This window comes from Paenibacillus algicola, assembly GCF_005577435.1.
GTDB classification, from domain to species: domain Bacteria; phylum Bacillota; class Bacilli; order Paenibacillales; family Paenibacillaceae; genus Paenibacillus_AQ; species Paenibacillus_AQ algicola.
In genome coordinates this window covers 886,669-1,002,011 of record NZ_CP040396.1, presented here as the reverse complement: position 1 = coordinate 1,002,011, position 115,343 = coordinate 886,669, and the positions used below count along the sequence as shown (strand labels likewise).

The window sequence follows — 115,343 nt, the reverse complement described above, 5'->3', positions numbered from 1 at the left end:
CCTCTTCCATTGACATGCCAATCTGTATTTCATTAAATAATTTCCCAGTATAATTCTTCAATGCAGTAATCTTAAACAGCTTTCCATTAAACAAATTAAACCATAAGTAAACCTCATCTTTAATCTCGTACCTCACTAAAGTCTTACCAAATAAAACATCAGTATCAGTGAGTTTTATTATAGTGCTATAAAATTCGCTGATGTGACTATACAGATTAATACCTCCCATTTCCTTCCATGGAACAATAGCCGAATTCAACAAGACCATAGTTAATTGCCTCCTGTGAAAATTATAGTTGCTGTTTTTTTCCATCAGTCTTATATACATCTTCAGTTCCATCTACTACTTTTATAACCCCTTGGTCATTTATACTAATTTTTACATATGGACTTCCCTCCGTGTCTCCCACCCCCCAGGTGATACTTGAACTTGAATAATATACCTGTTTTCACCAGTATTGTTTATTTTAATGATTTTTGCTCCTGAACTTGATTTAGTGGAGTCCCGTACAATAGCATCATATCCTCCATCTTTTAGCATTTGGTTGATTTCGTCGGCAGATTTATCTTTGAAAATAGTGGGATTTAATTGCCGTGCTCCTTCGAGGGCTGTTTTTCATACGATGGTGTTTTTCTAATGCATTTTTATCTTAGCACTCCAATGTGCGTACAACCGAAATAAAGAAGTCTCTATTAGGGTATTACATGGGTTAGGTGTGGTACTAGTTAAATGAGAGATTCATTCGACACTGGGTAGCCCCACCAAACTATAAAATGAATTTATACCAGTCTAACCTATAAATACAACTGCATCCTTCCGCTGAAATGCAAGCGGCAATTTATCTTGAAGTCCAGCTATCCTTTCAAATATCTTATCTTTTTGTTCCTCATCTAAAGTTTTAGCTACCCATTCTTTTATAAGTATTAGTTCCGCAATGATATGAGGTACATCTTCCTCCTCTACATCAACACCTGTCGTGAAGAGGTCTGTCCATTGTAGCCCTAATGATTCAATTGCAGGTAACCAACACTCCTTAAAAAATGATTCCGTAGCAACTGGAATGAAAAAATTCTTTTCGAAATCATTTTGTGGGTCAAGAATTAATGCGCTGATAGCCATAATTTATTTACCTCCAAAGATTACATTGAACTTGTGATCAGGAAATTCTTGTCTTAATTTGTTTAGACTATTTTCAACTGCCTGTCTTAGTTCGGGTGTATCTCCATCTAATCTAAAAACAAATTCTCGGATATCCTGAATATCCTCAAGGTTAGGTATTTCTGATGAGCCATTATTAGTTGCCCGGTTTTGGGATTAACCTTAATGAAAAAAATAGCCAAGATGATCCGCCGTCATCATAACAAACATGCTAAATTTACGCATTGTTCTCTCCTCTCATGATAGCCTTAATATAATGCTCCCATACCTTGAGACACAGGAGGGAAAAAAATAAGTTATAATGAAGCCATGGAAAAACGGAACCGATATACCGCAGAGTTTAAGACAAAAGTCGTGCTGGAAGTGCTTCGAGAGGAGCAGACAGTGAATGAAATTGCCGCTAAATATGAGCTTAGCCCCGTGATGATTAGCCGATGGAAATCAGAGTTTTTAGAGCGCGCCAACACGGTGTTCGAGAAGAAGGCCAGTGAAGTCGACAAAATGAAAAAGGAGTATGAAAGTAAGCAAGAACATCTGGAACAGCTGGTTGGCCAACTCACAGTGGAGGTCGACTGGCTCAAAAAAAAATCTGGCCTTAAATGAGCCTCTAGAAGCTCGTAAAGGTATGGTCGAGCGAGGCAACGCTGAAATCAATATCAAACGTCAGGCAGCCCTTCTAAGTATCAACAGAACCAGCGTATACCGTCCTGAAAAGGAGCATTGTGAGAGCGAAGTCAATGTGCAAATCATGCATCGGATCGATGAGATCTACACGAAACACCCTTACTTCGGCTACCGTCGAATAACCTGTTTCCTTCGAGATCTAGGCTATGAAGTGAATCGCAAGCGTGTACGCCGTCTTATGCAGCTTATGGGTCTAGAGGCCATCTATCCAAAGCCGAACCTGAGCAAGCGCCTGCATGCCAAGTATATCCGTCCTTACCTGCTTCAAGGCTTAACGATCGACCGCCCGAATCAGGTCTGGGGAATCGATATTACCTACATCCGGATGGGCAATGGATTTATGTACCTATTCAACATTATCGATTGGTACAGCCGAAAAATCATCGATTACGAACTATCCAACACGCTCGAAAAGGGATTTGTTTTGAGGTGCCTCAAACGTGCATTCAGCCATTGCAAACCTAAGATTATGAACAGCGACCAGGGCTCCCATTTTACCAACGCTGACTATCTTGAGCTGCTTGAAAAAGCAGAAGTAAAGATCTCTATGGATGGCAAGGGCCGGGCAACAGACAACAGCCGGACAGAACGATATTTCCGCTCCCTTAAGTATGAATGCATCTTTCTCAATGAATTCGAAAACCCTCGCGCGCTGCGCAAAGGGATAGCTCGTTATGTCCATTTTTACAACCATGAACGGCCTCATGCATCTCTAGAAGGAGCCAAGCCGGCTCAATTCTATACGCATTCTGTTGAACAAATCGCGTCTTAAATCACAAGATCTCACAAGACAAGGAGGATTAACTTATTTCTCGGAAATTCGTGTCTTGACAATGGGGGGCATTACATAATTGCATTAATGCATGCCTGCAACTTCTAATAATAGAAGCTACAGGCATGCACGGAATTACATAACTCACTTCATTGATATTAGATTACTTGTATGTATAAGCTAAGTCATAGTAAATTGATTTTTGAGCCAGCTAAACCAAATCCATTTTTAGTTTATACCGGCCCATGTTGCCTAAGCCGATCACGGCTATTTTCTTTTTGTCATTGTGTTCGCCAGTTCCATCAGGTAATGATGTATGTGATAAGTAGTTGAATTAAGCTACATGTCCCTCTTCAACCAAAAATCCGGCTCCCTCATATACTCCAGCGGATAGATATCATCCCTTGCCGAAATCAGGCCTTTAAACAAAGCTACAGTTCCTCTGTGGGCCGGGTCTGGATAATGATAACCGAGATTTTCAGGTTCAACATGCTCTACAATAACAAAGGCATCTTCCTTGTCCGTCATTTTGTAGACGACATTCTCCGGTTTAAACACATGCTCCGCATGATCTAAGGTGACGAGATGAAATTCCCTGTCCCGCCATATGGTCCCATAGATTTTAAAAGCCTGCGATTGGATCAATGCAATGAATTTTGAGGGCAGGAGGGTTAATTCAATGCCTGTGATGTAACCATCACGGTCCATATCAATACCAAATTCAATATCGCATCCCTGTTCATTAGCTTCTTTAAACGTCTGTGGGGCGATGACTAACTGATCTAAATATGTACTCACGTTGGCATCGGCTATATAGGGAATTGTGATCTCATCAGGATTTACGTGCTGAAATAGTTCGTTATCACTGCTTCCGCTGAGCTCTGATTCCTTCATTGCCGGCGGCTTTAACGTAATGTAGCCCATATTCCCGCTTGTACCATAGTAACATGTGATTTTCAGTGTTCTCACTCCTACTTATATAGGATGTACTCTTCTCAGATATACTCCTGTCGTCTACCTCTTCAGCTCTTTCAAACGTTGTTAAACATCCTTCGATTCCGCAAATCCTCAATAAGCAGGGTTACTATCCCCTCCTGATAACCAGCTCTGCCGGTTTCCTTCACAGCCTGGGCTACTTTGCCCAGCTCAGAGTCAAGCAGCGAATGCAGCTTGGACTCTCGGTCCCCTAACTCCACCACAGGAGAAGATGCGTGAAAGTCATCTATACTCATTCTCCATAATTGAGCCTGCTCACCGTACCGTTCCTTAAAACGAACTGCCATCGCCAGCCCCTCCGGATCGAAGTCCCCGCTGTAAAAAAGAGTATGTCCGGCCTTCGCAAGCAGGTCCAGCAAGTATAAGCCGGCAAGCTTAAACTGCCCATGAGTGCAGACCAGGCTTGCGTCCGGCACGGCATCAAGCAGCGCGGAGAATACGCCTGAATTCTCTACAACGTACACGCTGGGTGCGTGCCCAGCCCCTGCCGCAGCGGCCGCAGTCACCCGGTTCACCTTGATCAGCTCCCGCATGGGCATATTCATGACACACTGCTCATCTGCAGCGGCTCTCCAAACAGGATGCTCGCGCTTCATCGTAAGCCAGAAGATTGGCCTGCGAGACAAAATTCTGGATGTCATCCAGCTCTCCGACTCCGACTGTGCTTTCTTAAGGGCTTCTTCCGCTTTGAGCTCTCCTAACTGGATACGCTGCACGTTCTCGGACAAAATGTAGCTCGGCTGACCGGAACGGTACGGATAATGCGGTGCCCACAGCTGACTCATCTGCTTCAGGATGATGTCCATCTGCGGTATAGCCTTTACACTGTCCCAATCAGCAGCTGCCTTGATCACCGGCATGCTCTGGGAACGCCGCTCTTCCCACATATATTTCAGGAAAAATTCACTACTGCTAAAAGAAGCCATCCACACATTGGTGAAGGCTTCTTTTATCCTAGCTGTGGTATTTGTCTGGGGTTTCATTTTCAGCGGTAACAATCCACGATACATTCTGCCCATAGAGGAATAGAATTTATACTATATGAAATAGTACCATTATCAACGCTCAATATAATCCTGCCCTCTGACAAGCTATTGTCGATAACAACTAAGTGATCAATCATTTGTAGATGTAGGAGTAAATTTCGAATAGAAGTATCATGGCGTCTAATGATATCCTCGGTTGGAATGTGGTGTCCGCCATTCTTGACACGTATAGCAACTCTCTCAATGTTCAAATAATAATCACCTAAACCAACATAAAACATTGTAATTTCAAATCCATTAGCCTTGGCATCACGTATGAGGCGAATAGCATTACCTCCAGCAAACGTTGTTTCTACTGAGAAATCACGTCTGTTTTGAATACAATCCCTGGCTAATTTTATAGCTTCTTTTCCTGCTGAGATTTTCCTACTCTCAGGGGATCTGGGATTGATACTCCTTGCCAAAGCATCGGGATCAATATTCACACTAATTCCAAGCCGATCCACAATAAGATTTCTTATGGTGCTTTTCCCACTTCCATTGTTCCCGCCAAAGACGTACATCATTGGAGAGAGTTCATGCATGAGAGGAGTCATGTCCGGTAACCGGAATCATATGACCATTATTGTACTCTTTAATCATCTGCCCTTGTGCATTCTTATATACAATGTAAGTGTCGTTCGCCTTAGCGTCCAACTTAGCGCGATCACCTGTAAGCTTGATCAACTTTTGAAGGTCTTGAATTGAATCCATGAGTATCGCCTCCCAATAGTTAAGATCTACAATTTCAATTATTATAACACACCTTCAAATCATCAAATCCTGAGCCAGCAGACCGTCTTATTTTCCAATCCTCAATAGCCCCGCTCTTACAAGAGTCAAAAATACGAGTACTAGCTGTTCTAGCAAGTTCCGCTCAATAAATACTTTTCATAAAACCCTCAAAAGATGAGCTCACCATCTCCATTGTATCTTCCACTTCATGATTCCAAAACACAATAATGGGCTCTTGCTCATTCCCCTTATAATCAAAACAGATATAATTCCCACCGTCATCGCTGGCAAAAGGAATCATACCTGGCTGCAGCCGCGTCTGGATCCAGGCATACACATCGTACACATTCCCTTTCTCTTTCTTACTCACAGGTAAAAATGTCTTGATTCTATGCCCCATCCGCTTGTACGTATCGAACTGGTTCGGGATTGGACGTGCTCCGTGATGTTCCAATACGATCCTTCCGTATACGACAGGCAACTTTATATTAAAATGCGACTCAACCGCCCACAAGTCATAAACGGTAGCAATCGATTTAGCAAACTGCCACTGCATTCAGCCGCCTCCTTATCATCGTCTGTGCTTATTTACTGTCTATACTCCTGCCCCCCGCCCCATAGAAAGCGTCCTCCTGTATGGCCCGATTGAGCATGTACTTGTTCATCTACTAACTCCATTTCACCAGGTGTTTCCGTATGATGCCATACATATCCATCGGGAGTCTCTCCTGCTTTAATCTGCTCTAACTGGACTGCTGAAAAATGTGATCCCATCTGAGGGTCAGCGCTCACTGCGGAAGCCAGTTGATCGTTCATATAGGAGAATTGAGTGTAATCCGAAGAGTAATATAATTCTTCCGGCAGTTCTCCTACGTATATGGTACGCCAAGCCACCGTAATAAGCGTAATGATATTTTGGGGCCGCGGGTGCGGAATGGATATGAACTTTTACTTTCTCAAAACAAAAAGTGACCATCGAGCGGATCTCATAATGAGTCAGGCTGCTGATAGCTTGTTGAATGGTGGGAATCAACTCATCTGCTGCTATGGGAGCAGAGCGGATAAAGTCCGCAATCGAGACCCCGTCCTCCTCATTCGTTTTCCGAATGCGAAGGACTTCAACTTGTAATCGATCACGGTACACTTGGACCACACCCTGAATCTTCACAAGACTCATCGAGAAAAATGTCTCAATATCCGTTTTGCTCGCATCCCAGTACTTGGCCGAAATGCTTCCGCTGGAGTCACCAAGCACCAAATCCAAATAATCCTTGGGCACCGAACTATTAGTCTGCTTCGCTTCTATTTCTCGTATTAGGTAATAACCGACAAACTCGTCGCCTTCTCTCAATTCTTTGATTAATATGCTCACAGGTCCACCTCGATCAAATCTTCCTCTACATCAACGAGCACTTCGTCATCAAAATCAGCAACATAATCATATCTGTCTTCATGGCCGGTTATGTATTTCGATAACGAGTTTAATACACGCATCGTGTATGGAAGAATAGTGTGCTTGTCGTAAGTCAATCCAACCCGTCTTAAATGATCTGCTAAAACCGCCAGTTCATCCAATTCATCATCGTCCTTGGCTCCTAACGGAATGTATTCTACAGCTTTTTGCTGAAGCAGTTGTTTGGACGGAGATGAAAACTTTGTTGCAGCGTTCGAAATGCCTTTCCATGCACTAGGTCTCCCGCCTACACCATAATAAGCACCCATAGGATCTTTAAAGATTCCTGATGCTTTATTTACTTCATCCCATGCATCGTTAACAATAATTCGATACTGTGGAACATCATCCGTTGCATTAATGCGTATAAACTTTAATCGAGGTTCATGTGACAATCTCTCATTAAGGACAGGAATGCGATCCCATTGTATTTTGGTATTTCCGATGGCCCGCAACCATCCGTTCCTCAGTGTGGCATTCACCAGTACAATAAGTTGACCCTCACACCGGTCCAGTTCATTTTGGATCTCTGTTGTAATAAACACCTCAAATATTTTACTGCTACGGTTATTCTTGTTGGGGCTATCCAGAAACTTGGTCTCGTTCATTCTAAGAGCCGCTTCTTGCAAGGACAACCAGGAATCGATACCGAATAACTTTATCCTTAGTTCTGTACCTGTTAATCTCGAGATAGCCGGCAAATGCTTGTTACCTGCTTTCAGCACCATAACGGATAACAACGTTCCAGGGTGATTGATTTTATTGATATTATGACTGAGTAGACCGTAATCATGGAAGAGATCTAATGCAGCATTGAGTATGCGGGATACATCTCCCGTTTCATCATCAGTTAGTGGATAGATGAATTGAGTAAGACGCCCGGCCTTGATCATTCCTTCCCGAATGGCCTTCTTCGGATCGCAATCTTCTCTCCATTTATCCTTTTCATCAATTTCTACCAGGGTTACAACGGAGTGGTCCTGCCGCTTAGAATGGGTGAGCTGTTTAATAATCTGATTGATACGTTTGTTCTTAGCCATTGATTTCTCTTTGTATTGATCGATCTCTAGTTCAGCGACAATACCTTCGGGGTTACAGTGAACCAGCTCCACTATCACGTCTTTATCACAATGAAGTTTATAAAGAGAATCAGAGATTTCATCGAGAACAACGGTATCATCTATCGATTTTTGCGGTGCAGACAATACATTCCTGATCTTCTCAAACATCTCTTTAGAGCTATAGACTTCGATGGTTAGTGTTTCATCCTTCGAAGCAACCATGGGAAACAGGCTGTCATTCATACTGCGGCTGCTAATGTCAGGAATCAGCGGAAGTTCTTTCGCACCAAAGGCTGCTAGATAGCTTTTGACCATGTTGTACAAGGCATTTTTCTCAGGGAGACCAATTCCTGCCTTCACACTATTTCCTATAAATAGATTGTTATTAACGACATAGGCAGTCAGTTCGCCATTTCCTTCGAAAAAGGTCTTGGGACTGACAAGTAACGCATCAGAATCAAATGCCTCCCCATGAAGCACATCCCAGTACAATCCATCCAAAGCAGTTTCCCAAGTCGTAAAAGAGGAACTGGCTCCAGACCGCTTACGCTTCTCGATTTTTAATTGGGAAAACGACCGGTCTGTTCTGGTTTCATAGGGGTGCTGTACGGAGACAAGTACGGAACAGGCATGACCTGATCTCATAAAACACTTGCCATCCTTGATCTGCTCTTTGCTCAAATATCTTCTGGTCCCAAGGGATACGGTTAATAGATGCCTTCCAGCATCTCCACCTCGAGTCTTTAAATCAAGCCGAATTATATAGGAAAAAGGATCATGGCGATTGGACTTTTGAAGTGGATTGGAAATGCACTCATTCTTACCGTTAAATATAATATGATGAAATTTCAGCTCTTCACACAGCTCGTTTCCTAGGTCAAGAAACTTGGGGTCTTCACAAAATTTAATCGCAGCCATCCCCGGAATCCATTGAAAGTGATCTATGATACCGTGTATATCATCGAAATTACACGCTACCCAGTCAGGATCTGCATCCCTTACTTCTGGAGGCAGCTCAGAGATTGAACATCCTTTTACATCCGCTAACCATCCAAGAGTCAGTTGTCGAACATAGGATTCTGGTATAGGTTTTGTTGAAACCAACCACGGCTGATTATGAATCAGCATGTTGTTGTCAGAGAGTATACTTATGATTTCTGGAAATATGCTTTTAAGCTTCACCCCCAGAGGTTTTAATTTAAATGAAAGTTTATATCCCCCATTGATTCGCTCTTTATTAATGAAGTTACGCCAGCTCTCCGGCATGTTCATATAACAAATCGATTCGCTGTAAAACAATGACTCATCAATCTCCAGTGCAAAAAGCTGCATCTTCTTCATTCCATTGTGCCTCCCTAATCATTTGATTTATGCCTTGGATAAATGGTCCATACAAGCTCTCAAACAGCGGATCCCTCTGGTGCTTATTCATGATAAACGCCCAGCTGTCCAGCATAGACATGCCTTCGGAATTCCCAGCCGGCTTAGCACCAAACTTGAAGTCACAGTAGAACACTCTGGCATTCTTACCGCCGCGCAGCAACCGTCCGATCATTTGCCAAACCGGTATAAAGGTAAACCATGCCATGACTTCACGCTCGGAATCATCCAGACTACCCCAAAAGTCAGGTTTTCTGTACATCGTCTCAAACTTGCTATTGCTGACTCTGCGTAATCTGGATACAGCTTTATCGTAATAAATCCCTTGTCTCTCAATTTGTTTCAAATATTGAGGCAGATAAGCATGAAGGATTTGAACCATGTAATTCATGTCGTTAGGAATAGGATAAGGACGCACCAGGAAGAAGACCGATCCAAACAATGCCTCTCCTCGCTGATCCAAAATGTTATAACCTCTGCCTACTGACATCAGCGGAACAATCAACACTTCGGCCTGATCTCTACGAAAGGATTCAATCATGGATCTTGGAAATTGATCACTTTCATCACTTTTTACCTTAGAAAGAATCTTGTATCGGCCTTCCCAACCAGGATCACCTCGAAATGCCCTGCCAACCGTTGCCGCATCGTCATAAGAGTTAACGACCAAGAGCACCCTCCTTGCGTTCCCGACGCTTGTCCAGTACTTCAATTCGTATTGAATGTCAGATTTGAGATGATGGACCATCTCATACAAATTCCTGCTCCTGGTCTCATCATCCCGAATTCCTGATACCTCCAGAAAACCGCCTTGACGAGCATCAAGGACTGGTTTGAAGACCATTTGGATATTAGAAGGTGTTCTTTCTGCCTTGAGCAGCCATTTGGATCCTGTGTTCAAGTGGTAATGTGCTGAGTCGGGAGCATGGCTTGTACCGGACAACAGAATGACGGCCGGCCCTTGTTTCTGATCGGAATCCTCATAAATACGGTGCCAGTCATGCAGCAATAATCTGCCTACCCCCGTGTATTCGACGAGTTTAAATACCCCCATGCTCTCCCCGTCTTTCAAGTCATATTTGTACCCCAGCATGGTACCTGTCATGGCTTCCTTCATGAATGGCTGGTAATCTCGCTGCATCGTAAATAAAGGAGAAAAATTTACAGATAAACCAAGTTTGGCCTGGATCACAGGGAAGGAGGTCAGAATGTACTTAATACATTCCTCTGCTCTGCATAAGTAGATAAAAAACTCCAACTGGTCATAAAATAATTTCTGGTTTACCCGCGGCTTCATTGAACCTTTCAGCAGCTTCTCTGTTATTTTTGTAAGCAGCTTTTGTTTCTCTTCGGTATGGTCGGTTTCAATCAACCTGTCTGCAGGACCAGACAGTGCTGGGTCTTGGAATGGTTCACTTGCGTATTTCATGAGACCTTTTCGTATTTTCTCCTGTGCTTCAGTGTTATCCGAAATCTTACCGCTTATTGAATCGGCTAACGCTGCTGCTCTGATCAAATATCGGCTAATGTCTTTACGCAGTGTGTGGGAAGACTCTAGCTTTTTATAAATTCTCCATACCATCTGGTCCAATTGACGAAGCTTATCCTTCCACTCATTCACTACGGGATCTCCGGCATATTGATACCTACCCATAGTCAGCTGATTGGATTCGTTATACAGACTTTCAAAGATATCCTCTTTACCTCCAAATACATTATATTCCGATAAAAAGGTCTCATCGAATTGCATTTGGACATCATCCACTTCGTCAATGAACACGATCTCCATTAAATCATACATGGCTTCGTATATGGTTCTCTCAAGTGGATCGATCATGGCCGGAATTCTTGTTTTGAGGACACTTGCAGATGTAGCCACCCATACATCGGCTTCAGCAAGTCGAGAGAAATCATGGTACACTCCGCACTGGTTCGCCAATGGACACATTACGGATTGTTGATCCTGCTTCAGCCCAGTGCAGGGAAAAGGTTTATTCCGTTCGACATCCTCAGATAAGGCTTTAATTACACATACGTCAGATAGGTGTGTTAAAGCTTGGTATTCGTTCTTTGCCCAATCACTGATTTCAAGGATTTCGCTAGAATTTGCGAATAAATAGTTCTCTTGATGCTGCTTCCTGGATGACCTGCCAATGATCGGAACTGCATCAATACCTAACTCACGGAGAACTTTGACACGCTCAATCACTTGGGATACGCTGCCTTCAATGAAACCAATCCGGGCCCCTTCCTGCTTCACCAGGCGATAAGTTTCCATCACCATAAACGTTGATTTCCCTGCTCCCAGCGCACCGCCAATATGCTGGTTTCCTCTGTAAACAAATTCTTCATCCCAATCCACAGATTCCAGCACAACGGAACTTGCTCGGTTCTCCCATGCCGAGGATCCACCAGCTATTTCATCCATTTCCTTGGCCAGTGCACGTCCGTTGAACGGCAGCGCCAGAGTATGTCTCTTTTTCTCCCGATAGGAAGGCAAACCATGTTTGTTATTTATAGTTAAGGCTTCAGGAATACTTCCATGAAAGTGTTGAGATATCCCGCCTCTTCCCATTCTGGAATATTCGAAGGTTTTCTCCGGAATTGCAAATGGAATATCATTCAGTTTTCTCGGAATAGGATTACTCAGTATCTGTTCGTACACCGTATGCCGATTGCTAAAAAATCGCGGAATCCGTTTGGCAGCCTTACGCTCCTCGCTGATATCAAACAGACGATATTTCTCATTGATCATTCCATAAGCTTCCATTCGCCGGGTTAGAACCTTTTTGGATCTAAACTCCGGAAATAAGATCCTAAGACGAGTGACGATATCCACACGTTTCAAGTTCTTCAAGACAGGTTCATCATAACCGACCACAAGGGACCAAGCCTGATCCAACTGAAGCAGCGGGTCAATCATAAGGCAGCCCGAAATAAATAACTCGAGACTTATCATTGTGGATATGTCTGATTTGGGCAGCTCCAGAGAGGAGAAGCCTTTGTTCAAATCCTCGGTCATATCCCAATGTGTTTTTCTCATGGAAGCACCTTCTTCAGCATTTTCTCCACTTCATTTTCCATCAGGATCGTAATGAATTTCTTAGCCTCTTCATTAAGAAATAATGACGCCCTCTGGCTGTAATAGGGAAATAGATCATTTCGATACTTAGGAACAACAACATATACGTTTGGACCGTACTTCTCTAAATACGCTGCTGACTGTTGGTTGAAGAAATTTGCGAGCGTTCGTGGATCTTTGAAATCCTTCACATCCAGAAAAATCTTAAGGTTATGCAGGGAGATGGCGAGGTCATATTCATCGATATTAGGATAGAGTTCCACTTCATACTCTTTCCGTCTCAAGTAATCAGCAAGCTTCATTTCAGAAATCCCAGGCAGCAGTACATACCTCTGAATACCCGGAAGCAAGCGATAGACACGTTCATTCCTGAAATCAAACTGCTCCACCACTTCAAAGTCAGCCAGGGTATGACAGATGTTCTCTTTATTGCAGCGCCAGCGATCCTGCTTATATTCCAGAGTCCAGCCGCAATGTGGACATTTACGGTAGTTCATCAAGGGTGAAGTTATTTCTTCATAGCACTGCCGAATTAGGCTGCTTAACTCACGATCACGAAACGAATCCGCGAACTGAACAAACTGGAATGATGAGACTACCGCATGTTGGGGTTGAGACAGAAAGGTACGGATTTGTGTATACTCCGTCTGCAGCTTCCGACTGTCCTCTCTGCAAAACTGCAAGATCGCAAACATATTCTTCTGCTGCGCTTCATCCGGAGAATGATATGTATTTATGAAATCTTCTGCATCCGGAGTGATTCCGATGAATTCCTCAACTAATGGGGCCTCTTCCGGGTAGTACTCGGATAACCCCTGAATTCCCCATTCGTTTGACGGCTTATGTAACAATTGAAGCAGCCGATGCACATCAGCAGGAACCTCCCCTCCTGATTTCGCCGCTTCTTGTATAAACATAAGCATTCCCTTGTGAAGCTCGTCCGGGATTTTTGAATAGTTATTCGGCCACCCTTGCAATCCGGTGATTAGGTAGTAAAGCATATGCTGAATTTTATCCAATCCGACACGCTCCTTATATGTGCTTATGATTTATTGTAGCCTGTAGAAATAGCAGCCATCTGTCACCGAATGTTTGTTCCCAAGTGGAAAACGGACTTCAATTAAGAAGTCCGCTGTGAAAGAAGCGTTGAACTTAGCTTGACAATCCGTCTTGACAAAAAAAAGATCCCTTACTTTAGAAGTCAGGGATCGCAAAAGCCAGTCAGTCTTATTAAGTATTCCCCGTATCGTTACCCTTTTACAATCTCCAACAACTTCTCATAGCTGTTAACCACATCATACCTCAACTGATCCGAGTTGAGCTTGGCAAAGTGCCGCCGTGCACATTCAATCTTCGCCTTCTCAACTTCGCGCAGCTCCATGGAGTCCAAAGAACCTTTCGTCTCAGCAATAAAGTAGATATGCTTGACGTCACCATCTCTGAATACAATTGCCCAGTCCGGATTGTAGTCGCCGACTGGAGTTGGGATGTAGAAGCCCCGCGGCAGCTTAGCATAAATGTTTACTTCCTTGCTCGTATCCAGCTCTTTCGCAAAAGCCCGCTCAATCTTGGAATCCGTCACTACATAGTCGTAGATGTGCTTTTCAACCGCTATCGCGTTTTGCCCAGGCTGTCCCTTTAGCGTGTTCTTCGTGAACACATCTGTATCGAACGTTTCGTTGATCACATCATACGTAATTGATTCAATGATCGTCGTCGCCTTCTGCTCATTGATCAGTCTGGACGCTCGAAGTATGAACTCCTCAGGGTTCTTCTGGAACAGCATAAATTTCGTTTGCTTGATGCCTTTCATAATAGCTACAATCGTTTTTCTGGTGAGCGTTGTTTCATCCATCAGCTTACCGATCAAGTCGTATTTGATCTTCGAAGCTGCAGCTCCGTGAACGTATTCTGTCTGAGTCTCACGCTGTACGAACGCTTCACCTTGCTTCAGTTGATCACGGGATTCAATCTCGTTCATTTCTCCATGCTTGATGGAATAACGTATCGAGGGCACGTCCAAGCTCATATCAATTGCCAAGATACACTTTCGCACCAACTCTTCCGAATCAAACTGAACGGTATACATTGATCTCTTATTGATCCGATTCCACAATTCCTTGAATTCTTTCTTATGAAAGTTGTTGTTCACCGTGATGGATGGAATCGTATTTTTCCGGTCATCGTTCGTCATATCCGACTTGCTTTCAACGTAGATCGTTTTAACCAGCTCAATAAGCTGCTCTTGATGTGCATTCAGCTCGTCAGGCAGTTTGATGGTTTGTTCTTCTACGGCTGCAAAGTAAACATCCGTCAGATTGTATTCATCGTCTGTATAGCCATTACGGATGAACGCATTTTGTAACTTGGTCGCGAGTCGCTCATCGATTTTTAATTGTTCGCTACGGGCGTTCACAAGAACTTTCTCCAAGAAGAAGCTATTATCTGCCTTGCGTGGGCGATCCGACAATGTCGCCGCAATCTCGCTCTGGAGCTGTTTGGCAAACTGCTCATAGGATTCGCTTGCAACAACGGTTAGTGCATTAATCTCATGAACATTAATACCCTGAATACTAGAATCGATTCGTTCACCATGCTTGTTCACGCAGAGTCGTAATCCACGGCCTACTTCCTGCCGCTTCTTGATTGTGGAGTCACTGTGCTTAAGCGTACAAATCTGAAATACGTTCGGGTTGTCCCAACCTTCCTTCAGCGCCGAGTGAGAGAAAATAAACCGTGTCGGTTCCTCAAAGCTGAGAAGTTGCTCCTTCTGTCGCATAATCAGGTCATATGCATCTGCATCATCGGAGTCCGTTTCTCTGGCAGACACTTTGGAATCAACGAACCGATTGCTCTTTTTGTCGATGGAGAAGTACCCTTTATGCGTAGCCTTTACTCGAATGTTATTCAAATATTGAACATATGGGTCGTCTGCGAACAATGACAGTTGTTCGTTAAGGATTTCCATGTACTCTTCTTCGAAGATATCCGCATATTCGCCGTTTTGTTCGGTGCTGTCTTTATCGTATTGTCGGTATTTGGCAACTTCGTCGATAAAGAAGAGCGAGAGCACTTTAATATCTTTATGGAACAGCACCCGCTCCTTCTCGAAGTGAGATTTCAGCGTCTCCCGAATCTGGATTCGCCGGAAATGAAGCTCGCTGACATCACCTTGCACGTCTCCGGCATACAGCGTGACTCCATTAATAAAGCTGATACTGTTATTCTGGCCATTGATTTCAGATACCTTGTAACCTTTATACTGCTCCAAGTTATCAGACAATTGATAGAGGTCATCGCCTGTGATGATCTTCTTGGATACTTTGGTTAATCCGGACTTGGTGCGTTTTTCATACTCAAGTCGAGCTACTGGAACATGCTTGTCGCTGACATCAACGCCTTCGAGATACACATAACTGTTCGTTCCGCTTGATCCTTTAACTGAGATGCCTTTTACGCTAATCTTCTTGACCAGCTTCATGTTGTAGGCATCCAGTGCATCGAGGCGATAGACTTTATTGTAGTCTTCTCGATGAGTCGCCGAATATCGCAGCGTAAACAATGCCTTGAAATCTTTCAATGCCTCTTTTGTTTTCTGCCCCTCAACGGATTGTGGCTCATCAATGATGAGTATAGGATTGGTGCTTGCGATCACATCAATGGGTTTACGGGAAGCAAAATCATCAAGCTCCATCGTAATTCTTCTTGCATCCTTACCTCTAGCATTAAACGCTTGAGCATTTATAATCATCACGTTAATACCCGCGTCACTTGCAAACTTCTCAATATGATGCAGTTGCTTGGAATTATAAACAAAATAACGAGCTTTCGACCCATACTCAGCCATGAAGTAGTCTTCAGTTATCTGAAACGTCTTCAGTACGCCTTCCCGAATTGCAATTGAAGGGACAACAATAATGAATTTGCCCCAGCCGTACTTTTTGTACAACTCAAACATCGTCCGAATATACGTATAGGTTTTACCTGTACCGGTTTCCATTTCAACCGTCAGATTGTATTTGCCTTCAAGCCGCTCGGATAGTTTCAACCCGTTTTGACGTTGTATCGCTTGAATATTGCTTAGAACTTCTCGATCGACAAGCTTAATAGGGTTGTTCTTAAACCCATATTCCGAATCATTACCGCTTGTTTGTTGAAAGAGGTCGCCTATCTCCACACTCTTTTGTCGCAGACCTTTATCAAGCGTAAACCGTGAGGATTCGTTAGGTTGTCCTTGAAATACGTTAACAATGCTCTTTACTGCATCCAATTGGAACTGCTGGTGTTTGAATTTAATTTTCATCGCTTCTCACCTTCCTTATAGCACTTGTATTTCAGTGCTTGGGGAGAGTAGCCTGAATAGTTCTTCAACATTGATGCGAGCAGAATCATCCTGGAATGAGCTGTCACGGAATACAACGCGAAGCGGTTGGTCCTTAGTGATTTTCTTGATAAGAGACTCTGATACCTCTACATCAAAACATGCAATCAAGGAATTCCCTGCAACACAATGGATCGTTTTTCCTTCAATTTCCTTGGACTCTATAGGTAGTGAAAGCTCCAAGCCGCACTCCAGCATAACTTGGATTAGCAAGTCCTCGCCAGAGCGTTCTTCCTTGATGTTCAACGCCACATCATCCAGATTCATCTGACCAAGTCTGTCTGGCGTGTAATAGACGTCTTTCATGTTGCTAGAGTCTAATCGATACACACGGAAGCCGTAATCAATGTCTGCCCCAGTTTCGTCTTTGATTTTCTTAGCAGCACGGCGGATGCGTTCTTTGCCAATCTCACAAATATTCGACAAACTCAGGGTTTGTGCTTCAGCTGAGTCATTGATAGCTTCTGGTATCTGTATCATAATAAAATTGCGAGTCGAATTATCTTTTGAGTTTAATTTCAACACAGCCTCCGCTGTTGTAGCAGAACCCGAGAAAAAGTCTAGTATTATATCATGAGAGTCAGTTACTTGTTCTATTAGCTGTTCGACTAGTGATAAAGGTTTTGAATAATTGAAAATTGGAATATCAAAGTGATCTTTAATAACTTTTGTACCCTCAGAGTTCATTCCAACATCTGAAAGTAACGTTGAAACTGGATCAACATCTCTTTTCAACTCACTCATAAATCTTTTTAACATTGGTCGTTTATTAATATCTTTAGGGAACACTACTCTATTCTCAGCAAGTAATTTATTCATCGATTCAGGAATAAAAGCCCATACTCTATTAGGGTTTGCCTTATACGCCTTACCTGTTTCCGGATCTATTAAATCATAAAATTGATTTGGTCTTTGATCCTTTGTCATACCTACAGTTAAATCACCAAGTGTCCAAGGCCCTCTTGGATCATAATCAGGATTCTTATAAGTCGTATAATTCTTTTCTTTTCCTTTAAATACTATCCCACTGTTTTTCCCATATGATAATACATATTCATGATCTGTTGATACTAGGTTAGAAGCTAAAGCCGATGATGCCCTTCTTTTCCATACAAAACAACCGACAAAAGATTCTTTCCCAAAAATCTCATCACATATTTTCTTCATATTGTATAGCTCATTATCATCAATACTTATAAATATAACGCCATCTTCTTTTAATAAACTCCTAGATATCTTTAATCTTGAGTACATCATTGTCAGCCAATCACTATGGAATCGACCATTCGAAGTTGGGTTAGAAATTAATCTGTATCCAGATTCATCTATCTGACCAGAGTTAGCTAAGTACTCATCAGTTGATTCATTAAAATTATCTTTATATACAAAATCATTGCCAGTGTTATAAGGAGGGTCGATATAGATACACTTTACTTTGTTCAAATAAGATTCCTGTAGTAGCTTTAATACTTCCAGGTTGTCACCTTCAATGTAAATATTCTGAGTGCTCTCCCAATCAATACTATCTTCTTTTACCGGTCGTAGAGTCTTATCTATTGGCAAATTTGCTGTCAAAATGGCCTCCTTTTTACCCGGCCAAGTCAATTGATACCGTTCTTTCTCTCCTTCAACGTGAATATCGGACAGTTCTTGCTTCAACAAATCAAAATCAACCGCACGTTTTATTTTTCCGTGTTCATCTCTTGCTTCTGTAATAACGTTGGGAAACAGTTCCGCAATTTTGTCGATATTGACCTGAGTCAGATCGGCTGATTTCATTGTTAGTTTGTTCATGAAAGATTGACCTCCAGTTACTTAGTTGAGAAGTTGATTCAATTCTTTACGTTTACGTTGCAGTTCCATATTCAATTCGACCTTGCGGTTGAACTGCTTCTCTCCGCGAATTTTCGACTCTAACCGCTGGCATTCTAGCGTCAGCTTGTCTATGCTTGCCTGCCGCTCCAGAACGGCTGAAAGTTCCATTTCTGAATTCGAGCTAATAGGCATCAGTTGACGGATGATGTTCTCGTATACGGCCTTTAAATCAAGCCCTTGAATGATGTCCAATTTTAATTTTTCTACAGGTTGCCATTCCGATTCGTGATAGGAACGTACAACGGAGCGGTTATCATTAATCTGATTCCGCTCCTTGTAGGCGATGGCGAGCTTTGCCTGATCTTCGTATATAATGACGTGCAGTATAGGGTAGGAGATCGCCTTGTCGATGCTCCGCAACAGATCAATTGAGTAGGTTCGCTCTTTCAAGTGAACTTCAAACACTTGAACTTCCTCAATCTCTTCTTTTGGCTCCAGTCGAATCGTTTCCTTGGATAGTTTGTACTTCCAGATGATCGATTCAACTTGTTCAGTAAACAGTTCTTTCAGGTGCTGATTCGCCTGGAGCTTCTCATAAAACTTGTTCTTCGGTATTTTGCGATTTACGAGTGTGCTTAATGGCAATTGAAACATCAGTCACCCACCTGCCTTAAGACGACAAAGGTAATGAGTTCAAAATCTTCAAGCCCTTTAACGGAGTCAATTAAAGCTGTTGTGCCTCCAGAACTGAACAAGCTATCCAGGTCGCCTTCTTCCTTCACCTGGACAATGGAACGAATCGCTTCCTCCAGTAGCATGGAATAGGCATCCATCTTCCTGCCGTCTTTGGTCGCTTGATTAAAGCTGCGGCAAGCATCTAGAACGGGTTCTGCTTGTCCTCTACACAAAGCACGTAGGACATCGAGCGTCTTCTTTACATCCATATGATTGGTTATGACTTCGCCATCGTCACTCATGTAGACAAGGTAGAAAGGATGCAGGCGGTTTTGCTTATCCGGGTTTAATTCTTCATTTACATTCCGAAGGACGAATATGACGCCGGGCTTTACTCCTTTGTCTTCATCAGCAGGAACAACGGTATGCAGTCCGCTTAGAACAGTATCGAGTTCACCATTCTCTTTGACATAGTTCACCAAATCCATACGAAAGTCATTAAGACCTAAATCCGTTATGGCTACCCCAGTGTTCATGTCATCCAAATCGACGACTTCTTTCTGTAAGCGATTAAGCTGCTGCTTCCGATATTCCAGATCGCTGGACTGATTAAACAGGACATTGTCATCACCGGTTGCTGTCATATCCATGATCACCATGCGATTCTCAACCCGTTCTTTCAGTTGAATATATTCATCCAGCGTCATGTTAGGCCAGAAGTTTACTAACTGAATGGATTTGTTTTGTGAGCCTATCCGGTCAATTCTTCCAAATCGTTGGATAATCCGTACCGGATTCCAGTGGATATCATAATTAACTAGGAAATCGCAATCCTGTAAATTTTGACCCTCAGATATGCAATCGGAGGCAATTAGTAAGTCGATTTCGCCTTTTACATCAGGCATTGTCAACTTCTTCTCCTTGGATCGCGGAGAAAAGCAGGTAAGCAATGTGCTGATGTCGTTCCTCAGACCAGCGGTGTTCTTATTCTCATCGCTGCCAACAATTTTAGCTGAATCGATATTGTATTTTGTTTTCATGTATACGGATAAATGGTTGTATAGGTATGCCGCTGTATCCGTGAAGGCACTAAAGATGATCACTTTACGATTGCCCGGATTGATTTGCTGCCCGATTTTGTTATCAATGACTTGTTTCAGGACATTCAGTTTCTGATCATGCTCAGGTGTTACTTTCCGCATCTCCTCATGAAGGGAAGATAGAATATTGTAATCGTTCATTAAATCTTCTTTCCATCTGATTACGTCCATATCGGAAAGGTTTATTTTAATCGTATTCCCGATGGTAAAGTCATCATCCAGCCAGTCATCATCATCGAGACTAGCATCTTCAACCTCAGTGTATCCGACTGCATCTGACTTTCCGCTTTGCTGGTAAGCCTCAATTCTCTCTAGTGTCTGGCCAAGCTTCGATATAATCTTGGACAGCGTCAATCGGAAAGATTCAACTGAACTCTCAAGTCGTTTGAGCAGATTAATCCTCATCAAGAGCTGCAAGCTACCTTCCCGATCCAACTGTTTAAAACTTCCGCTTCCACCCTTCAAGCTGGTATCATATAATTCTTCATACTTCCGCAAGCGACTCGGTTGGATATATTTGAACGGAGCATAGATGCCTAAATTAATTTTGGATAACTCCATAAAGATATCATTATACCCGATGACGTCTGTTCTGTCTGTCAGGTCACAAAACTTGGATATAGGTGGTAGTCGCTTAGGGAATTCACCGATTTCTTCCGAATTGTAATACTTCTGAATGTGTTTCCGAGAACGAGCGATAGTCAGGCTATCCAAGAGCTCAAAAAAGTCAAAGTCCAGCATCCCAAGTAATGTCTCGGTTGTACGACCAGCGGCATCCAGCTTAGACCACTGATTAAATGCAGACTGAGCCCTTTTGAAGATATCGTTGATGCCTCGGTCAGTGCCAAGCTTGTTGTTGATTTCTTCAGGATTTCCTTCATACGCCAGAGCAAGCTGGTTACGAAGATCCATGAACTTGTTGTTCACCGGCGTTGCAGACAGCATCAACACTTTCGTTTTAACACCACTTTTAAGCACTTTCCGCATTAGCTTTTGATAGCGCGTCTCTTTGTCTTTCTTTGCTTCGTTATTTCGGAAGTTATGCGATTCGTCGATAACAAGCAAATCGTAGTTGCCCCAGTTTAGTCTATCGAGTGGAATATCATTAGACTTACCTCTCTCACGGGAAATGTCCGTATGATAAAGCACATCGTATCGCAAACGATCGGTGTACAGTATATTATTAGTCACGTTTTGTTTGTACGTGAGCCAGTTATCTGCAAGCTTCTTCGGACACAGCAACAAGACCGACTTGTTGCGAAGCTCGTAATATTTGATAATTCCGAGAGCAGAGAATGTTTTACCGAGACCGACACTGTCTGCAAGAATACAGCCATTATATTTCTCAAGCTTATTAATGGCACCCAAGACAGCATCCTTCTGAAAATGGTAAAGACGTTTCCAGATTTCTGTATCCTTAAATCCTGTTGCTTCGTTTGGTAGTATATCTTCAGTGATATCAGACAAGAATTCATTAAAGATATTGTATAAGATGACATAATAAATAAACTCCGGTGAGTTTTCTTTATAAATAGATGAGATGTGCTCAGCTACTTGATTCGTGACATCTTCAAGCTTACTTTTGTCATTCCATACTTGATCGAATAAATCGAAATACATTTTAGTAAATGGAGCTTCAGTGAACTTGTTGACCATCTTGGACAGCGCATTGCCTTTTTCATAACCAAGATCAACGGTAGTAAACCCTTCAAGCGGCATGTACGTGACATCGTCATCGTTGGTTTGAAAATTCAACATGCCTTGCATCGTACCAGATGTGCGGTTCGACTTAAAGGTAACTTTCTGACGAATCCAGTCGCTGCATTCCTTTGCAATTGCTTTGAGCGTCATTTCGTTTTTAAGTCGAATTTCAAATTCTGTACCATAAAGGCTTCTTTCACGATTCAATTTCGGAATATAGAATTCCCGTTTCTCTTTCTTAATGCTATCTGCTACGAAAGTAGGCGAAGTGAAGATAAATCGCACTTCTTCTAATTGATTAAGCTCTTTCATTAACGATTCATATGCATAGATCGAAAAGCAAGATGCTGCTATCGACAATCGAGATCCTTTTCGAATTGATTGTTTAAGATCATCGCCTAGTAAACGATCAATATTATTTAGAATTTCCATTATTCACCTCTAGTGCCGAGACTAAGTAAAACTAATATTCGACATTTCTTCCTAAAATCCCTTTTGAATTAGTTCTGAATACCCAACTTATTCGCTGATTTATTTAGTAAATTGATATTTACTGTATCGCCTAGTATAAAAGACTAAATTAAGCCTAAGCAGTATGAACTAATTCTCAGCCTAGCATACTTTAATGCCGCAATGATTCCTTTACAAAATCCAAACCCCCAACTGCACAAAATACAACCCTACCTCCTTCACTCTATAGCCAAAAGTCCTCTCCCATTCCGACGCATATGTCTGCACCTGCGGCCGATAGAAGTCTATGAACGACTGCAGGTTCTCTCCTGTTACACTATCCGTCTTGAAATCAAGAATCACCCAGCCATCTTCTTCCTCGAAAAGGAAATCAATGACGCCACGAACATACGTAAGCCCGCTGATCTCATCCGCCCGCTTCCGAATCATCAGCGGAACTTCAAACAAGCGGCGGGAAGCACGTAAGCTCCGCTGCCACAATTCGCTGGCGACCACGCTTTTTACAACCCGAATCGCTTCGCTTATATGCTCGGCAGCCATGCCCTCCTCATCAGCTAAGTAGCACATGGTATCCTCAATTTCCGATTCTGCTAACCCTTTGCCTACGAGTTCAATAGCCCGGTGAACGACGCTCCCGAAGGCCAGTCCTTTGCCTTCTGCGGACCATTCCGGCTTATTCCCGGCAGCTTTCGTCTGGCTGGTCACGGATACAACGGCGTATGTAGGTTCACTCATTGCATCCAGCCTCTGCTTGCGAACTGCCGCCATGTTTTGCAAGTCCGGCCCCTTGGTTAGCTCGGTCTTATGCTCTGGCTTAATTGCTGGCACATGAAGCTCGCGTAGGGAATACAAACCCTCTATGAGAGGTGACCAGGGACATTTCGCTGGTTGATCTGGATATAAGCTGATGATCAGCATCTGCTTCGGACGCGTTGCCGCGACATAGAGCAGACGGTCTTTCTCAGCGTTTGAGAAAGCACGCTCGCGCTCGCTCATCTCACCCCAACGGGCGGGTTGAGCGATTAATTCCTTTTTGAATGTTCCGATCGTCTTGCTTATCGTGAAATAACCAGCGGCGGGTTCTGCAGCACGATCAATATACTGCGCTGCATCATGATCAGACTCTCCGCAGGGGCAGGCCAGGAACACTATCGGTGCTTCAAGCCCTTTGGCCTTATGCAGGTTCATAATACGTACTGCCTGATGGCCGCCCGCATATAGACTGGATGCTTCCATCCCCCGGCCTGAGATCATGTGCTCCATCAACCGGCACCATTCCGTCCAGCTTGAGCTTGCCGCGAGATCACTGCACATCATCTGCATCATTCGAACCAACGTCCCTGCACGAACAGAGCCTGTCGGCAGCGTTGACACGTAGGGCAGAATACCGAGATCATTCACGATTTGATTAAACGCAGCAGCCGCGCTTAACGTGCGGACCCACGCTTTATATCGCTGAAGCTTGGCAAGCACGGCAACCACAGCCTTGGCTTCATCTCCGCAGACGTCCAGCACTGGCAAGTTAAATAATGAGAACCGATGACCTTCTCTCTTGAATGCCCACAACTGCCGGTCGCTTAAGCCGAACAGCATCCCCCGCATCACCGCAAGCAAAGCGGGTTTATCTTCTGAATCCTCCAGGCAGCGCATCAGCTGCAGCAGGGCCAACTGCTCCCCATAGACGGTTGAACTCCCTGAAGTATGAGCCGGTACACCAAATAAGTCTAACTGTTCTGCGTACAGGTGGATGAAATCCTTTGTTTTTGTCAGAATCAGAAAATCACTCGGAACCGCATCCCGGTTCCTTCCATTCCGATCGATAATCTGTAAATTGCCATTCGTGCACGCCCAGGAGATATACTGCGCAATCTGTTCAGCATCGAATTGAGCGACGACCGCTTTACCACCCGGCATTTTAGGATATTGAAGAGTATAGATACCCTGTGGTGCCTTAGGCCCCCCGTTGTCATCATAGACCCGGGTCTCCATCTTCACGAACGCAGCTTGGTACTCCGTCTCCGAAGATGGCAGCTTATCGACAAACTGGCCATTAACGAAGTCCCCAATAGACGGCACAGAGCGAAAATTGGACGAAAGATTTAACACCGCACCGCATTCCTGTATGCGTGCCTTGACTTCGTTATATATCGAAATATCCGCTCTGCGAAAACGATAAATCGACTGCTTCGGATCTCCCACCACGAACAAGGAACCTGGACGGGGAGTTAGCTTCCGCCACTGCTTCGTGAACCTGATATCCTCCGTTTCCCCTGTTAGCAGAAACATCAATTCAGCTTGGATTGGATCGGTATCCTGAAATTCATCCACAAGCAGCCTCTGGTATCGTTCCGCGAAATAGTTTCTCACTTCTTGATTATCCCGCACAAGCTTGGCAGATTGCATAAGTAAGTCCTGGAAATTCAGTTTTCCTGCGGCGTATCGACGCGCTTCATAATAAGCCATTGCAGGCTGCACGAAAGAAATGAGCTTCGGATACATATATTCACGCCATTCCTGAAGGAACGGAAACAGCACATTAATCTGCCATTCGGCAAACAGCGTCTTCATCTCTCGGGCATGTTCTTTGGACGTCCATCTATTCAGCGTTACGCCAAGGCTGCGATCAAACTCCTTAGCGATCTCAAGAACGCGCATATCATCTGTCAAGTCAATATACCTCATCTTCTGACGTGTCTGTCGAACAAGCTTCTGAACCGCGTCCCAGCCATTCTCGGGCTCTACCGATGGAATATAAGGTGCCGCAGCTTCGAGCAGCGGAATCAGGGTATTCCGGATTCGGTCAAAGTCAGGCTGCTCCCGCTCCTCGCAAGGAAGCTCCACATCTGTAAAGAAAGACACTCGATCAAATACATCCCGAAGGGTGTTTACATCCACATGCAGGGACAGCAGCTCTTCGTATTGTAACTGTGCATCTTCATCCAGCTCAGCCATATAATCATCCCAACAACCCGCTCGGAACAGTTTATCTTCTTCCTCGTCCATTTCTTCAAATGAAGGATCCAGTCCTGCTTCAATGGGACGCTCCCGCAGCAGCGATCCACAGAACGAATGTATGGTACCGATAAAGATATGATCCAGATTTTCCAGCGCCTCAGACAATCGCTCGCGAATGACAGAAGCCTCCGACGAATCGCGGTAGGCTTGCTCCAACGCCAGCCGGAAGCGTTCCTTCATTTCATCGGCAGCTTTGTTGGTGAAAGTAATAGCAGCGATCTGACTGACACGAACACCGGACTCGATCAGCGCCAGAAGTCTGCCCACCAAACTGGTCGTTTTCCCCGATCCAGCGCCTGCCTCCACAAGCAGCGTCGTATCTAAGTCTGTTAATATACGATCACGGTCACTTTGATCTTCAGGTGCAGTTAGGACATGCAGTTCAGCCAATGCTCTCCACCTCCAGCAGTGAGTTTAGAATATCCACATTTACAGCTGAACCCCGTTTCTCCACCATCCATTCTGAATGAGATCCACATACGGCCTGGTAGTCACACCATTGACATACCTTCGGTTCCTTGGTCGGAATGTAGACCCCACGATTCCGGGAATCCAGCAGCTTTGCAATGATGGCGGTTAATTCTTCTCTTCGATTCTGCAATCGTATTACGTTCTCGCCTCGCCCGCGCTCAGTTGGGAAATAATATTCCGCCTCTGTAACCTTGGCTTCGGGATCCTTCCCTGTTTCGCGAAGCCACTGCTCTACAGCGATCGAATAGATGGCATGCTGCAGCTGTGTCCCACCGCAGAAGTATTCGGAATCTTTGTACTTCCCTGTACTGCCTGTTTTGTAATCGGTAATTCGGTACTCATGGGGACCGATCCGATCGACTCTATCGACGAAACCTTTCAGCTTAAAGCGAACTCCGCCCGGCAAATGAATCTCCATGGGCTCTCCATCAAGGTTGGTCAATTCCAGCTCGAAAAAGCTCGGCTGACCGGTTCTGCCTGTTTCATGGATATAGAAGATTTCCACATCACAACGAATCTCCTCACACTCCTTAGCGAATACATGTGCACTAGGAGCAGGAACGGACAGCGCATTCTCCCTGATCACGGATTCCATGATTTCAACCAACCGTTCTCTGCTATGTATGGGCCTTTTCGCACCATGATCCGTAACGACCTCTAAATATCTTCTGAACACATCATGCAGCAAGGTGCCTCTTTCGCTTGCTTGCAGCCAGCGGATTTGATCGAATTCTACATTGTCCTTCGGACGAAGCTTCAAAACATAGTGAAAATAATACTGCAGCCCACAGCTCGCATATTTCTCTAACTGACTTACACTAATCGCATCGCGGTGTGGAGGATCATCCGGGTCACTAAAATCTGAAGAAGGTACGATCTCCAACCAACCATCGTAAGCAGACAGCCGCTCATACTGACGGGACGTTTGAGCCTGGTAACCTGCAGCCAGAGCAGGATAGGTTTGAAGCACCGCGTTCCATCCATCTTTGCAGTTATAGTTTGCTCCCTGCAGCAGTCCGCTCCACGCATCGACTTCATCCAACGGGACAGATGACTCCACTGAATGCATGATATCCATGACACTGTAAGGTTCACCTAATGAATGCTCCAATGTGCCAAAATCTATGGACATATCTCCTAATTGCAGCCGCAGAACCTGAAGCATTTCAAAAGCGGGGCTGGTGCTCTTCTGCTCACCGACATCATAAGAAGAATAGCTGAGCCATATGTTGCCTCGTATGTTCGACAGCCGGGACTCCCGCTCGCTTCTGATTTTGCTTACACGTTCCTTGGCAGATTCCAAATGTGTAGACAGCTTCTCACGTTCTTGGTCCAATAGAAGAGGGTCCTGCAACGCGGATATACTCCAAGTTCTCTCATCCATACCCACAATCCAAGTTACATCTCTCCCGCTCCATCCACCATTTTGCAAGGAACTGATATGAATGACACCCTGTTTCGGTACCGCCGCCGAACGGATAGTAATTCCAGTTAACATTTCTTTCACATACTGGACAGCTATGTCCATCGGCATAGGTTCAGAAGGACTTAAGGAGTAACGTCTAGTCATCTCAGTCAGCATGGTTCCTACGTCTGCATCATCCACTGATCGTGCTGGCACATATCTTTGAACAAAATCCGATACCCATCCTAACAGAAAAACCGGATCCCATTCATTTCCTTCAGGCAGCCGATCAAACCAATTTTTCATATGGCTGTATAAAACAGCACCCTGCTCCCGATCTTGCTCGCTAAGCCTTTCTGGACGAAGAACAGCAAGATACCTTTCTCTGCTCCAGCCAATCGCGGACTTTTCTAATAAACGGACCCAATCGGCCCGAGACCATCGTTCCTCTGGAAACGAGATATATCCGTGCCGCAGCATGTCTGTAAGCCTATGAACAGGAAAGCCTTCTGCAATCCAGTCCACGATACCTGCAGCCGCTTTTCCAGCAGCACAGTATACTAGCGGCAGCCCGTTAGAGAATGTACATGCAATGCCCAGTCCTTCGGCATGGGAGTGAATGATAGGTGCATACTGCTCATAATCAGATAAGATAATTTCCATGCGATCCAGAGGCGCCTGCTCTGATAGTATCCTGCGAAATCCCTCTTTGACTTCCGCTAGACTTCCGGCTGCGCGGAACATCTTAAATCCATTGTTCGAGAAATCTTGATTTATGTAAAAAGGATCCTCCGCATCCAAAATACAGAGCTGACCGGCCGATAGCTTATGTATCATAATCTGCTCCACCTGTGTCCATCCACTTGGTGCAATCGTCAAGTAGAGCTTATCGCCCGTTCCTGGTTTCAGATATGGAGCTAATCCGGCAAAATCAGTCCTGGCATGTTCCAGCAGATACACTTCGTATGCTGCGAGTAGTCTCTTGAGATATTCACCTTTACGCTGACTTGTGAAGTGCTCTACCCATACTTCGTCTGAATCAATACCGGCGAGCCGCATATCGGTAATGGCACAACTCACCTGTTTTACAATACCAGGTTTCAGCAAGGATTCTGTTATATAACCTTCCGGATTCTTCTCAGCTAACTGCTTCATCAGCTGACGGACAACCCAAACCACCTGATCCTCATCAAGGAGAGTCACTTTTCTGCGAAACAGCTCTGACTTGGCATTTGCCGTCACTACTCCCCAAGGAGTCTGTACTTCTATGTTAAAAATAGCCCCGTAGCGCTTACATATCTGTTCGAGAAGTTGATGTCCTTGTGCATAGGATTGGGCCAGCAGCACTTTCGGAGACCATGGGGTCTCATTGATTTTGTGATATAATCGATCGATCAGATCCATGTTCAAGCCTCCTTCTCTCTTTATTCTACAACCTTCCCTGGGCAGCAGTATGTCAGCGAATGTATGTTCCGGAAAGCGTAACACCCCGCTTTGATTCAAGCGAGGCAAAGCGCACAAAAAAACACCCCTCCAGCACACTGGGGGGATGTTCTCCTTGTATCAATAAATGTCACCGCGATTATCGATCGCCAAAATATATATGACTTGTTCTTGATGATTAATTTCGAACAATATTCGATAACTTCCTACACGCAGTCGAAACCGTTTATCATAGCCTTTCATCGGCCTAATATCACCAACTGGCGGCCGAACAGTTAACCCGAGCAGCGATTTTCGAATACGTTCCTGAACAGCTCTTTCTTGTTTGGCTACAAACTTAATAGCATCACGATTTAATGTCAGTTGGTAAGTTAAGCTCATCCATGGCATCCTCCCATGACACAAATCCAGCCTCACTGTTCAGTTGGCGCTCTTCTTCTTGACTCAATGATGCAGCATCCGGCTCCAATCCCGCAAGATCATCCCAGTCAAGCTGATTCTGCTTCTCGGCAAGATATTGCATAAAATCAAAAGCTGACTGTTGTGACGATTCGGTCAATTGCTCAAACATTTGCAATATCTTATCTTTATCAACTGCCATTTATAACACCTCCGATATGGAGTGGTTTTAATGCGTTCATTATACCACATGGTCAGGAAAATACTAAGCACTTGCTGCAGCCTTTGTGACCAAGGTATACATCCCGCTATTTTCGCTTCATCCGGCGATACTTCTCTTGGTGAAGCTCCTTACGCTTCCTGCTGGAATACTCGAAATTGTCCAGCTGACTGTACAGCTTCGCCGATTCCTCGGCCATAGCGGGGCTGTTTAAAGCGACGGACATTTGAAGCATCTGATCGGCCTGGGTTTTCAGTAGCTTATGGCCATGGTGCATATCGCCTTGGTCGAAGGCCTCCATCGCTTCTTCGATGGCCTTTGCGGATTTAGTCAGCTCCACATTCTTAATGACCTCAAGGTTGCCGGGCTCATTCAGCAGGTTGATGTCCGACGTAAAGGCAGCTTCTATATCTATACTGGTACTGCAGGCTGCAGCATTCTCCGTAACGTCTGCATACTCCCAATCTAACTGGAGTACCTTATGCGTACCCTGTGTATGAGGGTGAAAAGCCAATTCTACAAGTACGGACTTCACTTCATCCTGGTAAATGTCACCGGCGTAGATAACAGAATTTCCCTCTTGGTCATACACCGGATACCCGTAAATTCCGGTTATCACGGTTCCATCCGATGGTATCAGCCTAAGCTTCATATTCTGGGCAACTACAGAAAGCAGGCCCTGCAGTTCCTGTTGGAAAATCGAAGGAATATCATCTGCCTTGTCAATATAATAGAAGTTACCGCCACCATGTTCCGCAATGCCTTCCATCAGTTCCTCATCAAAACCATCTCCAACGCCCATACTGCTAATCCCTATACCCGAAGTGCGGAATTCCTTTGCTATAGCGAACAGCTTCTCCCGATCGATAATTCCTTCGTTGGCATGGCCATCAGACAGGAGGACCACACGATTCACCATGCCCTCGGCCTTATTTTTCCGTACATGCTGTGCCCCTTCGATTAAACCCCCGCTAAGATTCGTTGTTCCGCCAGCTTCTATGGTATCGATGTGCTGTTTGATCAGGTCCTTATGAGTCACCTTAGCAGGCATGATAACCGTTCTGACCTGATCATCAAATGCGACAAGACTGAGTAAATCATCGCTATTCATCTGATCGGCCACAAATCTGCATGCCCTTTTGCTGTACATGAGAGGATTTCCAGACATAGACCCGCTGCGGTCTAGTACCAGAGAAAGATTGATCGGGGCGCGGTCTTTGATCCCGTCCTTTTTACCACCACCACGAGCTTCGATAAGGAGATATACTTTTTCTGTTCCCGCTGCCGGGAAATATGGCTTGCTCCATGCGTGATCAAACAATACAGGCCGATTCATCCTGCATCCCCTTTCTTCTAGTGGACTTTTGCTGCAGCTGCTCTGCAATAACGTCTTAGCCCATCTTAAAGCTTCTCTTGGGCACCTATTTGTCAGCGAATAAACGTTCCCATAAAGAAGCCCCGCTTCATCTTTGAAGCGAGGCTGCGTACGACTCCATTGGGAGCAATTTCTACTGATACATCGCGATCCATTGTGACAACTGCTGTTTTAACGATTCTCGTACGGCTTTAGGCTCCAAAATTTCCGCCGCGGGTCCATACTGAAGGATCCATCTGAGGAATTCTTTTTCATTATTCACCGTCACTTCAAAAATAAGGCTTCCGTCCTTCTGATCCTTCATTCGCGGATGTACGAAGAGTTCTTCTTCCTTTATATAACGGGCAACTTCTTCATTGAACCGGACTTTGAAGGTGGCATTCTTCTCGCCCCGATCAATGGACCACGTATTCTTCAAATATTTCTTGATATTGAAATCGCCTTTATCAAACTGCTGCCCTGTAAGTTCAATCTGCTGGAAACGGCTGATCCGAAAGGTTCGGATATCCTGCTTCAGATGGCAATAACCAATTAAATAGAACCGTTTATCTCGCGGAATTAGATAGTATGGATCGATTTTACGTTCCGTCGTTTCATCGCGGTATTGAGTATGGTAGACCACATCCATCGTCTTTTGCTCCAAAATGGCATGTATGATGGGCTGCAAAAAATTCGGGCTTTCCTTACGGTATGCGGGTGTTCCCATTTGAATGACGCCGACGATATCCTCAATAATATTATTTTGGCGCGATTTTTCTTTAAGATGGGTACCCATCACCTTGTCGTATGCTGTATCAAAACCTGGCGGCAGCTTGTCTTTGTCCAGTACGGATGGCAGCAGCGAAAATGCAAGAGCCTCCTGCTCGGAGAAATTAAGAGGGTACAAAAAAAACTTGCCCATGAACCGATACCCAGTGCCTCTGCCCTCTCTCGAAACCGGAGCAATAAGTTCAAGAATATCCATATCCCTGTAAATTGTCCGGATGTTCACATCGCATTTGAAAGCAAGATCTTTTGCCGAAATTCCGGGGTTCGCTTGAATGGCATTAATAATATTAAATATTCAAATCACTTTATCTATCATGACCGGTCCTCGTTTTCCATGGTTAGTTACCATCAGTTTGAGATCTATGGGGGAATATTAATTGTAATTCTGCCTTCCTAACGACACTAATCTGCCAGCAAACACATGTTTGTACTTAAATCCCCTTCAAAATCTCTTCCTCGATATTCAGCTTTCGGCTTGAAACGATTACAGAAGAGGCCATATCCTGCTTGTCTGTCAACAGCTGATGAACAATTTCTTCTACCGTACCATTTCGTGTCAGTCCTTTAGGATCAGTCACGATCGGATAATAAACGTAAACCGGCTTATCCTGTCCGATGCGGTAAGCTCGGTCTGTCGCCTGGTTCTCGACGGCAGGATTCCACCACCGCGTATAATGAATGACGTGATTGGCCGAAGTGATCGTTAGACCCGTTCCCGCAGCTTTTGGCGATAGAATCATGACATCAAATCCATCCCCACTGTTGAATTTGTCCACCTGTTCCTGCCTGCGGTCGGTCATCCCGTTAATGATCATCGGATTAATGTCAAAACAATCACGTATAGTCGAGCGAAGAATCTCCTGCATCTTAATGTACTCCGTAAATATAAGTACCTTCTCACCTTTTTCTTTCACCTTACGAATAATATTTATCGTTTCCTGAAGTTTTGGAACCAGCTCGTAGGATAGGTTTATATATTGATCAGCCACTAATCCGGGATGCGAGCTAAGTGCCTTTAACTTCTGTATAGCCTGCAGTCCATCCATAGCCTTATTGCGGACCAAGGTAAGAACCTCTGCATAAAGTTTAGATTGTTCAGTGCCCAGCGGAACTTCTGAAATGATCGACTGTTTTGGTGGAAGTTGGTCACCGAGCTCTTCGGATTTGGTACGGCGTTTATATACCATAGATATACGAGCCAGCAGCTTCTTTTCCGCTTCCGAGTCCGTCGTACCTTCATCCATCCTGCTGACATACTCTGCCTTGAATTGACTTAAGCTGCCTAGCAGACCAGGCTGGACATAATCCATAATGGACCACAGCTCACTCAATCCATTCTCTACAGGTGTACCTGTCATAGCCAGCCTAAATTTAGATTTCATAGCCTTAAGTACCTTGGAGGCAGCGGTGGACGGATTCTTAATCGCCTGCGCTTCATCGCAGATGACAGCCTGCCAGTCTACCTGTCCAAATATGAGCTGGTCTTTTGCCAGTGTATGATAAGTGGTCACGGTGATTCCGATGCGCTTCAAATCCTCGGCATCCTTCAATCGGTGCGCTCCACGATGAATATATAAAGATTGCAGCAGCGAGGGAGCAAACTTTCTTACTTCCTTCTCCCAGTTATCCATCAGCGTCTTGGGTACAACCACTAACGTAGGTGTTAGATAGCCAATGTCCTGCAGATAAGATAAGAAGGAAATAACCTGAATTGTCTTGCCCAGTCCCATATCATCCGCAAGCAGCCCCCCGAGTTTTCGATAGTGCAGCGACTTCATCCACACAAATCCATCCATTTGAAATGGTTTGAGGGTAGCCACAAATGAAGACGGTGGCTGCTTTGTAAAGATTCCAAGATCCTGGATTTCCTGCTGTGCCCTTAGGATGGGCTGATTGAACTCCAACTGACTGATATTGTCGTAGATTTCTAACACATAGGGTAGCTTCGTAATATCGACGAGATTCCCCCCACCCATGAATTCTTTCTTAGCTGTCTCCGAATGATCTACAAATTGTTCAGCATCCTTGGGCAATCTCAGCCAGCTGCCGTTCCATTCAATAAACTCTTCGCCATTCTCCTGTGCTTGTGTGATTAAGCTTTGCATTTCAGAAGCTTCCCAGGTCTGATAAACCTCCCCATCCTCATCCTGAGCCGCAAATCCAAAATCCAGTTCAAACCAGCCTCTCTCCTGTTCTGTTGCGTGAACATAAGGCTGTGCACGATATACACGGATCCCCAGTGATTTTACCCGTTCGCCAAAATGTGATACATCCAAACCATCGATATCCGGGAGAAATGCTTCCGGGTTTTCGACAAACTTTGGAATATCTGATCCGGTAACAGGGGGAAGCTCTTGAATACGGTTTGCTTCTTCTACAATAGAGGGTTTAACAAACACTTTTCGGTTGTTCTCGTCCACCGCATATCTACTCGACGCAGCACTCATATTGCTTAAAATCTCTGAAGATATATCATCCGTAGACCCATATCGAGGATGTAATGTAATAGCGGACTGATCGTAATTGAGGTCGATCTCCAACTGATCCACAAACAGATATTCCTGATGACGCAGATAATCATCCATCGGATAGCCGAGACGCATTGCTGCATTTCGCACCTGAGCAACATAGGTGAATATTTTTTCCCGGTCCATGGCATTAGGAGCTTCATCTATGAGCTGCTGGAATTGATACTGTTCTTCATTCATTAGCAGTACTTGTTGGTTAGGCATTACGATCCACGGCCCCAAACATTTGGACGACCTCTCAAGATGCTCCCACGTCTTGTAATTCTTCTCAAGCACAAACTTAAAATGCGGGGATCCCACTGCACTTTCGTGACCTAGTCTCAATTTAAGTTCGGTAGGCTCAGGTATTCCCAGCCGTTCCTTAAGCTCTTGTGGAATTTCATGAAATCGATCCATAGTCAGGACAAACCCTGATGATTCCGACTCTAAATAACCTTCAAACCATAAATCCTCAAGCGTTTCCAGCAGCTCAGCATTACCTAATTGTCTTAATTCAGAGATTCGAAGATTAAGCGGAAACTGCAGTAATTGAGCATCTCGTAAAACTTTGTATTCTAGCCCCTGCGGAACAAGAACCTTATCTACCTTTATCTCGGTAGGTGTTGAAGAAGCAAGTTTACGTCGTTTATGAATGAAATCAAATACACCTGCCATATTTTCTGCCCCTCCTTAAAATACTCCATCCAAGTAATATCTCATGTGCTCATCAAATTTGTCTGTCCAGTATCTTCCATGATGACCCAGCTTGTTGATGAAGAGAGGGTGACCCTTTTTTATCGGCTCGGGTACCTTCAACATGTATTCTTTCTTTGTTCGACTACGGCTGTTTCTAAAGGTATGAGACGTACTGATTGGCTGAATGATGTTGTCGAATCCTTCACGATGGTAAAAGTAAGCAGCCCCGATATTTCCATATTCAACAACCACGAATTGGTCAAAATAAATAAATGCAATCATCGGATCCTGAATCAATTCAACATCCCGCATATGGTCAATAAATCTTTTCCAATAATTCAGGCGTTTATTATCCTGATCATCCTTAAAGATAATTTGCAGTTTCCTTTGGATTAGCCACCGTTTGACTTCTCCAACTGCCTGATCATTTAAGAAATGCCAGTCCGTTAACCGTTCTCTGGGATCTCTAAGCCGATCAATTGCTTGCTGGGTTAGAACTGCATGGAAGTGATCATATGACCGTGCTTCAAAATAAATCTTGATGAGCTGTTTATATTCATCCATGGGGTAAGTATCGAGTAATCTTGCAATAAACTCAGTTCCATCACGATTAATGATGAAATCTGTGCTTAAACCTTGCTCTAGCACTCTCTTCATAAGAGACATTTCAAGCTTTGAATTTTCCTCCACTTTTAATTTTTCAAATACATCCTTAATCCCCATATCTAACGACAACAGCATAGAAGTCATCCCTTGTACCATACCATCAATATGAAAGATAGCTTGTTCTAAATTTCGCTGTAAACGTACCTCTAGAAGTAAGAAACCGAACTGATCAACTTGAAAGATCCGTCGAAGCAAATCTTGCAGCATATTATCTGAAATAAGATGTTGATACATATTCCAAGCCGTCTTACCCACCTCGTTCGAGTAGCGGGCTGTAAGAATTTGATTGATTTTAAATACCGTTTCCGGATTTTCATCCGGGAACGGGTAATCCTCATAAATTAAAAGTAAGACTTCCATCTTTTTCAGTTTTTTTGCCAAACCTTCGATCTGATCCATAGGTGTAGAGCGGATCAACTCCAGCAGGTTAGGAAGCAGCATCTTCCCACGCCGTTTTATAATATCAGCTGCCTTGTTCTCAAATTTTCGTTCGACTCTATGTCTTTCTTCCGTCAACAGTTGAGGTTCAAATGAAAACATGTAAAAGTACTTGTTAATTTCCATCTCGTTCCCCCAGCTTCTGCAGTTGATCAAGCAGCTGATCATCTCTAAGCCGAAATTTAAACTCAACTCTCCGCGATTTGTCAGCGTCAATAGTCCCGTCTTTTTTCAGAATCGGAATACTAAATGATCTACCGTTAGCCGTGATGACAGACTTTAACTGATTCCGGTATTTAAATTCCGGGAAGGAGGGCTGAAATATTTGTTGGACAACGGAAAGAGCACGGTCCTGAGACAATTGCAGGTTGTATAGATAGCCTCCTGTCGTATCTGTATGGCCTTCTACAATGATTTGTGAGACCTCATCCTTAAAGCGATCGGAGAGCAGAATATTAATATATTGGGGTATGAATTTCTCAAGATAATCCGTCCCTTTCACTGAAACCATACTGCTGTTCAAGTCAAAGAACACGCCTCCTGAGAAACGAATCGCACCGGTTTGAGGATCAACCTCCATGGCAAGATCAGAGTCTTCAAAAGCTCTAATGAGTTCCTGAATGATCTCGGATTTCACTCCGATCACATCTTCGATCATTTGATTTTTTTCGTTTATAGCCGCTTCTTTTTCTTCGTAGGCCGACTGGGTATTAAATATAGTAATCATCAGCACCAACGCAAATATAACAAGTAACGCGGACATCAGGTCGGTATATGATACCCAGAAGCTCTCTTTCTCCGCCTCATGAGACCGAGGCATATGCCGTTCATTTCTAGCTCCTTTTGCCAACTATATCAACACCTTATTCTGAAGTTACCGGACTTAATATCCGTTTGGACTGACGGTTTATCTCTCCTACTGCTTGCTTCAAAGCTTGAATCGCATCAGGTAAATCAACAATGCCTTCTTGGATTGCATCTACTCCGCTAGCCAAATGCTGAACAGATTTGGTCAATTCCTGATCAAATTGTGTGAATGTATTTTGCAGTCCACGGTGCATATCGTCTGTAAATTGATTCATAGATGTTTCCAAGTGCTTATTCGTCTTAGCCATGGAGTCACTGGCAGACCCCCAAATAACCCTTAACTGTTCAACTCTTTGATCCATATCATGTAACTGGTCGGTCAAAGTACTTTGGACTTTACTAGAGATATCATCCAGCTCTTTTCGTTCCTGCTGAATGATTTTGATGATGCTTGTAAGATCATCTTGAATATGAACAAATTCAGAGTTATTGTAAGTAAATTTATCAAAAATAACTTCCAACTCCTGATTTGATTTCTTGTTAAGATCTGCCTGCTGAGCCATTGTAACGGCCAAAGTTTGCTGGCTCTGTGTGATGGTAGAGATTCGCTGCAGGTTCTCTTCTAATCGTTCCTGGAAGGTCACCTGCAATTCGGTTTGATGGACAATATTATCTACATTATTTTTTAACGTGATCATATGAGTTTCGAAGTACTCGTTAAACAGCTTACGTTCTTCCATCATTTTATCAAGCAGCTCTGCGGTTACACTTTGAAGTTGGCTGTTTTTCTCCGTGGTTTGATTCAGCTCCGTCACTGTTTTCTCAAGTACTTCCTGATAGTCTGTAATTTTTTCGGTATAACTATGGATTTGTTCCGCTAAGCCGGTTGTTTTCTCAACCATAACGGATTGGCTAGAAGCAGATTCTTGCATGGATTGTACTAATGCGCCCATCTCTGTATGCACTTTCTGCTGCCATTCAATGGTTGAATTCAACGCCACTCCTAAGTTTTTCATATGATCCCCAGTTAGTTCGTTGAGTTGTGTAACAAAGGTATCTACCATTTGCTGCATCCCTTGTGCTTGATTTACCGTCGTCGTTTGCAGCAGATCCGACATAATTTGCTGAGTCTGCTCCATTTGAGGAGCAATGGATTTATGAATAGAATCGGCCAATCCGTTGACCATATTAGGGATCAGGACTTCAGAAAAAAATGATTGAAAATCCTGCATTTGCTTTTCCTGACGTTGATCCATACTTAACAAGAGGGTTCCCTGATCTTGAGTCGGAAAGGCCCCATCCAGGTCTTGTCGTATTTTCGAGAATGATTGAGAAAGCCCCGGATAATAACCCACTTTGTCTATTGACACCCAGAGTAATGAAAGTAAGATACCAACTATAGAAGATGAAAATTTAACTTGCATCCCTGAAAGCAAAACTCCAATCCCGGCTTGCATCACCTCCGGATCTCCTCCTACTTCAAGTCCAGACACGCCAAATGCGATTCCAAGAAAGGTTCCTACTATCCCTAGCGATAAAAACACTCCTGCAATAATGTCGGCAGCTTTCCGTTTCCCGAAGCTCTGTACCAGAGATTCCTCAAAAAAGAAATCATATACATCAGGAGTATAAGAGATGCCTTTTTTTTGATAAAACAAGTACTTTTCGTAATAGCTTTGCCAAGCTGGAAAAACACTTTTCTGTATGTACTCGTTATTGTTCTGCTCAAACCATTCATTCATTTGATGAAATTTCACTGACATATCATGGGTCTGAGACAACTCAAGTAACTTGCTGTTAATCGCTGTTGCAGCTTTCTTACTCATAGAATAAGGACGAAGGATACGATACCAACTGAGTGCAAATATTACAACCATTATACCGATATAAAATATGTAAAACGATGGGGAAGTGAAAATAGCTTCCATAGTTAACCTCCAAGTTCATACAAAATTTCTTCAAACAAAAAAACTTCACATAGAGTGAAGTCGTCATATTGAAAAATCAACATTACACATTCATTCTTATGTAATCTTAAACCTCATGCTTAGAATGCTATATTGACAGTTAATCAAATCGTTAGCAGCCCCCTTTTTCCTATACAGGTAAATTTTATAATATACCCTAGTATATTATACCTATGAACTTATATCCATGAAAAATTAAATAAACCAACACAAAGAGCCGGTCCATAACCGGCTCTGACATTAAACACTCCCTACGAAGCAGGACTCACATGCTTGCTCTTCCAGGCCCGGTACGCATAGATCGTTACGGCGAGAAACAGTCCATAAATAATGATCGTAATAAATACGTTTCTTGGCTCGGTGAGCAGGCTGTCGCCAATGAGCACGAACAGCAGCATTGCAGGAATTTTGCCCAGGGAGGAAGAAAGTGCGTAGACCCCGAACGAGACCCGGCTCAGGGCCGAATATACATTCACGATGATGGACGGGATGGTGGGGACCATCCGGGCGAAGAGGATGAACAGGAACGCATTTTGTTCAAAAAGCACGGTCATCTTCTCCAGCCTTCGCGCCTTCATCAAGGCCTTCTTGCCCCAGTCCTGATACCCGTAGCGCACAAACAGGAACATGATCAAGGAAGCCGCTGTCGAGCCGGTCCAGATCATCAATCCGCCGGTGACCGGGCCGAATGCGGCTCCGATCAAGCCTCCCACCACAGGATAAGGAATCATCGGAAACAATGCCATTAGCGTGGCCATCCCAATGACCTGGAAGGCACTGTCGGTCTCCCGAAACCAGGCTAGAATGGACTCCCCATACTTATAAATCAGACCGGCGATGACAAGATAAAAGAGGGCTAAGCCAATTTTTTTAACCATAGACTGTGGTTTCGCCTCCGTTCATCATCACAGCTTCAGCCTGACCATGGCCTTGTTCTCCAGTCCCCGAATGGCCGGTGTCCATTCCTGATGGTCTGCTGTCGTCTGGAGCATGTCCTCCACCATCTGGAGCTTCGCATCCATCGCATCAATATAATGAAGAGCCACGGCTTCCGGCATTTGCGGCTGGACGGGACTGCCCCACTCCCCAAGGTTATGATGAGACAGAATCAGATGCTGCAGAGCCAGTACTGCGTTCGATCCCGTGTCCAGCTCCAGCTTGATGGCTGCTTCGGTGACCCACTGGGCAGCCATGCTGATATGCCCGATCAATTTGCCTGCATTGCTGTAATCCTGCACGATCCCGTATTCCGAGATCATTTCGGCGGGCTTCGCAATATCGTGCAAAATAATGCCTGCCTGAACCAGATCACGTTGAAGAAACGGCCGCTGCTTGCACAGAAATTCACCGAGCTCCAGCATGCGCACCATATGATAGGCCAGCCCGCCAAAATAAGCATGATGAAACGATTTTGCCGCTGGCGCGGACTGAAGCTGCTCCTTCACCTTGTCGAAGCAAAAGGTGACGATCCTGCGGATGTCCCCATGCTCCAGGCTTTCAATGGTCCGCTGGATGACCGCGATGAGCTCTTCTGCCGCGACAGGCGCGCTGCGGATGAAATCCGTGACAGAGACTCCATCATTCTCATCCGCTTTGCGAATCCGAAGCACCTTCACCTGCAGCTGGTCCCGATAAACGTGCGCCGCACCCTGGATCTTCACCACGCACATCGGAAAAAAGGTTTCCAAATCCGTCTTGCTGGCATCCCAATACTTCGCGGAAATGCTTCCACTGGAGTCCGAAAGGACCAGGTCCAGGTAATCCTTGGGCACCGAGCTGTTCGTCTGTCTTGCTTCCATCGCTTTAATCAGGTAGAAGCCGACGAAATCGTCGCCTTCCTTCAAGTCTTGAATTAATGTATTCACGGCTTCACCTCTACCCATTCGTCTTCTGCGTCTACCTTTACCGCAGCCCTATTACCACAGACTATTTTACAGCTTTTCGCTAAAAAAAGTAACTTGGGCAGCATCATCCGAACCGCTGCCTATACAGGTCAATCTATAGCTGCCTCCAGCAGAACCTGCTCTGCTTCCACTGCCGGCAGCTCTTGAACTTTTTTGAGCTTGCGCTCTATAACTCGCGTCCGGGTAGATGCAGCGTCAATCGAATTACTGGCCTCCTGCAGCTTTTTCTGAGTCTTCTCCAGCACGTCACCGAATTTGCCGAATTCGGTTTTGACGGCGCCAAGCACCTGCCATACTTCACTGGAGCGCTTCTGTATGGCCAGCGTCTGGAAGCCCAGCTGGAGACTGTTCAGAACAGCCGTAAGTGTAGTGGGGCCTGCGATGACGACACGGCATTCTCGTTGAATAGACTCCCATAGTCCCGGCTTGCGAAGCACTTCAGCAAACAGGCCCTCGACCGGCAGAAACATGATCGCAAAATCGGTTGTATTCGGCGGATCGATGTACTTGTCCCGAATGGATTTGGCTTCACTCTTAATCCTGGCATCCAGCTGCTTCGAATACTCGCTTGCCGCCTGGCTATGGCCTTCCTCCAGAGCATCTAACAGCCGCTGGTAGTCTTCAATCGGGAATTTGGAATCAATCGGCAGATGTATGAAGTGATCCTTGTTGTTCTTGTCCGGAATTTTAATAGCAAACTCTACACGTTCGCTGCTGCCTTTTTTGGTAGCGATATTTTTGTCATATTGCTCTACAGTAAGTGTCTGCTCCAGTAAATTTTCCAGCTGCAGCTCGCCCAGTGTTCCTCTGGTCTTGACGTTGGTCAATACTTTTCGCAGGTCGCCGACTCCATTCGCCAGCGTCTTCATTTCCCCTAGTCCTTTATGGACCAGCTCCAGCCGCTCACTCACCATTTTAAAAGAGTCGCCGAGCCGCTGCTCCAAGGTAGCATGCAGCTTTTCATCGACGGTAGCGCGCATTTGCTCCAGCTTCTTGCTGTTATCCTCCTGCAAATGCACGAGCTTCTCTTCCACCGTGCTGCGGATCGTCTCCAGCTTTCTTTCATTCATCACGGTCAGATCAGAGAGACGCTTAGAGAAGCTGTCGAGCAGATTCTTCTGCTGAGAGGCCAGCTCCCCAATGCTCGCTATAAGGGTACGATTCATATTACCCATAGATCCGTTCAGCTCTTCCCGGTTCATTTTTGCCGCGGTATGGGCTTCCTGCCGATTTTGCACAGCCTGCTCCATAATGGACTTGCGTATTTCTTCCTTTGTCTTCTCCAGCTCCACTCGGAGCTCAGCCTGAATCACCTCAACCTCTTGTTTCTTGAAGTAAAGGGCAGACACGACCAACAGCGTCAGGGCATTTACGATGAGTGCAATTATTTCCATATACATCCTCCTTCACATGAATCCAGCGTTTTGTTCTATATTACATTTCCTCAATGGCAGCTTTGTGTCATCGAACATATGTTCTTAAAAAGCTATAGAATAAATTCTCGTACTCACCATAATAAAAACATGGCGGGGCTGGGCTAACCTACCCGACTCCGCCATGTCTTTATTATTTTGCTTCGGGCTTCACTCCAGGGAGTTGTCTCGTGAAATAAGAATCTACCTCCAGGCGCTACAAATCCTCCGTACTCAGCGTAAAGCCCTCAATGATAATGTCCTCATCGACCTCAATCAGGATGCTCTTCTTGCCCTGGTAGTTAACCTGCTTCACATACTTCAAGTCCTGTGGACTGACAGAGATGGTCGCCACCTTGGTATTGATCTTGATGGACTTGGAGTTGAATTTCGGGATCACACTGCTCGCTTTGATCTCATAGTTCTTGTTATCGACGATGCTCTCAAAAGCCCGCTCCACCTTCTCGGCGGTGACGTTCTCGACACCGCTTCCCGTCAGCAGCCGCTCCACATCCTTGTAGTCAAGCCGTGCCGGCTCCTCTTCCTCATGGGTCTCGATCACCTGATGAATTTCTTCATATACACTGGCAATCTTGGAGGCATCCAGCTGGTCTTCTGCGACCTCCTTCACAATCTCCTCAAAAATAGAGCGTTCCTCCAGCGCGGTTACCGTCTTCTCCGCATTCAGAACCTCTTCTATGAAGCGCAGATTGGGATCGTTCGGCTTACCCGAGCAGTACAGCACCCGGTTCACATCGGAATAGCCGTCGGTCACGCTCGGGTAGAAGAACCCTTGCTCCGGCGAGCTTAATTTAATGATGGGATCCACAATCACGTTGTATTTGAATTCTCGCTCTACATAATCGAAGAGCAGGGACTTGCGCTGCTGCTCTGTTGAATTGATGCTGCACAAAATAAACGGGTTCGCGAACATTTCATTATTCGGGCTTTCTTCGTTCTCATCCTTGCGCGCCTGGGTCGGCTGATAGTATTGTCCCCGGACAAAGGTGACGACCGTATCCTTCTCATAGGTCGTATCTGTCAGCATCTTCTCCACCAGCAGCAGCATCAGATCATGCCACTCCTCCGGATCGCCGGTTACGAGGCCCTGGTGAAGCATGACCCGGGTCGGCGTCTCCGCTTCCTCGTGCAGCTTCAGCTCGAACAGCTTCTGATCGAGCTCTCCGGCCAGCAGCTTTTTGAAATTGCCCATATACAGCTCCTGCTTCTCCCGGTCCAGCATCTCAAACGGCAGGCGTTCATCATGATACACCTCGCTGCTATCCTTCATAATATACACGTTCAGAATGTCGTATATATGAAGCTTCTCATGATCCAGCTTGAATTGCTTGCGGATATAAGCTATTTCTTTTTTCAACATAATTAATCAGACATCCCCCAAACCATAGATTCATGCTCCCTAGCATATAGGTTATCTAAGCCTCACGTCCAGCAGGACTTTCTTCCTTTCATGGCGTAGCATGGCGTAGCCCTCTCCATTACAGCGCACTCCGCCGCAGCTCATAGAAATACTGCACCGCAGGATGCTTAAGCTTCATGGTGTCGGTCAGAGCCAGCAGACGCTTTCTCCCCACCCGCCGGTCCACCAGGGCCAGAATATTGAGCAGAATATCCTTGCTCTCCAAATTTTCTTCTATAGAAGTGGATAAAAAATGTGTGGCCTTCACCGTAAAGCTCGATTTAACCAGCGCGGTCTGGACCGACATCAGCTCCTTGGCGAGCGCGGTCTTCTTCCGGCTTGCTGCCATGACCCGCAGCCGCTCCTCGGGAATGCTGCTATTTGTGCCAGCGCGGACTGCCTCTACCTCTTCCGGAGAGATGTGCAGCTGAATCGTGTCATCCTGCTTGATTTCCTGCTCGGAGGCATACCATGTGACAGGGCTGCCGGGGTCATTCATATTCAGCACATTGTGCTTGAATGCGGTAATATAGCAGTCTCCTGCCTTATCAGGCGCATACCGGTAGCTCGTAGCACGGTACTCCACCTTCCCCTGCAGCGCGGGGCTCAGAAAGCTCTCTAACTGCTGCTTCAATTTACTCCAGGACATGTGATCCTCCCATTTTCGCTTTCTTCTATTGTAGCATGGCTCAGGTCAGCATTGCCCACGACTCAAAAAAACATCCCTCCCAAGGAGACTTGGGGGGATGTCTTTAAGCCGTGCTATTTTACAGTATCGTACCAAGCGTTAACTTCTTCCGTGATTTGCTCACCGCCGGATTTCTTCCAGTTCTCGACCATCTTATCGAACTCGTCGACCGAAACCTGACCGTACACAATCTTGTTGTACGCTTCGTTAATCAGCTTGTTCAGCAATTCATTCTTGCTCTGCATCGTTTCTGTCAGTGGACCCATGTAGTAGTTCTTCAGGTAAATGTCCTGCTGATCCATAATCACCTTCATAGCCTGAACGTTCTCGGGATGACGTCCGCCGACCTCAGTCTTCTCGTAAGGAGTTTCCAGCTCGCCGCCCTCCGCTGCCTTGACCATACTTTCGGCGTACAGCGTCGGAATCCGTGCACCTTCATACGTCAAGGTGTAGAACATCGGGTTTGGCAGCGGGTTGTTCAAATCTACGCCAGGGAACAGCTCCGGATTGGCTTTGGCTTCCTCTGTCGTTTTGATAACCTTGCCGTCCGGACCTACTGCGTAATCATAGCCTTCTGCAAAGCCCTGAGCGAATTCGCTGCCCTCTGCCGGATTTGCAAAGTTATCGAAGAAGAAATTGTAGTAATGGAGAACCGCTTCCGGGTTCTTGGCATCCTTGTTGATGAACAGATAACCGTTTACAGGCGGGTTGTTTCCAGCGGCGCCTGCTTTACCCGTAGGACCTGCAGGCAGCGGGTACGCTTTATACTCGCCATCCGGTACGTTCTTCTCGAAGTCTGGCAGCGGCCATGCCGGAATCCAGTTCGGACCTACCATCATGCCGGCCTGACCTTTTGTAAAGAACTCCGACGCGCCAACTTCATCCTTCAAGGCTGCGTCTTGAGAAATGTAGCCTTTTTCCATCCAGGACTGGATCGTAGCCAGGGCTTCCTTGGCTGCCGGATCGACAGAGCCCATGCTCAGCTTTCCGTTTTCATCCGGATTCCAGCTGCCTGGAATTACGCCGTGCGCTCCGAACACGAAGCCGATGTCGGTCATCCAGTTGTTAAAGCCATTCTTGAAGCCTGCTGCAAGACCAATGGTATCCTTCTTGCCATTGCCGTCCGGATCCTGGTTTACGAAAGCATCCATCACCTGCTCCATTTCCTCCAGCGTCGTTGGCGCCTTCAGGTTCAGCTTCTTCAGCCAATCCTCCCGGATAAACAGCGTCTGGTTCGAGTTATAGGCGTAATCCAGAATCGGAAGTGCCATCTTCTTGCCGTCGCGTGTTACCGGATACCAGATCGTTGGATCGAGTTCCAGGCCCTTTTTGTATTCCTCGCCGGCATATTGCTCAACGAGCTCATCCACAGCCATAAACTGGCCGGAGTCAATCAGCATGTTGACGGTTTCCATGTCACCGCGGTAGCGAACGACATCCGGCATTTTCTCCCCGGAAGAAAGCATCAGCCGGAGCTTGGTTTTGTAGGCGTCATTCGTGTTCGTTACGACCCAGTCATATTTCAGCTCAATGCCGAGCCGGTCCTTAATAAGCTCGGTGTGGACATTGTTCTCCATCGTCTCGCCTTGCTTGAAGATCGAAGCATTGGAGTCAAGTCCCTGTACTGTAGTCAGCGTAATCGGCGGATCATATTTGCCATTCTCAAATCCCGTCGAGCCTTCATTCTGCGATGTGTTATTGTTCGCTGTATCGGTTTCACTGTTATTGCTGCTGCCGCATGCGGCCAAGCTCAAGGACAGCGTGCCTACCAACAAAACAGACATCCATTTTTTCATGTGTACTTCCCCCATCATTGTTTTTGTGTCGTGCTTCTTGAATACGTTTACACTATAACCCGGCTACTGCAATCTCCGAAATGCCACAATATTTGCATTTATGCTAATTTATTATGTCTTGCCGTTATTCTTTTACCGCACCCAGGATAATACCCTTCACAAAATATTTTTGCAGGAACGGATATACTAACAGAATCGGCAGCGTTCCGATAAAGATCTGAGCGGATTTTACGGTACGCTGGGAAATGTTCTTGAGCTCATTCACATCCGGGTTAATCTTGTTGAAATCCTGCTGAACAATGACGGTCTGCAGGAACGTAGACAACGGATATTTCTTATAGTCTGTTATAAACAGCAGTCCGTCAAACCAGGAATTCCAGTGAAAGACCATGGTGAACAGGGAAATGGTGGCCAGCGCCGGCATGGAAATCGGCAGGAATACGCTCCACAGGGTACGGAAATGACCCGCGCCGTCAATCAGTGACGCCTCCTCCAGCTCCTTCGGCACAGCCCGGAAGAAGTTCATCATCAGAACCATGTTGAAGACATTGACGGCAACCGGAAGTACGAGCGCCCAGATGGAGTTCATCAGATCCAGGTTACGGATCAGCATGTAGGCCGGGACGATCCCCCCGCTGAACAGCATCGTAAACAGAAAGTACCAGGTGTAAAAGGATCGACTGCGGAAGCCGTGTGAATCCTTGGACAGCGCGTAGGCGGCGAGCACGATCAGTACCATGCCGACAAAGGTGCCGAGCAGTGTCCGATACACGCCCATCGACAATGCTTGATGGAAGTTGCTGTTGTTCAAGGTTTTCGTATATGCCTCGACGTTGAAATCAATGGGCAGAAGTCCAACCAGGTTGGAGTTCGCCGGCGCACTTCCGCTGAAGCTGACCGCCAGAATATGAAGCAACGGCAGCACACAGGATATGCAGATCAATGTGAGCAGTGTGTAGTTGAAGATACTGAATATGCGATAGCCGCTTGTTTTGTAATACATCTCTTTCTACTCCTTCGCCCTAAAATATTTTGTAGCCTGCATATCTTGCTGCCAGGCGGTAAGAGATGACGATCAGTACGAGACCGACCACCGACTTGAACATGCCGACTGCCGTACCAAAGCTGAACTGTCCATTCAAAATCGCGGTGCGGTAGACAAACGTATCAATGATATCTCCTTTGTCGTACACAAGCGGGTTATACAGGTTGAAGATCTGGTCAAAGCCTGCATTCAGAATATTACCGATCGACAGCGTGGCGACTACGACCGTAATCGGAATCATGGCTGGGATCGTAATATACAGCGTCTGCTTCCAGCGGTTCGCGCCATCCACCTCGGCCGCCTCGTACAGCGACGGATTCACACCCGCTAATGCCGCAAGGAACACGATAGTGTTAAAGCCGAAGTTCTGCCAAATGTCACTGACGACGACCGTAAACCGGAACCAGTTCCCGTCCCCGAGCCAAAAGATCGGATCCATACCCATGGCCTGCAGCATGCCGTTGACGATGCCCTCACTGCCAAGCATATCGGTCAGGATGGCACCCAGAATGACCCATGAAATAAAGTGGGGCAGGTAAACCAGGGTCTGGACGACCCGCTTGAACAGAGTCAGGCGGATTTCATTCAGGAGAATGGCGAAGGTGAACGGAACGAGAAGCCCGAACACGATCTTGAGTCCTGCAATAATCAGGGTGTTGATAATGACTTGCTTACTGTCGGGATACTCGAACATAAATCGGAAATGCTCCAGACCGACAAATGGGGAATTAAAGACGCCATCGTATGGCTTGAAATCCTGAAAGGCCATAATCAGGCCGCCCATAGGCACATAGGCAAAAATCAGGGTCACCAGCGCAGCCGGTAACAGCATGAGATGCAGCGGCCATGTTCTTCCTAGCTTCTCCCTTGGCTTTTTGCTTTTTCTTACTTTACTGACGGAAGGCTTTGGTGCTGCCTGCGGGTTGCTTTTCACGCTTTCCATCCTGCTTCGCTCCTCTACTTAATTGTTGACATGGATTGATTTTCAACGGTTTCTGTATTAATAATTGTATCAACAGCGCTCCCATGCTTATAGACCACGATTTTTGGAACGATGCCATTCTGTTGACTATTCTGAGCCGGCGCCGTTCACCAAGGAAGGGAAGAAGTGATGTTGTTACCGATCAAAACCAATACATTAACCAAGATGATTATCGTGCTCGTGCTGCTGCTGATCCCGATCCTGGTGCTGTACAGCCTGTCCAACCGGGTCAGTGTCTCGGTCGTAAGCAGTGAAATCCGGGCTATGAAGCAGAAGGATCTGCGCTTCCTTGCTACCGAATTCGACAACAGCGTCGACAATTTATCCACCCTTGCTTTTCTTCTTAGTGAGGATATCCACATTCAAGAGCTGCAGCAGCTGCCCTCCATCCGGACGGCCTATGAGCGCAATTCTGAGAAATCCCGGATGCTGGAGCGCCTCCGCCTGTTAAATGTTGCGGAACGGTGGGATACACAATACAGCGTCATTGCTCCGCAGCAGCAGGATATCGTCTCTACGAATCCGCGCGCGGCCTTTGATCTGGAGGAGCTGAAACGCATTGCATCGCCAACCTGGCAGTTCAAAGAAATGAACGTCGGCGGGCGCATGGAGTATCGGTATGTCCGCCATGTCGTCAAGCCGGAGAGCATGCGAGACCGCATTGAACAGGCCGGGCTTGTCGTGGAGGTTTCATTTCCGCAGGATCTGCTGGCCAAGGATCTGGACCGCTTTAAGCTGGGGGGCCAGGGAGATCCCTTTATGCTCCTGCCCTCGGACCAGATGATTACGAACAGCACCGCCGATCTGGACAAGATGGAGGAATTGAGCCGCCGGATCGCCGCTGAGCCTCTTAGGGGTCAGGACAGTACGGTGATGGAGCTTGCAGGTGAACAGTATCTGGTAAGTACCGTCCGGATCGAGTCCCTGAACGGATATCTGGTCGATTATTATCCGCTGGAGGCCATTCTGGAGCCTATTGTGAAATCGCGTAATCTTTTTTATGGATCGATCGGCCTGCTCTTGATCTTAAGCACTGTCGCTGCGTATCTGCTGTACCGGAACGTACAGCGTCCGATATGGCTGCTCATCCGAAATGTACAGCGGCTGCGGGACGGCGAGTATTCCACCCGGATCACGGTAAATCCGAACAACGAATTCTCGTATCTGTTTGAGCGCTTTAACGATATGGCATCCGACATTGACCGGTTGATTCACAAGGTGTATGCAGAGCAGATCAGCACGCGGGAGGCAAATCTGAAGCAGCTTCAGTCGCAGATCAATCCGCATTTTTTGTACAATTGCTTTGCATTGATTCGCAGTCTGGCTCGGCTGGGCAAGAAGCAGCAGGTTATGGATATGGCTATGCACCTCAGTAAATATTACCGGTACACCACAAGGAGCGAGAAATCGAGCGCCGCGCTGAGCGAGGAATTAAACCTCATTGAGAGCTATCTCGAAATTCAGAAAATGCATATCCAGCATTTGTCGTACGAGATTGACGTGCCGGACAGCATGCTGAGACTTGAGGTGCCAAGGCTGCTGCTGCAGCCACTCGTTGAGAACGCTGTCATCCATGGGATTGAGAAATCTGCTATGGACGGCATCGTAACGATCAGCGGGGAGCAGGCGGACGGACTGAACTGCATTACCATTGAGGATAACGGCATGGGCATGACCCTGGATCAGATTCAAGAATTGCAGCATCGCATTACGCTGCCTCCGACGACGGAAACCGGCACGGCCTTGTGGAACATACACCAGCGCATCTTCCTGCAATTCGGGAATGAGGCGTCGCTGAATTTTGCTCCCGGGAAGCATGGCGGGATGAAGGTGAGGATCCAATGGCCGATAGAGCCCGGCGAATAAGAGTCGCCTGCTTTAGCGGTCTCCCTTGATTTCAATCGGCTGCACAGCAGCAAAGCTTACAAGAATTGGAGTGTGACAGATGCATCAGCTTCTTATTGTCGATGACCAGCCCGACCTGGTAGATGACCTCGCGGAAATGATACCCTGGGAACAGCTCGACATTGTAAAAGTTCATAAAGCCTACTCGGCTCGGGAGGCTCTGGAGATTATCACCGTCCACCCGATCAGTGTTATGATCACAGATATTCGCATGCCCGGAGACTCCGGGCTCGATCTGATCGAGCAGGTCAGAGCTTCATGGGAAAAAATCCGCTGTATCCTTCTCACCGGATATGATGATTTTGATTATGCCAAGCGCGCGCTTCAAAACCAGGTGACCGATTATTTACTCAAGCCCTGTGAAGACGAGGAAGTGCTGGGTGCTGTGACGAAAGCCCTCAAGAGCATTGAGGACGAGTGGAAGTCCATCGCTTCATACCAGAATGCAATGCAGTCCATTAAGCTTAACCAGCCCGCCCTTCGCAATCATCTGCTCATGGAATTGCTTGAGGGCAGACGCGTTTCATTTGAGGAGCTGGATGAGCGGCTGGAGCTATTAGAGCTGCCTCTGCGGCAAGAGGTGCCGTACAGCCTGATGCTGATCCGGCTGGAGGATTATTTTGACCGCTATCGGGGGAATGATGTTCCTCTGATGGAGTATGCCATCTTTAATATGGCGGAGGAGCTGTTTGTCGACACGTTTCACATTTGGCAGATCAAGGATAAGCATGGCTATCTCATCTTCCTGATTCAGCCTAAGCCGGGTGCTGGAAGCACCGAATTGGATTGGAAGGATAAAGCCGAGAACAAAGCGTCCCGGCTGCAGCACAGCGTCAAGCAATTTCTGAAGGGGACGATCTCGGTCCTGCTCAGCAGATGGGGTCCATTCCCACAGCAAGTGAAGAAGCTCTATGATGAGTCCGTGATCCAGTTCCGCCAGCATATCGGCAGCGATCGGGAGCTGCTGCTGACCCTTGCCGAGCAGCCGGAGCCGGAAGCAAGGTCCGTGAATTCCTTGACGCATTTATATGATCCCCCGATGCTGGTCCACCTCATTGAGGCCGGTCAATGGGAAGCCCTGGATGAGAAGATGGATGCTATATTTAATGAATTGGAGCAAAAATGGAGCCACTCTCATGAGCATATTCTGGAGACCTATTTCATGATTGTCAGTGCATTCAGCTACTCCATTCATAAGAGCAAGCGCTGGATTCAGGAGCTGCTCGGGGAGGAATACAAGAAGCTGGTGAATGGCCCTCAGTTCCATACCATCCAGCAGCTGCGCGATTGGTCCATGAGCATTTTGCAGGTTTACAAGCAGAGCATGGACGCTGAAACCAAGGATTCACGGTCCAGTCTTGTTCGACAGGTTCAGGACTATGTGTACCATCATCTTAGCGAGGCGTCCCTGCAATCCATCGCAGCGCATGTGTTCTTGAATCCCTCCTATCTCTCGAAGGTCTACAAGCTGGAAACCGGTGAAGGCATCAGCGATTATTTATTCCGCCTGAAGATGGAGCAGGCCACCTACAAGCTGCGGAACACGAACGAGAAGGTGTACGAGATCGCGGAGGGACTGGGCTATATGAAGACCAGCTACTTCATCAAATTGTTCAAGGATAAATTCGGCCTAACCCCGCAGGAATATAGGGACAAGCTGGCTTGAAAACAGAGAACCCGCTCGCTGCAGCATTCAGCTGTGGCGGGCGGGTTCATTATCTTTTACATAAGCATCAGCTGAACAGCTGAACTCGTATGGCAGCAACCTTCCCTGAACGAACAAGACTCGCATAAGGCTCGGAAATAACACCAGAAGTCTCCACCTTGCTGCCGTCTTGCAGCGTCAGCACATACCGAATACTGCTGCTGTTAAGAGCAAACGTGTCTTGTCGCTGCGAATTGCAGTAGGTCACCTCACAAGCACCAAGAAAACGGAAGCTGACCTCACCCGACTCGTCAAACAACCAACCGGGAAGTTTGGGAAGCAGGCGCAGTGTTAAACCCTCATCCTTCACTTGAAACGGCTGTTCGCCGGCCATCATCACAAACCACATGTTCAGAAATTCTGCCGTAGAGCCGCTAAGCCGCGCCACAAATCCCCTGCCATGCAGGGTTTCGTCCGGATTGGCACTACTTGCAATAAACGAGGAATTTTCCAGAATACTGCGGCCGTATACTGCAGGATCAAAAAACGGAGGCATTGAATGCTTCATATCCTCAAAGAACTCTTTATACAGTCCTCCTTTTAACAGCTCCAGCAGATACTTGTATGACATGTGCATGAATATGGATTCATTCTCCAGCCAGCCCGGTGTAAATATGGTTGAACGTCCCAGCTCCAGCGGCTGTCCTGCCAGCGATTCGTTCACCTTGTACATCTTCAATTTGCGGTCATAAATACCACTGCTTCGGATTGCCTTGTATAGCTGTTTGCGCTCCTCATCCTTCTTCAGCACCTTGAATGCACGCACAGGCCCTTCCAGGAAGCGCGGAACATCCACCCGGCGGAACTGCTCAACCTTGACAAGTGGTCTGCCCTTCGCGTCATACTGCGCTTTTCCTTCTTCGTCTTCAAGAAGGGTATAGGACTCTGCTTCGTAGCAAAAGTACGTTGGATAAATACCATTGCCTATGGCAAGAGCTCTTTGCATAGCATCTTCAAGCTTGCTTAAGCAGCGCTTGAGGAGCTGTCCAATTCGCTCAGGTGACAGCTTTGTCTCTGACCCCTCAAAGCCCTCTGCAACACGGCTGCGATACAACTCGCGGGCAGATGAAACATGATCCCAATACAGCATATTTCTGCTTGCTTCCTCAGAGGTCTCGTAATGTTCCAGTTCAACTGCAATCGTGTCCATAAGCTCGGCAGCCTCTGCAGGGATGGAGATTTCTTGGGTGTTCCATTGCTCCAGTGCTTCCATTAGCCGTTTCAGCTCGCAGGTCTCCCCGAAGCCGGACGCAAATAGCCCGGGCAGTCCGTTCATGGAATCATTCCAGCCCGGCTTACCTGCCTCCATTTCAACACCCAGTCCCTCGGGATCCAGTGTCGCAAACTTGACAGCAGCTAGAATAAGCAGCTTCTCAAACAGTGTGGAGCGATAGACCTCTCCCCCACCGTTAGCAGAGGTGACCCAATGTCCGCCGGATGCATGGCTGAGACGGCGTTCCTTGTCCTCATTCTCCTCAATGGCCCCATATTGACGTACCCCGCCTTCTTGCGTCAGTACATATTTCCGGCTGCGCGGAGCTACGAAAGCAGGGCTGTCAAAGTAGGTATAGGACTTGCTGCCGTATAGCAAATCCTCTTGCCGGTCAGGATAGATCGTCAGGTAGCTTTCGACCAGATCCATGTTATACGTCCAGTGATCGATCCAGTAGCCTTCCCCGAACTCAGCTTCAAAGCTCTGCTCCGAACGACGAAGTGCTTCCTGCATAAATTCCTCTGGCGTGATGACCAGAGCGATGTGTTTGTCCATCATATGATTCAGCAGTTCTCCCGGATGATAGGGCTTGTCAAAAAAGCGGCTCATCGTTTCCCGATGTTCTTCCTCCACATGCTCAAGCAGCCCCGCTGTATCCTTCAGTCTGAAAGAGCAGCCTTTAACGACCAACGGGTTATAGCCATCAGGCTGAATCAAGCTGAGAAACATGCGGATGTTGAAGTCATGAACCTGGGGATGGATGAAAATATCGCAGCGGCGGTTCTGGTTCGCATCCCGGTAATTTCCGTTACCTTGAGAATAAAAGGTCGGAAGCAGCTTGAAAAAATTATAATCCCGCTCCAGATCACCATGCTTGCGGGAGAAAATATGATAGACTGCTCCTTCCTCCGTCCCATTGTCTAGAATAAGCGGATAGCCGCCCCGCAAAAAATTGTCCGTATAGCTCTGTTTAATATATTCATCAAATTGGGGCAGGGCAGTCCGGGTTTCCACATCCTGAGTGTACTGCGACACCACCTCGGACGCCTCCTGTTTCTTGCGCTCTATATAGACAGGACTTACAAACTCCTCCGCTCTTGCATGAATACGGCCAATATCCTTAACATGCCCGGTCATCGATATGATCTGTAGGCTTTCACCGTGCTGTAGCGTTTGGATTGCTCCCGTGAACGCACCAGGCACCTTATTCGTTGTAACCTGCGGAGCAGACTGTAACGCTTCCAGGCCCCTGTTCAGAAAGCCGTCAGGGCGTGTCAAGCTCGTATTTTGCTCAAAGATCAGATCCATATCGACAATAGGACGGCCCGGTTTGCACGGTCTGAGCCGGGAATGGGACGCAGAACCTAAATAAAAATGTCCTCCGCTGATCGCATTGACCTCAGCCGTATCAGCAATGCTGCCGCGCAGGCTGTACAGGGGAATGCCTAACTCCAGATGCTGGACATCCATCCAGCTCCTTAGTGTGTAACCGAGCTCTTTGTAAGCCGAATGATTCATCCCGTATGGAATGACGGCAGGCATACCATCAAGCACCTCTAGGTCCATCGTTTGTCCTGAAATGTTCGTAATCGAAACGTCCCGCACAAGCGCTGCAAAGCTCTCCCCAGGCATAGTAAAGTAACTTACCTTTACCGTGAAGCCTTCAGATTGATAGCTTCCCTCCAGTTCAAGCATATTCGGAGAAATCAACATGCGCTCGGTGCGGTCTCTTCCTGCTTCTTCTATAGCAAACGGCTCAAGAAAGCCCTCTCCTTGTGCAGTCCTGTATTTGATAAAGGTACGGAAACCCTGTTGAGGTACAAGTTGATAGGCTTTGTTGGCAGGAAAAAACTCCATTATGGCACTATTCTTATCCTCAATGCCGAAGCTGGCCACCCCTTGTCCCCGATTCACATAAAACAGCCATAGCGGAATCCCGGTCTTGCCGGCCATGCCAGGCAGAAAGCTGGAGAACGGTTCGGCCCTGTTGTACTGCTCCACAACAAAGCGGCCGCGGTCATCATATTCATATTTTACAGTGTCCATATTCATCCTCCTGTAACGGCAAATTGGTCTCCTCTCCATTATTCTTTTCAGATCCACTTTAAGGTAGCCCAATATCTTTACATTTGTGCCACTTTGTTGGGTAATGGCACATAAAACAAAAAAAGGACAGCAGAGACCGTCAGGCCAGGTTTATATCCCCTGGCCCGGCGGTCTGGCTGCTGCCTTTTTTAAATTTCAGCGAATATACGGCTGTTAAGGTGCTACAGTAGCCCCGCTGATGGCTTCGCGTGCCCCCTTCAGCTCCATTTGCACATCATCGATATAAATATCATGACGATCTGCGCCTATACCTGGCGCTGCACCCATGAGGAACTTGAGCCCGGCGTTCTGATCACTCTCAAGTGTCACTTCAAAGCTGAAGATCTGCATCTCTGAAGTCAAATCAATCGTTTCGTTCAGAAACCGGGTATACTCGTGATTATCAATGACAGCTTCAATCGCTCTTGGACTTGTCGATCTGGCCTTAAAGGAAACCAGATACGTTTGACCCTGCTTCAAAGACTTGTTGGTCTGCATCAAGATAATATCCCATGGATTTATTCCCGCATGATTGATACTGACACGAGCCTCTCCCGCATCTTCCTGGAAGGAAGCGGAGGAGGGTCCGTCATATTGTCCCTGCAAGTGCGTGCCCCAGCCGGTAAGGCCGTCTGAGAAATCACCGTTGACAGCGAGAAAAGCCTGATCCCGCGCACCCTTCTGCTCTACACGAATATTGTCTACATAGATATCATGCGAGCCGGACTGCAGTCCAGCGAGCTTGCCCATAAGCAGCCTGAACGAGACTTCGAGATCGTCGTTTACAGGCAGCTCAAAGCTGAAATGCTGCATGCTGTCTGTCAGCTGAACGGTTTCTTCAAGATACCGCTGTTGACCTGTTTCAATCACCAGCTCCACCGGACGGTCCATCGTGGATCTGGCATCCATGGAAACAACATACGTGCTGCCACTACGCAGAGGGAAATCCGTCTGCATCAGCATAACATCCCATGGCTGATTGCCGGCGCTGGAAATGTGAAATTTCAGCTCACCGTCCTCGACCGAGTACCGGGTTTGCTGATCCCATCCATCCCACCGGCCTTGTACATGCTCGCTCCAATTGGCTGTGCCCCGCGAGAAGCTGCCGTTCTTCAACGGAAACTGCTCATCCAGTGAGAGCTCATTCGCAGAATTTCCCTCACGCGTCAAGCTCACATTGTCCAGATATACATCTCCGGCACGTCCGCCCAGCAAGAACACCAGCTGCCCCTCTTCATCGGAAGGCGCCTGCATTTCGAAAGTGACGGTCTTGATCTCCATCTGCTCCGTTAGCTCTATGGCCTGAGGAGCTGCATAAATCACTGTACCCTCTTTGTTCCAAAGAGCTGCTTGAATCGTCCGTTCCTGATCTGCTCTTGCGTCGAAGCTGAGCTTATACGAGCTGCCGCCAACCAGACGGACGCCCGGCTGTACCAGCTTGACCGCCGTCTCCGAAGCTCCCCCGTCTGTAATCGCAGCCTTCAGCTCCCGGGCTGCTGGATCAACAGCTGCTGTCGCCGCGGCTCCGTCAGTCATCAAGTGCCAGAATGTCATCCGATCGATCCGGCCCAGATCGAAGGTTCCGTTATAAATGTAATTATCATTTACAGGCGGCTTCGGCTCATCCGGGTATAGGGCTGGAGCGTTACTTTCCTCCAGCTTGACGTTGCCGATCCATACGGAGGACATATTCAAGCCCGCATTAAATTCAAGTCTGGCATTCAGATCCGTTTCTTTCTCCATCTGGAAAACCAGCTCGTAGCGCTGAAGCTCGGGACTCAGCTGGGCTTCAAGCGTTCTGGAATAAGCGCCCCAGCCTCGATCAGCGCCTCCTCCCAGCTTCACTGCCATCGTCCGATCTGCCCCGGCCTTGGCATCAAAGCTTAATTTATACCATCTTCCTTTACCCAGTGAAACATGCTGTATAAGCTGCACCGCATGCGCAGCATTACCGGCAGCTGTGATGCCCAGCTTGGCAAATGGAATGCCGTCCAGCAATTCTACAGCCGCAGTTCCGTTGCCGCCAAAGGTGCTGATATGAACAAAATTCCAATAATCCGGGCTTAAGGCTTCCCCGTCTGCAGCCACTTCCTTGATCGGCTGCTCGTAAAGCATATCATGCACGTAGTTCCCATTGACCGCTTCTTTGGCCCCTTCAGGCAGCGGCTCAGCCAGCACCTGCGGTTCTACGGGCGTGTTGTATGGTCTGCCTGTCAGCTCGTAAACACGAACATAATCTACCTCCATAGTCGAAGGCAGCAAAGAGGCATCCGGATTGCGTCCCCCATCATAATTGCCGCCCACGGCCAAATTCAAGATCAGGTAAAACTCCTGATCAAATGGAGCCGGGAACGCATATTTGGCTGGCATATTCTTGCCCCAGCTGTCCCAGTTGGTCAGCTCCTGATAGAGCTCGCCATCGACATACCAGCGCAGCACTCCAGGCTCCCATTCCACAGCATACGTATGAAAATCCGAAATATCGGTACCCTCCGGGAAATGGTATTCCGCTCCTGTACTCCGATTCAGCGGCCAGCTTTCTCCATAATGGATCGTTCCGCCAACCTCTCCCGGCAGCCGGCCTCGGGCTTCCATAATATCGATTTCTCCGGAAGCCGCCCAGCCTCCGTACCGATTGTCGGCCGGCATCATCCAGAAGGCAGGCCAGAAGCCGGAACCGACCGGAAGCTTCATACGCGCTTCAAATCGGCCATATTTCTTAGTAAAGGTCGGCTGCGTGTACAGTCGGGAAGACGTGTACGGTTTCCCTCCGTAACCGTCATTTCGCGCCTCAATGATCAGGCTGCCGTTCTCCACCTTGGCGTTTTCCGCCCGGTAATATTGCTGTTCATTATTTCCCCAGCCGTCCAGACCGTACTCGGCTCCGGTTCCCAGCTGATAATCCCATAAATCCAGGTTGACTCCGTTCACATCCAGGTTGGAGCCTGTCCCATCGAACTCATCACTCCACACCAATGTCCAGTCGCTCTCGTCTCCCGGCTCCGGCTGTGGATTTCCACTGCCGGGATTTGGCACGGAAGGAATCTGCGGAGTGCCGCCTCCGGAGCCTGGCGCAGCAGGGGTCTGCGGAGTGCCGCCTGGTGTTTGCGGTGCTACACCCCCGACCGGCTCTGTCTTCCCGCGACCCAAGGTTTTGCCGTTCAGGGTAACCTCATCCCCCTCATTTGTGATTTCGCGGATCTGTCCCTTTCCGGTAATCGTGGTACCCGCTGCACCGGAATGAATATGGATCACCTCGATAGAGGCTCCTTCTTCCACCTCAATCACCGCCGGGGTCTGCACATCCACGCGGCCAATCTCCGAGGCTCCCGAAATAACGATTCGCACCGGACCCTCTTGTTTATTCAACTGCAGCTCTTCTACGGAAGAGTCAGCCAGATAGATGCTATTGCTGCCGCCGCCATGGACAAACAGAGTGCCTTTGACCGTCGTTTGCTCTAAAGACGCATCTCCCTCACCAATACCAGCTGCGAGAAATACGTTTCCATTCACTATAGTATTGCGGATCACCGCACCTGCTGCTCGAACCAGCAGATTGCCCTTCACGGTTTCACCTGTGAGTGTTTCTCCCTGCTTCATCATCCTCGGCGCTAACCGCTCCAGAAGACTGACCAGCTCTGCTCGTGTAAGCGGAGTGCGTGGCCGAAGGGTGCCGTCCGGATAGCCCTGCAGGATCCCGCTGGCTGCAAGCTTTGCCGTGCTTTCCTGCGCGTACTTGCTCACATCGCCGGCATCCTTGTAGCCGGTTAAAGATGTGTCTGCCGTTGCGTTAAGAGAAAACAGTCCTGCCAGCACATGAGCAGCCTGCTCTCGTGTAACTGCCTGGCTTGGACGGAAGCTGCCGTCCGGATAGCCTCGTACATATCCCGCCGCTTCCACCGCAGAGACTGCGGCCGCAAACCACTGCTCAGCTTTGACATCATGGAAGCTTGCACTGCCTTGCTCATTAAAACCAAACATCGTGTGAAGCAGCTTGACCAGCTCCGCCCGTGTAATCACTTGATCCGGCCGCAGACTGCCATCCGGATAGCCTGTAAGCAGTCCTTCGTTATGCCACTTCTGCAGCACCGGGGCTGCCCAGTGGCTCTTTTCTTCCAGCTGGTTGACGAGTGTCGATTGAGCGGACACCTGTGTTGTCCAAGCTCCACCCGTCACCGGGACATGAGTGGCTGCAAGCAGCAAGCTGAGCACCAGAGCCGTTCGCTTCCGGAGCCGGGTCCCCGGTTTACTGGAGCCGCTCTTTTTTGATAGCGCTGTCATTTTGAAATATCCCTCCTGATCGATGATAATTTCTTCCACCCTCTAGCTCTTTTAGTATTCCTGATTCCCGTTGCCAAAGAAATGCCCCGATTTTTGTTTTTATACTCCTTTTTGCTCCAATACATTTGCAGCGCCGTAAATCCATGGCATACGCAAAAAGCCGGACAATAACAGGAGCAGCCTCCTGTCTTATCCGGCTCTGTGCTTAATTCATGCTGCCATTTCTTATGTCTATTCCGTTCTGCTGTGCTCCACATCCCCGAAAGTCTCCAGTAGGGAACGGACCTCACTTGTGGATCTGGCGTTCATTAATTGATTCCGTAGCTCGCCTGCGCCGCGGAAGCCGCGGACATAGATCTTGAAGAAGCGGGCCAGCGGCCGGAACGAGCGATGCTCCAGCGCGGAGTACTGGTCGTGAAGATCGAGGTGCAGCCGCAGCAAATTCAATAGCTCCTCACTGCTGTGCTCTCTAGGCTCCTTCTCGAAGGCAAACGGATTGTGAAAAATCCCCCGCCCGATCATAATGCCATCCACACCATACTGCTCGGCCAGCTTCAATCCGGCCTTACGATCCGCAATATCTCCATTGATCGTAAGCAGCGTATCCGGCGCGATCTCATCCCGAAGCTGCTTGATCTCCGGAATCAGCTCCCAGTGTGCCGGCACCTTGCTCATCTCGTCTCTGGTCCGCAAATGGATGGAGAGGTTGGCAATATCCTGCTTCAAAATATGAGTCAGCCAGCTCCGCCATTCCTCTACAGCATGAAAGCCAAGTCTAGTCTTCACGCTAACGGGCAAGCCCCCTGCCTTGGCAGCCTGGACGATGTCTCCGGCCAGATCCGGCCGGCAGATGAGGCCGCTGCCCTTGCCGTGCTCCGCCACATTCGGTACGGGGCAGCCCATATTAATGTCAACGCCTCGGAAGCCTTCCTCCGCCATCCCCATGCTCATCCGGCGAAAATACTCCGGCTTGTCTCCCCAAATATGAGCGACCATAGGCTGCTCATCCTCTGTAAACGTCAAGCGGCCGCGCACGCTTTGGTTCCCTTCCGGATGACAGTAGCTCTCTGTATTCGCAAACTCCGTAAAAAACACATCCGGTCTTGCCGCAGCACTTACAACGTGCCGGAACACGACATCCGTTACATCCTCCATCGGTGCCAGCACGAAGAATGGCCGCGGCAATTCCAGCCAGAAATGATTCTTCATCTTCAAAACCTCTCTATTTATACCAGGACAACGTGAATCCCGCAGTTTCCCAATATCATGTGATGTCATGCATCCTCTCCCATTATAGCGGGTTTGCGGCATGGATGAAACGGCAAGACCCGCAGATCAGGATCAGGTCAAGCCTGGAGTGGTCCGCACTCAGCACTTATGCTTCCTTGGGATTTTCTCTCTTGTCCTTTGCCGTATTCATCTTTCGTTTAATGAGCAGCGGTAACGCAATTGCAATCAGAAGCACGGCCGCAGCGGCCAGAATAAGCCCGGTCCTGCCCTCTGCCAGGCTCGCGCCGAGAAAATTGTAGGCAAAGGTTCCCGGTATTATCCCGACCAGCGTGCCGAGCACAAACGGCAGCAGCCTGACCTTCGAGGCTCCCGCCGCATAGCTGATCAGGTCAAAGGGAAATAACGGAATGAGCCGCAGCACCACAACATAGACAAATCCGCGCTCCTCCAGCTGCTGCTGCACCTTGCTCCATTGGCCCTTCCATTCCTTCTTCACAAGTCGTTTTCCCAGCATTCGTGCAGCCATAAAGGCGACCGCCGCTCCCATGACAGCACCTGCGATCGTATACACCGTTCCCCACAGCGGCCCGAAGGCCAATCCGCCAGCCACAGACAATAGGGAGGCCGGGAACAGAATCAGCGGCCGCAGTGTATATAGCGCGATATAAATGACCGGCGCCGCCCAGCCGAGCGAGAGCATCCAGGCCTGAATCGTACTCGGGCTGAGATCCAGCACATTCTGATGAAACCATAGCAAGCCGCCAACAATGGCTGCTGCTCCAAGCGCCTTCCATATCCAAGGGGGTATTTTGTTCATCGCTCATCCTCCGCGGCTTTGTCACAATGACCGCCGCCGGAATCATGCCGGGCCTGCAGCCTTGTTTTTTTCACCTATCTTACCACAATGGACGGACTCCAGACCGTAAGGCAGAATACAGAAGGGGATTTATGATAAAAAAAGCCGAGCAAACTCAGGCACCCCATCCTGAATTCACTCGGCTCATTCTCCGTGATTTCCTAGCTGATCAAGATGATCTCCGCGTGATCTCCCCGGAAATGAATCTCGGTAGCCTTGGCGGCCACAACAAAGCTCTCCCCTTTGCTCACCTTGAACCAGCTTCCCCCCGCACAAATCTCGGCTTCAGAGGTCACAACAATTCCCACCATCAGCCTGTTCTCCGTGGCCAATGTGGTTTCACCCTGTACCTTCAGCCGATCCACTCTGAAATCCCGGGTTATATCTGTATCGACCAGGTTCTCCACCTGACCGCGCGGCTTCGGGGTCAGCTTGAACTTGTCCTGCACCTCCTGCGGAGTATATTCTGTATAATCAAACACATCCAGGCAAAACTCCAGATCCCTTCCCATAAACCGGGCTTCCGGCGGTACAACCAGCCCTTCGCGCTCAAATTCACACCGCACGACCCAATCCGAAGGCTCCATAATTTCAATCATCGTAATTCCCTCGCCTATCGCGTGCGGAACGCCGCCCGGAATGTACCAGATATGTCCGGGCTGAACCGGTATCCGCTCAAAGCAGTCATCCATCGCTTTTAAATCCTGCGTCTCGATGATCCTCTTCCACTCCATCCGCGCAGGCGAATGCTGAAACCCCAGCCGGATATAGGGCTCGACATCATCCCGGACATCCAGAATATAATAGCATTCCAGCTTGCCGTGATTTGAATTCAGGAAGGCACGCGAGAACTTCTTCGTAGGATGAGCCTGTGTATGCAGTCTCATCTGGGAATCAAGCAGCTTGCACAGAAACGGCATTTCCGCCGCCGCTCCTAAATAAAATTCCTTCTCTCGTTCAAACAGCTCTTTTACCGTGATGAGCTCCCCATCCACAAGCACCTGGGATAAGCCCTCGTTTTCCCGTGGCGCAAGACCCGGATTCTTGGCTGTCACCGTAGAGCAGATCCAATCCTCCGGAGTCTCCCCGTCGGCACAAGCCTCTTTTCCCTTGAATACGTCAAGCCCATAGCCTCCGCGGTAATTTCTTCGCACTCGGTTCTCATTCAGCTTCAAAATATATTGACTCATACGGCCTCCTGTATGCATGTAAGGTTTATGACATTGCTGCATGCTGAGAAAAATAGGTTAAAATACCAAGCCGAAGCTATTATAATGAATAACTGTAGCGTGGGTCTTGTATAAATCGTATAGAGACTAGGGGGGAAACCAGCTTGAGTAAACCATGGGAAATCATGAAGCAGCTGAATCAAATGAACTTTAACGTTCTCATTGCCGGCTTAGCCAAGCACGGACCATGCTGGCACAGCAAAGCGTACAAACATCGCTTTCATAGCATATGGATGGTCACCAGAGGCAGCGGAACCTTCATGCTGGACGGAAACTCATATACGGCGGAGCCTGGCAGGCTGTTCGTCGTGTCGCCCGGCATGGTCGTTGAGCGCATGTCTGAGCCAGCCATTGAGTTTTATTTCGTCCGATTTGAGTATGCCCTAGCTTGTGCCTCGAATGACCCCGGCAATTCAGATCACAGTACACCCTCGCCCTTTCCGCTGAGCGGGGCGTATACGATCCTGACGCCTCTTTCCTTGGTGAACACGATGGAACAATTAGTGCAAAATATGAAGCGTCGAGGTGAGTTTACCTTGATGCATCGGCGCATTCTGTTCCTTGAGCTGCTTATGCAAATACTGACGGATTTAAGAACTCAACTGGTCACCGGGGATACCACGATGGCTATAGAAAAAACGATCAATTATATGGTCAATCACTACAACGAAAACATTACCTTAGATCAGCTGTCTACGATGGCTAGTCTGAGCATTAGCCACTACTCTCGTTTATTCAAAAAATATACGAATTACAGCCCGATTCACTATTTAACGCATCTGCGTATGGACCGCGCGAAGGAGCTGTTGATTTTATCGGATTACAGACTGAAGGCCATTGCGCGCAGCGTAGGGTACGAGGACGAGCTATATTTCAGCCGCCTGTTCAAGAAGACCGAAGGCCTCTCTCCTTCCACCTACGCCAAAAACTATGAGACAACGCCCAAGCACTAACTCTGCTACTGTACATGGGGCATGGCATCCAAGCTGTGTTCTTTGTTCTGCAGATCATATAATTTACGATACACTCCCTTTTGCTGGAGTAAAGCATGATGCGTACCCACCTCTTTGATTTCACCCTTATGAAGCACAATAATCTTATCCGCATGACGGATCGTGGATAGACGATGCGCTACAATCAATGTCGTTTTGCCTTTGGACATTTCAAGCAGCCCGGCCTGCAGAGTTTGCTCGGTTTCTGTATCCACGTGAGCCGTAGCTTCATCGAGAATCAGGATGTCCGGATTGTTTACGTACACCCGGAGAAAGGACAATAGCTGCTGTTGTCCAGACGAAAGCTTGATCCCCCGCTCCCCCAGCATGGTTTCGTATTGCTGCGGCAGCTGCTGAATGAAGCTATCCATGTGCAGCGCCTTCGCGGCCAATGTAATTTCTTCATCGGAAATATCCGTGCGGTTGAGCCGTATATTCTCATATACGTTGCCTGTAAACACGAACGGATCCTGCTGAATAACTCCCACCGATTGTCTGAGCCCCGTCAATGCATAGCTGTCTAAAGGCTTCCCGTCCAAGCAAATGCTTCCCTTTTGTATATCATAGAAACGATTAATCAGCTGAATGATCGAGCTCTTCCCTGCCCCGGTTGAGCCTACAAAGGCCACCGTTTCTCCCGGCTTGACCTCAAAGCTGATATCTTTAAGCACCCAATCGTCAGCCTCATAGGCGAACCACACCTTGTCGAAGACTATGCTGCCCTGAAGCGGCTTGGTAACCTCCTTCGCGTGCGGCGAATTCATGATAGCCGGCTGTTCTTCCAGAAGCTCAAAGATACGCTCTGCTGATGTCAATGCCATCTGGATTTGGGTGTAGCGGTCTGAGAGCGCCATTAACGGCTGGAAGAATTGGCGAACATATGTTGTAAAAGCGTACACGACCCCAAACGTAACGGTAGCCGCCAACACAGAGCCACCCCCGTACCATACGATGAGAGCCAGGGCCAGATTGCCGAAGAGTCCAATCAGCGGATTAAAAAGAGAGTTATTTACCGTTGCTTTCATGCCTGCTTGGTAATGCGCATCGTTGAGACCCACAAACTGCTCCAGCTGCTTCTTCTCCCGAGTAAATATTTGGACGATACTCATGCCGCTCAAGCTTTCAGCCAGGAACGAGTTCAGTTTGGAGAGCATGATGCGGGAGAGCCGCTGCGATTCCCGAATCACCTTTTTGAAATAAATCGTAATAACAATCAGCAGTGGAATCATCGCAAACGAAACGAGTGCCAGTGAAACGTCGAGATGAAGCATAATCGCAGCGATCCCGATCAACAACAGCAGCTCCTTGGCCAGATTGACAATAACCTGTGAGAACAATTGATTCACGGCTTCGACGTCATAAGCTACCCGGGTTACGAGCCGGCCTACAGGATTTCGATCATAGAACGAGGTCTGCAGCTTCGCCAAATGCTCAAACATGACAACACGCAGATCACGAATGATGTGTTGTCCCGTCGTTTGAAGCAATATGGATTGCCAGTATGTAAACACCCCTGCCAATACGACACTGATCAGAAAGAGCACACCGATCGTAATAAAACCGCTGACGTCCTGACTCCGGAACGCGCGAACCTGGCTGTCCGTCATAGGCTCCACAAGCTGAGTACGCCCTTCGGGTGCCGTGATTTCCATCCCGCTTGCGGCGGGAATAAACGTGAGCTCGTCTGTTCTCTCCACCCAACCGTTCAATACATAATATTGATCTTGATAGGCAACAATTTGAGCGCGCTGAACGCTCTCTCCTCCCACCGATTCAGTCAGGTCCTTGGCATCAACCCGATAATACATACGATCTTCATAAGGTATTGCATCCCCGTTTACAACAGGGGCAAGGTCTGCTGGCGCAATGGAGGAATCCGTAGCAATCATCGGTTTGAAAATACCGTGGATGCGCTCATCAATTGCATTTTTTACAAGCAGCGGCTGGGCTACGGTCAATGCAGCAATCAGCATGGCAAGCACAAAAGAACCCGCAATCCGCTTCCGATAGGGGATAGCAAACCGCATCATTTTTCTCCATAACAATGAATCCTTCACTTTCTTCAGCTGAGCTTCCTCATGAATGTCCATGCTATCCCTCCATTACGCGGTTCATAGTCTGCATATGATAAATCGAAGCATACATGCCGCCTTGTTTCATCAGCTCACGATGCGTCCCTTTTTCAACAATCCGTCCCTGATCCATGACAACAATCTGATCTGCATGTCGAATGGCAGACAGCCGATGACTTGTAATGATGGTCGTCCTGTTCTTCATCATTCTCTTGAGCTCTGCTAAAATTCTCTCTTCTGTTTCTGCATCGACCGCGGATAAGCTATCATCAAATATAAGGATGGACGGCTCTTTGATGAGTGCTCGGGCTATGCTCACTCTCTGACGCTGTCCTCCTGATAAAGACACGCCTCTTTCACCGAGCGAGGTATCAAATTGTCTGGGAAATTCAATGATGTTATCATGCACCTGAGCTATTTTGGCCGCTTCCGTAATCTGTTTGAAGGTATACTCCTTGGGGTCAAAGGCAATATTCTCACCGATCGTTGTGGAGAACAGCATATGCTCCTGAGGCACAAATCCGATCGACTGCCGCAGCTGCTTCAAAGGAATGCTCCTTATATCTATACCATCCATAAAAAGCGTTCCTTCTGGCGGATTGTAGAGCCGCAGCAGCAAGTGGACGAGCGTCGTTTTTCCGCTGCCTACCTTCCCGACAATCGCCAGGCTGCTGCCCGCCGGCACCGTGAGCTGAATATCCTCCAGCACCTCTCTGGACTGGTCGGGATAACGAAAGCTCAGTCCCTTAAACTCAATGTGCCCCTTAAGATCAGGGACTCGCTGCACCTCCTCAGCATCAACAACCGCCGCCGGGGTATTCAATATGCTGCGCAGCCGGATATCTGCTGCTCTTCCTCTCTGAAACACATTGATCACGCGCCCCAAATTCTCCACCGGGGGAATCAGCATCGTTAAATAGGTGTTAAAGGCAACAAACTCACCCAGGGTGATACTGGACCGCATAACCAGCAGCCCTCCGAATACAACAGACAGTAAATAGCTAAAACCCACGATGGCTTGGCTTAATGCGGTAAAGAAGGAGTTCGACTCTATAAGCTTCTGATTGGTTGCAACATTGAGCTCATTGTCCTGTTTAAACTTGTCAAGCTCCTGCTCTTCCTGCACATAAGCCTTGACGACTCGAATGCCTGCACAGAACTCCTGTACCCGGCTGGTAAGCTGGCCAATAGCCTCCTGCACACGGGTCGTTCTCACCTCAATTTGTGTACGGAAACGATAAGCCATATACGCCAGTACCGGCAATGGCAGCATAACCAGGGCGGTAAGTCCGGCATGAACCGTGCTCGCCATGGCCGCAATAGCTATAACGATCAATACAGCCGCCTCAACCAATGCGAATACGCCCATCATGCCTACTTCCCGCAAAATGTTAATGTCATTCACGGCATGGGACATCAAGTCCCCGATACGCTGCCTGGAAAAGTATTCGTTGGACAAGCCTTCCCATTTCACGAACAGCCTCTGTCTCACATTCTTTTCGATTAATCGGGCTAGCCGCAGCAGAGCAATCCGGGCTGTAGCTCGAAATACAGCCAATAGAATGCCGATCCCTGCGATCAACCAAGCTAATGAGATGATTTCCTCTGAAGTGATGGACATTCCCTGCAATTGGTCTGTAAATGTCTCAAGCACCTGAGGAATATACAATTGAAGAAGGCAGGATATGGACAATAACGCTGTCCCTATCATATAGCTGAACTTATACTGCAGCATGTGCTCCTTAAATAATGTGTTTGACTTCACTCATGATCCCTCCCCTTCTTCATCACAATGTAAAGTTTACGCCTCTTGAAGAGATCACAACATGGAGATAAACATCTAGTTTTATGGATATTCTTACTTTGTGGGATGGGGTGGGGAGGGGATTTTCTCTTCCTGTAAACGATATATGTACTAATTAAGAAGGCCGTCCTGTTGTCGATAAACGACATCAGGGCGGCCCAGTTGTTCTATACTTTCACATGTGACTGAATCCATTCCATTATAAGCTTTGCAATGTCCGACTTGTTCATATCTTGCATCATAAGATGGGTATTCCCTTTGTATCCGAGTTCAGTCAAAGTCATCACTTCCCCATATCCGCCAAGCTCATTTAACACTTTTGCGGTCTCCATGCAAGACTCATATCGACCGGTCTGTCCCCTGCTTTCAATATAATCGCCGTATACGGCTAGATAAGGAACGTCCACAAAGTGCTGCTTCAGATCCGCCTGATCGGTCGGTGATCCCACCGGCTCGATGACGATTAGAGCCTTTACTAGCTCTGGACGCTGCCTTACCACTTCGAAGCCTGTAACACCACCCATGGAATGCACCATGAGCACGGCCGGTCCTGTACGTTCGAGCAGAGCAATCATATTCTGAACCTCGACAGGGTCAGCATTTCTGGAGCTTTGTCCTCCTTGTTCCGTCGTTTCTCCTTGAGCCGTTCCGACCGGTCGTTGGCCTCCCTTAGCTGGTCCTTCCGCTGCCTGTCCGCCAGTAACTGCCTCTTTCTTTCCATTTGCCGGCTGCTGCTCGCTGGCACCTCCGCCTTTTACAGAGCTTTGCGTCCCCGTTCCTTCAACACCTGAGCTTTTGCCCTCCGAGATTTGCGGCGAGAACGAAGCGTACAACTGTTCAATATACTCAACTGGATATTGTGTATCTGCATACGGCTCATTCGGTTTACTGCCAAATCCCCATGTTTTCCATATTTTTGACTCGCCCCAAACTGAAAGTGCTGGCTGATTTTCGGTACCGAAAGCGGCAGCATCCAACCCGGATACCGCAAGATTATGCGTATCTACGGCATAGGTATCATATCCTCCAGCAGCGAAATCGCTGGTCCACCCCGCTCTTCCATCCGGTGTCGAAGTGTAGATATACGCCGATAATCCCAATCCGGGAAGCATCACAATAGGCGTTGTTGGCTCTCCCAATGAAAGTCGGTGAATCATGGATTGCCCCGTGTACTGCGTGCCATTGTAAGCACCTCCAACGAAGAAGGTTTCGTTGTGCAGCATCGTCGGTGCTTTTTCCATATCTTTGTTCAGGATAGATGTTAATGGGGCTTGGCTGACTTCATCACTGCATGCAACAGAACTCGCCATCATAACTGCCGACATGAATCCGATCAGGATTCTTTTCGTTCTTTTTTGTTTGATTGATATCATTTTTCTTCATTCCTTTCTCAAATACCTATACGGAGACATACATTGAATTCGATCGTAAGTATATCTCCAAAATGTGATGAAATAATGGAGAATTTAATGATTTCTCTCTGTTGGACAATTGATGACTACAATGAAATAATAACTATAGAATTTATTGCAGGAGCTGTTAAGATGACTGATAATCTAGAAATTCTCCTCGTTGAAGACGATTCCTCAATTCTTGAAGCGCTAACCATTTTTCTGCAAAGAAATAAATATTCAGTTTACGGTGCTACTAAAGGAGAAGAGGCCTTACTGCTGCTCCATAAACACAGTTCCATTTCTCTCGCTATTGTAGATATCATGTTACCCGGTATGAGCGGCTTCGAGGTGCTTAAGAAGATACGTGATCACTCCAATCTTCCAATCATCATTTTATCTGCCAGAGGGCAGGAATGGGATAAGGAGCAAGGCTATCTTTCGGGTACGGACGATTATGTAACCAAACCGTTTTCTCTCAAGGAACTACACTTCCGGATCGAAGCTTTGCTGAGACGATCCCATATGAATGCGGGCACGACAACCGAACAACCTATTCTATCTTATGGAGAGCTCACCATTAACGTGTTGACGCGGCAAGTTCTAGTACGTGGTACACTGATTAACTTGACGCGTAAGGAGTTTGATTTGTTATTTTTACTTGCCAGCCATCCCAATATTGTATTCAATCGAACGTCTTTACTCGATCGAGTCTGGAAAGATGATCTGACAATTACGGATCGAACCGTCGATTCACATATCAAGAATATAAGAAAATCACTTGGCGAGGAAAGCATGATGATTCGGACAGTATGGGGGGTTGGCTACGCTTTTGAGTACGCCAAATAAAGGAACGCACAATCGGCTGTTTTTGAAGCTATGGGGAACGATGGCTTTGCTTATAGCAAGTATTATGCTTCTATTCTTTGTCGTTCAAGTGCTTCAACTGGATTATAATTATCGTGTTAGTACAGAGAAATATTTATATAAGGAAATCAATCGGCTGTCAGAACGGATTGACCGGAAATCCGATGTATCTTCGGACATCCTTGCCTTTGAAAGCGAACAGAATGGCATTCTTGCTGTTTACGGACCGAACATGATATTAGAGCGCTCGACCGCTATGAGAAACTTTAGGGTGAAAATCATGTTAGAGACGGCCTTGTCGAAGGGAGCAAGTGAGATCGCCCAACGTGAAGCTTTCATCGTTACCGTTCCCAAAGCGGATAATCCAAGTTCGGTTAAAGCGGTCATTGCAGGACAACCCCTTAACAATGACGGATATGTAATCGGAATTTTGCCGTTGTCCTTTTCCCAGCAAATTCATGACATGCTTTCAGGACAATTAATCGGAATTGGGGTAACAGCTTTGTTGCTAGCAACATTAATCGCTTTTGTACTTTCCAAGACACTTGTCAAACCGATTAAAGAGCTCCAGATCTCTGCAAGTCGCATTGCCGCGGGTCAATTCGGCATTCGATTAACATGGAAGAGAAATGATGAATTAGGCGATTTGGGACGCTCGGTAGAAGCGATGGCCGAAGAACTTCAGAAGCGGGAACGGGCAGAGAAGGATTTTTATGCAGCCGTATCTCATGAATTGAATACGCCCATCAGCGCAATATCTGCTTTTAACCAATTAATGGAGGAAGATTTGCGCGGACATGAAGAACTAACCGGGTATTGTCGTCAGATTAGCAAGAATACGCATAGACTCCAGCATATGGTCGATGATATGCTCAAATTCTCTAAATACAATAGCAGATTGGATAAAGTCAGATTTCGTGCGATACATATACCCACGCTGTTCAATGATGTCGTGGATGCCAACCGTTCGTTGGCGGAACAAAGAGGAATTCGTATCATCTCGGAATACAATCATAACGAAATTGTTTACAGTGACGACGAAAAGCTTCACACTATCATGTCCAATTTGATTGTTAATGCAATAAAGCACGGTCGTCATGGAAGCGACGTTTGGGTCAAAGTAAGGGACACAGCTGCCGGTATTACCGTCGAGGTTTCCAATCAAGGCTCCATTCCCACTACAGATCTCCCGTTCGTTTTTGAACGGTTTTATAAAAGTGAAAGCACCGGATCGGGAAGCGGCCTAGGTCTTGCGATTTGCAAATCTCTTTTTCTCTTACTAGAGCTACCGTACGGCGTTCACAGCGAAGAAGGCTGGGTAAGATTTTGGTTTGTTCTCCCCAATCCTCCTCTACAAGAGTATAAAAATTAGAATAATTCATCCAACAGTGTATATTTAACTTGGCTTCTTTCAGCATGGCAACAGGATTAAAGCCAGAGGCTGTCCCAAAAGTAGATCCTTGTTAACGAGGCAGCTCACTTGAGTGAGATCTGAAGCAAAAAACAAAGACATGGTGGAGTCAGGGAGGTGATCCCAGCACCGCCATGTCTTTATTTTGGTCTATTGTGTTTATTCTGCAATAAACTTCACTTCAGGCACGAAAGACGGCGGCAGAGTCTCAAAATTTCCGACGTTTAAATAGTTGTCTTTAGTTAGATACGTATCACCTACTTGAACATGATCGAGGACGATATTTTCGACCCGTCCAAGACCGCTTGTTGAAGAATCTGTGGATCCTTTGATGAAGTTTTTAAACTGTTCAAACGGCCAGCTGTGAATGTACGAGTTGCGGATTGTAATATTGCGGAACACTTGGTTCTCGGGTAGTCCGAGCGCAATCAGCTTGATGGCTGGTCCGTCAGCACGTATACTGTCGAAGGTGATATTTTCAATGACGTACTCCCGATTTTCTTGGTTGCTCGCCCGTGGGCGATAATTAATAATGCCGAGATTACTCTGACTGTTTCTTCCATCCACAAATACGATGTCGATATTCGAAACATGGATGTCCGCCACATCGCGGAAGCCCCAACCGAACTGGAACACACCCCCATTGACCATCTGTCCGATCACCGCATTCTTTAGAGTAGCCCCGCCGAAATACAGCTTTACGGTATCGTCGTTCCCGCTCAGGTAGACATCTTCGACTGTCGAATCTTCGGTAAGATTGATACCGTCGTTATTATATCTCCAGTTCGCGAGAACCTTAAAATTGGCGCCGTCGTAGTGTGCATCCCATGACCGCAGGGCATAATGCACGGCGTCGGCAAGTGTGATGCCTTCAACATATCCACCCTTACTGCCGGCTTGGAATTCCAGAAGATTTAATTGATGATACAGCAGCGGCTCACCGGATAGAATTCCTCGGCCATTCACTGTCACACCATCATGCTGGATGAAGAATCCGCCATAGACGATTGCACCACCGGCAATATAGATCTGCTCGATATGAGAAGGGACCACCCATGCCTTGTTCGATCCTGTTCTATCGGTTTGTGTCGTTCCCGTATTGACGGGTCCATACTCTTCAATGTTATACTCGCCCGGACCGAAATACAGCACTTTGTCATTTTTCTTGAGTCCATCAAGTGGGCGATCACCGGCTTTCGCCACGAACACATTGCCTCTCTTGCTGTTGGGCACAAGCTTGGGATCCTCCAGCGGATCAGCAAATACAAACATACGGTCAATCAACTGGCCATTGATTTCTAGGAACACCTTTTGCTTCGGTTTGATGGGAAATGTAACCGTAGAGCCGTCATCCCCAATCTGTGCCTCGATCCCGTATCGGGACGGAAGCACCCTTACCGACTCGAACGGTACGCAATCCAATCTTCGCACCTCCACCTGAGCCGTCCCGCTGAGCGAGAACGTTGTCCAATGCTGTGTCGTTCCTGACTCACGGTAGATTTCGGCACCGTCCTTCCCATTGCCGCTCTTCGGATCATTCTTGTCAAATAACGGGGGTTCAGACAGATTAACGAAAGAGGCGGCCTTTACCCCGTTCTGTTCAACCGTAACAGCAAAGGTATCTGACTCCTTGGTAGCGTCGCCGGGCTTTGGATAAACTACGAATCTCTCTTCATTCCGTTTGCTGTGCTCGTCCGCATGCTGTTCCGCCTTGTCCGGAACCTGAGGGCTGGCACCTGCAGATACGAAGGGCAGAGAGAAGAACAGCGATAGGACCATTATCCCTGAAACAAGCTTTTTCCCGAATCTTATTTTCAACTTTGACACCTCTCATTCGTAATTATTTACTGGACTGAAGTGGGCTTGCCTGCCTTTATCTAAACTCGATTTCGTCACCAAACGGGGTGTCCATCGGGTTGAGCTGCTCTAGACTTGTCAGATGCTGGCCTCCTACCGTCAGGTTTTCAAACACGAAGTCTTCGATGCCTCCTCCTACTTTGATCATATTGATGACGCCAGAGGGATAGGTAAATGGCTTCTCGATCCAGATGTTGCGGAAAGTGAAGTTTCTTAGCGTCCCGCTGTGTGTATCCATATCAAATGCGATAAGACGAAAGAGACTTCCGTCAACCCGGATATCGTCAAACACGATATCTTCGAGATCTCCTGTTGTATTCCGGAGTACACCCGAGAACAGTCCATTGTTCTGACGATCCCCGCCATCGCTCATCCATTCTCCTCGGAGAACGTTAATCTCTGAAATCCGAGTTCCTCCGCCTCCGTCTGCAGCAGCCTGCCCCCAGCCAAGCTGGAACAAAGCGCCGTTCTGCATCCCCCAATAGGAATTGCGCTCAATTAAGCCATGGTTAAAATAATTGGCGTCATCATTGACGCGCGCGAAGCTGCCACGAACAATATCGCCATGGAAGCCATCGCTAGAAAATCTCCATCCGAACGCTTTAAGATTGGAGTAGCTATCTGCACCTTCATAATTAAAGTGATACGGATGGATGGTTGCAATTCCTTCCGCTTGTCCGCCGTTCATGTCAATAATGCCTTTAATCACACTGCCGTCGGGAGAAATATCACTAGGATAGTTTTGCGCCCAATCCGGCTTCGACTTGGGCCATGCCCATCTGGAGCCGACCACCATCCCGCGACCGGCAATCGTAAAGCCTTCTTTCCTTACCTCGATCCTGCCATCCACGATGGTGTTGTGCGGAATGTACAATGCGTCATACGGGCTGTTCTCATCAATGACAATTGCGTTAAGCTCATTCATCGCGGGGTGCCTACTCCCGATCACACCTGGAGGCAGTATCAGCACATTTCCGCTGGGGATTTGGGACAGCGGGTTGACGAACAACATAAGCCCTTCACTGTATGGCCCTGACTCCGGGGCATTGATCTCCACCAGTATGTGCTTTGTCAAATCGGAGGGGTTAACTTCAAATTCCAGCCAGTCCTTGCCGCTTGTCAGTGTGGCTTGCACCTCGCTGTACCGGCTTGGATTGACCTTCAGCGTCTCGATCGTACCGCCGTCGATCAATTCCACCCTGATGCGGACCCGGGTTTTCGTATCGATCTGAGACAAGTGGACACTGTTGTCTTTATAAGCAGCAGGAATGGTTTCCGGGTCGACGTAATCGGGCCAGGCCTTGTAGGCTGCCGTCCCGTTCGCTGCCTTGTTCCAAGGAGTTTTGTCCCCTGCCGGCTTGACCATGACCCTGTATCGCGGAGATACTTCGATGCCCCGAGGATAGTGTAAGGTCGGCTGTACAGTTTTGAAACGTTGCAGCTGCAATCCTTTATCATAGCCCTTCATAGATGCAGTGCCTTGGGAGCTCAGCACCCCTGTGACCGTGAATACAGCTAGTAGCAGTGCGAACCATTTCCTCCGCATATTGATATCAATACCTCCTTCAATGGGATTATCGTCTTTACACGGTTAGTTGCTCTCTCTACTTCCTTTCCATTCAGTTATCGCTTGCAAATCTTAATCCCAGCATTATATTCACATTTCCCTCACCCCCTTAACAAACTACAAATCCGATTGCCTCCGATGAAACCGAGGCCAGAAATAGCCGAAGATACCCGGATGAAACGGTCATAAAAGGGCCGTTTTCCGAGGGATTCATTAGTTTGCCATCATCAAACCAATATGTGTTCGCGTTCGCCTTCGACCCAGCAGCCATGCAATGCGCACATCCATGGCTGCTGGGCTGCAATGACGAGTTATACGGCATTAACTTGAATCGTCCGTCCGTCCTTCAAACGGACAATCGCTGTCCAGGCTTCCTTACGCATCTCTCCCTGCCAAGCCCGCTGGTACCAATTGCTTTCGTAGTTCACCATGAACGGTTCCACATAACAGGTGTACACACATTCGCCGTTTACCATGAAATCAACATAATCGATCGTTTCGGGATACAAGCTTGCGAGCCGAATCCAACGTTTGCCTTCAAACTCCATGCCGGTCTCGAATCCTTGCAAATAGTATCGCTCATCCTCTGGCAGCTTTTCCGTAACAATGCCAATTCCTTCTGCCATTCGCAGAGCAAAAAATCGGTCCTCGCCCTCCGTAATGCCCCAATCTACCGGCGGCTCCTGTTTGGTCATATTGTTGTAGTATCCCCATGACGAGCGCGTGCGGTAAGCAACCTCCAGCTGACCGATGGCCGGGGAATCCTCGTTGCAGACAACCGGCTTGCCCGGCGCCCACTCCCTCACTTTACGGATCATATTGTGATATATTTGCCGGGTCTGTCCGTTGCCATGAATTAGAATGACATCGCTTTCCCTGCAAACCTCCTCATGGATGTAACCGCCGGCCCCACTGCAGCCTACCGGTAATCCACCCGATTCCTGGCGAGCGATTTCCATCAGGGCAACCATCCCCTCTGGCTGCTGGAGCAGCGGATGCTTGCTAAGATTGTGCTCATTACAGACCTCAATGATCACATTGGTATATTCCCCTTCCCTCAAAAAGCGGGATGCCGTGCGGACCGCATTCAGCACGGCCTTACCGTCCGCAAGCCGCGCGGTTTGGCCCGGATAGAAATAACTTACGATAACGGCCATGCCGATCTGATCCGCCGCCCTGATCAAGCGGTCCATTCTTGCCGCATATTCCAGATCCAGCTGAGAGCCGTCCGGACCAAACGGATTGTTCTCGATCGTATGATTGGCAACGGTAAAGCACGGGCCTCCGCCCTGAAAGCCTACTGTGAACGCGCGTAAACCATACTGATACCACGCAGGCAAAGCTTCGATCAACCCGTCCGTATTACGATCCGGATCCCATTGGCGGCCAAACCGATTGAAGCGGCCTGGATCAGCTTTGTCGTCAAAGATTCCCTGAATAAATCTGGCGTTCATTAGCAGCCCGTGAGCCTCTTGCCTGCTCCCCGGGATGTCGGCGTACACCTTGATGCCGTTGATGTAGAAGTTCTCGCCTCGAATTTCAAGCTGGGTATGCCCCATTTACACCACTCCTTTTTATGAATGATATAGTAACCGGCATGGATGACTCATTCGGCAAGTATTTTTGATGAGAGTACCGCCGACGACCGAGCGATGAATTTAGTATATGTACAGCGGCCGTCGAGCGGGGTACCGTATTGGTTCCGTTGTTTGATATAAAACGCTACCGCTCTCCTGCCTGGCGGCCATTTGCCGTCACCTGGCGGTAGGCAATCTCGAGCTTTATTTCAAGCTTTGATAGGCTTCGTTCAGCTCTTTAATGATCTGGTCTCCACCGTTCTTTTTATACTTCGCAATGGCTGAGTCAAGGTGATCAATAGGCTTAGTTCCAATGATGATACTGTATACATCTTGCAAATAGTCCTTCTCAATTTCCTTTGCCTTCTTGGCATACGTTGGTGATAGATGTGTGATGCCTGCAACCGGATCTAAAGGAGCTGCGTAAGTGGATGCCTCTTCCATAAATCCGATAATTCGGTCTTTATATGCTTCAGGATCCCATTTATACACATCATGATCATTCGCAATGCTTCTGAAAAACCAATTGTTCAGAATCGCAATTCGGTTCCCTTCACTTTTAACGGATTCGGCAGGAGTGAATGTGCCATCTCCGTTTTCTGTGTAATACACGCCTGGAGGACCATTCTTAATGATGTCGGTCCCTTCCTCGGTAACCCACCAATCCAGAATTTCCAAAATTCTATTGATTTTTTGTTCATCCATTTTAGTATTCAGTACGATTTTATCCAGCATTTCCTTTGAATCGTTCAGTTGTATCCCCGTAGGGCCTATAAGAGGAGGCAACTGGATGAACTCAGCCTCAGGGTTTGCCTCTTTGAGCTTGCTCTCATGACGAATCATGGCGACTGGAATCGCATGATCGATGCCGAGTTTTCCGGAGCTGGCTTTATCCTGAATGTCGCTGCCTTTGTTTAGTGGGAAATCCTTGTCAAGGACACCTTCGCGATAAGCTCTGTTCAGGAAGGTCAGATAGTTCTTCATCTCTTCAGCCTGCACCTGAAAAGGCACCAATTGTCCGTCGATTTCCTGCCAGCCCGGAGATAGACCGAATGCATACCTTAGAGGAGCTTCCCCGGCAAATTCGCCGAAGGAGAAGCCCAACGTATCCTGTTTACCGGACTGATTGGGGTCTTCTAGTGCAAATGCTTTGGCAATTCTGTAAAACTCATCTACCGTAAATCCCCCTGGCTCCGGCACTTCAATTCCCAGGTTATCCAGCCAGTCTTTTCTTACGACGTAAGAGAACGGAGTGTTTGGAGATCCCTGAGGCACGCCATAGATTTTATCCTTGGGATTGCGCATACCCCAGATCTCCTGTGGAAATGCCTTCTGCAAGTTTGGATAATCCTTCAAATAAGGTTGAAGATCAACAAAAGCCCCTTCTCCCTGCCATTTAATAAATAAATCACTTGCGGGCAATACCTTATAAAGATCCGGCAAATTCCCTGATGCTGCCATGACATTTAATTTCTCATCATAATTCGGACCGGGGATCCACTGAATATTCAGTTCAACATTAAATTTTTCATTTAAATATTGAATAGTCGGATGATTATTGTCCGGCCACCCCCCGCCGGCATAAGACGGGGCCAGCATACTGATGGACAGCTTCTCACGCTCCTCTTCCTTCGGTTGATCGGCTTCGTTCCCACTCGATTTGCCAGCTGTTGTTGGCGCATTCCCTGTACTTCCAGCCGTTCCACTGCTCTGTTCGCTGCAGCCCAATACCATAACGATCATCATGACAAAAGCCAATGTTAAGTACATCCTTTTCTTCATTTCATCTTCTCCTTTCAAAGCTTGCAATAAGTAAAATCATGGAATTGCACGCGGCCCTTTCCTGTTGCCTCAATACCCGCCCGAAGACTCAGGAACCCGCCCAGTGCATTATGATGATACCCGGACGTATCCATCGTCTCCGGAAGCCTCACCCAATCTTCTTCTTCCAGCTTGTAATAAAGCTCTACCTCATGATTGTCATTGATGAGCTTGAGTCTCACGCGGTTTGCACTGCAGATTCTAGGTTTAAGTTTCCGCGAGCGTCGGATGCCGAATACACCATGCTTGCTGAGCCCGATTCCCATATAACAAGCTCGATCGTAAAACAGGAGAAGCAGTCCCTCTGCTCCTTCATCCAGCAGGCTAATTTCCGTCTCGATTGAATAGGCATGATCCGGTACGATGCAGAGAAGCGGGGATAGCTCGACTTCATCGGCGTGAATCGTCAGACTCCGATCCTTGAGTTCGTAACGATGATCGTCAATGGATGCCCCGAAACGTTGCCACTGCAAGCCTAATCTGCTTTCAGCAAACGAGTCGGAGAGCATCATGCCATGATCCGATGGATCCACTGAGGCGCCTGAAGGCAGGGGCAGGGGCAGGGGCTGGTCAGGTTGTATGCCACCTGGGACCCGGAACCACCCGTCCGACGTCCATTCAATAGGCTCCATCAGGGTTTGCCTTCCCAATGTATAGAATTCTTTTTCGTATCCGTGGTACAGCATCCACCAGGTACCATCTGATGCGTCGAGCAGCGTGCCATGTCCTCGCGAGCACCATCGCTCGGATCGGCTTGAAGTCCGAACAATCGGATTATACGGTGAGTTTTCCCAAGGACCCCATGGAGTCCGCGAACGAGCGGAAACGACCATATGGCTTGTAGCAGGACCAGCCGTTCCGCCTTGGGCTGAGGTCAAATAGTAATAGCCGTCCTTATACCGCAGTTTCGGGGACTCGAGACAAAAACCCTCGACTCGCCATTCTAGTGGATAGGACCAGCCCACATATACTTTTCTTGGTGTGCCAATCACAGAGCAGCCATCTGCCTCTAATTCCACGAAGTGTCCGCCGGACAGGTGTAAATACCGTTTGCCGTCTGGGGCAGCAATATGGCCCGGATCGATATGCCCTACCGACAGATCGATCGGTCGACTCCATGGCCCTATTGGGGAAGGGGCCGTTACGACCCAGTTTGTTCCGTTCGCAGGGAAGTAAATATAGAACATTCCGTGATGCTCAATAAAGTCGGGGGCCCACACATCCCCAAGATATTCCTGAAGAGCATACCCTACAGGCTCCCAATGAACTAAATTTCTTGAATGCCAGATTAATAATCCAGGAGCATATTGAAAGGACGAATGCGTCATATAATAGTCCTGATCCACCCGCACAATCGAGGGATCAGGATAATCGCCGGCAATAATCGGATTCATATAGTGTTCCACTGTTATGCTAGGCCACCTTTCTGATCAAATGATTCCTTTCAACACCTCTTGAAAGGTTGGAATATAGATATCCGGAAACACCTGATGTCTTCCAGAAGTCCCATTCAACAAATTTCCGTCGCAAGCTTTCAATAAACAGCCTCTGAGCCTTTTTACAAGCTCCGGGTATTCCGCCGACAACTCTCGTTCCTCCGACGGGTCATCTGTGACATGATACAAACCGATCGCCACGCCTTCCTCATAATTCAGGGATGGCTTCTTCCGCAGCGCTTCCGGAATGACTACACGAAGCTTCCAGCCTTCCTCTGTCACGAGTGCCGGGCCGTAGGGGCCCCCAAACACGATATATTCGTGCTTTGGCGGGTTCGAATCTCCCCGAAGTACAGGCAGAAATGAAAGGCCGTCGCTTCTCTCCGGTAACGGAACGCCTGCGATCTCGGCTACCGTCGCCATCGTATCATAGTTCGCAATCAACTGATTGCAAACGCTCTCTTTGGGAATAACGCCCGGCCAGGAAACCAGAAACGGAATCCGGCATCCCCCGTCCCAGTTTGAGAACTTTAGGCCAGCCATACCAGCATTACCGTTAAAGACATCCCCATTGGTACGCGTGCGGAATGGAGCATCAATGTCATTCATAGGTTTGCCTTCCAGCGTCCGATCCTTCACCGTGCGCCCCTCTTGCAAATAATAGGTTTCATGCCCGTTATCCGAAGCAAACATAACGATCGTACGATCACTCAAGTCAAGCTCATCTAGCAGCTCCCAAATCTTACCCACCGTCTCATCCAGACGAAGAACCATGGACGCATATTGCTTCTCCTGTTCCGTCAATCTCTCGTCATCTCGAAGCTGTGGGTATACCTCCGGATAATAAATTGGACCGTGAGGAAGCTGACTCGGATGATACAACAGAAACGGACAATGTTGGTTCGCGCGAATGAACTGTGAAATTTTCTCATCGAACAGATCCTGAGAATACACCTTTCTGCAGCTCATATCTTGAGGGTCCGTCAAGGCCGGATTTCCGCAGTGAACGTCCGTATTCCCATCAATTTCTATCTTCATCCCATTCTCATAAAGAAACGGAGGGTAAAAGCCGTGGCATTGAATATGATCGTAATAACCGTAGTGATAATCCCAACCATGTTCCCCGATGCTCCGGGCCGTCGTGGAAAATCCCCATTCCAGCTTTCCGATTTGTCCGGTAGCGTATCCGCCCTTGCGCGCTACGGAAGCCAAAAATTCATCCCCCGCCTGCGCTTCAATACCGGTGTTGTATAACAGCTCTTGGAGATCCTCATTGCCGATTTCGCCTGTCGATAACTTCTTATAGACATTGCCTGGAGTATATGTCCACCTTCCCGCATGCACGTCGTGAATGCCGCACAGCAGACTGGCCCGCGCAGGAGCACAAAAAGAGGTCCCATACGCTCTTGTGAAGCGCATGCCTTGATTCGCGATGCGGTCAATATTGGGCGTCTCGATCACTTGTTGCCCGTAACAAGACAGCATCCCCATGCCAAGATCATCTGCGTAAATATAGATTATATTTGGTGTGTCAGCCATACTTCAGCTCCCTTTTGCATATTAAATTTATTACTGTTAGCACTTCCTAAATTCTGGACACCTGGGTTAAAAATAAGGGTTAGAAGTCTTGATTCTGGAGTCTGTAAAATAGATTGTGTAAACTCCCAAAACTATTAAAATGAAACATAGTAGAAAGGTTGGGAGAACACATGAGACTTTGGGATAAACAACAGCTGCGGGCCTTCATTAAGGAGAATAATCTGGTGACCGCGCAGGATGCACAAAACGCCTTGAAAGATCTGTTTGCAGAAACACTTCAGGAAATGCTGGAGGCCGAAATGGACCAGCATTTGGGTTACGAGAAGCATGTCGTGAAGAGCAAGCAGACAACAAACAGCCGAAACGGCAAGAGCAAAAAGAAGATCACCAGTGAATATGGTGAGCAGCAAATTTTGGTACCTCGAGACCGTGAAGGTGAGTTTGAGCCGTTAGTGGTCAAGAAACATCAGTCCAATGTGACAGGCATTGAGGACCAAATTATCGCCCTCTATGCTAAAGGCATCAGCACTCGTGAGATTCAGGACCATCTGCAGCAGCTGTACGGCCTCGATGTCTCTCCGACCTTCATCTCCAACGTGACCAATAAGATTATCCCTCTCGTGAAAGAGTGGCAGAATCGCCCCCTACAGAGCGTGTATGCTGTGGTGTTTCTGGACGCCATTCATTTCAAGGTGAAACAGGATGGGGCTATTGTCAACAAGGCTGCTTACATGGTCATTGGCATTGATTTGGATGGAAACAAAGACGTCCTGGGCATGTGGATTGGTGAGAATGAGTCTGCAAAGTTCTGGCTCAGTGTGCTCAATGAATTGAAAAATCGCGGTGTTCAGGACATTCTCATTACTTGTGTAGATAACCTTACGGGCTTCTCACAAGCGATTTCAGCATGCTATCCCAGCACGGAAATCCAAAAATGTATCATCCACCAGATCCGCAACTCCACCCGTTATGTATCCTACAAAGATCTCAAGAAGGTGACCTCGGATTTAAAGCCCATCTACAAGGCCACAACAGAGGAGATGGCTCTGCTGGAATTGGATCGGTTTGAGGAGATCTGGGGCGCCAAATATCCACTCATTGTCCGTTCCTGGCGCAACAACTGGGAAGAACTTGCCACGTTCTTTAAGTACCCGCCTGAGCTTCGCAAGCTTATTTATACGACCAATATGATTGAGAGCTACCACCGCCAACTCCGTAAAGTAACGAAAGGGAAAAGCATCTTTCCTACGGACGAATCGCTGCTCAAAATGCTCTATCTGGTGACGGTCGATGTCACCCGCAAGTGGACAGGCCGAGTCCAAAACTGGGGTCAGATCCTGCTTCAATTATCCGTCTTTTATCCTGAACGGATTGGCCAGCATCTGCCTTAAAGAGCATCTTCTTCTCTAAACAGGGGAACTCTTGATTTAGAGTTTACACAAACTTATTGACAGACCCTGATTCTGACTTCTAACCCTGATGTCAATTTGTTACTTTATGCTTTGATATGCTTCATTGATTTCCTTGATAATCTGTTCACCGCCTTCCTTGTTCCAGGTTGCGACAGCATCATCAATATGATCAACTGGAGCCTTACCCAAAATGATGTTATAGACACTCGATAGAAACTTCTTGTTAATCTCGTCATACTTTTTGGCATAGGTTGGTGATAAATGAGTAATTCCTTCCGCGGGGTCCATCGGTGCAGCAAATGCCTCTGCTTGCTCCATATGCCCTACCATTCGTTCACGGTATTCTTTAGAATCCCATTTATACACATCAAAATCATTAGCGACGCCTCTGAAAAACCAGTTGTTGAGGATGGCAATACGATTACCTTCACTCTTCGCAGCTTCATTAGCTTCAAACGTACCATCGCCTTTTGCCGTGTAATATACTTCAGGTGGTCCATTCTTAATGACATCGACGCCTTCTTCGGTGACCCACCAATCAAACATAGCAAGGATACGACGAATCTTATCTTCATTCATTTTGCTGTTCAGAACAATCTTATGTTCGAGCTCCATTGTGTCATTGAATTGAATCCCTGTTTGACCTTTTGGTGGGGGGATCTGTACAAATTCTGCCTCAGGTGTGGTCTCTTTGAGCTTTGCTTCATGTCTTAGCATCGCCACCGGAATCGCGTAATCCAGACCTAACTTTCCGGAGCTTGCTTTTTCTTGAATATCATTGCCTTCATTTAAAGGAAAGTCCTTATCCAGCACTCCCTCTGCATAAGCCTTTTGCAAAAAAGCTAAATAGCTTTTCAATTCCTTGGTCTGCGCTTGCCATGGAACCAATTCCCCATCCATCTCCTGCCATCCAGGCGACAATCCAAACGCATATCTCAATGAAGCCTCCTGGCCGAATTCCTGATTAAACGTAAATCCTACTGTATTTTGTTTACCGTCTTGATCAGGATCTTCCAATGCAAACGCCTTTGCGATTTTATAAAACTCATCAACTGTAAAGCGATCTGCATCCGGTATCGTTAAACCTAAATTGTCTAGCCAATCTTTTCTAACTACGTAGGCTACTGGATTCGTGGGCCCTCCTTTAGGAATGCCGTAAGTAATACCTTTAGGATTTTTCATTTGCCATACTTCTTCTGAAAAAGCATTTTTCAGATTAGGATAGTCATCCACATAATCTTGAAGCTCTGCAAATGCTCCTTCTCCCTGCCATTTCACATACAGATCACTGGCAGGAAGTATGGTGTAAACATCTGGCAAGTTACCTGATGCTGCTAACACGTTAATTTTCTCGTCATAATTTGCTCCCGGAATCCACTGTACATCCAGTTCAATATTGAATTTCTCGTTCAAATATTGGATAGTAGGATGGTTACTGTCAGGCCATCCTCCTCCTGCATAGGATGGAGCTAGCATGCTAATACTCAGCTTTTCCTCTGAATCAGCTTGTTTCCCTTTAACCGAATCTGTTTGTGTTGTTTTAACATCTGCAGGGGAATTATTACTGCCATTGTTTTGCCCGCTACAGCCTGCTGACGTCACAATCGTTACGATCATCATCAGACAAAGAAACTTTTTCATACAACCCTCTCCCTTTAATTTGTTCTTCATACACTCCCTGTAAAGAATGCGTTTTCATAAATCTGAAATATCTTCTTTACATTTTTATCTTATATCAAATACATCACCTGTTTTTTACACTATCGCAAGATATCTTATACATTCTCATTCTGATGATATATGTTCCAACACAAGTAAAAGAGACGCCCTTTTAAGGGACGCCTCCAAGTTAAAACTATTTTACCGATTGATAGGCTTCGTTAATCTCTTTAATGATTTGATCTCCGCCATTCGCTCTCCATTTCGCAATAGCAGCATCAATGCTGTCTAAAGATTGTTCTCCAATGATAATTTTATACACACTTTGAAGAAATTCATTATTAATTGCACTGAATTGCTTCGCATATGCAGGAGACTGATTGGCAATACCCGGCACTGGGTCTATAGGTGAAGCATACACTGCCGCCTGTTCCATAAAGGTAGTCACGCGATCTCTCTTTTCTTTAGAGTCCCATTTATACACATCATGATCATTGGCAATCGTCCTAAAAAACCAATTGTTTAAAATCGAAATCCGGTTTCCCTCATTAATAGCTGCCTCCGTGGGTTCATACGTCCCGTCTTCTTTTTCAGTGTAATAAACACCTGGAGGTCCATTTCTTATAATGTCTGTTCCTTCTTCGGTAACCCACCAATCAAATAACTCCAGTATGCGTTGAAGCTTGGCATCATCCAACTTGCCGTTTAAGACAATTTTATGGGCAAGTGTTTGCGACTGATTGTACTGAATTCCTGAAGCTCCTTTGGGTGGAGGAATCTGGATAAACTCTGCCTCTGGTGTCGATTGTTTAAGCTTCATCTCATTATCAATCATGTTAATTGGAATATGATCAAATAATCCGAGCTTACCGGATGAAAGCTTGTCTTGAATGTCTTTGCCTGTGTTCAGCGGGAAATCCTTATCCAGGACCCCTTCTTCATAAGCAGTATTCAGAAATGTTAAATAATTTTTAAGCTCTGAGGACTGAACCTGCCACGGCACAAGTTGACCGTCAATTTCCTGCCATCCCGGCGATAATCCAAATGCATACCTAAGCGGGGCCTCTCCCCCAAATCCACTGTTGAATGATATGCCGATTGTATCTTTTTTGCCATTTTGATCAGGATCATTCAGTGCAAATGCTTTAGCAATTTCATAAAATTGTTCGACCGTGAAATTTTCCGGATCAGGAATACTTAAACCTAAATTTTCCATCCAATCCTTCCTGACAATATATGCATACGGATTGACAGGTCCTCCTTTAGGGAGGCCATAGATGATCCCATTCGGGTTTTTCATTTGCCACATTGGATCTGGAAAGGCTTGCTTTAAATTTGGATAGCTGTCCAAGCGATCTTGCAGTTCTGCAAACGCTCCTTCACCTTGCCACTTCTCGTACAAATCACTGGAAGGGAGGATTGTGTAAATATCAGGCAAATTCCCTGAAGCAGCAAGCACGTTTAACTTTTCGTCGTAATTGGGACCCGGAATCCATTGAACATCTAAGTCAATATTAAATTTGTCATTGATAAATTTAATGATCGGATGATTATTATCTGGCCAGCCCCCTCCTGAGTAGGAAGGTGCAAGAAGACTTATCTTTATTTTTTCTGTGTTTTTAGCGCCTGCTTGCTGGTTCGCATCATTCGGATTTGCAGAATCACTTTTTTCTCCGCTGCAACCGATAGCCAGCACAATCAAGGCTATCCATGAAATCATTACATATATTTTTTTCATGTTAGATCTCGTCTCCCTTTTACTATTAAATGGACTGCCTTACCCCTTTACGGAACCTAGCAGCATTCCTTTATTAAAATACTTTTGAAGAAACGGATACACTACGAGAAGAGGCAGAGCTGTCAAAAGAATTGCAGCCATTTTCGCAGCCGGTGTATATTCAATAGCCTGCACGAGACCAGCACCTGCACTGGAATCGTCATCAATGAGCATTTGTCTCAGGAATACCTGCAAAGGCCATTTATTACTGTCATCTAAATATAGGATTGCTGGAAAATACAGATTCCAGTTTTGTACAAAGTAAAACAAAGTGAATGTAGCGATCGCTGCCTTTGAAAGAGGAAGATAAATATTCCAAAAAATTCTCCATTCACTACATCCGTCAATTCGACCAGCTTCCTCCAGCTCAATCGGAATAGTTCTAAAGAAACTACGCATGACTATGAAGTAAAAAGGCGCAACCGCCATAACCAGCCACAGTGCCCAATAAGTATCGATTAACCCTAAAGATTTCACAATCAAATACGTAGGGATCATCCCGCCGCCAAATAACATGGTAAACAAAATCAAGAAATTCATGATGCCTCTGCCTTTTATCCAGGATTTTGATAACCCGTAGGCTAATAGTGAGGTTAATGATATGTTGATAAGCGTTCCCACAACACTAATAATGACGGCATTCTTAACGGCAGTTATAAATCCAGGGTTTGTTAACAAATATAAATATCCGTCTAGCGTCCATTCATTTGGAAGTATAAAAAAACCTCTTGTCAAGTATTCAGACTCCGGTGCAAATGAAGTTGTAATAATATAGAACAATGGAAGCAGTACTAGCAATGAAGAAATTGTTAAGATCGTATACACCAGAACGTCAATCCAGCTCTCACTTTTTTTCACTCTTAATGTTGACAACCTAGTATACCCCCTCTTGTCCAGCACGCTTTACAATGGTGTTCGCTCCAATAATCAATACAAGCCCAACAATGGATTTGAAAATACCAACCGCAGTGGAGTAGCTGAAGTCACCCTGCACGATGCCTTGACGATATACATAAGTATCAAACACATCGGAAACCCCTTGATTTAGAGGATTTTGCAGCAAATAAATATGCTCGAAACCAATATCCATGAAATTACCCAATCGAAGAATAAAGAGAATGATGATGACACCGCTTAGAGCAGGAAGAGTTACGTGCCAAATTTGTTTTAGCCTGCTGGCCCCATCTATGGAGGCCGCTTCGTACAAGCTGGGATCCACTGAAGAAAGCGCTGCCAAAAAGATGATGGTTCCCCAACCCACACCCTGCCAAATATTTTGGATTAGCCATGTCCAGCGGAAAGCATCTGCGTTTGTTAAAATGTTAATGACAGGTAGACCCATTGATTTCAACAGCTGATTGATTCCGCCGAATTCCGTGGAGAACAAAACGACTGTGATCCCAACTATAACAACCCACGACAAGAAATGAGGGGCATATAGAATGGTTTGAACCGATCTCTTGAAGAATCGCAATCGGACTTCGTTTAGTAATAACGCCATAATAATTGGTGCTGGGAAAAAGAAAATAATGTCCATAAGGCTTAACATTAGTGTGTTATACAATAGGGGCATAAAGTCTCTTTCCGTAAATAATCGTACAAACTGATCCAGCCCTACCCAGTCACTTCCTAAAAATCCTCTGAAGGGGTTATAGTCCTTGAACGCAATTACAATTCCAAACATGGGAATGTACTTAAATATTAAAAAAAACAGCATTCCCGGCAAAATCATGATGTACACGGGCAGGGCTCTTTTTAAATAGCTCACCCTCATTCAGCCTCCGATCTATATGGTCATTTCACGTGATAGAACCATTATAGATCAGAAAAAAAGACTGTTTTTTATACATTCACACGATTTATTGACTGATATTTCTTTCGTCTCCTTGATCCACGAATGGTATCCTCATCGAAACAATTGTACCTCGCTCTGGAAACGAGGTAAGACTCAGTCCATATTCTCTGCCATATTGCAATACAATCCGGGTATGGACGTTGATTAATCCGACTGTGTCGGCTGCAGTAAGTTTGTCTAATCCCGAATGTGTAATGTCCTGCAGCTTCTGATTCAAATCTTCAAGCATGCAAGCTGTCATCCCCGGTCCATTATCCGCAATCTCGATAATTAAATCATCCTGCTCTATATATGCGCTTATAATCACAGCAGCCTTCCCTTTTAATGGCTCGACCGCATACTTAATAGCATTTTCTACTATGGGCTGAATCGTAAAGTTGACAATACGGGCACCCAGAAATTTCTCATTGACGTATATTTCACTTTGAAAGTGCAATGTAAATCGCACATGAATAATTTCTAAATATTTTCTTACATGATCAAGCTCTTCGTTTAACTCCACCTCGAGCTTTGATAATTGTGCCGTATAACGGTAAATACTTGCCAAATTAGCACACATTTTTTCGATCATGGGGACATCCTCTAGATAAGCGATACTTTTGATAATATCCAGAGTATTGTACAGCAAATGAGGGTTAATTTGATTTTGAAGCACTTGAACAAGCGCTTCTTTCTGTTTGAGCTGCAATTGAACCTCTCTGATTCTTAAATCAGTAACAGTATTAATTAATTCATCTAAATTGCCCGCCATCTTGTTAAATGTAAGATTCAGCACCTGCATTTCGTCTGCACCTTGAATATATTCGGCACGTGCTTTCAGATCTCCATTTTGCACTCTAAGCATTAAATTTTTCAGTTGAATAATGGGCTGAAGCAATCCGTTTGATAATACCGGCACGAGAACCATTATTAAAACGAAGAGTATGATTGCTACTAATAAGGTAGAATTCCTTGCAATCATTAAACCACTTGCCATTTCATGAAAGGGCACAAAGGCAATTACCTTCCACCCTGTTTGTTCCGATTCATGATAGGAAATCAAGTGTTCTTCTTCATTTAACCATTGAATGGATCGAGTCGCAGTAAAATCAAGTTGATGCAATGAGGTATCCTTAATGTTTTGACCGATCCAGCTTGCGTTCGGATGAAAAACGATAGTGCCATCTTCTGCAACAACAAAGACATATCCTGTTTCACCCAGCTGCGTCTGTCCAAGAATATTAATGATTTCACTTAATTTTAAGCTTATGATCAATTTACCTGATTGTTTAACCGTATCGACACTGTAAATCGGAATGATTAGTGAGATCATAGCTGTATCTTTCCGTGAAGAATTATAGTTTGTATAATACGTGGGAATGATTTTTGATTCTTTGCTATCACTTGAAGAAAACCACGGCTCATTAATGACATGTTCAATGGATATGGTCGTGCCTGTGGATGAAATTAAATCGCCTTCGTTGGAGACCAAGAACATCCCGGCAATCTCTGAGTAGTTTAATGCGATGTATTTATTCAAAATATTTTCAATGGTTCTTGTATCAGCCTTGGTGAGCGAATTGTTCTTGCTCAGCCATTTTTGGATGAGTCCACTTTCATGGCTATTTAAAGAGACCCCACTCGTAATGGGGCCTGCTATGGTCGTATAGGTCGATTGCTCCAGCTGGGAGAAATATAGATCCATCTGATAGTTTGTTCGGGTGACAGCCTGTTCAGCAATGGAATAGAAGTCCTGCTTCGTCGCGCTGCTGTAATTATTATGAGCAAACACAGCCATTAACGTAACAGCAATTAAACTTATACTCATAAAACCAATGACCATCTTCATTCTAATGGACAGCTTTGACAACCATCGGAGCATCCTCATATTCCAAGCCTCTTTCTAAACTCTTTAGGGGAATAGCCTACGGTCTGTTTAAATAATCGAGTAAAATACGGGAGGTTCGCAAATCCGACCGCTTCGGCAATCTCGTATATCTTTTTATCCGTATCCTTTAGCAGCTTTTTCGCCTGCTCAATCCGTATATGATTCACATAATTAACAGGAGACATTCCTGTTTGTCTTTTGAATAATACACCAAAGTGTGAGGGGCTTAAATGAGAATGCTCTGCCATTTCATGAAGCGTCCAATCATAATGGTAACTAGTTTTCAGTCGATCACAAATATCGTTGATGATGAGTTTAGAGTTTTGAGATTTTTTGTTGGGAAACTCGGTGGCCCACACAACGAGCAATGTTTGAAAATAGTCCAAGATTCCATGATCCTTTGATAGGTCGGGCAACTGCAAATGGGAAGTGTTAATTTGCATATCCATGCATGCTTCTTTTATTTTTCCGTCCAATATTGTCAAAAGATTTTTTCTAATTCCAGCATTAATAAATTTCAAACGCAGTATTGAGTTCACTAAATCATGCAGCTTATTAAAGTGTAAACGCGGATCCCAAACATACATCATTTCTATAAACTGCTGAATTTTTACGAAATATTGATTCATCTCTTTATGCGAGGAAAGCTGCTCCGTACAACGGTGTATAACATCGATTAACTTCTCAGATTCCACTGGTTTTAATAAATACTCAGCCACACCGTATCGGATTGCTTGCTGAGCATACTGAAAATTATCGAATCCACTAATAATAACGATTGCCATTGGAATATGATGCTCATGAATTTTTTGAATTAAAGACAAGCCGTCCATATCTGGCATCTGAATATCCGTTATCAGCAGAATTGGCCAATGCTCTTGTATCATATTCCAGGCTTTTTCACCTGTCTCCGCTTCGCCAACCACTTGAAATTCATGCCCCGCTTGTTCAACCATTTTCACAATCGCGCTGCGAATCCAGGGTTCGTCCTCGACTACCATAACCGAATACATGCCGCTGCCTCCCTCAGATGTCTGGCAAGACCACCCCTGGAATTTTATTATTGAGTTGGCTTGGTCTTTGCAGAACAGATTGTATCAAGCTCCTAGAACTTCTGCTTGCAAAACCAGCCTTCCTTGTAGGCCTTCCAGGAATGTGACTGATCTCCAACATATTCATAGTGATCGAACACGTCACCCCTGCCTTGTGTTCTTGGATCCCCCGTCTGAACGAGTACCTTTTTTAATTCCAGCCATAGCTCCTTTTTCACTGGATCAAAGTGAGGATCTTCTGCCAAATTAGTTATACATTCAGGATCAGTCCGGATTTCAAACAGCTCTTCTTCTGCCCGTTTGCCAAAAGATAAATGGTAATAATCATCTTGTCCCTCAGCATGCTGCTTGAGCAGCAACGTCTTAGTCGGTGAACTGTCTACATTGGTATATCCCGTTTCCGGATTCCCTGCAGGCCATAGATCTGGTTTGAAATTTCTCACGTATAGATATTTTTCAGTACGTATGCATCGAACAGGATACGCCACATCATTTTCTGTTCCTACATCGTGACGTTCTTTCCCCATGTAGACCTTGTTTCTATCCGCCTCTACCCGTCCTTGTTGGTCCGATCTAATCATGTTCATCAAGCTTCGACCAGCAAATTGAGCGTGTGGAGGCAGTCCTGCCGCTTCTACAAACGTTGGTGCTAAATCAATAAAACTGATCAAATCCTCTATCTTTCTCCCGCCAGGGACTTGATTCTTCCAGTACAACGCCATTGGAAGGCGCAGATCATGCTCATACATTTGACCTTTGATTCGCGGAAATGGCATGCCATTATCAGAAGTGACTACAATCAAAGTATGTTCCAATTCACCGAGTTCCTCAAGCGTATTCAGTATTTTTCCAAGCTGTAAATCGAACCAATCAATTTCAAGTGCATAATCCAGCCAATCACTTTTAATGATTTCATCATCTGGATAATAGGAAGGGAGCTTGATTTCATCGAGGTTTTTCCCAGCTCTTACACCGCTTCCCTCCTCGTATTTTCGATGAGGCTCAAGACACCCAAACCAAAAACAGAATGGTTGGTTCTGCTGACGCTCCTCCAAAAATGCATTGAAGTTGGAAGCATAATCAATGTCACTAATTCCTTCTGTCGGAGGAACCAGCTTATGCTGGTTATAGACCGGACCCGCAGGATTACGGGCGAAACCACCAGCCTCCCAATCTCCAGGTGCCCAGCCCTTTCCTGTATAGCCTACATGATAGCCAGCGTCCTCAAGCAAATCCGGATAAACCTTGAACTTTGAAGGGAATATTCCATAATGATTGCAGGCCTCTTCCATCTGCCATGTGTGCATTCCGGATAGGATACTTGCTCTTGAAGGCGCACATTTCGGATTCGTCGTAAATGCATTCTGAAATAGAATGCCTTCTTCAGCAATACGGTCGAAGTTAGGTGTATTTACAAACTTGTGTCCGTACGCCCCCATATGCGAGGCATCGTCAGCGATCGCAAACAAGATGTTGGGTCTTTGATTCATATTTAAACCTACCTTTCTATTTTAAGGAATAGCATCGAGCTGTCAGCCTTCATATTGGATTAATGTGCAAATGATCATGCCTTGCTGAAAAAGCAAGACATGATCATCTCATTAGTTGGTTGCACCGTCGCCGTGCTTTGGCCAGTTATGATGTTTCATTTCGGAAACGATTACGCTACGCTGACCTGAAACTCTGGATTGAGCAGGTACAATTTCAGGCTCCATTTCACCGATCTCCACCATTCGGCGCCGCAGCCGTGCTCTCAGATCAGCAGTTATCCCAGCGAAAGTTTCCATGCCGATCAAATTATTCGTTTCATATGGATCTGCTTGTAAGTCATAGAGGAATGCTTCTTCATAGCGGTCTGAACCGGAGTGTTCACCTCCATGTTTGCTGGAATCTTCGACGCAATATTTCCAGCGCTCTGTCCGTATGGCCCTTCCAACGACACTCTCACTAATTTGTACAAGCACTTCTTGGGGCCAGTCAGCAGCGTTTCGATTCACTAACGGAACCACCGATCTTCCCTGCATATCCGATGGCACTTGGATTCCGGCGGCATCCAGCAAAGTCGGAGGCAAATCAACGAGGCTGACGAGATCACGAATCTGTCCGCCTCCCATAAATCCAGGACCGTATATAGCGGTAGGGACTCGAATGGAGCTCTCATGACAGGATCTTTTGTACTCCGCATTTCGAGTTTTGAAATGACATCCGTGATCGGAAGTGAACAATATTACGGTATGATCAAGCATATCCATGCTCTTCAGCGTATCCAGCAATCGGCCAAGTGCCTCGTCCAGCCGCTTTACCATTCCGTAATACCCACCTAAATGTTGGTGTGCCGTTCCGCCAAGCGCAGCAAGATCTGGCGGCGTCCAGCGCCCCGTATACGTTTCTTCCATCCCATCCGGAGCCGGATAATTGTCGGTATGATTTTGATGATGCGGCTCCAGATAAGAGAGGAACAGAAAGAAAGGATTATCCGTATCCTGCTGTCTATGAATATACCTGATAGCGGCATCTGTTTGCGCATCTACGCGGTATCCAGGAAGCTTAACGCGATTATTATCGTTATCAAATAACACGGCATCGTAAGCATCGGATACGAACTCCAGCAAATTGGCACCTAACCACTCTTCGTACCCCCCACGTTCATGCGCAGGCACCGGGTCTTCGCTTGCCAGATGCCATTTGCCGATATAGCTCGTGCTGTATCCCGCTTCCTTGAAGTAATGAGCCATTGTTTTAGTCTCTTGCGGTAACGGAATGCCATTCCGATAGCAGCCTGTCGTGGTAGCGTATTTACCACTTTGCAGACAGGACCTGGCAGGTCCGCACACCGGCTGGCTAGTAAACATGTTGTATAAATGCGTCCCTGCTCTGGCTATACGGTCAAAATTCGGTGTTAATCCTAAGGGGTTACCATGTACGCCGGTCGTATCAAAGCGCTGTTGATCCGTAAAGAAAACGATGACATTCGGTTGTTTCATAGCCATTACTCCTCGCCTCAATTAGTTATCGCTATGTCCGACAGACAATCGTTCTTGATGGTTCTGAACGACTTCTCCACTCAATGAAGGCGGCAGATAATCAGCAGGCGCTGCATTAACCTTCAAGTACTCCCCTTGAAGCGGCGTCGGAATATCCTTCCAGGTGCGTCCTTCTCCGTTGAACTGCGGCATCCATGGAGCCAAGGCTTCCAGCATCTCATCGCACATCGCCCATACTTCTTCCGTGTTGCATACAGCGGCCGTTAACGGATCATGCAGCACAGCCAATTTTAACAGGTCCTTGTTCCCCGTTAATGCAGCCTCCACCGCCATTTCCTGAACGCTAATACTCGCTCGGCAAGTTGCTGCCAATGGCATAGGCAAATCGCCAACGAAGCTTGCTTGAACACCATTTTTATCTACATAACAAGGTATTTCAATCGTGGATCCGTTTGGAAGATTCGTAATAAGACCTTTGTTCTCAATGTTGAAATGTCCACGATATGCTCTGCCCGTCTCTAAAGCTTCAATGATGTAGGAGCCATGCTCATGCGAACGCTCACCAAGTTTGATATATTCTGCTTCGCCGCTCATCCATTTTGGATACAAATCACGGTATTCATTTGTCTTCTTAATGCAGTGATTCAAGTATCCAGCCGTCTGTCCTCCAATCCACTCTTCCTTGAATATCCACTTATCTAATTCGTCTTTACGCTTCCGATACCAAGGCAAATATTCGCTCAGATGTCCGTTAGACTCTGTGGAATAGTAACCAAATCGTCTTAAAACGTCGATACGGCATTTTTCACGCTGAGACAACTCGGGGTGCTTTTCAAACGCTTCCAATAAATAAGGCGTCATATCCATTCCTTTATGTGTCACTTGAATGTACCAGGTTTGATGATTTATACCAGCACAGATAAAATCGACTTCCTCTTCCGGCAGACCGAGTGCTCTAGCTATTTGCTTGTGACCACCTTGAACACCGTGGCAAAGACCAAGGACATTGACTCCTCCTGCGCGACGTAAAGCCCAGGTATTCATGGCCATGGGATTCGAATAGTTTAATAACAATGCATTCGGAGCTGCGACTTCACGAATGTCTTTCGCAAGATCCAGAAGCACAGGAATCGTTCGCATCGCGAAAAACACACCGCCGGGCCCGAGCGTATCACCCACACATTGGTCCACCCCGTATTTGAGTGGGATTTCAACATCATGTTTGAAGGCCTCTAATCCGCCTACACGCGCCGTACAAATGATATAATTTGCATCAGTAATCGCTTCACGTTGGTCTGTGGTAGCTTGAATAGTTGCCGCCAACCCGTTATCTTCAATCATTTTACGGCACAAGTTTACAACCATCGTCAGGTTCTCTTCATTAATGTCCATCATACGGAACTCCGTGTCCTGGAATTCCTCTACCGCTAATAAATCCATCATCAGCCTACGGGTGAATCCAACACTACCTGCACCGATCATTGCAATCTTTAACAATATCATTGCCTCCCATGTTATATAATATTGCTACATCATCTCTTTTCAATTTTTAGTTTATTACAATGAATACGTATCTACAATGGTAATTAAATGCGATACAGTGGTCATATATTGCTATTTAATTCAATGAATCTGGCAACCAAAAACGGATCCCTTGGATCCCGGAACCCGCTGATCGTAATTCATATTGTGAACAACTGAATTCTCTGATATCATGTTTGAAAGTTGCCAAATCTTTAAGTGCACGATCTTAATATATGTACTTTTCAGGATATCAAAAGGAGGGGGACCTTAATTGTGACAACCACATCCAAACCTTTTCGCCACTCTTATGGATTTCGTTTCCGTGATATCCCATCCTATTCAGTCTCTATGATCCGCGGAGTTGGCTGGGAGAATATCATGTCCACTGATTACAATTGGAACGGACTTACAAGAGAAGATACATCCATGGTGTTATTCCAGTACACCGTTTCAGGTTCTGGCCAGATACGGATCGGTGATCAGTTATATTCATTGAATGCAGGCAATGGATTCCTGGTTTCTGTACCCAGCGACCATCACTATTATTTCCCTCAAGGTAGCAGTCATTGGGAATTCCTTTACATTACTCTTACTGGGGATATACTGCCGATTTATGAAGAAATAACCTCTAATTTAGATCCCATATTCTCTTTATCTGCCGAGAGCAGTACGGTTCAATTACTCCGTAACATATTTGAGATGGCCCATCGAAAACAAATTATGGACGGGTATGTTTCCTCTTCCCTCGCCTATCAGTTCTTGACGGAGTTATCCAGGATTTCCATCTACCCACAGACACTGCAGCATTTCCCCCGTGGGATTCAAAAAGTATTGGACTATATGGAGCTTCATTACGAGTCAGCAGTTAGTTTAGAGGAGTTCGCAAACATTGCTGAAATGTCTAAATATCATTTTCTACGGGAGTTCCGACGATGCAAGGGAATTACTCCGATTGAATATTTAATCAAACTGCGTATCGAGAAAGCGGCCCATCTCATTCGTACAACTGAGATCAGCCTTAAAGATATTTCCAGAGCTGTAGGATTTGCGAATGGAAACTACTTCTCTAAAGTGTTTCGAAGCTGGGTTGGAGTATCCCCTGGTCAATTTCGCCGGGATCACAGCCTGATCGCTTCCGACCATCTTTTTTTTCGCTAATCGTTTGACAAAAGAGGCTGTCCCCAAAGATCTAGGATCTTGGGGGATGGCCTCGTTCGTGTGGTTGTGAGATGCTCCGCGTACGAAGAGGCGACCGCTACCGCTGGTCCGGAATAATTTAGTTCTCTCCGCTATATACAAGGGATCTACTGATCTTCCAATGAGTCCGTTTGTACAGTGTGGGGGTTTTTTATGAAAAGCTTATGAGTTGCGTCAGGGGCATCGAGTAGGAGTGAGGACGGTTGGGAGAAGCATACTACAATTAACACTGTGATTCTTTGATGATCTGATCGCTGGGAATCCCTGCTTCTCTTCGATAAACGGTCGGAGTCAGCTTGTGCGCTTGCTTGAACTGCCGCATGAAATACCGCTCATCGCAGAAGCCAACGGAACGAGCAATGTTCTTCACGGAATCATCCGTCTGCGTAAGCAGCTCCTCTGCACGTCGAAGCCTCTCCTGCAGCAAATATTGTCCTAGCGATAGGCCGGTATGGCGTTTAAACAGTCGTGCCATATAATCGTAGCTGTAGTGAAACTGCTCGCACAGCCGTTTCGGCGCTAGCTCACAGGGAAGGTTGGCTTGTAGAAATTGCTGCAGCGCCTCCACGAGCCCTTGCTGAGGTGAGAACCGATCACTCTTCTGTGTTATAGCGACATGGGTCGTCTGCGCAGCCAGATCCACTAATAATGCAGTCAGCAAATACGGCTCAGCCCGACGAGCGCAGCTATGCTGTCCCGCTGTGCGAAGCAGATGGTCTGCCAAGGCAAAGGCTCGGTTTCGCTGAGCAAGCTGTCCGGCCATCGGGATATACAGTGCTTCATGTTCATCACTGAATTTTCCAGATCGGCGTGTCTGCCTCTCAGCTCGCTTCTCATTCTCCTCAGCAAGCTCCTCACTGCTTACATAACGCACAGGTTGTGTGGAACGAAATCGCAGCCAGTAAAAACACGTCCCCTTATCGCTGCAGCGGTAACCTTCTCTTGGAAGATCTGGTCGCAGCAACAGCATCTCACCAGGCCGAACAATGTGCGCCATCTCCTGCTGGCGCGTATACACCGCGTGGTGTGTAGGAAGTAACAGTTCGAAGCCTTGCAGCGTGCGTTTTTCCTGCATCCACGGTTTGTCCAGCTTTGTATATCCTCCGCGCAAATAGATAAACGGCTCCTGAAGTTGATAAGCAGCATATTGCATTCGCAAGTCCCCTTCCACGATTAGGTCGATATTATCCACCTCTTATACGATGGACACCACTTTAAACAGGAACCATTTATAGTAATATATGGCTATCAAAGCGAAGGGAGGCTAAGATAACTGTTTTTTTCACTACTCATTCCAAGGAGGAATATTATGAAAAGCAAGCTGTGGCTGACCCTATCCCTTGTATGCTCGCTCGGCACCGTTCCATTGCTCTCCGTGAACGCCGCTCCTGCACCCGACATGCATGTCGCAAAGTATAAGGATAACAGCACCCCGTACCCGCTCTATGCTGCCGAGTTCGGCACCGACCCGCTCTGGACTGCAGCCGAACTAGAGTTATTGGGCAAAAATTTCGATGGTATCTTCGGCAATCCGAACATAAGCATGTCGATGGCGAACACTCTCCGTTCCCATTATGCACCATTCAAGATCAATCAGTACAACGGCAAATGGGCCGTAAACGGGACGACCGCGGACTACATCGAGAACAACAAGAAGGAAGTGCTTTATTACCGGGTGGGCAATTCCTCTGCCAGTATCACAGCGACGCAAACTACGTTCTCCTTGAACGATGTGTTTGGCTCCCTAATCCCATCGACCTCCAACACATGGAATTCAAACTTTGACAGTAACGGCGAGTTCAAGTTCGTTACCTGGCTATTGATCGGCGATGAGCTAATGAAAATTCAGAGTGTCAGCGGGAATACTGTCACGGTCATTCGTGGCATCCACAGTACCGTGCCGAAGAGTTATCCAGCGGGAACACCGATTCTGTCACCCGTATACGGTGCCGCACCGGTCGCCGGAATGACCTCGGAGGTGCAATATCGACTCGATGAAGGGACAAATGTCCGCTGGGATCTACTGTTGAGCGCAGCACTCGCTGAGTACGATAAAAACCGCGGAGGCATCTGGATTGATATCCTGATCGGCAATTTATCGCAATTCGCCCAAAGCGGCCAGACGGTGCCAAGTAATCGAATCTGGGACATCCGCAACCAATCAGTATACAACGATGAAGTGCGTGCAGAAAACGTAGAGCGCGGCATCGTGCGTATTCAGGAACAATTCAAAGCACAAAAGGGTGTATATCCGGTCATCTGGGGCAACAACCTGCTGCATCCGACCACATTGACAGACCAGCGGGTGAAGATGCTCCTAAGCACGTCTATCAAGCCGCGTCCAATCGATGGCTTCGCTATGGAAAATTCGTACGGCGGATACGGTACGGGCGGCAATTCCGGCACCGAGTTCTGGTTCAAGGACTACACCGGTTGGAAAAACAATCTTAAATCAATCATGTTCATGGGAGAAAATAAACTGGCTGCTCTTCCGCTTATGCTGGATGGCGGGCAAGACAACAAAACCTTCGCCGCACTTCCTGCTGCCGAACGGCGCCGAATCCTGCTCTACGGTTATGCCTCTTACCTGCTCGGGGTAAAAGTCGAGCCGGATAACAAAATTTATACTAAGATTGGATTTACCCCACTCGTTAATCCGGGAACCGGCCCTGCTTATTTGTATCTTGAGCCTATGTTTACTTGGGACATTGGCAAGCCGACCCAGACACTCAGCAGCTCCAACTACAGCAATTACAAGCTAAGCGGACGTGATGTGTGGGTCCGCACCTTCCAGAATGGCATTGTGATTGTTAATCCGTCAGAGAACGCCGAGAACAACGTGAGTGTATCAAGCTACGGCTCCCTCAAGGATCCAGAGCAAGGCAATATTTCCGTGACCTCCGTTTCTTTACCGTCGAAGACCGCCAAAATTTTACTATTCAATTAGTACTGAGCAGGCAATCGCCCCTTCGTTCTTTGCGCGAGGGGGCTTTTGAAGTTTCCCGGCTGCCGCTGCATAACACCTTCTCATACATAAATCATATTGGGGGTGCGAGCAGGAACGCAATACGAACATATTGCGTTAAGAAGGTAATATGCTGCTGTGTCACCTTCAGTCCTAATGATATAAGGTACTGCAAGGTGCCTCATCTGTTATCACGGTGGCCGCCTTACCATGGGTGCCGTCGACGACTGCACAAAAGCAAAAGTCAATTCCCAAAACGCCTTCCGCTTTGATGCTGACGGATTAACATAATGTACGGCAATCAGTAAATTTCTAAATGAAAAGAGTAGAAGGCCCCCCACGGCCTTCTACCCTTTTTTTAGTCAATGTCGGTAATTTTCCACTTACCGTTCTCTTTAATAAAACTGTATAACCTTGTATTTTCTCCGTTTTCAACGGTGGTTACTAACGCCACGATGAGAGCGCTAGTTTCGCTTTTGACACTTACCGATTCCAATAACATCTTTGTAATTTTGTAAGAAGCCATTTTCATGTTAGGATCTCGCTTCGAATCGAAAAGAGAGAAGTACGCCTGCTCATCCCCATCATTTTGGTGCTCAGCTGCGAGGTTTGCAATCTTCACTAATTCCAGTTCATCGCCCGCCAGTTGGGAATGATCAAGATACACCACCTCGTTCTCCACCTTTGGTGGAGCAGAAGGTTCCGTCTCACTTACTCCGCTGTTGTGTCCACCACTAGAGCACCCCTTCACGAACTAGTACACTTCAACCAAATGACTTTCCATAGATTTAGACACAATATCAACCCATATAGTTGCACTATTTGGAACTTACGCCTACGCCGCCATTCTGCTTGGTCCATACCGCAAAATCCATAATGGTTTCCCTATATCCCCGGTACTGCTCCTTAAAGCTCCAGGTCGTGTCGGGATCACGCATGTTCGCAACCAGAACCAGCAGCTTCTTCTCGATCCCCTGAATCACGTTTCCCAAGTATTCCATATCGTCCAGGTCAAAGAATTATATTTATTTCCTCGTAAAAAACATTGTATTTTTGTTATGTTTAATGTTAGTTTGTTATATAACAAATATAATTTGTTATTTTCAGAAAGGAGATCAGGTATGAACGCTACGCAATGGGCTGCAAGCATCGAGGATGAGCTCAAGAACAATATTCTTTCCTTTTGGCTCAACCACACCACGGATGAAGTAAACGGCGGCTTCTACGGCTATATCAATCGCAGCCAGCAAGTCGACAAGACGGCCGACAAGGCACTGGTCCTTAACGCTCGAATCATGTGGACATTCTCAGCCGCTTATCGCCTTTATCGTGATTCCCGTTATTTAGAAACCGCGCGCCGGGCCTATCAATTTCTGAAGGATTACTTTACAGATGCCGAGCATGGCGGTCTGTATTGGTCTGTCAGTGCAGCCGGGGAGCCCGTGTCCACCAAGAAGCAGGTCTATGGCCAAGCCTTTGTCATCTATGCTTATTCGGAATTTTATCGGGCAACAGGTGATGTATCCATCCTCAAGGAAGTCATCGAGCTGTATCATGTGCTGGAGCGGCATGCCTATGACCCGGTTCATCAAGGTTATATTGAGGCATTAACCCGGGAATGGAAGGAAACCAACCACAATAGTCTCAGTGCGAAGGACTTGAACAGTAAAAAATCCATGAACACTCATCTTCACGTCCTGGAAGCCTACACTAACCTATACCGGATCTGGCCGGCTCCAGAGCTTCGGCACCAGCTTCACGAGCTTATTACAGTAACGCTGGATCGTATTGTGTGTCAGGACTCGTGGCATTTCAAGCTGTTTTTCGATATGGAATGGCAACGTGAGTCGGATCATATTTCCTACGGCCATGATATTGAGGGAAGCTGGCTGTTGTATGAAGCGGCAGAGGTGCTCGGGGAACCTGATTTGCTTGCCAAGGTTCGTTCTGCTGCGCTTCAGATGGCTGAAGCTACCCTGAAGGAGGGGGTCGATCAGGACGGAGGACTGTTCAATGAGGCAGGACCTTCCGGACTCCTCGATACAGACAAGGATTGGTGGCCTCAGGCGGAAGCGGTCGTCGGGTTCTATAATGCGTTCCAATTGACCGGTAATGAGACGTATCGGGACGCCGCACTGAAGGCCTGGACCTTTATAGAGAGACACCTGGTCGATAAGAAGCACGGCGAATGGCACTGGAGCGTCCGCCGGGATGGCACCTTAAGCCATAACGAAGAAAAAGCAGGTCCCTGGAAATGTCCCTACCATAACAGCCGTGCTTGTATGGAGATGATTCAGCGTTTGTCCACACATGCTGAATTTCACAACAACAAAACCTTGGAGGTTGAATAAAATGAGTCTATTTCAAGAGAGAAAAAAAGCATTGACAGAGCAGTATGAAGCGTTAGTGACAAGAAGCAACCGCCCGGAAGCTCTGAGCAATGGCGTTCTGGAACGCTATGAGCATCCCGTGCTTACCGCAGCTCATGCGCCGCTGCATTGGAAGTACGACTACAATGAGGAGAGCAATCCTTATTTCATGGAGCGGATCGGGGTACACTGCGTGTTTAACCCAGGCGCGATTTATCTCAATCATAAATACTACTTAGCCGCTCGTGTAGAAGGGACTGACCGCAAATCGTTTTTTGCCATCGCGGAAAGCGACAGCCCTGTAGAAGGCTTTCGGTTCTGGGACCGCCCTCTGGTCATGCCGGAGACCGATAATCCAGATGTAAATGTCTACGATATGCGCCTGGTTCAGCATGAAGATGGCTGGATTTACGGACTGTTCTGTACAGAGCGTAAAGATCCGGATGCGCCGCATGGCGACCTGTCGAGCGCCATTGCTCAGTGCGGGATTGCCCGGACGAAGGACCTTGTAACCTGGGAGCGGCTTGCCGATCTGAAGACCAACTCCAATCAGCAGCGGAATGTGGTGCTGCACCCGGAATTTGTGAATGGCAAATACGCCTTTTATACCCGGCCGCAAGACGGCTTCATCGACACCGGATCCGGCGGCGGCATTGGCTGGGGACTGTCGGATTCTATAGAACAGGCCGTCATTCAGCAGGAGCAGATTATGGATGAGCGGCATTATCATACGATCAAGGAGGTCAAGAACGGCCAGGGCCCTGCACCGATCAAGACCGAACAGGGCTGGCTGCATATCGCCCACGGCGTGCGGAATACAGCGGCCGGACTTCGCTATGTCCTGTACGCCTTCTTGTCCGATCTCGACCAGCCGGAGAAGGTCACTCACCGCCCGGCAGGCCATCTGCTTGCACCGGAAGGGGAAGAGCGGATCGGCGATGTATCCAATGTGTTGTTCTGTAATGGCGTCGTGGCGCACCCGAATGGTGAGGTATACATTTATTATGCTTCCTCTGATACCCGCTGCCATGTCGCATCCACCACTATAGAACGTTTGCTGGACTACGTCATGCACACTCCGGAGGATCCGCTCCGCTCTTATGCCTGTGTTCAGCAGCGACTAGAGCTCATTGACCGCAACCTAGCGCTGCTTGCCCAAGCCTGAGCTTTCCCGGTATAGCAGCTCACAGGCGAGCAGGACCTTTTCTGCCGGCGCTTCCCGTTCATGGACTCGCCGCTGCAGCAGCTCCACCGCCCGTCTGCCCAATGCATGCTTCGGCACCCGCACCGTGGTGATGCGCGGGCTGGTCCGATCTGTATCCTCGATATGATCGAAGCCGGTTACAGAGACATCATCAGGCACCGCGCAGTTCAAGCGTTGCAGCACCGTCAGTGCTGCCAGCGCGATCTGGTCGTTGGCGCAGACGAGTGCCGCGGGCATTTTTCCGTTATCCATTTTCTCTGCCGCCCACCGGGTGATGGAATCTATGAAATGCTCCTTCTCAAACCCCTGTACGGGCAAGTAGTGCGCTGCACTGCTGCCCGCTGCAGGCTCCACAATTCCCGCTTCCTCCATCGCTCTGTTAAATCCGAGATACCGATCATAGAAGCTTCTGGAATATCGCGCATCACCTACAAAGACAAGCTCCCGGTGTCCGGTTCCAATGAGGTGCCGTGTCAATCGGTGCATGCTCTCAAAATTGTCAGCAAACAAGGTATCTGCGGGAATGAGCTCATCCTCGTGGTCAATCAGCACAATCGGCAGCCCCAAGCGGTGAGCCTCCAGCAGTAACGGCGCAGCCACCTCCCCCACTCCGATGATTCCCATGAGCGCTTTGGGATTCAGCAGCTGCATGAAATGCTCTACACTTTGTTCTGCCACAATGACCATCCCGACGCCCTCGTGATCCAGCTTCTCCGAGATTCCTTCCAGGATCCGCCCCCAATAAGCGGAGGTCTTGGTCTGAAAACGAATGTTGGGCATCAGCACCAGCACAGAATTCCGCTGCGGATCAGAGACCTCTGACTTGGTGGGCAGAGGTGCTTTTAGATAGCCGTTTTTCTGATTAAAATAGCCCAGCTGGGCTGCTGTCTCCATTACCCGCGCTTTGGTAGCGTCGCTGACACCTTCTTTTCCCGACAGCGCCTTTGATACGACAAACTTGGAGACGCCTAAGGAGTCCGCAATGTGCTGCATGGTTACTTTTTTGGACAAGACTGTTGGCCCCCCTACTGCTAACTGTGCTTCTTATTATCATATAAAGCGAAAAAAATTGCACGAGCCAAACCTGCTCCAATTAAAACAAGACCGTGCATATGACATGCACGGTCTATAGGGGTATAGCGATGGAGCTTCATCCACATCTCTAATCTAAATGAGTCCCGATTCTTGCAAGAGCCTTTGCACGATCGCTGCAGCTTCTGCCCGGGTGATCGCATCCTTCGGTGCAAGCTTTTGACCGCCCTTGCCGTGAATGATACCTGCTTGCAGGGCATTGGCCGCTTGGCTCTTAGCCCAATCCGCAATCTGTGCTCCATCCGCAAAGTGAGCCAGAATCTCCTTCACATGCTGCTGCTCTACATTCTCGTACAAGCCTGTAAGCGTCATGGCTCGCGACAGCATAACCATCGCTTGCTCCCGAGTGACCTTATCCGTTGGATGGAACAAGCCGTCCTGGAAGCCGCTAATGAGCCCGTATTGAAATGCAGCTTCAACTGCGCCTGCATACCAAGCAGAGGCTTCTACATCCGCAAAGGCTGTAGATCCCTCTTCAGCCTTCAATCCCAAAGCCTGAACCATGATAGCAGCAAGCTCTGCACGTGTGATCTCCTGGTTCGGGCTAAACACACCTTTTCCCGTCCCGTTCACAATCATTCTGGAGCCCATATCATGGACAGCGTCTTTGGACCAATGCTCCGCAGTATCACTAAATTCCACGGGGTGCCAAATCACCGCGTAAGTGCTGTTCGTCAAGCTGTTCATAACGACCGAATACCCTCCGTTAGCTTCCACTACTTTCGTAGGCACATGCCGGATGCTTCCATCGACATCTATAACAATGCCGGTTGTAATTTGGGAAGGATCTACCCCCGCCGGCAGCTTCAAGGAACGCTCAACATAAGTGTCGAAGCTCTGAATATCCACGATTTTTTCTTGATAAGAGGCCTGAATGGAAAAATCCACGGGCGGAACAGCAATGCTGAATCCCCCATCCGCCGCAGCCTGTTGAACAGCCTGCTTCATATCTTCATGGGCATCCGCCATTGAAATCTGAATTTTGATATCTGAGAGCTTAACCTCCTGGCCAATCTGGTTAGAAATGGCATCCATATTGATTTGCCCTGCAGGTATCGTGTAAGCCGCTTTGTCCGTTTGAATCTGGATTATCGCCTGCTTCTGTTCCATATTTTTCACCATCTGCCCATTCAACTCACCAATGACAAGGCTCGCTTTGCCTGGAACCGGAATGGTCACAATGGCATGATCTCCTTCAGCGGCCAGCTTTTCATTCAGCTTCTCCGGATCTACCACAACCGTCGCGACAGATCGGTTACCTGCGGTTGACTGAATGAGGGTTCCCGCTTTTTCAACCTTTCCGTTTACCAGAACCTCCACCGCTTGAGACCCAGGCTGACTCGGGACTGAAGTCGAAGGCGGTGTTTCTACTGGAGGCAGTGTAGCTGGTGGATTAGGCGCTGGAGGCGCCGGCTGTGGATGTACAACTTGTTTGACGTTCAATGTCACGCTCGACAGGTGATCCGCCGTCAACGTAATCGTTGCCATGTAGGTTCCTGCTGCCAAGCCGTCCTTTGCCTTAACTGTGAAGCTTCCCTCTTCCCCAGGTTGCAGCACTTGCTCGACCGGAGTCAGCTCAAAATCATCCACATCCCCTGCGGTCAATGCCACCTTCAGGTTCTCCAGAGCTTCGGTTCCCGTGTTCCGTACAACTGCCGACTTCGTCTCCTGAGTTCCTGATGCATAGCCTGCCGTTACAGACTTTGCGGTCAGGTCCGCAAGTTCTCCAATGCGGTAGACCGGTTCAGCAAGGACACCTGCCGACATGTTGCCAGAGAATAGTTCATGGCCCGCGGTATCCCTATACGTGATCGTAATGGCTGCAGCACGGGTTTCAGTTAAACCTTTAATGTCAAAAGCACTGCCTGTATTGTTACTTACAGTCACTGCAGAAAGGTCCTGGTCCTCAGCGACAGCGGTTAAGATTCCGCCAGGATATACATTAGAGTAATCTATCGTTACGGAATCTCCTTTGTTGATCAACACATCACCTAATGGTGCAACAGCAGGGATGTGACTTCCAAAAAACACCCGTATAATGTTATCTTTTTCAACGTCTGTATTCATCGGGATAATATCCTCGTAGACATACGGCTGGTTGTCAATAAGGCGCTGGGCTACAACCTTATACTGGATATCATTGAGCGGATGTTCCTCCGTAACTAACTCGAGCATGCTGAGTGAAAGCTCCAATGATGCTGCTACGATTCCATGATCATCACTTTCGATCGGGAGGAATAATATCATCATTAAAGGCAGCGTTTCTTCAAAATCACTTCGGATCTCATCCACACTTTCATAATTGGTGTATTCCTTGAATGACACCAAATTGTCTGCTATGAGATTTTTACTGGTATCCGACAGGTTGTTGTACGTCCATCCCTTCATGAGAAAACCATACACTTCTCTTATCGACTCATCTAGGAATTGTGCGATGTCAGTATCTAATGCATTTCCTGTCGCAGGATGCTCCAGCACTGCCCGCATTGCTGAATAGCTTGCTGCGTTGTTGGCTTCGGCTACAGGGTCATAGACCGGTACCTTGTGCGGTTCATAAGCTGCGACTTTGCCTTGCTCATCAATGGTTTTCACGATTTTCGAATTATATTGGTTGTCCCATCGTGTCACATATAGAATATTATTGCTGTCTATGGCCACACTTTGTTCGATCGATGGAATATTTCTCTCTGGGAAAGCGGTCTCCAAGAATCCATTATTTCTCACTTTCCATAGAGCTGGTGGACCGTCCTTATTGGTAATATAAACTTGTCCTTGCTTATCGACCGTCATGGCTGGATACATAAAATCAACAAACTGCTCGCTAGATGTTAACGTTTTATGGGTTATGCTCATGTCTGTTATCGTGTATAAGTTATAATCATTCTGATCACCTGTAGCAATAACATATACATTCCCGTCTCCCCCTGTACTCATGGCTCTAACCCCGTCTGCAGGGATCTCGGGCACCGGTTGAGGCTGGGGATCACTCTCCCTCGTGTCTATGCTATGAACAGTATTGTTGTTTATGTAGTAAAAAACCCCATTACCTGTAACCCCTGTGAACTTCGGAGGAATATCCGTAGCGATATGAGTTTCATGCTGATTCGTATCGATTTTCAGCAAATCCCCATTGGTTTCTTTAACAATATATATATTCCCTGCACCATCTACTGTAAAAGCGGCTACATCTGCATAAACATCCGTCACAACACTCGTAGTCCGATCCACTTTTTTCAGAAATCCTGTCTGCCCATTATGAGTGCGGACATAGACATGATCATCTCGATCCACCTCCACTTCTACGGCATTCAGAAACGGATTGTCCATAGAATCTGCTTCACTAACCGAAGACGGAAACATACTGAACACCATCAAGCTGATCAGCATCCAAACCAACCATTTTTGTTGTTTCATCCTTTGTTCTCCTCCCTAGAGTTAAAAATATGACGGCTTCACCCATCACAATATGGATCTCATTCTAGCAAAGAGTTCTTACTTTTTTCTTACATGGGATGCCATGCTTCGACATAAATACGACCGTGAAAAGACATCAAGGCGAGGGCTGATGAGTGTTTGACCTTGTATAGTAAAAAAGCAGGGGCTCACCGCCCCTGCTTTCAATTTCCGCCTTTGGTTTTGAGAAATTTACGAGCGCGAGTTGAAACGCAACCAATGTTCACCACCACCCATTGGATCGTTTAGAGGTGCCATCTATCCGTAAATATACTTATTCGCTCCGTTATCTACAATAAGCTGGATATTTTTTTCTTTATAATGTACCTCTATTCGACCTGCTAGCGTCTCGATTTCTAGCTGAAAAGCTTCAAGCGCTTGAGGAATACTTGGGTTGAATCCGATCTTCGTCCAGCCCGGTTCTGCCGATGACAGACCAATAAAATCTTCTATTAGAATTAATATTGGAGCACTAGCCCATGGATGACACAAACTTGTATTCCACTTATGCTCTTTGGACCAGCTCTCAAAGCAGGTAGTGGCACCTTCCTTGATCATTGTCGCCCAGGAATTTTCATCCGTGGATGTAATCAAATCGTATGCAAGCTCATGTTCACCTGCAGATGTAAGAGCTTTCAGGACAAAATATGCCATATATACACCGCAAGACAGACGCTTTTTCCGAATAAATTCGATTACAGGTTGTTTCTTCCCAGAAGGTACTAATCCGAATAACAGTGCTAATGCATTAGAATGTAAAGAGGAATGAGTGGAGCCTTCTGCATCGACGAACAAGCCGGTTTCCTCATTATAGAAGGTCTTAATATAGGCATGATACAAGCTTGTCAGCTTTTGCTCATCTGAACATTCACCGAGGATGCTGCTAATCTCCGCCACCGTTTCATGGGCTCCATAATAAAAGGCATTTAAAACATTGTGACAGCCAGCGCCAACCGGCTTTCTTAGATCAAAATCGTATCCGTCTCTAAGCCCCTCCGGCCAGTCTACCAGGTTCCATTTATCCGTCACCCGCTCCAGGAGTCCGTCACATCTTTCATAGGCAGCGAAATGCTCTAATATCCCTAAAGCATGCGGATACATCTCACGTAGAAATTGAATATCGCCGCTCATTTTGTAATATTTCAACAGCTGCACTGGCCATTGCAGAGAAAAATCGGCAATTTCTTGCATGTAATGTCCGGGTGCAACAGCCATAAGTCCTGGGCAAACCTTGGAGGAGAGGATGACATAATCCAGTAACGCTTTACGGAATAATCTAAGATCGCCGCTTAAGTAGGCTTGGGATGGAGCTATTATTGTATTGTCTCCCAAGTACTGTCCCTTCTCGCGCGACGGACAATCCACATACCCCTCTTGAGAGCCATATTTCACCCCATTCCGACAGATTGACCAAATATTGTTTAACAAAGAGTCAGAGGATTCGAAGATACATGCGTCCTCCTTCATCGGGTAATGCCTCACGATTGCTGCTATACTCGTCAAATCAACGTGAATCCCCGGTTCATAAGACAATAGCTCTACATAACGGAACGCTTTGTAATCAAAAAACTCAAACTCGTCAACGCCACCCGACAAGGTGCATACCTCTTGATAAGTACAATTACATCTCATCTCATAACGAACAGCGCCATCGTCCTGAAGCTCTTCACCATATCGAACCTCAATTTTGTTTCCAGCCTGTCCGCTAGCAGTGAACTTCACTTGTCCCGTCACTTCTTCGCCAAAATCTATGCGGTAATGCCCCGGCGCCGCTTGTATTATTTGAACAGGAGACTTCTCATATACCGATACAGGAGGGGTAGGCTGCAGATACAGCACATGATCGGTGGATTGGACAACAGCCTCTTCCCATGAAGAGTCGTCAAATCCATTGGCTTTCCATTCCGGCTGCTTGAGCCGCAGGTCAAGGGGCTCTCCAAATTGTGTATCATACCCTATGATTTCACCGTGACCGTATTCTTCCGTATTCCAGCATCTCCAGGTTGAATCCGTATGCACGAATACCTCATCATCGATTCGAAGCTCAGCAATCATACCTTGCCGATTGTCACCACTGTTATACGCTCTGCAGATTAATCCGTGATAATAGACGTGAACAGCAATTACATTGGGCCCAGGACGAAGAAGCTCCGTCACATCGTAACGATTATAATAGTAATGATCAAATGTAGACTGGGCTGGTCCTTGACCTGCCAGATGCCCATTGATATATAGCTTGTAGTAATCATCAGCTGTAATATCCAGTACAGCGCGCTTCATGCTTTTATCCAGCTCGAACGATTTCCTAATTAACCAGTGACGATTGGCTAGATCCACTCTGTGCTCTATAGCAACAGGCTTGCTCTGTTCTTTATGAAAGAGATTGTCAGGAGGGGACACCCCTTCAAACGCCTTATCCATTAACCAGCTTGCTGACCATACTTTATCCATGTTATCGCTCCTTTGGCATGATCCTTATATGCTCGAATCAAAAATGAATGTCCTTGCGTATGCCCTGAATTTCCTTCCGCTTCCACTGTCCAGGACTAATTCCTTCTACCTGCTTAAACACGCGATTAAAATGATGTATGTTTTTAAAGCCTACCTCCGGTGCAATTTCTTTAAGCGTCAGTTCCGAATAGGTCAGTAATTCCTTGGCCTTCCCGATTCGGAGCTCTTTGATATACATGGAGATCGATTGCCCGCATACTCGCTTGAACATTTGTCCCATGTAATTTTTATGAAACCCGATGCGTTTCGCCATATCCGCCACTCGCAGCTCGCCCGAATAGTGATGCTGAATATATTCCTTTGTCCGCTCAACGATTGCCTGTCCATCTTCCGTCCCAGACAATACCTCCATACCTAATAAGCGGCTATGACTGAAGGTCTGTGCCTCTGTTGATTTTCTATGGAGCATGTACACGATTTTCAACAAATTCAAGCTGGCCATCTCGCGAAAAAAAGGCTGTTGATGCGTTCCCTCATATTTGATCTGCTCCAGCAAAACCACCATTTCCTTGGGCACCGTCGCATGCAGTCCAATAATTTGCTTCATCAGTTGGTTTAACCTGGTGCTGTGAATGCGGAATTTGACATCAAGTGTTTTGACAACTGATTGGTTATCATGAATAAAGCCATGTTCTACTCCAGGAGAAATAACGGCGCAATACCCACGATTTAACGGATATGGCTCCCCTCCATATGAGAAATTAATGTCTCCATTAATCAAATAAATGATTTGATAATAGTCATGAGCGTGCACAGCCAGTTGTATACCTTTTTCGTAGTCATATCGCGATACCCAGATCAACTCTATCTCCAATTTGTGCATAGGCACCCCCCCCGTTCCACCAGCACAAAACCTTCCTTCAGATAAATAATGCCTTCATCCAAGCAAAGACTTCTCCCTATGCAGCCTTTACAATAGTAGCAGGACAACTTAACTTGATCCGCCTATAACACTGACAGGAGTGAGCTCTAGTGAACATAAGCAAGGATTTCCCCACCTATACTGACTTTAATCCACTTGTTCCGGTAAGATGTATAACCCCTCACACAGATGGCTGCTTTCATCGTTTTTTCGACACCTCGCCGATCAGCCCTTCCGGACGTTATGCCGCGTTGCTTCAGCTGCCGCAAGAGCAGCGACTGCCAGAGCCTGGTGAAGCGGCTCATATTGTGCTCGTTGATTTGCATACAGCGGAGGAGCGAATCGTCTCTCCAACCTACGGCTGGGAGACACAGCTGGGCGCTAACATCAACTGGGGACCTGACGACGAATTTATTTATTACAACGATGTTGATCCAGAGACGTGGCAAGAGCTGTGTGTACGTCTGAACCCGCATACCGGGGACAAAAAAATAATGAAGGGAAGTATCTACAAAATTTCACCGGACGGCAAAACGATTATATCCGCATGCACCAAGAGAATGCGACGCACGCAGTATGGTTACGGCATCGTTGTTCCTGACGAGCATGTGCCGCGTAACTATGGCTTCCGGGATGATGACGGTTTATATACTTTGGATACAGAAACCGGCGAGAGAAAGCTGTTAGTCTCCATTCAGGATGTATTCGACCGCGCCGAGCCTACTATCGATAAGGAAATGTACAAGCATGGCGAATGTTATGGCTTCCATTGCAAATTCAACCCGCAAGGCGATCGTATTTTATTCACCATGAGATGGTTTCATACAGATGAACAGCAGCCATGGAACAAAATCGCAGAGGGTCTCCGGTTTTGGGTTGTCACCATGAATACAGACGGCAGAGACATTCGTGTCGCGGTTGGGCCGGAGCAATGGAAGAAGGGCGGTCATCATATTAACTGGTTCCCTGACGGACAGAGACTCTCTATGAATCTATGTCTGGATGACGACAAGCAATTGTCATTGGTCCAAGTTGATGCGAATGGCTCCAATATGAAGAAGATCATCGACAACATTCCCGGCTCAGGTCACCCCACCGTCCATCCGAATGGATTGCATATGGTGACGGACTCCTATGAGCAAGAGAAAGTAGCCTTCGGCGATGGAACGGTGCCTCTGCGCTTTATTAATCTGCAGTCGGGTAGGGGAGCAACAATCGTTCGAATCCCTGTCGCCAATCCGGGAACGAAGGTGACGAATGCGCTTCGCGTAGATCCTCACCCTGCTTGGACTCCAGATTTTAAGCATCTTGTATTCAATGGCTTTGTAGGAGGCACCCGCCGGGTGTTCATTGCTGACATGTCCGGCTTGGTGGGAACAGACTTCTAATATGCCGGATCATCTGTATCTATATCATCAAGTGCAAGAAAGCAGCAGATTTGCAGTCTGCTGCCTTCTTGTCATTGATAATGATTAAAATCCTACCTTAAATTTCATCTTCGCGGTTGGTTTGGGGTTATTCCGCTCATACCCAGGTATGTTCGGGATGCTGGATTGCGTATCTTGAAAGAGCAGCATCTCATCGGGATCCTCAGGGATGCTTTGCTTCGGATAGCGAATCCAGTCATCCCCGTCAATCGGTGCTGTATAACCCTCATCTTTGAAGAAGGCGATGAGATCCTTCTTCATTTGTTCAGTCTGCTCTAGATACATTGGATTCCCCGCTCGATTCCTTGTCTCATCAGGGTCAACCTTAAGATCGAAGAGCCATTCCTTATCGTCAGGCGCGGAGTAAATATATTTGAAGCGATCACTGACCGCCATGTACATACCATAGTCATTACGATGATATTGAGCGGCAATCCATTCTCTTTTCACGGTGCCATTAGCGATATCAAGAAGGCTTTCACCGCTAAGCGGAGTCTCAGATTTTGTTCCTGCGGCTTGTAAGAAGGTTGGCATAATATCAACGAGAGAGACTGGCTTCTCACAACGCTGGCCCCTTGGTCCGTTGGGATCGACAACAATCAAAGGCACACGAGCACCGGAATCTAAGAAATTCCGTTTCCCCACACAGTTATAATCGCCTAGCATCTCTCCGTGGTCGGAAGAGAACACGATTAATGTATTCTCCAATAGTCCGTTTTCCTCCATATAGCTGAGCAGTCTTCCTATTTGATAATCAATGAAGGAGATGGTGCAATAGTAAGCTGCTTTCATCACACGCATCAAGTTGTCGTCAATCCCTTGATCGCGACCCTTATATCGATTCTGGAATCGATTCCAATACGAAATCAGTTTTTCACTTTCTTGCGGCCTTTTGGGGAGCGGCATTTCCGGTCCTCGGTACAGCTTGTTCCAAGGGGTCGGGGTCTCAAATGGTGGATGAGGCTTAATATAGCTCGTCATGAGCATAAATGGTCGTTCTTGATCACGCTGCTTCAGGAAATCAATGCTTCGGTCCGTTACCCAGGTCGTATTATGCAGCCGTTCGGGAAGCTGAGAAGGCTGCGGAATATAGTAATATTCACTGCGCACGCCCTGCGGGTCGTGAACATGCTCGTAACCATTTTCCTCTAGGAAGATTTTAAAATCATCCCGCGGTCCGCCTTCCTCGCTGACATCTCTCGATTCAAATCCCCATAATGTAGATGTCGGTTTATCTCTGAAATTAAAGTGCATCTTTCCTACGCCGTGCGTTTGATACCCCTGGTCAGCGAGCAGCTCCATAAAGCTGCGATGCCCCTCGGGCATACGTTCATTGATAACGCAGTCGGTTCGGTGAGGAAGCTGGCCGGTATGAAGCGAGAATCGTGCCGGAACACAGACTGGACATGGGCTGTATGCCCTTGTGAACGAAATTCCGCTTTCAACGAGTCGATCCAACACGGGGGTCTTAATCATTGGGTTGCCGAGCGCAGCAATCGTATCGTGCCGTTGTTGGTCTGTAAATAGAAACAATATGTTCTTCTGAGTCATAGATCATACTCCTTCCGCAGTTGCTTGTTACCTATTATACGGCGTAGGTTGGAAAAGAGCTTTGGACAAACTGCATTGCTTTTTGTCCTTTCTGAGTCTTTAATCGGCTGCGAGGTTTCGCATTATCGCTTTATTTAACGGAGAGGGCTTGACGTCTAGTCATTGTAGGCGAAATTCCCATTTTTTTCTTATAGATTCTTGAGAAGTAATGAATATTTTTATATCCGACAGCATCTGCGATCTCCTGAATACTCATAGAAGTGGATAGCAGCAATTCAACCGCTTGACTGATTCGAAAATTCATCAAGTACTGATGAAGGGAAACGCCTGTAGACGTTATCACTAATTTATTGACATGGGCCGGATGAAAGTGAAATTGTTTAGCAATGGCCTCGTTAGTTAAAGGCTCGCGATAATTCTCCTCAATGAACTTGAGAATCATCTCGGTCATCTGCCACGACACGTCTCCCTCCCCGTCTGACATAATAGATTGGCGCGCAAGCAGCAGAAGTAGAGTTTTGCATAACGCACCGGCAGACTCTTCCCAGTATATTCGCTGCCCCATATATTCTTTAACAATATCCCTTAACAGGGCTTCGATACGAGCTTGGGCATGGACTATTGTCACCGGAGGGAAACCAGAAAAATCCGTAAATCGAACAGGTTGTAAGGTATGGCTCATATGAAATTGTATCCCTAAAATAATCAGAGGTTGATTGGGGTCCGAAGAGATTTGATGCTTCGTGCCTGGTCCCCAAAAACAAAGCATGCCCTTCCTCATTTTATATTCTTTATCATCAATGGAGATGGTACCGAACCCGTCTTGAATATATTGAATCTGGTAATGGGGAATGACCCTCTCACCCGTTGTGAATCCAGGGGTCAATACATTACGGGCACTGCGAAGGATGACCGGAGCTATGTCCGCTACCGAGACCAATACATCATTGCAGCTCATGAATCTCACCACTTTCTGGCTTTTGATTAACTATAAAAAACAAACACCCCGTAATCAGGGCGTTTGTACAATCTAATTAAATTCTTACTCCATCTAGCCTTTTACCGCACCTGCAGCGACACCTTTTGTAACATGTTCTTGCATTATAATGTAGAGAATTATTGTAGGCAAAGTAGCTATGACTAATGCAGCCGTGAGACTTGCGTAATCAATGCTGTATTCCTCATTAAAGGATAATAATCCAATGGGAAGTGTTTTCATCGCTTCGTCAGAAATGAACACCAACGCATATACAAATTCATTCCACACGTGTAATGCAGTAAATATCGCAACCGTTGCTAATATGGGTTTGGATAAGGGAGTATAGATTTTGAAAAACACAGAATATATGTTACAGCCGTCCATATAAGCGGCTTCATCTAATTCTTTGGGCAGTTGCAAATAAAATCCATATAATAAGAACACTGCGACCGGAAGCGAGAATGACACATAAGGAAAAAATAATGCCCCGTAAGTATTCAACAAATGCATTTTGTTTAGCATCACAAACAGGGAAATCAAAGTACTGTGAATGGGAATCATCATACCAAGTAAAAATAAAGAGAGAACAATCTTACTGCCCTTAAATGGTCTGCGCGCAAGAATAAATGCGATTAATGAAGCAGCTAGAAGCGTGGCAATAACAGTAATAATCGTAATCCACACACTGTTCAACAAATAATTCTGAATGCCATTTTCCCATGCATTCACATAATTGGATAGCTGAAGATTTTCAGGAAATCCCCATGGGTTTGCATGAAATTCAGAATTAGTTTTCATAGAAGATATTATCATCCATACTAAAGGATAGCCAGTAATCAATGTATACACGA

Annotated in this window: 79 protein-coding genes (2 of these 79 only partly in view); 12 read left to right on the top strand and 67 right to left on the bottom strand. The window is 46.8% G+C overall.

The features are described from left to right. On the bottom strand, positions 1 to 313 hold the 5' portion of the coding sequence (locus tag E6C60_RS04340) for a hypothetical protein (protein WP_233281134.1). Its footprint begins 164 nt before the window's first position; only the first 313 of its 477 coding nucleotides appear in the window; the start codon lies at positions 311 to 313; the stop codon falls past the left edge of the window. 477 nt (positions 314 to 790) lie between these two features. After that, positions 791 to 1,120, bottom strand: coding sequence for a hypothetical protein (locus tag E6C60_RS04335; RefSeq protein WP_138224704.1), 330 nt, complete (start codon positions 1,118 to 1,120; stop codon positions 791 to 793). A gap of 348 nt (positions 1,121 to 1,468) precedes the next feature. On the opposite strand from E6C60_RS04335, the gene E6C60_RS04325 reads away from it, so the two are divergent. Further along, positions 1,469 to 2,615, top strand: a protein-coding gene (locus E6C60_RS04325; RefSeq protein WP_456093909.1) for an IS3 family transposase whose coding sequence is annotated in 2 segments (ribosomal slippage) — positions 1,469 to 1,740 and positions 1,739 to 2,615 — 1,149 coding nt in all. Because the reading frame shifts where the segments join, the coding sequence is not laid out codon by codon here. A gap of 339 nt (positions 2,616 to 2,954) precedes the next feature. On the opposite strand, the gene E6C60_RS04320 is transcribed toward E6C60_RS04325, so the two are convergent. The 32 genes from E6C60_RS04320 to E6C60_RS04170 all read right to left on the bottom strand — a co-directional run bounded on the left by E6C60_RS04320 (position 2,955) and on the right by E6C60_RS04170 (position 47,764). Continuing rightward, entirely contained in the window at positions 2,955 to 3,539 is a 585-nt protein-coding gene (locus E6C60_RS04320) for a hypothetical protein (RefSeq protein WP_175415191.1), read from the bottom strand. Between the two features lie 107 nt (positions 3,540 to 3,646). Beyond that, positions 3,647 to 4,537 (bottom strand): DUF2399 domain-containing protein, encoded by an 891-nt coding sequence (locus E6C60_RS20830; protein WP_217496379.1) that lies wholly within the window; start codon positions 4,535 to 4,537, stop codon positions 3,647 to 3,649. A 59-nt stretch (positions 4,538 to 4,596) separates the two neighbouring features. Further along, positions 4,597 to 5,181: an ATPase gene (locus tag E6C60_RS04310; RefSeq protein ID WP_138227622.1), complete on the bottom strand. Its 585-nt coding sequence runs from the start codon at positions 5,179 to 5,181 to the stop codon at positions 4,597 to 4,599. After that, positions 5,174 to 5,350, bottom strand: a complete 177-nt coding sequence (locus tag E6C60_RS20825; RefSeq protein WP_175415189.1) for a hypothetical protein — start codon at positions 5,348 to 5,350, stop codon at positions 5,174 to 5,176. The genes E6C60_RS04310 and E6C60_RS20825 overlap by 8 nt, the downstream gene beginning before the upstream one ends. A 163-nt stretch (positions 5,351 to 5,513) precedes the next feature. Beyond that, entirely contained in the window at positions 5,514 to 5,927 is a 414-nt protein-coding gene (locus tag E6C60_RS04305; protein ID WP_138224702.1) for an SMI1/KNR4 family protein, read from the bottom strand. A 32-nt stretch (positions 5,928 to 5,959) separates the two neighbouring features. Continuing rightward, complete coding sequence (locus tag E6C60_RS21575) at positions 5,960 to 6,187, bottom strand: HNH endonuclease (protein ID WP_407669132.1); 228 nt, start codon at positions 6,185 to 6,187, stop codon at positions 5,960 to 5,962. Further along, on the bottom strand, positions 6,153 to 6,743 hold the full coding sequence (locus E6C60_RS20820; RefSeq protein ID WP_175415115.1) for a hypothetical protein: 591 nt from the start codon (positions 6,741 to 6,743) through the stop codon (positions 6,153 to 6,155). The genes E6C60_RS21575 and E6C60_RS20820 overlap by 35 nt, the downstream gene beginning before the upstream one ends. Continuing rightward, on the bottom strand, positions 6,740 to 9,226 hold the full coding sequence (locus tag E6C60_RS04295; RefSeq protein ID WP_138224701.1) for a pPIWI_RE module domain-containing protein: 2,487 nt from the start codon (positions 9,224 to 9,226) through the stop codon (positions 6,740 to 6,742). The genes E6C60_RS20820 and E6C60_RS04295 overlap by 4 nt, the downstream gene beginning before the upstream one ends. After that, the gene (locus E6C60_RS04290) at positions 9,192 to 12,308 is read right to left on the bottom strand and encodes a pPIWI_RE_Z domain-containing protein (RefSeq protein WP_138224700.1); all 3,117 of its coding nucleotides are present in this window, start codon (positions 12,306 to 12,308) and stop codon (positions 9,192 to 9,194) included. The genes E6C60_RS04295 and E6C60_RS04290 overlap by 35 nt, the downstream gene beginning before the upstream one ends. Further along, the gene (locus E6C60_RS04285) at positions 12,305 to 13,366 is read right to left on the bottom strand and encodes a restriction endonuclease-related protein (RefSeq protein WP_138224699.1); all 1,062 of its coding nucleotides are present in this window, start codon (positions 13,364 to 13,366) and stop codon (positions 12,305 to 12,307) included. Before E6C60_RS04285 ends, E6C60_RS04290 begins: the two co-directional genes overlap by 4 nt. A gap of 230 nt (positions 13,367 to 13,596) precedes the next feature. Continuing rightward, a complete protein-coding gene (locus E6C60_RS04280) occupies positions 13,597 to 16,650 on the bottom strand; it encodes a type III restriction-modification system endonuclease (protein ID WP_138224698.1) in 3,054 nt (1,017 codons plus the stop codon). 15 nt (positions 16,651 to 16,665) lie between these two features. Then, positions 16,666 to 18,522, bottom strand: a complete 1,857-nt coding sequence (locus E6C60_RS04275) for a site-specific DNA-methyltransferase (RefSeq protein ID WP_138224697.1) — start codon at positions 18,520 to 18,522, stop codon at positions 16,666 to 16,668. A gap of 21 nt (positions 18,523 to 18,543) precedes the next feature. Continuing rightward, positions 18,544 to 19,197 carry a DUF4391 domain-containing protein gene (locus E6C60_RS04270; protein WP_138224696.1) on the bottom strand — a complete coding sequence of 218 codons (654 nt, stop codon included), beginning with the start codon at positions 19,195 to 19,197 and terminating at the stop codon, positions 18,544 to 18,546. Beyond that, complete coding sequence (locus E6C60_RS04265) at positions 19,197 to 22,331, bottom strand: helicase-related protein (RefSeq protein ID WP_233281133.1); 3,135 nt, start codon at positions 22,329 to 22,331, stop codon at positions 19,197 to 19,199. Before E6C60_RS04265 ends, E6C60_RS04270 begins: the two co-directional genes overlap by 1 nt. 330 nt (positions 22,332 to 22,661) lie before the next feature. Beyond that, on the bottom strand, positions 22,662 to 25,895 hold the full coding sequence (locus tag E6C60_RS04260; protein WP_138224694.1) for a UvrD-helicase domain-containing protein: 3,234 nt from the start codon (positions 25,893 to 25,895) through the stop codon (positions 22,662 to 22,664). Beyond that, positions 25,888 to 28,785 (bottom strand): PD-(D/E)XK nuclease family protein, encoded by a 2,898-nt coding sequence (locus E6C60_RS04255; protein ID WP_138224693.1) that lies wholly within the window; start codon positions 28,783 to 28,785, stop codon positions 25,888 to 25,890. Before E6C60_RS04255 ends, E6C60_RS04260 begins: the two co-directional genes overlap by 8 nt. A gap of 159 nt (positions 28,786 to 28,944) precedes the next feature. Next, complete coding sequence (locus E6C60_RS04250; protein ID WP_138224692.1) at positions 28,945 to 29,205, bottom strand: type II toxin-antitoxin system RelE family toxin; 261 nt, start codon at positions 29,203 to 29,205, stop codon at positions 28,945 to 28,947. After that, on the bottom strand, positions 29,171 to 29,425 hold the full coding sequence (locus E6C60_RS04245) for a hypothetical protein (RefSeq protein WP_138224691.1): 255 nt from the start codon (positions 29,423 to 29,425) through the stop codon (positions 29,171 to 29,173). Before E6C60_RS04245 ends, E6C60_RS04250 begins: the two co-directional genes overlap by 35 nt. A gap of 106 nt (positions 29,426 to 29,531) precedes the next feature. Then, positions 29,532 to 30,779 (bottom strand): vWA domain-containing protein, encoded by a 1,248-nt coding sequence (locus tag E6C60_RS04235; RefSeq protein ID WP_138224689.1) that lies wholly within the window; start codon positions 30,777 to 30,779, stop codon positions 29,532 to 29,534. A gap of 172 nt (positions 30,780 to 30,951) precedes the next feature. Further along, the gene (locus tag E6C60_RS04230) at positions 30,952 to 31,719 is read right to left on the bottom strand and encodes a helix-turn-helix transcriptional regulator (RefSeq protein ID WP_325053180.1); all 768 of its coding nucleotides are present in this window, start codon (positions 31,717 to 31,719) and stop codon (positions 30,952 to 30,954) included. Positions 31,720 to 32,017: 298 nt separating this feature from the next. Next, the gene (locus E6C60_RS04225) at positions 32,018 to 34,768 is read right to left on the bottom strand and encodes a DEAD/DEAH box helicase (protein WP_138224688.1); all 2,751 of its coding nucleotides are present in this window, start codon (positions 34,766 to 34,768) and stop codon (positions 32,018 to 32,020) included. A gap of 15 nt (positions 34,769 to 34,783) precedes the next feature. Then, positions 34,784 to 36,019 (bottom strand): EH signature domain-containing protein, encoded by a 1,236-nt coding sequence (locus E6C60_RS04220; RefSeq protein ID WP_175415187.1) that lies wholly within the window; start codon positions 36,017 to 36,019, stop codon positions 34,784 to 34,786. Next, on the bottom strand, positions 36,009 to 36,713 hold the full coding sequence (locus E6C60_RS04215) for an OmpA/MotB family protein (RefSeq protein WP_138227620.1): 705 nt from the start codon (positions 36,711 to 36,713) through the stop codon (positions 36,009 to 36,011). Before E6C60_RS04215 ends, E6C60_RS04220 begins: the two co-directional genes overlap by 11 nt. A gap of 43 nt (positions 36,714 to 36,756) precedes the next feature. Beyond that, positions 36,757 to 38,628 carry a hypothetical protein gene (locus tag E6C60_RS04210; RefSeq protein WP_138224686.1) on the bottom strand — a complete coding sequence of 624 codons (1,872 nt, stop codon included), beginning with the start codon at positions 38,626 to 38,628 and terminating at the stop codon, positions 36,757 to 36,759. 290 nt (positions 38,629 to 38,918) lie between these two features. Further along, on the bottom strand, positions 38,919 to 39,545 hold the full coding sequence (locus E6C60_RS04205; protein WP_138224685.1) for a TVP38/TMEM64 family protein: 627 nt from the start codon (positions 39,543 to 39,545) through the stop codon (positions 38,919 to 38,921). Positions 39,546 to 39,572: 27 nt separating this feature from the next. Then, a complete protein-coding gene (locus E6C60_RS04200) occupies positions 39,573 to 40,466 on the bottom strand; it encodes a 3'-5' exoribonuclease YhaM family protein (protein ID WP_233281209.1) in 894 nt (297 codons plus the stop codon). A gap of 194 nt (positions 40,467 to 40,660) precedes the next feature. Beyond that, the gene (locus tag E6C60_RS04195) at positions 40,661 to 41,965 is read right to left on the bottom strand and encodes a DNA recombination protein RmuC (protein WP_233281132.1); all 1,305 of its coding nucleotides are present in this window, start codon (positions 41,963 to 41,965) and stop codon (positions 40,661 to 40,663) included. Positions 41,966 to 42,200: 235 nt separating this feature from the next. After that, complete coding sequence (locus tag E6C60_RS04190) at positions 42,201 to 43,364, bottom strand: DUF4317 domain-containing protein (RefSeq protein ID WP_138224682.1); 1,164 nt, start codon at positions 43,362 to 43,364, stop codon at positions 42,201 to 42,203. Positions 43,365 to 43,482: 118 nt separating this feature from the next. Next, complete coding sequence (locus E6C60_RS04185) at positions 43,483 to 44,052, bottom strand: SF0329 family protein (protein ID WP_138224681.1); 570 nt, start codon at positions 44,050 to 44,052, stop codon at positions 43,483 to 43,485. A 113-nt stretch (positions 44,053 to 44,165) separates the two neighbouring features. Next, positions 44,166 to 45,887, bottom strand: coding sequence for an extracellular solute-binding protein (locus E6C60_RS04180; RefSeq protein ID WP_138224680.1), 1,722 nt, complete (start codon positions 45,885 to 45,887; stop codon positions 44,166 to 44,168). Between the two features lie 124 nt (positions 45,888 to 46,011). Beyond that, the gene (locus E6C60_RS04175) at positions 46,012 to 46,890 is read right to left on the bottom strand and encodes a carbohydrate ABC transporter permease (RefSeq protein WP_138224679.1); all 879 of its coding nucleotides are present in this window, start codon (positions 46,888 to 46,890) and stop codon (positions 46,012 to 46,014) included. Between the two features lie 19 nt (positions 46,891 to 46,909). Next, the gene (locus E6C60_RS04170) at positions 46,910 to 47,764 is read right to left on the bottom strand and encodes an ABC transporter permease (protein WP_233281208.1); all 855 of its coding nucleotides are present in this window, start codon (positions 47,762 to 47,764) and stop codon (positions 46,910 to 46,912) included. 279 nt (positions 47,765 to 48,043) lie between these two features. Between E6C60_RS04170 and E6C60_RS04165 the strand changes: the two genes are divergently transcribed. Together E6C60_RS04165 and E6C60_RS04160 are read left to right on the top strand one after the other, a co-directional pair. Continuing rightward, the gene (locus E6C60_RS04165; RefSeq protein WP_233281207.1) at positions 48,044 to 49,780 is read left to right on the top strand and encodes a sensor histidine kinase; all 1,737 of its coding nucleotides are present in this window, start codon (positions 48,044 to 48,046) and stop codon (positions 49,778 to 49,780) included. Positions 49,781 to 49,859: 79 nt separating this feature from the next. Continuing rightward, positions 49,860 to 51,485, top strand: coding sequence for a response regulator (locus E6C60_RS04160; protein ID WP_138224676.1), 1,626 nt, complete (start codon positions 49,860 to 49,862; stop codon positions 51,483 to 51,485). 67 nt (positions 51,486 to 51,552) lie between these two features. Here the strand turns inward: E6C60_RS04160 and E6C60_RS04155 are convergent, their stop codons facing one another. The 5 genes from E6C60_RS04155 to E6C60_RS04135 form a co-directional block, all read right to left on the bottom strand. Next, positions 51,553 to 54,783 (bottom strand): cellobiose phosphorylase, encoded by a 3,231-nt coding sequence (locus E6C60_RS04155; protein WP_138224675.1) that lies wholly within the window; start codon positions 54,781 to 54,783, stop codon positions 51,553 to 51,555. Positions 54,784 to 54,996: 213 nt separating this feature from the next. Beyond that, positions 54,997 to 59,103, bottom strand: a complete 4,107-nt coding sequence (locus tag E6C60_RS04150) for a carbohydrate binding domain-containing protein (RefSeq protein WP_138224674.1) — start codon at positions 59,101 to 59,103, stop codon at positions 54,997 to 54,999. 231 nt (positions 59,104 to 59,334) lie between these two features. Next, positions 59,335 to 60,312, bottom strand: coding sequence for a tRNA dihydrouridine synthase (locus tag E6C60_RS04145; protein ID WP_138224673.1), 978 nt, complete (start codon positions 60,310 to 60,312; stop codon positions 59,335 to 59,337). A gap of 166 nt (positions 60,313 to 60,478) precedes the next feature. Further along, on the bottom strand, positions 60,479 to 61,150 hold the full coding sequence (locus E6C60_RS04140) for a TVP38/TMEM64 family protein (protein ID WP_138224672.1): 672 nt from the start codon (positions 61,148 to 61,150) through the stop codon (positions 60,479 to 60,481). A 200-nt stretch (positions 61,151 to 61,350) separates the two neighbouring features. Next, on the bottom strand, positions 61,351 to 62,379 hold the full coding sequence (locus E6C60_RS04135; RefSeq protein WP_138224671.1) for a class I mannose-6-phosphate isomerase: 1,029 nt from the start codon (positions 62,377 to 62,379) through the stop codon (positions 61,351 to 61,353). A gap of 143 nt (positions 62,380 to 62,522) precedes the next feature. Between E6C60_RS04135 and E6C60_RS04130 the strand changes: the two genes are divergently transcribed. After that, positions 62,523 to 63,371, top strand: coding sequence for an AraC family transcriptional regulator (locus E6C60_RS04130; RefSeq protein ID WP_138224670.1), 849 nt, complete (start codon positions 62,523 to 62,525; stop codon positions 63,369 to 63,371). A gap of 5 nt (positions 63,372 to 63,376) precedes the next feature. On the opposite strand, the gene E6C60_RS04125 is transcribed toward E6C60_RS04130, so the two are convergent. The 3 genes from E6C60_RS04125 to E6C60_RS04115 form a co-directional block, all read right to left on the bottom strand. Then, entirely contained in the window at positions 63,377 to 65,500 is a 2,124-nt protein-coding gene (locus E6C60_RS04125; protein ID WP_138224669.1) for an ABC transporter ATP-binding protein, read from the bottom strand. Between the two features lies 1 nt (position 65,501). Next, on the bottom strand, positions 65,502 to 67,247 hold the full coding sequence (locus E6C60_RS04120; protein WP_138224668.1) for an ABC transporter ATP-binding protein: 1,746 nt from the start codon (positions 67,245 to 67,247) through the stop codon (positions 65,502 to 65,504). 206 nt (positions 67,248 to 67,453) lie between these two features. Next, a complete protein-coding gene (locus tag E6C60_RS04115) occupies positions 67,454 to 68,611 on the bottom strand; it encodes an alpha/beta hydrolase family protein (protein ID WP_217496378.1) in 1,158 nt (385 codons plus the stop codon). 90 nt (positions 68,612 to 68,701) lie between these two features. Here E6C60_RS04115 and E6C60_RS04110 point away from each other — a divergent pair, with 90 nt between their 5' ends. Together E6C60_RS04110 and E6C60_RS04105 are read left to right on the top strand one after the other, a co-directional pair. Next, on the top strand, positions 68,702 to 69,526 hold the full coding sequence (locus E6C60_RS04110) for a response regulator transcription factor (RefSeq protein ID WP_138224666.1): 825 nt from the start codon (positions 68,702 to 68,704) through the stop codon (positions 69,524 to 69,526). Further along, a complete protein-coding gene (locus tag E6C60_RS04105; RefSeq protein ID WP_175415186.1) occupies positions 69,510 to 70,916 on the top strand; it encodes a sensor histidine kinase in 1,407 nt (468 codons plus the stop codon). The genes E6C60_RS04110 and E6C60_RS04105 overlap by 17 nt, the downstream gene beginning before the upstream one ends. Positions 70,917 to 71,114: 198 nt before the next feature. Here the strand turns inward: E6C60_RS04105 and E6C60_RS04100 are convergent, their stop codons facing one another. The 6 genes from E6C60_RS04100 to E6C60_RS04075 form a co-directional block, all read right to left on the bottom strand. After that, the gene (locus tag E6C60_RS04100) at positions 71,115 to 72,734 is read right to left on the bottom strand and encodes a hypothetical protein (protein ID WP_138224664.1); all 1,620 of its coding nucleotides are present in this window, start codon (positions 72,732 to 72,734) and stop codon (positions 71,115 to 71,117) included. Positions 72,735 to 72,828: 94 nt separating this feature from the next. Beyond that, positions 72,829 to 74,358, bottom strand: coding sequence for a glycoside hydrolase family protein (locus E6C60_RS04095; protein WP_138224663.1), 1,530 nt, complete (start codon positions 74,356 to 74,358; stop codon positions 72,829 to 72,831). Positions 74,359 to 74,690: 332 nt separating this feature from the next. Further along, positions 74,691 to 75,938 carry a hypothetical protein gene (locus E6C60_RS04090; protein WP_138224662.1) on the bottom strand — a complete coding sequence of 416 codons (1,248 nt, stop codon included), beginning with the start codon at positions 75,936 to 75,938 and terminating at the stop codon, positions 74,691 to 74,693. A gap of 222 nt (positions 75,939 to 76,160) precedes the next feature. Next, positions 76,161 to 77,738, bottom strand: coding sequence for a type 2 periplasmic-binding domain-containing protein (locus E6C60_RS04085; protein ID WP_138224661.1), 1,578 nt, complete (start codon positions 77,736 to 77,738; stop codon positions 76,161 to 76,163). A gap of 14 nt (positions 77,739 to 77,752) precedes the next feature. Beyond that, positions 77,753 to 79,183 (bottom strand): family 43 glycosylhydrolase, encoded by a 1,431-nt coding sequence (locus E6C60_RS04080; RefSeq protein ID WP_233281131.1) that lies wholly within the window; start codon positions 79,181 to 79,183, stop codon positions 77,753 to 77,755. 24 nt (positions 79,184 to 79,207) lie between these two features. After that, positions 79,208 to 80,752 carry a sulfatase-like hydrolase/transferase gene (locus tag E6C60_RS04075; RefSeq protein ID WP_138224660.1) on the bottom strand — a complete coding sequence of 515 codons (1,545 nt, stop codon included), beginning with the start codon at positions 80,750 to 80,752 and terminating at the stop codon, positions 79,208 to 79,210. 170 nt (positions 80,753 to 80,922) lie between these two features. On the opposite strand from E6C60_RS04075, the gene E6C60_RS04070 reads away from it, so the two are divergent. Beyond that, on the top strand, positions 80,923 to 82,143 hold the full coding sequence (locus E6C60_RS04070) for an IS256 family transposase (protein ID WP_138224659.1): 1,221 nt from the start codon (positions 80,923 to 80,925) through the stop codon (positions 82,141 to 82,143). Between the two features lie 99 nt (positions 82,144 to 82,242). Here E6C60_RS04070 and E6C60_RS04065 read toward each other — a convergent pair whose 3' ends face one another. The 9 genes from E6C60_RS04065 to melA all read right to left on the bottom strand — a co-directional run bounded on the left by E6C60_RS04065 (position 82,243) and on the right by melA (position 94,861). Continuing rightward, on the bottom strand, positions 82,243 to 83,835 hold the full coding sequence (locus E6C60_RS04065) for an extracellular solute-binding protein (protein ID WP_138224658.1): 1,593 nt from the start codon (positions 83,833 to 83,835) through the stop codon (positions 82,243 to 82,245). A gap of 184 nt (positions 83,836 to 84,019) precedes the next feature. After that, a complete protein-coding gene (locus E6C60_RS04060) occupies positions 84,020 to 85,561 on the bottom strand; it encodes a type 2 periplasmic-binding domain-containing protein (RefSeq protein WP_138224657.1) in 1,542 nt (513 codons plus the stop codon). A 39-nt stretch (positions 85,562 to 85,600) separates the two neighbouring features. Then, complete coding sequence (locus E6C60_RS04055; protein ID WP_233281130.1) at positions 85,601 to 86,473, bottom strand: carbohydrate ABC transporter permease; 873 nt, start codon at positions 86,471 to 86,473, stop codon at positions 85,601 to 85,603. A 1-nt stretch (position 86,474) separates the two neighbouring features. Then, positions 86,475 to 87,374 (bottom strand): ABC transporter permease, encoded by a 900-nt coding sequence (locus E6C60_RS04050; RefSeq protein WP_138224656.1) that lies wholly within the window; start codon positions 87,372 to 87,374, stop codon positions 86,475 to 86,477. Between the two features lie 85 nt (positions 87,375 to 87,459). Continuing rightward, positions 87,460 to 89,283, bottom strand: a complete 1,824-nt coding sequence (locus E6C60_RS04045) for a cache domain-containing sensor histidine kinase (protein WP_217496377.1) — start codon at positions 89,281 to 89,283, stop codon at positions 87,460 to 87,462. Positions 89,284 to 89,318: 35 nt separating this feature from the next. Continuing rightward, a complete protein-coding gene (locus E6C60_RS04040) occupies positions 89,319 to 90,335 on the bottom strand; it encodes a response regulator transcription factor (RefSeq protein WP_138224654.1) in 1,017 nt (338 codons plus the stop codon). A gap of 92 nt (positions 90,336 to 90,427) precedes the next feature. Further along, positions 90,428 to 91,864, bottom strand: a complete 1,437-nt coding sequence (locus E6C60_RS04035; RefSeq protein WP_138224653.1) for a sulfatase family protein — start codon at positions 91,862 to 91,864, stop codon at positions 90,428 to 90,430. Between the two features lie 111 nt (positions 91,865 to 91,975). Next, positions 91,976 to 93,358, bottom strand: coding sequence for a sulfatase family protein (locus tag E6C60_RS04030; RefSeq protein WP_208204148.1), 1,383 nt, complete (start codon positions 93,356 to 93,358; stop codon positions 91,976 to 91,978). Between the two features lie 21 nt (positions 93,359 to 93,379). Continuing rightward, positions 93,380 to 94,861, bottom strand: a complete 1,482-nt coding sequence (gene melA / locus E6C60_RS04025; RefSeq protein ID WP_233281129.1) for an alpha-glucosidase/alpha-galactosidase — start codon at positions 94,859 to 94,861, stop codon at positions 93,380 to 93,382. Between the two features lie 294 nt (positions 94,862 to 95,155). Here melA and E6C60_RS04020 point away from each other — a divergent pair, with 294 nt between their 5' ends. Next, positions 95,156 to 96,040, top strand: coding sequence for a helix-turn-helix domain-containing protein (locus E6C60_RS04020; protein WP_138224651.1), 885 nt, complete (start codon positions 95,156 to 95,158; stop codon positions 96,038 to 96,040). A 262-nt stretch (positions 96,041 to 96,302) separates the two neighbouring features. On the opposite strand, the gene E6C60_RS04015 is transcribed toward E6C60_RS04020, so the two are convergent. After that, complete coding sequence (locus tag E6C60_RS04015) at positions 96,303 to 97,232, bottom strand: helix-turn-helix domain-containing protein (protein WP_138224650.1); 930 nt, start codon at positions 97,230 to 97,232, stop codon at positions 96,303 to 96,305. A 156-nt stretch (positions 97,233 to 97,388) separates the two neighbouring features. On the opposite strand from E6C60_RS04015, the gene E6C60_RS04010 reads away from it, so the two are divergent. Further along, positions 97,389 to 99,026, top strand: a complete 1,638-nt coding sequence (locus E6C60_RS04010; RefSeq protein WP_138224649.1) for a hypothetical protein — start codon at positions 97,389 to 97,391, stop codon at positions 99,024 to 99,026. Positions 99,027 to 99,402: 376 nt separating this feature from the next. Here the strand turns inward: E6C60_RS04010 and E6C60_RS04005 are convergent, their stop codons facing one another. Next, positions 99,403 to 99,726 (bottom strand): hypothetical protein, encoded by a 324-nt coding sequence (locus tag E6C60_RS04005; RefSeq protein WP_217496376.1) that lies wholly within the window; start codon positions 99,724 to 99,726, stop codon positions 99,403 to 99,405. Between the two features lie 136 nt (positions 99,727 to 99,862). Further along, positions 99,863 to 100,045 (bottom strand): hypothetical protein, encoded by a 183-nt coding sequence (locus E6C60_RS04000; RefSeq protein WP_138224647.1) that lies wholly within the window; start codon positions 100,043 to 100,045, stop codon positions 99,863 to 99,865. A gap of 120 nt (positions 100,046 to 100,165) precedes the next feature. On the opposite strand from E6C60_RS04000, the gene E6C60_RS03995 reads away from it, so the two are divergent. Both E6C60_RS03995 and E6C60_RS03990 read left to right on the top strand, forming a co-directional pair. Further along, a complete protein-coding gene (locus E6C60_RS03995; RefSeq protein ID WP_138224646.1) occupies positions 100,166 to 101,395 on the top strand; it encodes an AGE family epimerase/isomerase in 1,230 nt (409 codons plus the stop codon). Between the two features lies 1 nt (position 101,396). Next, positions 101,397 to 102,578, top strand: a complete 1,182-nt coding sequence (locus tag E6C60_RS03990; RefSeq protein WP_138224645.1) for a glycoside hydrolase family 130 protein — start codon at positions 101,397 to 101,399, stop codon at positions 102,576 to 102,578. Here E6C60_RS03990 and E6C60_RS03985 read toward each other — a convergent pair. The 4 genes from E6C60_RS03985 to E6C60_RS03970 all read right to left on the bottom strand — a co-directional run bounded on the left by E6C60_RS03985 (position 102,555) and on the right by E6C60_RS03970 (position 110,496). Beyond that, positions 102,555 to 103,628, bottom strand: coding sequence for a LacI family DNA-binding transcriptional regulator (locus tag E6C60_RS03985; protein WP_138224644.1), 1,074 nt, complete (start codon positions 103,626 to 103,628; stop codon positions 102,555 to 102,557). The genes E6C60_RS03990 and E6C60_RS03985 overlap by 24 nt on opposite strands. Positions 103,629 to 103,784: 156 nt before the next feature. Beyond that, positions 103,785 to 107,123, bottom strand: a complete 3,339-nt coding sequence (locus E6C60_RS03980; protein WP_138224643.1) for an S-layer homology domain-containing protein — start codon at positions 107,121 to 107,123, stop codon at positions 103,785 to 103,787. Between the two features lie 297 nt (positions 107,124 to 107,420). After that, positions 107,421 to 109,613: a family 78 glycoside hydrolase catalytic domain gene (locus tag E6C60_RS03975; RefSeq protein ID WP_138224642.1), complete on the bottom strand. Its 2,193-nt coding sequence runs from the start codon at positions 109,611 to 109,613 to the stop codon at positions 107,421 to 107,423. Positions 109,614 to 109,650: 37 nt separating this feature from the next. Beyond that, positions 109,651 to 110,496, bottom strand: coding sequence for a helix-turn-helix domain-containing protein (locus E6C60_RS03970; protein WP_138224641.1), 846 nt, complete (start codon positions 110,494 to 110,496; stop codon positions 109,651 to 109,653). A gap of 149 nt (positions 110,497 to 110,645) precedes the next feature. On the opposite strand from E6C60_RS03970, the gene E6C60_RS03965 reads away from it, so the two are divergent. Then, complete coding sequence (locus E6C60_RS03965) at positions 110,646 to 111,923, top strand: TolB family protein (protein ID WP_138224640.1); 1,278 nt, start codon at positions 110,646 to 110,648, stop codon at positions 111,921 to 111,923. Between the two features lie 84 nt (positions 111,924 to 112,007). On the opposite strand, the gene E6C60_RS03960 is transcribed toward E6C60_RS03965, so the two are convergent. From E6C60_RS03960 to E6C60_RS03950, 3 genes are all read right to left on the bottom strand, one after another. Beyond that, positions 112,008 to 113,513, bottom strand: coding sequence for a sulfatase family protein (locus E6C60_RS03960; protein WP_138224639.1), 1,506 nt, complete (start codon positions 113,511 to 113,513; stop codon positions 112,008 to 112,010). Between the two features lie 130 nt (positions 113,514 to 113,643). Beyond that, the gene (locus E6C60_RS03955) at positions 113,644 to 114,471 is read right to left on the bottom strand and encodes an AraC family transcriptional regulator (RefSeq protein WP_138224638.1); all 828 of its coding nucleotides are present in this window, start codon (positions 114,469 to 114,471) and stop codon (positions 113,644 to 113,646) included. A 93-nt stretch (positions 114,472 to 114,564) separates the two neighbouring features. Next, positions 114,565 to 115,343, bottom strand: the 3' portion of a protein-coding gene (locus tag E6C60_RS03950; protein ID WP_138224637.1) for a carbohydrate ABC transporter permease. 31 nt of this gene lie beyond the right edge of the window; only the last 779 of its 810 coding nucleotides appear in the window; the start codon falls outside the window, past its right edge; it ends in the stop codon at positions 114,565 to 114,567.

Coding starts and splice junctions, on each gene's coding strand:
- E6C60_RS04040 (WP_138224654.1), bottom strand. CDS start 90,335: ATGTATTCGGTTATGGTAGTCGAGGACGAACCCTGGATTCGCAGCGCG.
- E6C60_RS04255 (WP_138224693.1), bottom strand. CDS start 28,785: ATGGATCTGATCGATCGATTATATCACAAAATCAATGAGACCCCATGG.
- E6C60_RS04030 (WP_208204148.1), bottom strand. CDS start 93,358: ATGAAACAACCGAATGTCATCGTTTTCTTTACGGATCAACAGCGCTTT.
- E6C60_RS03960 (WP_138224639.1), bottom strand. CDS start 113,513: ATGACTCAGAAGAACATATTGTTTCTATTTACAGACCAACAACGGCAC.
- E6C60_RS04270 (WP_138224696.1), bottom strand. CDS start 19,197: ATGTTTCAATTGCCATTAAGCACACTCGTAAATCGCAAAATACCGAAG.
- E6C60_RS04220 (WP_175415187.1), bottom strand. CDS start 36,019: ATGGAAATTAACAAGTACTTTTACATGTTTTCATTTGAACCTCAACTG.
- E6C60_RS04140 (WP_138224672.1), bottom strand. CDS start 61,150: ATGAACAAAATACCCCCTTGGATATGGAAGGCGCTTGGAGCAGCAGCC.
- E6C60_RS04175 (WP_138224679.1), bottom strand. CDS start 46,890: ATGTATTACAAAACAAGCGGCTATCGCATATTCAGTATCTTCAACTAC.
- E6C60_RS04250 (WP_138224692.1), bottom strand. CDS start 29,205: ATGAGCTTAACTTACCAACTGACATTAAATCGTGATGCTATTAAGTTT.
- E6C60_RS04050 (WP_138224656.1), bottom strand. CDS start 87,374: ATGAGGGTGAGCTATTTAAAAAGAGCCCTGCCCGTGTACATCATGATT.
- E6C60_RS03975 (WP_138224642.1), bottom strand. CDS start 109,613: ATGGATAAAGTATGGTCAGCAAGCTGGTTAATGGATAAGGCGTTTGAA.
- E6C60_RS04265 (WP_233281133.1), bottom strand. CDS start 22,331: ATGAAAGAGCTTAATCAATTAGAAGAAGTGCGATTTATCTTCACTTCG.
- E6C60_RS04215 (WP_138227620.1), bottom strand. CDS start 36,713: ATGCCTCGGTCTCATGAGGCGGAGAAAGAGAGCTTCTGGGTATCATAT.
- E6C60_RS04190 (WP_138224682.1), bottom strand. CDS start 43,364: ATGTTGAAAAAAGAAATAGCTTATATCCGCAAGCAATTCAAGCTGGAT.
- E6C60_RS04225 (WP_138224688.1), bottom strand. CDS start 34,768: ATGGCAGGTGTATTTGATTTCATTCATAAACGACGTAAACTTGCTTCT.
- E6C60_RS04305 (WP_138224702.1), bottom strand. CDS start 5,927: ATGCAGTGGCAGTTTGCTAAATCGATTGCTACCGTTTATGACTTGTGG.
- E6C60_RS04135 (WP_138224671.1), bottom strand. CDS start 62,379: ATGAGTCAATATATTTTGAAGCTGAATGAGAACCGAGTGCGAAGAAAT.
- E6C60_RS04065 (WP_138224658.1), bottom strand. CDS start 83,835: ATGAAGAACAAATTAAAGGGAGAGGGTTGTATGAAAAAGTTTCTTTGT.
- E6C60_RS04310 (WP_138227622.1), bottom strand. CDS start 5,181: ATGCATGAACTCTCTCCAATGATGTACGTCTTTGGCGGGAACAATGGA.
- E6C60_RS04290 (WP_138224700.1), bottom strand. CDS start 12,308: ATGAGAAAAACACATTGGGATATGACCGAGGATTTGAACAAAGGCTTC.
- E6C60_RS04170 (WP_233281208.1), bottom strand. CDS start 47,764: ATGCTGTTACCGGCTGCGCTGGTGACCCTGATTTTTGCCTATGTGCCT.
- E6C60_RS04115 (WP_217496378.1), bottom strand. CDS start 68,611: ATGTCGGCAGTTATGATGGCGAGTTCTGTTGCATGCAGTGATGAAGTC.
- E6C60_RS04185 (WP_138224681.1), bottom strand. CDS start 44,052: ATGTCCTGGAGTAAATTGAAGCAGCAGTTAGAGAGCTTTCTGAGCCCC.
- E6C60_RS04335 (WP_138224704.1), bottom strand. CDS start 1,120: ATGGCTATCAGCGCATTAATTCTTGACCCACAAAATGATTTCGAAAAG.
- E6C60_RS04160 (WP_138224676.1), top strand. CDS start 49,860: ATGCATCAGCTTCTTATTGTCGATGACCAGCCCGACCTGGTAGATGAC.
- E6C60_RS04150 (WP_138224674.1), bottom strand. CDS start 59,103: ATGACAGCGCTATCAAAAAAGAGCGGCTCCAGTAAACCGGGGACCCGG.
- E6C60_RS04235 (WP_138224689.1), bottom strand. CDS start 30,779: ATGAATCGGCCTGTATTGTTTGATCACGCATGGAGCAAGCCATATTTC.
- E6C60_RS04045 (WP_217496377.1), bottom strand. CDS start 89,283: ATGAAGATGGTCATTGGTTTTATGAGTATAAGTTTAATTGCTGTTACG.
- E6C60_RS04100 (WP_138224664.1), bottom strand. CDS start 72,734: ATGGTCCTATCGCTGTTCTTCTCTCTGCCCTTCGTATCTGCAGGTGCC.
- E6C60_RS04015 (WP_138224650.1), bottom strand. CDS start 97,232: ATGCAATATGCTGCTTATCAACTTCAGGAGCCGTTTATCTATTTGCGC.
- E6C60_RS04210 (WP_138224686.1), bottom strand. CDS start 38,628: ATGGAAGCTATTTTCACTTCCCCATCGTTTTACATATTTTATATCGGT.
- E6C60_RS21575 (WP_407669132.1), bottom strand. CDS start 6,187: ATGAACGATCAACTGGCTTCCGCAGTGAGCGCTGACCCTCAGATGGGA.
- E6C60_RS04060 (WP_138224657.1), bottom strand. CDS start 85,561: ATGAAAAAAATATATGTAATGATTTCATGGATAGCCTTGATTGTGCTG.
- E6C60_RS04085 (WP_138224661.1), bottom strand. CDS start 77,738: ATGAAGAAAAGGATGTACTTAACATTGGCTTTTGTCATGATGATCGTT.
- E6C60_RS04180 (WP_138224680.1), bottom strand. CDS start 45,887: ATGAAAAAATGGATGTCTGTTTTGTTGGTAGGCACGCTGTCCTTGAGC.
- E6C60_RS04095 (WP_138224663.1), bottom strand. CDS start 74,358: ATGCGGAGGAAATGGTTCGCACTGCTACTAGCTGTATTCACGGTCACA.
- E6C60_RS04195 (WP_233281132.1), bottom strand. CDS start 41,965: ATGGAAATAATTGCACTCATCGTAAATGCCCTGACGCTGTTGGTCGTG.
- E6C60_RS04200 (WP_233281209.1), bottom strand. CDS start 40,466: ATGGAAGCAAGACAGACGAACAGCTCGGTGCCCAAGGATTACCTGGAC.
- E6C60_RS04320 (WP_175415191.1), bottom strand. CDS start 3,539: ATGGGCTACATTACGTTAAAGCCGCCGGCAATGAAGGAATCAGAGCTC.
- E6C60_RS20825 (WP_175415189.1), bottom strand. CDS start 5,350: ATGGATTCAATTCAAGACCTTCAAAAGTTGATCAAGCTTACAGGTGAT.
- E6C60_RS04125 (WP_138224669.1), bottom strand. CDS start 65,500: ATGGACATTCATGAGGAAGCTCAGCTGAAGAAAGTGAAGGATTCATTG.
- E6C60_RS04155 (WP_138224675.1), bottom strand. CDS start 54,783: ATGGACACTGTAAAATATGAATATGATGACCGCGGCCGCTTTGTTGTG.
- E6C60_RS03970 (WP_138224641.1), bottom strand. CDS start 110,496: ATGCACAAATTGGAGATAGAGTTGATCTGGGTATCGCGATATGACTAC.
- E6C60_RS03990 (WP_138224645.1), top strand. CDS start 101,397: ATGAGTCTATTTCAAGAGAGAAAAAAAGCATTGACAGAGCAGTATGAA.
- E6C60_RS04145 (WP_138224673.1), bottom strand. CDS start 60,312: ATGAAGAATCATTTCTGGCTGGAATTGCCGCGGCCATTCTTCGTGCTG.
- E6C60_RS04205 (WP_138224685.1), bottom strand. CDS start 39,545: ATGGTTAAAAAAATTGGCTTAGCCCTCTTTTATCTTGTCATCGCCGGT.
- E6C60_RS04035 (WP_138224653.1), bottom strand. CDS start 91,864: ATGAATCAAAGACCCAACATCTTGTTTGCGATCGCTGACGATGCCTCG.
- E6C60_RS04010 (WP_138224649.1), top strand. CDS start 97,389: ATGAAAAGCAAGCTGTGGCTGACCCTATCCCTTGTATGCTCGCTCGGC.
- E6C60_RS04295 (WP_138224701.1), bottom strand. CDS start 9,226: ATGAAGAAGATGCAGCTTTTTGCACTGGAGATTGATGAGTCATTGTTT.
- E6C60_RS04280 (WP_138224698.1), bottom strand. CDS start 16,650: ATGAAAATTAAATTCAAACACCAGCAGTTCCAATTGGATGCAGTAAAG.
- E6C60_RS03980 (WP_138224643.1), bottom strand. CDS start 107,123: ATGAAACAACAAAAATGGTTGGTTTGGATGCTGATCAGCTTGATGGTG.
- melA (WP_233281129.1), bottom strand. CDS start 94,861: ATGATATTGTTAAAGATTGCAATGATCGGTGCAGGTAGTGTTGGATTC.
- E6C60_RS03995 (WP_138224646.1), top strand. CDS start 100,166: ATGAACGCTACGCAATGGGCTGCAAGCATCGAGGATGAGCTCAAGAAC.
- E6C60_RS04165 (WP_233281207.1), top strand. CDS start 48,044: ATGTTGTTACCGATCAAAACCAATACATTAACCAAGATGATTATCGTG.
- E6C60_RS04230 (WP_325053180.1), bottom strand. CDS start 31,719: ATGGGCAAGTTTTTTTTGTACCCTCTTAATTTCTCCGAGCAGGAGGCT.
- E6C60_RS04275 (WP_138224697.1), bottom strand. CDS start 18,522: ATGAACAAACTAACAATGAAATCAGCCGATCTGACTCAGGTCAATATC.
- E6C60_RS20830 (WP_217496379.1), bottom strand. CDS start 4,537: ATGGCTTCTTTTAGCAGTAGTGAATTTTTCCTGAAATATATGTGGGAA.
- E6C60_RS04245 (WP_138224691.1), bottom strand. CDS start 29,425: ATGGCAGTTGATAAAGATAAGATATTGCAAATGTTTGAGCAATTGACC.
- E6C60_RS03955 (WP_138224638.1), bottom strand. CDS start 114,471: ATGAGCTGCAATGATGTATTGGTCTCGGTAGCGGACATAGCTCCGGTC.
- E6C60_RS04090 (WP_138224662.1), bottom strand. CDS start 75,938: ATGGGGCATACCCAGCTTGAAATTCGAGGCGAGAACTTCTACATCAAC.
- E6C60_RS04075 (WP_138224660.1), bottom strand. CDS start 80,752: ATGGCTGACACACCAAATATAATCTATATTTACGCAGATGATCTTGGC.
- E6C60_RS04000 (WP_138224647.1), bottom strand. CDS start 100,045: ATGGAATACTTGGGAAACGTGATTCAGGGGATCGAGAAGAAGCTGCTG.
- E6C60_RS04070 (WP_138224659.1), top strand. CDS start 80,923: ATGAGACTTTGGGATAAACAACAGCTGCGGGCCTTCATTAAGGAGAAT.